At 63.7% G+C, this 115,343-nt stretch carries 96 protein-coding genes and 2 pseudogenes (1 of these 98 running past the window's edge); 46 read left to right on the forward strand and 52 right to left on the reverse strand.

What is annotated here, in order from left to right:
* The 3 genes in view from V2I08_RS03650 to V2I08_RS03660 are tightly spaced (each overlapping or abutting the next) and all read left to right on the forward strand, a layout consistent with a single transcriptional unit that may run on beyond the window.
* Positions 1-235, forward strand: the 3' end of a protein-coding gene (locus V2I08_RS03650) for a CusA/CzcA family heavy metal efflux RND transporter (protein WP_349633930.1). Its footprint begins 2,837 nt before the window's first position; only the last 235 of its 3,072 coding nucleotides appear in the window; its start codon lies off the left edge, out of view; it ends in the stop codon at positions 233-235.
* Entirely contained in the window at positions 228-527 is a 300-nt protein-coding gene (locus V2I08_RS03655) for a DUF3240 family protein (RefSeq protein WP_043151076.1), read from the forward strand. The genes V2I08_RS03650 and V2I08_RS03655 overlap by 8 nt, the downstream gene beginning before the upstream one ends.
* Positions 524-1,768 (forward strand): TolC family protein, encoded by a 1,245-nt coding sequence (locus V2I08_RS03660; protein WP_043151077.1) that lies wholly within the window; start codon positions 524-526, stop codon positions 1,766-1,768. The genes V2I08_RS03655 and V2I08_RS03660 overlap by 4 nt, the downstream gene beginning before the upstream one ends.
* Before the next feature lie 134 nt (positions 1,769-1,902).
* Here the strand turns inward: V2I08_RS03660 and V2I08_RS03665 are convergent, their stop codons facing one another.
* The 3 genes from V2I08_RS03665 to V2I08_RS03675 form a co-directional block, all read right to left on the reverse strand.
* Positions 1,903-2,514: a murein L,D-transpeptidase catalytic domain family protein gene (locus V2I08_RS03665; protein WP_043151079.1), complete on the reverse strand. Its 612-nt coding sequence runs from the start codon at positions 2,512-2,514 to the stop codon at positions 1,903-1,905.
* A gap of 75 nt (positions 2,515-2,589) precedes the next feature.
* Positions 2,590-3,645, reverse strand: coding sequence for a lysylphosphatidylglycerol synthase transmembrane domain-containing protein (locus V2I08_RS03670; protein ID WP_081764107.1), 1,056 nt, complete (start codon positions 3,643-3,645; stop codon positions 2,590-2,592).
* The gene (locus V2I08_RS03675; RefSeq protein ID WP_081764108.1) at positions 3,629-5,440 is read right to left on the reverse strand and encodes an alpha/beta hydrolase; all 1,812 of its coding nucleotides are present in this window, start codon (positions 5,438-5,440) and stop codon (positions 3,629-3,631) included. Before V2I08_RS03675 ends, V2I08_RS03670 begins: the two co-directional genes overlap by 17 nt.
* Positions 5,441-5,658: 218 nt before the next feature.
* On the opposite strand from V2I08_RS03675, the gene V2I08_RS03680 reads away from it, so the two are divergent.
* The 3 genes from V2I08_RS03680 (at position 5,659) to V2I08_RS03690 (ending at position 10,541) form a co-directional block, all read left to right on the forward strand.
* Positions 5,659-6,306 carry a Bax inhibitor-1/YccA family protein gene (locus V2I08_RS03680; protein WP_048576674.1) on the forward strand — a complete coding sequence of 216 codons (648 nt, stop codon included), beginning with the start codon at positions 5,659-5,661 and terminating at the stop codon, positions 6,304-6,306.
* Complete coding sequence (gene mgtA / locus V2I08_RS03685; protein WP_043151126.1) at positions 6,303-8,834, forward strand: magnesium-translocating P-type ATPase; 2,532 nt, start codon at positions 6,303-6,305, stop codon at positions 8,832-8,834. Before V2I08_RS03680 ends, mgtA begins: the two co-directional genes overlap by 4 nt.
* Before the next feature lie 192 nt (positions 8,835-9,026).
* Entirely contained in the window at positions 9,027-10,541 is a 1,515-nt protein-coding gene (locus tag V2I08_RS03690) for an acetyl-CoA hydrolase/transferase family protein (RefSeq protein ID WP_043151082.1), read from the forward strand.
* Between the two features lie 30 nt (positions 10,542-10,571).
* Here V2I08_RS03690 and V2I08_RS03695 read toward each other — a convergent pair whose 3' ends face one another.
* The 5 genes from V2I08_RS03695 to V2I08_RS03715 form a co-directional block, all read right to left on the reverse strand.
* Positions 10,572-12,170 carry an MBL fold metallo-hydrolase gene (locus V2I08_RS03695; protein WP_349633931.1) on the reverse strand — a complete coding sequence of 533 codons (1,599 nt, stop codon included), beginning with the start codon at positions 12,168-12,170 and terminating at the stop codon, positions 10,572-10,574.
* A 308-nt stretch (positions 12,171-12,478) separates the two neighbouring features.
* Entirely contained in the window at positions 12,479-13,129 is a 651-nt protein-coding gene (locus tag V2I08_RS03700; RefSeq protein ID WP_043151084.1) for a BON domain-containing protein, read from the reverse strand.
* On the reverse strand, positions 13,101-13,856 hold the full coding sequence (locus V2I08_RS03705; protein WP_081764110.1) for a sensor histidine kinase: 756 nt from the start codon (positions 13,854-13,856) through the stop codon (positions 13,101-13,103). The genes V2I08_RS03700 and V2I08_RS03705 overlap by 29 nt, the downstream gene beginning before the upstream one ends.
* Positions 13,857-14,003: 147 nt before the next feature.
* On the reverse strand, positions 14,004-15,128 hold the full coding sequence (locus V2I08_RS03710; protein ID WP_349633932.1) for a VIT1/CCC1 family protein: 1,125 nt from the start codon (positions 15,126-15,128) through the stop codon (positions 14,004-14,006).
* Positions 15,125-16,162: a zinc-dependent alcohol dehydrogenase family protein gene (locus V2I08_RS03715; RefSeq protein WP_043151087.1), complete on the reverse strand. Its 1,038-nt coding sequence runs from the start codon at positions 16,160-16,162 to the stop codon at positions 15,125-15,127. The genes V2I08_RS03710 and V2I08_RS03715 overlap by 4 nt, the downstream gene beginning before the upstream one ends.
* Positions 16,163-16,689: 527 nt before the next feature.
* Here V2I08_RS03715 and V2I08_RS03720 point away from each other — a divergent pair.
* On the forward strand, positions 16,690-17,340 hold the full coding sequence (locus tag V2I08_RS03720) for a BON domain-containing protein (RefSeq protein ID WP_043151127.1): 651 nt from the start codon (positions 16,690-16,692) through the stop codon (positions 17,338-17,340).
* 411 nt (positions 17,341-17,751) lie between these two features.
* Here V2I08_RS03720 and V2I08_RS03725 read toward each other — a convergent pair whose 3' ends face one another.
* Genes V2I08_RS03725 through V2I08_RS03735 form a run of 3 tightly spaced genes read right to left on the reverse strand, consistent with a single transcriptional unit; the run spans position 17,752 to position 19,030 of the window.
* Positions 17,752-18,315, reverse strand: a complete 564-nt coding sequence (locus V2I08_RS03725) for an RNA polymerase sigma factor (RefSeq protein WP_043151088.1) — start codon at positions 18,313-18,315, stop codon at positions 17,752-17,754.
* On the reverse strand, positions 18,312-18,752 hold the full coding sequence (locus tag V2I08_RS03730; protein WP_043151091.1) for a periplasmic heavy metal sensor: 441 nt from the start codon (positions 18,750-18,752) through the stop codon (positions 18,312-18,314). Before V2I08_RS03730 ends, V2I08_RS03725 begins: the two co-directional genes overlap by 4 nt.
* Positions 18,749-19,030: a hypothetical protein gene (locus V2I08_RS03735; RefSeq protein ID WP_043151093.1), complete on the reverse strand. Its 282-nt coding sequence runs from the start codon at positions 19,028-19,030 to the stop codon at positions 18,749-18,751. The genes V2I08_RS03730 and V2I08_RS03735 overlap by 4 nt, the downstream gene beginning before the upstream one ends.
* A gap of 131 nt (positions 19,031-19,161) precedes the next feature.
* Here V2I08_RS03735 and copC point away from each other — a divergent pair, with 131 nt between their 5' ends.
* From copC to hutC, 5 genes and pseudogenes are all read left to right on the forward strand, one after another.
* On the forward strand, positions 19,162-19,548 hold the full coding sequence (gene copC / locus V2I08_RS03740) for a copper homeostasis periplasmic binding protein CopC (protein ID WP_043151095.1): 387 nt from the start codon (positions 19,162-19,164) through the stop codon (positions 19,546-19,548).
* 3 nt (positions 19,549-19,551) lie between these two features.
* The gene (copD, locus tag V2I08_RS03745; protein WP_043151097.1) at positions 19,552-20,481 is read left to right on the forward strand and encodes a copper homeostasis membrane protein CopD; all 930 of its coding nucleotides are present in this window, start codon (positions 19,552-19,554) and stop codon (positions 20,479-20,481) included.
* A gap of 156 nt (positions 20,482-20,637) precedes the next feature.
* Positions 20,638-22,929, forward strand: a complete 2,292-nt coding sequence (locus V2I08_RS03750; protein WP_081764115.1) for a heavy metal translocating P-type ATPase — start codon at positions 20,638-20,640, stop codon at positions 22,927-22,929.
* Positions 22,926-23,309: pseudogene (gene cueR / locus V2I08_RS03755) on the forward strand (Cu(I)-responsive transcriptional regulator); the annotation flags it as partial. The gene V2I08_RS03750 and the pseudogene cueR, both read left to right, overlap by 4 nt.
* Before the next feature lie 277 nt (positions 23,310-23,586).
* Positions 23,587-24,396 carry a histidine utilization repressor gene (hutC, locus tag V2I08_RS03760; RefSeq protein WP_235209663.1) on the forward strand — a complete coding sequence of 270 codons (810 nt, stop codon included), beginning with the start codon at positions 23,587-23,589 and terminating at the stop codon, positions 24,394-24,396.
* Positions 24,397-24,418: 22 nt separating this feature from the next.
* Here the strand turns inward: hutC and V2I08_RS03765 are convergent, their stop codons facing one another.
* From V2I08_RS03765 to V2I08_RS03790, 6 genes are all read right to left on the reverse strand, one after another.
* On the reverse strand, positions 24,419-24,592 hold the full coding sequence (locus tag V2I08_RS03765) for a hypothetical protein (protein ID WP_349633933.1): 174 nt from the start codon (positions 24,590-24,592) through the stop codon (positions 24,419-24,421).
* Between the two features lie 354 nt (positions 24,593-24,946).
* Complete coding sequence (locus V2I08_RS03770; protein WP_349633962.1) at positions 24,947-26,152, reverse strand: IS91 family transposase; 1,206 nt, start codon at positions 26,150-26,152, stop codon at positions 24,947-24,949.
* A 9-nt stretch (positions 26,153-26,161) separates the two neighbouring features.
* Positions 26,162-27,046 (reverse strand): site-specific integrase, encoded by an 885-nt coding sequence (locus V2I08_RS03775; protein ID WP_349633934.1) that lies wholly within the window; start codon positions 27,044-27,046, stop codon positions 26,162-26,164.
* Between the two features lie 118 nt (positions 27,047-27,164).
* Positions 27,165-27,800, reverse strand: a complete 636-nt coding sequence (locus tag V2I08_RS03780) for a PepSY domain-containing protein (protein WP_349633935.1) — start codon at positions 27,798-27,800, stop codon at positions 27,165-27,167.
* Entirely contained in the window at positions 27,797-28,507 is a 711-nt protein-coding gene (locus V2I08_RS03785; RefSeq protein WP_043151100.1) for a PepSY domain-containing protein, read from the reverse strand. The genes V2I08_RS03780 and V2I08_RS03785 overlap by 4 nt, the downstream gene beginning before the upstream one ends.
* Before the next feature lie 14 nt (positions 28,508-28,521).
* The gene (locus tag V2I08_RS03790) at positions 28,522-31,218 is read right to left on the reverse strand and encodes a TonB-dependent receptor domain-containing protein (protein ID WP_349633936.1); all 2,697 of its coding nucleotides are present in this window, start codon (positions 31,216-31,218) and stop codon (positions 28,522-28,524) included.
* Positions 31,219-31,878: 660 nt separating this feature from the next.
* Here V2I08_RS03790 and V2I08_RS03795 point away from each other — a divergent pair.
* The 10 genes and pseudogenes from V2I08_RS03795 to V2I08_RS03840 all read left to right on the forward strand — a co-directional run bounded on the left by V2I08_RS03795 (position 31,879) and on the right by V2I08_RS03840 (position 42,890).
* Positions 31,879-32,259 (forward strand): hypothetical protein, encoded by a 381-nt coding sequence (locus V2I08_RS03795; protein ID WP_349633937.1) that lies wholly within the window; start codon positions 31,879-31,881, stop codon positions 32,257-32,259.
* Between the two features lie 58 nt (positions 32,260-32,317).
* Positions 32,318-33,598: a TolC family protein gene (locus V2I08_RS03800; RefSeq protein ID WP_349633938.1), complete on the forward strand. Its 1,281-nt coding sequence runs from the start codon at positions 32,318-32,320 to the stop codon at positions 33,596-33,598.
* A complete protein-coding gene (locus V2I08_RS03805) occupies positions 33,598-34,845 on the forward strand; it encodes an efflux RND transporter periplasmic adaptor subunit (protein WP_043153903.1) in 1,248 nt (415 codons plus the stop codon). Before V2I08_RS03800 ends, V2I08_RS03805 begins: the two co-directional genes overlap by 1 nt.
* A gap of 22 nt (positions 34,846-34,867) precedes the next feature.
* Positions 34,868-38,029, forward strand: coding sequence for an efflux RND transporter permease subunit (locus V2I08_RS03810; protein WP_405053619.1), 3,162 nt, complete (start codon positions 34,868-34,870; stop codon positions 38,027-38,029).
* Positions 38,029-39,120, forward strand: coding sequence for an EamA family transporter (locus tag V2I08_RS03815; protein WP_349633940.1), 1,092 nt, complete (start codon positions 38,029-38,031; stop codon positions 39,118-39,120). Before V2I08_RS03810 ends, V2I08_RS03815 begins: the two co-directional genes overlap by 1 nt.
* A 200-nt stretch (positions 39,121-39,320) precedes the next feature.
* Positions 39,321-39,764, forward strand: a pseudogene (locus tag V2I08_RS03820) (urocanate hydratase); the annotation flags it as partial.
* Positions 39,765-39,769: 5 nt separating this feature from the next.
* On the forward strand, positions 39,770-39,967 hold the full coding sequence (locus tag V2I08_RS03825) for a HutD family protein (RefSeq protein WP_051520148.1): 198 nt from the start codon (positions 39,770-39,772) through the stop codon (positions 39,965-39,967).
* A gap of 252 nt (positions 39,968-40,219) precedes the next feature.
* Positions 40,220-41,713 (forward strand): PAS domain S-box protein, encoded by a 1,494-nt coding sequence (locus V2I08_RS03830; protein ID WP_349633941.1) that lies wholly within the window; start codon positions 40,220-40,222, stop codon positions 41,711-41,713.
* A 55-nt stretch (positions 41,714-41,768) separates the two neighbouring features.
* Positions 41,769-42,389, forward strand: a complete 621-nt coding sequence (locus V2I08_RS03835) for a response regulator transcription factor (RefSeq protein WP_043153906.1) — start codon at positions 41,769-41,771, stop codon at positions 42,387-42,389.
* Positions 42,390-42,491: 102 nt separating this feature from the next.
* The gene (locus V2I08_RS03840; protein ID WP_051520150.1) at positions 42,492-42,890 is read left to right on the forward strand and encodes a response regulator; all 399 of its coding nucleotides are present in this window, start codon (positions 42,492-42,494) and stop codon (positions 42,888-42,890) included.
* Between the two features lie 218 nt (positions 42,891-43,108).
* Here the strand turns inward: V2I08_RS03840 and V2I08_RS03845 are convergent, their stop codons facing one another.
* From V2I08_RS03845 to V2I08_RS03875, 7 genes are all read right to left on the reverse strand, one after another.
* Positions 43,109-45,526, reverse strand: coding sequence for a cation-translocating P-type ATPase (locus tag V2I08_RS03845; RefSeq protein WP_349633942.1), 2,418 nt, complete (start codon positions 45,524-45,526; stop codon positions 43,109-43,111).
* Entirely contained in the window at positions 45,526-48,948 is a 3,423-nt protein-coding gene (locus V2I08_RS03850; protein WP_349633943.1) for an efflux RND transporter permease subunit, read from the reverse strand. The genes V2I08_RS03845 and V2I08_RS03850 overlap by 1 nt, the downstream gene beginning before the upstream one ends.
* Positions 48,945-50,195, reverse strand: a complete 1,251-nt coding sequence (locus tag V2I08_RS03855) for an efflux RND transporter periplasmic adaptor subunit (protein ID WP_349633944.1) — start codon at positions 50,193-50,195, stop codon at positions 48,945-48,947. The genes V2I08_RS03850 and V2I08_RS03855 overlap by 4 nt, the downstream gene beginning before the upstream one ends.
* The gene (locus tag V2I08_RS03860) at positions 50,192-51,493 is read right to left on the reverse strand and encodes a TolC family protein (RefSeq protein ID WP_043153911.1); all 1,302 of its coding nucleotides are present in this window, start codon (positions 51,491-51,493) and stop codon (positions 50,192-50,194) included. The genes V2I08_RS03855 and V2I08_RS03860 overlap by 4 nt, the downstream gene beginning before the upstream one ends.
* A 340-nt stretch (positions 51,494-51,833) precedes the next feature.
* Positions 51,834-52,049, reverse strand: coding sequence for a hypothetical protein (locus V2I08_RS03865; protein WP_043153912.1), 216 nt, complete (start codon positions 52,047-52,049; stop codon positions 51,834-51,836).
* A 14-nt stretch (positions 52,050-52,063) separates the two neighbouring features.
* A complete protein-coding gene (locus tag V2I08_RS03870) occupies positions 52,064-52,531 on the reverse strand; it encodes a heavy metal-responsive transcriptional regulator (RefSeq protein WP_051520154.1) in 468 nt (155 codons plus the stop codon).
* Positions 52,532-52,690: 159 nt separating this feature from the next.
* Positions 52,691-53,050 (reverse strand): hypothetical protein, encoded by a 360-nt coding sequence (locus tag V2I08_RS03875; RefSeq protein WP_043153914.1) that lies wholly within the window; start codon positions 53,048-53,050, stop codon positions 52,691-52,693.
* 342 nt (positions 53,051-53,392) lie between these two features.
* Between V2I08_RS03875 and V2I08_RS03880 the strand changes: the two genes are divergently transcribed.
* From V2I08_RS03880 to V2I08_RS03890, 3 genes are all read left to right on the forward strand, one after another.
* A complete protein-coding gene (locus V2I08_RS03880) occupies positions 53,393-55,258 on the forward strand; it encodes a copper resistance system multicopper oxidase (RefSeq protein ID WP_349633945.1) in 1,866 nt (621 codons plus the stop codon).
* Entirely contained in the window at positions 55,255-56,391 is a 1,137-nt protein-coding gene (locus tag V2I08_RS03885) for a copper resistance protein B (RefSeq protein WP_235209915.1), read from the forward strand. Before V2I08_RS03880 ends, V2I08_RS03885 begins: the two co-directional genes overlap by 4 nt.
* Before the next feature lie 104 nt (positions 56,392-56,495).
* On the forward strand, positions 56,496-56,621 hold the full coding sequence (locus tag V2I08_RS03890; protein ID WP_268747193.1) for a hypothetical protein: 126 nt from the start codon (positions 56,496-56,498) through the stop codon (positions 56,619-56,621).
* Between the two features lie 162 nt (positions 56,622-56,783).
* On the opposite strand, the gene V2I08_RS03895 is transcribed toward V2I08_RS03890, so the two are convergent.
* The 5 genes from V2I08_RS03895 to V2I08_RS03915 all read right to left on the reverse strand — a co-directional run bounded on the left by V2I08_RS03895 (position 56,784) and on the right by V2I08_RS03915 (position 62,936).
* On the reverse strand, positions 56,784-58,505 hold the full coding sequence (locus V2I08_RS03895) for a DUF3141 domain-containing protein (RefSeq protein WP_051520166.1): 1,722 nt from the start codon (positions 58,503-58,505) through the stop codon (positions 56,784-56,786).
* A gap of 207 nt (positions 58,506-58,712) precedes the next feature.
* Positions 58,713-59,975 carry a hypothetical protein gene (locus tag V2I08_RS03900; protein WP_349633946.1) on the reverse strand — a complete coding sequence of 421 codons (1,263 nt, stop codon included), beginning with the start codon at positions 59,973-59,975 and terminating at the stop codon, positions 58,713-58,715.
* A gap of 62 nt (positions 59,976-60,037) precedes the next feature.
* Positions 60,038-61,948 carry an ATP-dependent zinc metalloprotease FtsH gene (gene ftsH / locus V2I08_RS03905; RefSeq protein ID WP_349633947.1) on the reverse strand — a complete coding sequence of 637 codons (1,911 nt, stop codon included), beginning with the start codon at positions 61,946-61,948 and terminating at the stop codon, positions 60,038-60,040.
* Between the two features lie 44 nt (positions 61,949-61,992).
* Positions 61,993-62,649, reverse strand: coding sequence for an isoprenylcysteine carboxylmethyltransferase family protein (locus V2I08_RS03910; RefSeq protein WP_043154127.1), 657 nt, complete (start codon positions 62,647-62,649; stop codon positions 61,993-61,995).
* Positions 62,646-62,936 carry a DUF2933 domain-containing protein gene (locus V2I08_RS03915; RefSeq protein WP_081764250.1) on the reverse strand — a complete coding sequence of 97 codons (291 nt, stop codon included), beginning with the start codon at positions 62,934-62,936 and terminating at the stop codon, positions 62,646-62,648. Before V2I08_RS03915 ends, V2I08_RS03910 begins: the two co-directional genes overlap by 4 nt.
* Positions 62,937-63,259: 323 nt before the next feature.
* Here V2I08_RS03915 and V2I08_RS03920 point away from each other — a divergent pair, with 323 nt between their 5' ends.
* Positions 63,260-64,261, forward strand: a complete 1,002-nt coding sequence (locus tag V2I08_RS03920; protein ID WP_200867029.1) for a zinc-dependent alcohol dehydrogenase family protein — start codon at positions 63,260-63,262, stop codon at positions 64,259-64,261.
* Positions 64,262-64,390: 129 nt separating this feature from the next.
* On the opposite strand, the gene V2I08_RS03925 is transcribed toward V2I08_RS03920, so the two are convergent.
* On the reverse strand, positions 64,391-65,680 hold the full coding sequence (locus V2I08_RS03925; RefSeq protein ID WP_349633963.1) for a flavin reductase: 1,290 nt from the start codon (positions 65,678-65,680) through the stop codon (positions 64,391-64,393).
* A 327-nt stretch (positions 65,681-66,007) separates the two neighbouring features.
* On the opposite strand from V2I08_RS03925, the gene V2I08_RS03930 reads away from it, so the two are divergent.
* Positions 66,008-66,565 carry a nitroreductase gene (locus V2I08_RS03930; RefSeq protein ID WP_043154125.1) on the forward strand — a complete coding sequence of 186 codons (558 nt, stop codon included), beginning with the start codon at positions 66,008-66,010 and terminating at the stop codon, positions 66,563-66,565.
* Between the two features lie 391 nt (positions 66,566-66,956).
* Here the strand turns inward: V2I08_RS03930 and V2I08_RS03935 are convergent, their stop codons facing one another.
* The 5 genes from V2I08_RS03935 to V2I08_RS03955 form a co-directional block, all read right to left on the reverse strand.
* Entirely contained in the window at positions 66,957-69,329 is a 2,373-nt protein-coding gene (locus tag V2I08_RS03935; RefSeq protein ID WP_349633964.1) for a GH36-type glycosyl hydrolase domain-containing protein, read from the reverse strand.
* Positions 69,307-75,414, reverse strand: coding sequence for a glucoamylase family protein (locus tag V2I08_RS03940; protein WP_349633948.1), 6,108 nt, complete (start codon positions 75,412-75,414; stop codon positions 69,307-69,309). The genes V2I08_RS03935 and V2I08_RS03940 overlap by 23 nt, the downstream gene beginning before the upstream one ends.
* Positions 75,415-75,416: 2 nt before the next feature.
* A complete protein-coding gene (locus V2I08_RS03945) occupies positions 75,417-76,430 on the reverse strand; it encodes a universal stress protein (protein WP_349633949.1) in 1,014 nt (337 codons plus the stop codon).
* 454 nt (positions 76,431-76,884) lie between these two features.
* Entirely contained in the window at positions 76,885-77,697 is an 813-nt protein-coding gene (locus tag V2I08_RS03950; protein ID WP_349633950.1) for a universal stress protein, read from the reverse strand.
* Between the two features lie 168 nt (positions 77,698-77,865).
* Positions 77,866-78,000: a hypothetical protein gene (locus V2I08_RS03955; protein ID WP_272481271.1), complete on the reverse strand. Its 135-nt coding sequence runs from the start codon at positions 77,998-78,000 to the stop codon at positions 77,866-77,868.
* Here V2I08_RS03955 and V2I08_RS03960 point away from each other — a divergent pair.
* The gene (locus tag V2I08_RS03960) at positions 77,993-78,958 is read left to right on the forward strand and encodes a L,D-transpeptidase (RefSeq protein ID WP_235209858.1); all 966 of its coding nucleotides are present in this window, start codon (positions 77,993-77,995) and stop codon (positions 78,956-78,958) included. The two genes, V2I08_RS03955 and V2I08_RS03960, sit on opposite strands and share 8 nt — an antisense overlap.
* Positions 78,959-79,016: 58 nt before the next feature.
* Here the strand turns inward: V2I08_RS03960 and V2I08_RS03965 are convergent, their stop codons facing one another.
* From V2I08_RS03965 to V2I08_RS03975, 3 genes are read right to left on the reverse strand one after another with little or no spacing between them, the layout of a single operon-like run.
* Positions 79,017-80,570 (reverse strand): AAA family ATPase, encoded by a 1,554-nt coding sequence (locus tag V2I08_RS03965; protein ID WP_349633951.1) that lies wholly within the window; start codon positions 80,568-80,570, stop codon positions 79,017-79,019.
* A gap of 4 nt (positions 80,571-80,574) precedes the next feature.
* Positions 80,575-81,087 carry an Hsp20/alpha crystallin family protein gene (locus tag V2I08_RS03970; protein ID WP_043153356.1) on the reverse strand — a complete coding sequence of 171 codons (513 nt, stop codon included), beginning with the start codon at positions 81,085-81,087 and terminating at the stop codon, positions 80,575-80,577.
* Between the two features lie 56 nt (positions 81,088-81,143).
* Positions 81,144-81,392, reverse strand: a complete 249-nt coding sequence (locus V2I08_RS03975) for a hypothetical protein (protein ID WP_152542816.1) — start codon at positions 81,390-81,392, stop codon at positions 81,144-81,146.
* 363 nt (positions 81,393-81,755) lie between these two features.
* On the opposite strand from V2I08_RS03975, the gene V2I08_RS03980 reads away from it, so the two are divergent.
* Positions 81,756-82,409, forward strand: a complete 654-nt coding sequence (locus V2I08_RS03980; RefSeq protein ID WP_043153350.1) for a BON domain-containing protein — start codon at positions 81,756-81,758, stop codon at positions 82,407-82,409.
* A 465-nt stretch (positions 82,410-82,874) separates the two neighbouring features.
* On the opposite strand, the gene V2I08_RS03985 is transcribed toward V2I08_RS03980, so the two are convergent.
* Positions 82,875-83,093 carry a hypothetical protein gene (locus V2I08_RS03985; protein ID WP_152542814.1) on the reverse strand — a complete coding sequence of 73 codons (219 nt, stop codon included), beginning with the start codon at positions 83,091-83,093 and terminating at the stop codon, positions 82,875-82,877.
* A gap of 150 nt (positions 83,094-83,243) precedes the next feature.
* On the opposite strand from V2I08_RS03985, the gene V2I08_RS03990 reads away from it, so the two are divergent.
* The 8 genes from V2I08_RS03990 (at position 83,244) to V2I08_RS04025 (ending at position 91,063) form a co-directional block, all read left to right on the forward strand.
* Complete coding sequence (locus V2I08_RS03990) at positions 83,244-84,107, forward strand: universal stress protein (RefSeq protein WP_349633952.1); 864 nt, start codon at positions 83,244-83,246, stop codon at positions 84,105-84,107.
* A gap of 30 nt (positions 84,108-84,137) precedes the next feature.
* On the forward strand, positions 84,138-85,475 hold the full coding sequence (locus tag V2I08_RS03995; protein WP_051520112.1) for an erythromycin esterase family protein: 1,338 nt from the start codon (positions 84,138-84,140) through the stop codon (positions 85,473-85,475).
* A gap of 2 nt (positions 85,476-85,477) precedes the next feature.
* Positions 85,478-86,131 (forward strand): dienelactone hydrolase family protein, encoded by a 654-nt coding sequence (locus tag V2I08_RS04000; RefSeq protein WP_043153344.1) that lies wholly within the window; start codon positions 85,478-85,480, stop codon positions 86,129-86,131.
* A 2-nt stretch (positions 86,132-86,133) separates the two neighbouring features.
* Positions 86,134-86,859: a phosphoribosyltransferase gene (locus V2I08_RS04005; RefSeq protein WP_051520111.1), complete on the forward strand. Its 726-nt coding sequence runs from the start codon at positions 86,134-86,136 to the stop codon at positions 86,857-86,859.
* Positions 86,860-86,869: 10 nt separating this feature from the next.
* Positions 86,870-87,310 carry a host attachment protein gene (locus V2I08_RS04010; protein ID WP_051520110.1) on the forward strand — a complete coding sequence of 147 codons (441 nt, stop codon included), beginning with the start codon at positions 86,870-86,872 and terminating at the stop codon, positions 87,308-87,310.
* Between the two features lie 754 nt (positions 87,311-88,064).
* Positions 88,065-89,945, forward strand: coding sequence for a PAS domain S-box protein (locus V2I08_RS04015; RefSeq protein ID WP_349633953.1), 1,881 nt, complete (start codon positions 88,065-88,067; stop codon positions 89,943-89,945).
* On the forward strand, positions 89,935-90,558 hold the full coding sequence (locus tag V2I08_RS04020; protein WP_043153341.1) for a response regulator transcription factor: 624 nt from the start codon (positions 89,935-89,937) through the stop codon (positions 90,556-90,558). The genes V2I08_RS04015 and V2I08_RS04020 overlap by 11 nt, the downstream gene beginning before the upstream one ends.
* A gap of 112 nt (positions 90,559-90,670) precedes the next feature.
* Positions 90,671-91,063 carry a response regulator gene (locus tag V2I08_RS04025; RefSeq protein WP_349633954.1) on the forward strand — a complete coding sequence of 131 codons (393 nt, stop codon included), beginning with the start codon at positions 90,671-90,673 and terminating at the stop codon, positions 91,061-91,063.
* Positions 91,064-91,129: 66 nt separating this feature from the next.
* On the opposite strand, the gene V2I08_RS04030 is transcribed toward V2I08_RS04025, so the two are convergent.
* A complete protein-coding gene (locus V2I08_RS04030) occupies positions 91,130-91,492 on the reverse strand; it encodes a response regulator (RefSeq protein ID WP_161774347.1) in 363 nt (120 codons plus the stop codon).
* A 670-nt stretch (positions 91,493-92,162) separates the two neighbouring features.
* Between V2I08_RS04030 and V2I08_RS04035 the strand changes: the two genes are divergently transcribed.
* The 8 genes from V2I08_RS04035 to V2I08_RS04070 all read left to right on the forward strand — a co-directional run bounded on the left by V2I08_RS04035 (position 92,163) and on the right by V2I08_RS04070 (position 100,758).
* Complete coding sequence (locus V2I08_RS04035; protein WP_051520108.1) at positions 92,163-93,923, forward strand: alpha/beta hydrolase; 1,761 nt, start codon at positions 92,163-92,165, stop codon at positions 93,921-93,923.
* An 18-nt stretch (positions 93,924-93,941) separates the two neighbouring features.
* On the forward strand, positions 93,942-95,354 hold the full coding sequence (locus V2I08_RS04040) for a bifunctional enoyl-CoA hydratase/phosphate acetyltransferase (protein WP_405053620.1): 1,413 nt from the start codon (positions 93,942-93,944) through the stop codon (positions 95,352-95,354).
* Positions 95,351-96,547 (forward strand): acetate/propionate family kinase, encoded by a 1,197-nt coding sequence (locus V2I08_RS04045; RefSeq protein WP_349633956.1) that lies wholly within the window; start codon positions 95,351-95,353, stop codon positions 96,545-96,547. Before V2I08_RS04040 ends, V2I08_RS04045 begins: the two co-directional genes overlap by 4 nt.
* 187 nt (positions 96,548-96,734) lie before the next feature.
* Complete coding sequence (locus V2I08_RS04050) at positions 96,735-97,847, forward strand: ABC transporter permease (RefSeq protein ID WP_043153332.1); 1,113 nt, start codon at positions 96,735-96,737, stop codon at positions 97,845-97,847.
* The gene (locus tag V2I08_RS04055; RefSeq protein ID WP_043153328.1) at positions 97,844-98,629 is read left to right on the forward strand and encodes an ABC transporter ATP-binding protein; all 786 of its coding nucleotides are present in this window, start codon (positions 97,844-97,846) and stop codon (positions 98,627-98,629) included. The genes V2I08_RS04050 and V2I08_RS04055 overlap by 4 nt, the downstream gene beginning before the upstream one ends.
* Complete coding sequence (locus V2I08_RS04060) at positions 98,629-99,564, forward strand: MlaD family protein (protein ID WP_222886459.1); 936 nt, start codon at positions 98,629-98,631, stop codon at positions 99,562-99,564. Before V2I08_RS04055 ends, V2I08_RS04060 begins: the two co-directional genes overlap by 1 nt.
* Positions 99,561-100,250 (forward strand): ABC-type transport auxiliary lipoprotein family protein, encoded by a 690-nt coding sequence (locus tag V2I08_RS04065; RefSeq protein WP_043153326.1) that lies wholly within the window; start codon positions 99,561-99,563, stop codon positions 100,248-100,250. Before V2I08_RS04060 ends, V2I08_RS04065 begins: the two co-directional genes overlap by 4 nt.
* Complete coding sequence (locus tag V2I08_RS04070) at positions 100,240-100,758, forward strand: GNAT family N-acetyltransferase (RefSeq protein ID WP_043153323.1); 519 nt, start codon at positions 100,240-100,242, stop codon at positions 100,756-100,758. Before V2I08_RS04065 ends, V2I08_RS04070 begins: the two co-directional genes overlap by 11 nt.
* A gap of 17 nt (positions 100,759-100,775) precedes the next feature.
* Here the strand turns inward: V2I08_RS04070 and V2I08_RS04075 are convergent, their stop codons facing one another.
* The 8 genes from V2I08_RS04075 to phbB (V2I08_RS04110) form a co-directional block, all read right to left on the reverse strand.
* Positions 100,776-101,633, reverse strand: coding sequence for an SDR family oxidoreductase (locus V2I08_RS04075; protein WP_349633957.1), 858 nt, complete (start codon positions 101,631-101,633; stop codon positions 100,776-100,778).
* 66 nt (positions 101,634-101,699) lie between these two features.
* Positions 101,700-102,488, reverse strand: a complete 789-nt coding sequence (locus V2I08_RS04080) for a hypothetical protein (RefSeq protein ID WP_349633958.1) — start codon at positions 102,486-102,488, stop codon at positions 101,700-101,702.
* Positions 102,489-102,528: 40 nt separating this feature from the next.
* Positions 102,529-103,653: an ABC transporter permease gene (locus V2I08_RS04085; RefSeq protein ID WP_043153320.1), complete on the reverse strand. Its 1,125-nt coding sequence runs from the start codon at positions 103,651-103,653 to the stop codon at positions 102,529-102,531.
* Position 103,654: 1 nt separating this feature from the next.
* On the reverse strand, positions 103,655-106,411 hold the full coding sequence (gene rbbA / locus V2I08_RS04090; RefSeq protein ID WP_043153363.1) for a ribosome-associated ATPase/putative transporter RbbA: 2,757 nt from the start codon (positions 106,409-106,411) through the stop codon (positions 103,655-103,657).
* A gap of 11 nt (positions 106,412-106,422) precedes the next feature.
* Positions 106,423-107,496, reverse strand: a complete 1,074-nt coding sequence (locus V2I08_RS04095; RefSeq protein ID WP_349633959.1) for an efflux RND transporter periplasmic adaptor subunit — start codon at positions 107,494-107,496, stop codon at positions 106,423-106,425.
* Positions 107,493-108,890, reverse strand: a complete 1,398-nt coding sequence (locus tag V2I08_RS04100; RefSeq protein WP_043153821.1) for an efflux transporter outer membrane subunit — start codon at positions 108,888-108,890, stop codon at positions 107,493-107,495. The genes V2I08_RS04095 and V2I08_RS04100 overlap by 4 nt, the downstream gene beginning before the upstream one ends.
* A 164-nt stretch (positions 108,891-109,054) precedes the next feature.
* Positions 109,055-109,492, reverse strand: a complete 438-nt coding sequence (locus tag V2I08_RS04105) for a hypothetical protein (RefSeq protein ID WP_043153823.1) — start codon at positions 109,490-109,492, stop codon at positions 109,055-109,057.
* 104 nt (positions 109,493-109,596) lie between these two features.
* Entirely contained in the window at positions 109,597-110,325 is a 729-nt protein-coding gene (gene phbB, locus V2I08_RS04110; RefSeq protein WP_043153825.1) for an acetoacetyl-CoA reductase, read from the reverse strand.
* 130 nt (positions 110,326-110,455) lie between these two features.
* Here phbB (V2I08_RS04110) and V2I08_RS04115 point away from each other — a divergent pair, with 130 nt between their 5' ends.
* A complete protein-coding gene (locus tag V2I08_RS04115) occupies positions 110,456-111,184 on the forward strand; it encodes a TetR/AcrR family transcriptional regulator (RefSeq protein ID WP_235209893.1) in 729 nt (242 codons plus the stop codon).
* 148 nt (positions 111,185-111,332) lie between these two features.
* Here V2I08_RS04115 and lptB read toward each other — a convergent pair whose 3' ends face one another.
* The 4 genes from lptB to V2I08_RS04135 form a co-directional block, all read right to left on the reverse strand.
* The gene (lptB, locus tag V2I08_RS04120; protein ID WP_081764230.1) at positions 111,333-112,190 is read right to left on the reverse strand and encodes an LPS export ABC transporter ATP-binding protein; all 858 of its coding nucleotides are present in this window, start codon (positions 112,188-112,190) and stop codon (positions 111,333-111,335) included.
* 80 nt (positions 112,191-112,270) lie between these two features.
* Positions 112,271-113,455, reverse strand: coding sequence for an acetyl-CoA C-acyltransferase (locus V2I08_RS04125; protein WP_043153828.1), 1,185 nt, complete (start codon positions 113,453-113,455; stop codon positions 112,271-112,273).
* 25 nt (positions 113,456-113,480) lie between these two features.
* Positions 113,481-114,203, reverse strand: a complete 723-nt coding sequence (gene phbB / locus V2I08_RS04130) for an acetoacetyl-CoA reductase (RefSeq protein WP_043153860.1) — start codon at positions 114,201-114,203, stop codon at positions 113,481-113,483.
* A gap of 49 nt (positions 114,204-114,252) precedes the next feature.
* On the reverse strand, positions 114,253-114,993 hold the full coding sequence (locus V2I08_RS04135; protein ID WP_043153829.1) for an SDR family NAD(P)-dependent oxidoreductase: 741 nt from the start codon (positions 114,991-114,993) through the stop codon (positions 114,253-114,255).
* Positions 114,994-115,343 lie beyond the last annotated feature (350 nt).

The raw sequence follows: 115,343 nt of genomic DNA on the forward strand, positions 1-115,343 counted from the left end.
ATCCGTCCGGCTTGGCGCGGAGCGCAGGTTGCGCCCGGTGCTGATGACGGCGAGCATCACCGCCTTCGGCCTCGTCCCGCTGCTGTTCGCCAGCGGCCCGGGCTCGGAAATCCAGCGCCCGCTCGCCATCGTCGTCATCGGCGGGCTCATCACCTCGACGCTGCTGACGCTGGTCCTCCTGCCCATCCTGTTCGAGCGCTTTGGTGAAAGTGCCAGGGAAACCGAAAATGCCTGACCTGCTCCTGACCTTTCACTGCGCGACCCGCGATGTCGAAACCGTCGTGGCGGCGATCCGCGCGGCATCACAGGCACCGATCCACATCCACGATATCGCGGTGCGCGGCCGGGATTTCAGCGACGCACGCACCGCCGAGCGCGTGACGGGCAATCTTGATCGAAGTGCGATCGAGCTGATCGTAGCGGACGATGCGATGACCGAACTGGTTCGGGCCGTGGCCGAATCCAGGCGCGACCTGCCGGTTCGCTGGCGCGCCGTTCCGGTCGTGGCGCGGGGCAGGCTCGCATGAGGCCGTTCATTCTCGTCCTCGCCATGCTCTCGCTGCTGGCGCCTAGCATGCTCCATGCCCAGCGCGCGGACCTCCCGCCGGTCGAGAAGGTCAACGAAGCGCTCGACAACCATCCGACCGTCATGGCCGCCGCCGCCAGGGTTGAAGTCGCCCGTGCGCGCGGGGACATGCTGTATAAGGGCACCCATGAAGCGGTTATCGCGGGCAGCTACATTCGCCGCAGCGTTGACCGCGAAGGCGGCTATGACGAGTTTGATGCAACCCTCTCCCGTCCCTTCCGTCTCCCCGGCAAGGCGGCGCTCGACCGCAAGTCAGGCGCGCTGGGCGTCGAGGTTGCGGAGAACCAGATGGAGGATGCGCGCCATCAGGCGGCGTTGGTCCTGACCGGGCTCTGGCATGACTGGCTGACCGCTGGCAGCCATTATCGCAACGACCTCGACACGGTGCGCTCGCTGGAAGCGGCCCTGACCGCCTTGCGTCGCCGCGTCCAGCTACGAGATGCCCCGGCGCTCGATCTCGACCAGGCTTCCGCCGCACTGGCGCAGGCGCAGGCCCAGGCCGCTGCATCTCTCTCCGCAGGCGAGCAGGCGCGCGTGATCCTGGTCGCGACTTTTCCAGAGATACCGCTTCCTCCCGAGCCAGCCGAACTCGCCTTGCCCGAACTGCCGCCACAGAAACTCGAAACCATGCGGACGCTGGTGATCGAGCGCAGTCACGAGATCCGCGCCGCCGACCGCGAGGCGCAGCGGTTGGCCGTCGTTGCGCGACGGGTTCGAGCGGATCGGATCGCCGATCCCTCTTTCGGTGTCCGCCTGTTCAGTGAGCGTAGCGGCATGGAGCGGGGCGCGGGCGTGGTGGCGTCCATCCCGCTGGGAGGCGGCTACCGCCGGGCAGCCGCCTCCCAGGCGTCGGCGGAGGCAAACGCCGCCCGTCTCGAACTCGCCAATATCCAGCGATCGGTCGCGGCTATCGCCGACGCCGACCTGTCGAATGCGCGCACCCGGCTGGAAGCGTGGCGAAGCGCGCAGGCATCGGCGCAGAGCGCTTCCGACGCCGCCGGGCGGACGGAGCGCGGCTATCAACTGGGCCAGATCGATCTGGTCGACCTGCTCTATGCCCGCCGCCAGGCGAACGACGCCCGCCGATCCGAGATCGATGCGCGATCGGAAGCCTCGCGGGCGCTGCTGAAATTGCAGATCGATTCCCATAGCATCTGGGTTCCCGATGGCGACCATGATTGAGAACGGCTTTGTGCACGGGCGCGAAGCCAGGCCCTCTGGTTCAGCTTCTTGGCGGCACAAGAGATGAAATGTGCAGGGAAGCCGAGTCCGGACCTCACCGACGGCGGCGTACCGCGAACGCCTTGGTCGCTTGACTAAAGCTTGGCCGCGTAGATCATTCGGCCCGGGCCGAGCCGGCCGAGAATTTGGGCTATATCGGCCTGTGCAACAGCAAAGCACCCCTGGCTTCGCCCGAGCTTGCCGGTGGCACGAACTATATCATCCGATACGTAGGATGCCGCATGGATGACAATGGCGCGCGCCTCGGCGTTGCTGTTCTCAGGGTCAAGGCCGATCAGGCGCTGCGAGCGACCATGCTTGCCTGAATAGCCGTTGCCGACCAGATAAGCGCCCGCTGAAGACGCCGCCGAGCCCGGTGAATTCGAGAAGCGCTCGACCCAACCGCTATGATCCGGATCGGATCCGCGCCCGTGTGCGACCAGCAGACTTTGGCTTCGCCCGCTCATCACATCGACGAGGTGGAACCGGGGAATGCGCGACGCCTGGCTGAAATCCACGATACCGATCACGTCGCGATGCTTTATCGTCGCGCGGTGGCGGTCCAGCGCACTCAATGCGCGTTGAAGCAAGGCCGGGCGCGGAGGAACTGGTCCTGGCAGGGCGGCAAGCCCGTTCGTCTGTTGTAACATGCCCAAAGCAGCGGCACCGCCACCCAGAAGCAGATGGCGCCTGGAAATGAATGTCACGCTTGTCTTGAACCACTATCTGTTTGCTGATCAAGACCATGATAAGCATGATATGAGCCACTTCACAGATAAGTACTAAACCTTACGAGAATCGGGAAGATTGCCGGGCGGGCTGGTTCGAGACGATCGCCGAGACCGATGCGGACGCCGCCTGAGTACCGAGCGCATCATCATAAGACCGGGCAGAAGCGGCAGCCACAATATCAGGATCCTCAGCAGCATGGTGGCGGCAAAGGCATTCTCGATCGGCACACCCAGGAGACCGAGCGTTGCGGTCGACGTCGCCTCGAAGCTGCCGAGACCCAGCGGGATCGGGCCCAGCGTCACGACGATCGAAGCCATGATCAGCGCAATGAACGCAGTTCCGAAACCGGCGGGCCCTCCCAGTGCGTCAAGGCAGGCCCAGAGCGTCGCGGCGTCGGCAAGGAAGACCAATGCATTGAAGCCTGTGACTCGAACCAAAAGCGGGCGATCGCCGATCAGATGGGCTGGGGCCTGACCGACGATCCCGAGCAGGTTACGGACCACGCCCACCCGTTCGAGCCGGGGCGACAAGGGTTGGCTGCCGCGATGTCTGAGCCAGAGCGCGAGCGACGGAATGGCGAGCGCCACCAGCAGAAACGTGGTGACCACACCGGCCATCAGCGGCGTCGCCTTGTCATGGAGCCATAGCAGGACCAGCATGGAGACCGCGAAGAAAGCGAAGGCGGCATAATAGCCGATCATCGAGACGAGCAGCGCCGCCACCGCCGTCCCGCGCGGCACGCGCAACCGCACGAGTTGGTCGACGAGAAGAACATTGCCCCCCATTCCCGCGCTTGGCACCGCCTGGTCCGCGAATAATTTGGTGAGCGCGATGCGCATCAACGAGGAAAGCGGGCGTGATGTGCCGGCGCTGCGCAGCACCGCCGCCCAGCCCGCCGCCACGCTGGCATAGGTCGAAAGCTGGAACAGGACGGCAAGAGCCAACCAGAAGAGATTGGCGCGAGCGACCAGACGGCCGAACTTCTCTATCTCGCCGAAATGCAGCACCGCCCCGACCAGCGCCGCCACAAGGATGATGCCGAGAAACCAGGACCGCCATGCGCCCGACGGCTTTGTTGCGGTCGCCTCGTCAGCTTTCGAGGACATAGCTGCCCGGCGCGTTCCCGAGCGCCCCGGAGTTCACGCCGGAACCGCCGAGCGGCGGCGGTACGCTTGGAGGGCTTGAATGCAGATCGAGCCAGACGGCCCATGCCGGCCACCACGAACCTGCGTCTGACGATGTCCGGGCCAGCCAGGTTTCAGGTTCGACGCAGTCCGCGTCTGCCGGTCGTGCGAGCAACCGATAGAATCGATCCGGATGGCTTGGCTCGGATACAATTCCGTCGTCATGGCCGCCGGTGGTGAGCAGGAATGTCACCTCCGTACCCATCAGCCGATGGATCTTGTAGACCGATCGCCAGGGCGCGACATAGTCGCTTTCGGCGCCGACCGCGAAAACCGGCACATGAATATTTTCGAGGGGGATCGGTCGACCGTCGACCTGGTACCGTCCCTCGGCCAAATCGTTACCAAGAGCCAGGGAGCGAAGATACTGGCTATGCGCTGCAAAAGGCAGGCGGGTGGCGTCGCTGTGCCAAGCTTGCAGGTCGCTCATGGGGCCGCGTGCGCCCATGAGATAGTCGCGGACAAAATATGGCCAGACAAGATCGTTCGAGCGCAGCGCCTGGAAAGCGCCGCTCATCTGCGCGCTGTCGAGATAACCCCGTGCGCGCGCCATCGTCTCGAGAAAATCCAGCTGCGCCGCATCGATAAACAGGCCGACCTCGCCCGGTTCGCTGAAATCGGTTTGCGCCGCGAACAGCGTCATCGTCGCAAGACGATCGTCGCCATCGCGCGCCATCGCCGCCGCCGCGATCGCGAGCAAGGTCCCGCCGAGGCAATAGCCCGTCGCATGGATCTTGTTCGCGCCGGTGATCGCGGTGATCGCGTCGAGCGACGCCATGATACCCAGCCGACGATAATCCTCCAGGTCGAGCGTGCGACCGCCTTCGCCGACATTGCGCCACGAAATCATGAACACCGTCTGTCCCTGCCCGACGAGCCAGCGCACCAGGGAATTCTCGGGCGACAGGTCGAGAACATAATATTTGAGGATCCACGCCGGAACGATCAGCAACGGTTCCGGACGGACGGCCTGCGTCGTCGGCACATATTGGATGAGCTCGATCAGATCGTTCCGATAAACCACCTTGCCCGGCGTGATCGCCACGTCGGCGCCAGGACGATAGAATTCGGCGCCGGCCGGCCGCTCCCCCGCAAGCGAGCGGAGCCAGTCCTGGATCAGAGTTGCCGCACCATCGATCAGGCATTCGCCCCCGGTCTCGATAATGCGGTGCTGGAGAACCGGATTGGTGGCGACAAAGTTCGAGGGCGCCAGCATGTCGAGCATTCGGTGGATCGAAAAGCGCATGATTGCCCGATGCTGCGCTGTAACCCCAAGAATATCGCACGCCGCCTCATCCCACCACCTCTCGCTGTGCAAAAAGGACTGACGTATCAGATCGAAAGGCCATGCCTCCCAGGAAGGATCGTCGAAGCGGTGATCCCGCGTTGGAGGGCCGGCTTGGGGCTTGGGTGCGCCTGCGGACGCAGCAGTCCGCCACTCACCACCGGCGAGCGACATAAATTCGCGGACGGTCTCGGCAACAATATGCATTTGGCTGCCTGGAAATAAGGCGAGATGCGTCGCCCAGTCTGCGAAGGCCTCACCGAGCGACGACGGCGCCAGCCCGCCTGTAAGGGTTGCAACGGCCGCTCTCGTGGGGCGAAGGAACAGTTCGGCCCATCCGTCATATGGACCACCAGCACAGTTTGTTGCCGTTCCGTCGGGCGTCGATAGCGAAACCACTGCCTGCTCCTCGTTGCCTGCCACTTGGCTCATAGGGACTTCGGCAGCGCCACGAATTAGGTAAGCCTACGGACCCGGGCCGCCCGTCAGCTTACGTAGCTTTGCGGATTGGTCGCAGCGACGTGCCGACACAGGGTAGAAGTGTAGCTTTTACCCAAGGCGAGGACCGGCGCATGCTCCATCGAAGCAACGAATTTGAGTGGCCGGCATCCGGCAATGCGAACGGCGGGTATCGTGGGCTGGGCGCCTATATGAGCGCGGTCTATCTCCACATGGCCGGCGGCGTGATCCTATCGGCAGCGTTCGCCCTTCTGGCCGCCTACAGCCGATCGCTCGCGGACGCCCTGTTCACTGCCGACGGGCTCACCATCATTGGATGGATCGTGACGCTGGCGCCCCTGGGACTGGTGATCCTGCTCGGCGCACGGGTCGATCGGCTGTCTGCCTCGACGGCCAGCGCGATCTTCATCCTCTACACCGCGCTCGTCGGATTGTCGCTTGGCAGCTTGCTGCTCACCTACAGCAGCGACAGCGTCGGCTACACCTTCGTTTCCGCTGCTGCCGGATTTGCCGTGCTCGCTCTGGTGGGCACTGTCACGCACAAGGATCTGTCGGGCCTGGGCGCCTTCTTCACGATCGCGCTCGTCGGGCTCATCGTGACGATGCTGCTTAATCTGTTCGTGCGCTCAGGCACTGTCGATCTGCTCACCTCGGGCGTCGGCATCCTGCTGTTCGCAGGGCTCACCGCATTCGATGCACAGCGGCTGAAGCGTCAATATGAGGAGGGCGCCGCGGACGGGCGCAATGGCGCTGCGGTGCTGGGTGCGCTGACGCTCTACCTCGATTTCCTGAACCTGTTCCTGTCGTTGCTGCGGTTCAGCGGACGGGAGCGGTGGTGACCGAGCCGCAGGCGTTCTGGCAAGCCACGCCCGACGATTCTCTCCGCACGCTCGCCGCGACCTGCGACGGGCTGTCGTCGAATGAGGCTGCCGCGCGCCTCGACCGTGACGGGCCGAACGAGATCTCCGCGGCGAAGCAGCGGCATCTCCTGCTCGACCTCCTGCGCCGCCTCGGCAATCCGCTGATCGCTATCCTGCTCGTGGCCGCCGGCATAGCCGGGGCCACCGGCGACATGGCGAGCTTTGCCATCATTTTCCTCGTCGTCGTGCTGTCTACCACCCTCGATCTCGTCCAGGAGCACAGGGCCGAAGCGACGGCGGAAGCGCTCAAGCGGGCGATCGCCCTTCATGCGACCGTGCTGCGCGACGGCAAGCCGATCGAGTTGCCCGTGCGCGAGTTGGTGGCCGGCGATATCGTCATGCTTGCGGCGGGCGATCTCGTCCCCGCCGATGGCGTCGTCCTGGCGGCGAACGGCGCGCAGGTGAACGAGGCGCTGCTGACCGGCGAGCCTTATCCGGTTGAGAAGCAGATCGAGCCCGTCATGGTCGCCGAGACGCCGGCCGACGCGCGCAACGCGCTGTTCCACGGGACATCGCTCATTGGCGGCACGGCGACAATGCTCGTCGTCCAGACCGGTTTGCGCACGCGCTTCGGCGCGATCGCGCGTTCGCTCGCCGGCAAACAGCCGACGACTGCTTTCGAGCATGGCATCCACAAGCTCGGGGTGCTGATCGTCAGGCTCACGATCTTCCTCGTGCTGTTCGTGCTGCTCGCCCATCTCGCGCTCGGGCGGCCGCCGCTGCAATCCTTCCTGTTCGCGATGGCGCTCGCGGTGGGCCTGACACCCGAGCTTTTGCCGATGATCATGACCGTCGCGCTCGGGCGCGGCGCTCAGCGGATGGCGAAAGCCAAAGTCGTGGTGAAGCGGCTATCCGCGATCCACGACCTCGGCCAGATGGATATATTGTGCACCGACAAGACCGGCACGCTCACCGAGGCGCGGATCACGCTCGTCGGCCACCCAGGCATCGACGGCGAGGATGACGAGCGGGTGGCGGAGTTGGCGGCGGTCAACGCCCGCTTCGAGACCGGCCTGAAAAGTCCGCTCGACCAGGCGTTGCTGCTCCACATGACCGGCCGCTCGCTCGAGGGCTGGCGCAAGCTGGATGAACGGCCGTTCGATTTCGAGCGGCGGCGCGTCGCGGTGCTTGCCGAGCAGGGAAGCGAGCGGATCGAGATCGTCAAGGGCGCGCCCGAGACGCTGCTCGCCTTGTGCACAAGAGCGCAGGACCGATCGGGAGAGTTCGTGCCGCTCGACGATGCGCTGCGCGCCCGTCTGTGCGCGCTGCGCGACGATCGCGCGGCGCAGGGGCTGAGATTGCTCGCGATCGCATGGAAACCGGCGGCCGGGCAAGAGCGAATCGACGCCCGGGGAGAGGACGAGCTGGTGTTCGCGGGCTATTGCGTGTTCGTCGACCCGCCCAAACCGAGCGCCACGTCCGCAGTCGCCCGGCTCGAAGCGGCGGGCATTCGCATCAAGGTGATTTCGGGCGATGCGGCGCCCGTGATCCAGCATCTCGTGGCGGCGCTCGCCCTGCCGGTCGAAGGTATTTTGACCGGCGAAGAGATCGCGAAGCTGAATGATCCAGCACTAGCTGCCCGGGTGGAACAGGTCGACCTTTTCGCTCGGGTCACGCCCGACCAGAAGACGCGGATCGTCCGCGCGCTCCGTGCGCGCGGTCACACGGTGGGCTTCATCGGCGACGGCATCAACGACGCGCCGGCGATCCGCGCCGCCGATGTCGGCCTGTCTGTCGACGGCGCCACCGATGTGGCCCGCGAGGCGGCCGACATGATCCTGCTCGCGCCCGATCTCGGCGTGCTCGCCGATGGTGTCGCGGAGGGGCGACGGACCTATGCCAACATCATGAAATATGTCCGGATGGGAACGAGTTCCAACTTCGGCAACATGCTGACCATGGCGATCGCGTCGCTGTTCCTGCCGTTCCTGCCGCTCACGCCGGTGCAGGTGCTGCTCAACAACCTTCTCTACGACCTTTCCGAGATCGGCATCCCGTTCGACACCGCGGACAGCGGCGATCTGGCGCGTCCGCAGGGATGGGACATAAGGGGGCTCGTACGCTTCACCGCGATCATGGGACCGCTTTCCTCGCTCTTCGACTTCGCGACTTTCGCGCTTCTGCTCGGCGTCTTCCACGTCGGCATCCCGGAGTTTCGCACGGCCTGGTTCATGGAATCGATGATGACGCAGATCCTCGTCGTGTTCGTGATCCGTACATCCCGCCCGGCCTGGTCGAGCCGGCCTCACATCGTGCTGACGGTCACCGCGCTGGCCGGCCTGGCGGCAGCGCTGCTGCTGCCGCTGCTGCCTTCGGCCGGTCTGCTCGGCTTCGCGATACCGGGTGCAACCATATTCGGCGCCATCGCGCTGTTGGTGGCCGGCTATCTGGCAAGCGCGGAGTTCCTCAAGCGGTTCGCATTGCGGCCAGCGAGGTCCGCGCGTTGATGACGAGGCCGCCGTGGCTGCATGACCGCGTCCCTCGATCTTATCGGGATGGTTTGAAATGCCGGCAATTGGCATCGCGGCGGAGCGATAGGCCGGGGCCGTAAGCGCCCATGCGGACGCGCGGCGCTGGCGCACGGGCCCGGTATCATGAATGCTTGCAGGCAGTTTGAACACGATCGGAGATTCGGGACGGTGAAGGAACGACGTATTGGTTACGAAGCGCTGCGGTCGAAGCTGATGAGCGCGCAGGATGCCGCCCGGTTGATCGCACCCGGCACCACAGTGGGCATGAGCGGCTTTACTGGTTCGGGCTATCCCAAGGCGGTCCCGCTCGCCCTTGCCGAGCGAATTGAGGCCGAGCATGCCGCAGGCAACCCCTTCTCGCTCCGCGTCTGGACCGGTGCATCGACAGGTCCGGAACTCGACGGTGCGCTCGCCAAGGCAGACGGCATCGAATTCCGCCTGCCCTATAATTCCGACCCCATTGCCCGCGACAAGATCAACCGCGGCGAGATGGAATATTTCGACATGCATCTGAGCCAGGTCGCGCCGATGGCGTGGCAGGGCTTCCTGGGTCCGCTGGACACGGCGCTAGTGGAGATCAGTGGCATCCGGCCGGACGGCTCGCTGATCCCGTCGTCGTCGGTCGGCAACAACAAGACGTGGCTGGACAGGGCGAGCCAGGTCATCCTCGAGGTGAACAGCTGGCAGAACCCGGCGCTCGAGGGCATGCACGACATCTATTATGGCACCGCGCTGCCCCCGCACCGCGTGCCGATCCCGCTCGTGCGGCCGGACGACAGGATCGGCGAGACCGGATTCCGGTGCGACCCCGCCAAGATCATCGCTATCGTCGAAACGGACGCGCCCGACCGCAATCTGCCGTTCAAGGCGCCCGACGAGGACGCGCTGACCATAGCCGGTCACCTGCTGGATTTCTTCCGCCATGAGGTCGCGCAGGGCCGATTGCCCGCGTCCCTGCTGCCGATCCAGTCGGGCGTGGGCAACATCGCCAACGCGGTGCTGACCGGCCTTGTCGATAGCCCTTTCGAGGACATGACCGCCTATACCGAGGTGATCCAGGACGGGATGCTGGATCTTCTTGCCACCGGCAAGCTGCGGATGGCATCCGCGACGGCCTTCTCGCTCAGTCCCGAGGCCGCCGCCGGTCTCAACGCCGACATGGAGCGTTTTCGGGACAAGATGGTGCTGCGCCCACAGGAGATCAGCAACCATCCCGAGTTGATCCGCCGGCTGGGCTGCATTGCGATGAACGGGCTGATCGAGGCCGACATCTACGGCAACGTCAATTCCACCCACGTCATGGGCTCGCGCATCCAGAACGGCATCGGCGGATCGGGCGATTTCGCCCGCAACGCCTATGTGTCCATCTTCATGACGCCCTCGCTCGCCAAGGGTGGCGCGATTTCCGCCATCGTGCCGCAGGTGAGCCATGTCGACCACATCAACCAGGACGTCCAGATACTCGTGACTGAGCAGGGCCTGGCCGACTTGCGCGGTCTCTCGCCCAAGCAGCGCGCGCGACTGATCATCGAGAAACGCGCGCATCCTCGTTACAAGCCTGCGCTGTCCGACTATTTCGAGCGGGCCTTGCGGTCATCCTACGGCAAGCACTCGCCGTCCCTGTTGGCCGAAGCCCTGTCATGGCATCAGCGCTTCGTGGAGACAGGCACGATGATGGCCTGAGCCAGCGCGAGTCCGTGGGATCATCGTCTCTCAGTGCCGCCGGGCGGCGCGCTTGTCCCGGACCTTCTTGTAGCTCTCCAGAACAGCCCGCATATCGTCGAGCGCCTGCTGACGGATCTTGGCATCCTGTATTTCGGCTAGTTCGCGTTTCAGGCCGGCGGCGAAATCAGCGTAGCTGTTCTGCCAATCGCGACCCACGGCCTGCCGAAGCTCCGGGTCTCCGGTCTTGATCCGGGCGGCAGGCGTGCCGACGGGCAGCCGGAACACCTCGCCTATCTCCGGCACGATGATGGAGGCGCTCAATTCGCGGGCCTGGGCGATGCGGCGCAACGTCCCGATCGCCGTCGCTTCCCCATGCGAGAGGAAGAGACTGCCCCCGACAGGACGCCGCGCCTCCATCCACGCCAGCAGATCGTCCTGATCGGCGTGCGCCGAATAGGTGTCGATGTGCCGAATCTGGGCGCGCACGACGACGTCCTCACCCGAAATGCGCACGCGCTCGGCGCCGTCGAGAATGATCCGGCCCAGCGAGCCCTCCGCCTGGAAGCCGACGAACAGCACCGTGGATTCGCGTCGGAAGAGATTGTGCTTGAGATGGTGCCGGATGCGGCCGCCTTCACACATGCCCGATGCCGCCATGATGATGGCGCCCGACAAGCTGTTCAGCCGGATCGATTCCGCGACATCATCGACGAAATGAAAAGCCGGGTGACCAAAGACATTCTCGCCCTCCATGTCCTCGAGCGAGCCGGCATATTTGGCGAACACGCTGGTCGCGCGATTGGCCAAAGGGGAATCGACGAAGACAGGGGTGGACGGAATGCGGTTGGCGTCGATCAGCGCGGCGATATCAACCAGCAGTTCCTGCGTGCGCTCGAGCGCGAACACCGGAATGATGAGATTGCCACCGCGCGCCAGCGCCCCCTTGATCTCGGCTTCCAGCAAGGTTCGGCGCTCGCCGATGGTGAGATGGTCGCGCTTGCGGTCGCCGTAGGTGGATTCGCAGATGACATGATCGAACCCCGAAGGACCCTCCGGATCGCGTTGAAACGCCTTATGCTCGGGACCAAGGTCACCGGAACACAGGACATGCCTCCCTCCGACATCGAGCTCAACCGACGCCGAGCCCAGGATGTGCCCGGCGTTCCAAAGGCGCGCCCTGAACCCGGGGATCTCAAACCATGTCTCGAGCTCAACGGGCCGGGTCTGCCGCCACGCGGCCATCGCGTCCTGCTCGGTGTAGATCGGTATGATCTTTGGCTGGTCCGCACGATCCTTGCGTCGATTGCGTCGGGTTGCGTCGCTCTCCTGGATGCGCCCCGCGTCGGCCAGCATGAACTCGAGCAGATCCGCCGTTGGCGCCGTGCACCAGATCTCGCCCGTGAAGCCTTCGGCCACGAGCCTGGGCAATAGTCCGCTATGATCGATATGGGCGTGGGTCAGGATGACCGCGTCGACCTCCTCCGCGTCGAACGGGAAGGCACTCCGGTTGAGCGCTTCGAGCGTACGGGAACCCTGGAAGAGCCCGCAATCGACGAGCAACCGTTTCCCGTCACGGCAGAATTCCATGCAGGAGCCAGTGACAGTACGGGCTGCTCCGTGGAAGGCGAGTGTGAGGTCGTCAGTCATGAAGTATCAGATCATTGTCCTGGATCGGCTGGGGAAAAGCCGTTTCTCCCACTCGAACTGCCCATGTCATCGTTTCGCCGGAGAGTGTCCGACGTGTTGCAAGCGAAGGCAACCAAAGCAGGAGGCCTTGCCGCCGTGCAATCAGTATTTGTGGCGATATTCTCTCGGCGACATTCATCCGGACGATGGCTGAGCAGCCTATCCGTGCGGATGGCTGCGCGATCGACGAAACTCCGAGTTTAGAAGAGGACAGCGCAGATGCGGCCGCCGGGATATTCCGGCGGCCGCTGATTTCCGACGTGGCGCAGTCAGACGACGACGATATTATCCTCGACCCTGGTGACGCCGGGAGCGGCCCAGGCGGCGCGCTCGGCGATCTGCCGCTCGTTCCACGCCCTGACCTTGCCGCCCAGCGTCACCTTGCCGCCATCGGTGAACACGGTGACGGAGGCGGCATCAAGATCGGCATTGCGCTTGAACGCCGCCACGATCCGGTCCTTGACGTCGCCGGACGTCGGCAGCTTGCGCAGCTCGATCAGATTGCTGACGCCGACGACGCCGTTGACCTTGCCGGCGACCTTCCGCGCCTCGTCGCTCTGATAGTACCAGTCGACCGTGCCGCTGAGCGTCACCCAGCCATGCTCGACCTTCACCGCGATCTTGTCGTCGGGGATCGAGACGTTCCAGGAGAACATGTCGAGGATGCGCTTGGCGATTTCATGATCGGCGGTCTTCGGATCGGAGGCGAAGCGCACCTTGATCTCCTCGGCGATTGCCTTGACCCCAGCAACGCGCCGGGTTGCCTTCTCCGCCGCCATCTTCTGCGGATAGCTTTTGACGAATCCGGAAAGTGTGACGACGCCGTCCGTCACGGCCACGCCGATATCGGCCTGGTCGATGCTCGGCTCCCACGCCAGCTCATCGAGAACGTCACGCTGTAATTGACTGTCGCTTTTCATGTCTGATCTCCTTGCGGGTCATTCTATTCCACCGGGCGGGGGCCGTCGCGGCGGTCTCAGCGCCGGCGACCTTGAGGACCAGCGGCAAGTTCAGGGAAGCGACGGAGCCGCGGTTCTCGCTGCTCCGGAAACGCAGGCGGCCATGGGCGTTCTCGACGAAATGCCGGACGCGGCCGAGGCCGAAGCCGTTCACGGAGGGCTGTTCGAATCGATGCAGCGCCGCGTGGAGTTCGGCGGCGCTCATGCCGCGGCCATTATCGGCGACGATGAGCCGGACGCGGCCTCCGAGCCGTCTGGTCCGGATCCGGATGACGCCCGGTCTCACCAATGCCGCGCAGGCGTTGGAGACCAGCTCCAGGATCACGGCGTCCAGATCGGCGGGATCGAGCTTCACGGGCAGTGAGCCGACGGCCGGTTCGAACCGGATTTCGACGTGCCGACCGGCGCGCGCGCGCATCAGCGACCCGAGACCGGCGAGATGCTCGTTGAGGTCGAAGCGCGTCGCGGCGCCTCCCGATCGGCCTTGCCCGAGCATCGCGCTGGTAAGTCGTCCCCCGCGCAACGCGGCGTCCTCGATCGCGTCGAGCAGCAATGTCCGCCGATCGCCCGTCGGCCTGTCGTCCAGCATGTGCCGCGCGGAGGCCACGACGCCGAAGAGGTTGCGCAGATCGTGAATAGTCTCACGCGTGGATATATCCGGATCCCGGTGAAGTGAGACACTGTGCATGGCGCCCTCCGTTGACGCAATTCTTGTCCCTCTCAGGAAGCGCCCGGAGAATCGGGAATGTTACTTAGGGGTCGATCCCCCGTGCTCGCGTCCTTCCATATTGATGTTTCACTCCGCGGGCTCTTGGCGACGGCTTCATCGTGGCCGTCAGCCGAGCGACACGCCGACGATTGCCCCGGCACCATAGGTGACTGCGGCAGCGGCAATCCCGATGACGAGTTGGCGCGCCGCCGAGAACAGCGCGGAACGGCCGGTGAAAAGGCTCGTGCCGGCGCCGATCAGCGCGAGGGCAAGGCCGCTGGCGGCCAGGCTGGCGATCAGCGCCGGTCGCCCCGAGAGCAGCAGGAACGGCGCGACCGGGATGATCGCGCCGGTCGCAAAGAGCAGGAACGACCATGTCGCGGCCGTCCAGGCGGACCCGCCGAGCTGATCCGGATCGATCCCGAGCTCCTCGCGCGCCAGCGTGTCGAGCGCGGTTCCTTCATTGCCCAGCAGCCGCTCCGCCAGCGCGCGCGCCTGTGGTTCGGCGATGCCTTTGGCCTGATAGATCAGGACAAGCTCCTCCTCCTCTTCCTCGGGAACCTCGCGCAACTCTTCGGCTTCGGTCGCGATCTGGCTCTGGTAGAGTTCGCGCGAGCTTGTGACCGACAGCCATTCGCCCATCGCCATCGAGCAGGCGCCCGCGACAAGACCGGCAAGCCCCGTGAGCAACAGCGTATTGTCCGCCGCGGCGGCGCCGGCCACACCCATCACCAGGCTGAGATTGGAGACGAGGCCGTCATTGGCTCCGAGCACGGCGGCGCGCAATGTGTTGCCACCGCCGCGGTGGCGTCCCTCGAGGAGCGCGATCGTCGGTCCTGAAAGACCTCCTTTGCCGGCGGCGGCCCGCATCAGCACGGCATGCGATCGCTCGTCGCCGGGAAGCCCGGCGGCCTTCGCCTCGGGCTGTGCGTCATAGGCCGTGCTGCCACGCGCCTCGCTGGCCGCGATCGCCGGCAGGACGAAAGCCGGTCCCAATCGCTTCGCCAGCCAGGAGAGGATGCGTGCGCTTGCGGAGGGAGCAGGCGAAAAATGGCCGCCGCCGGCTTCGATCCGCTTGCGCCAGAACTCGCCATGGGCCTGCTCGACCGCGGCGAGCCGGTGGAACACCTCGGCCAGCTTCGGATCGGCCTCGCTCTCGGCCAGCGCCGCATAGACCGCCGCGCCATCGACCTCGCCCTGGAGATTGGAGCGATAGCGCGGCAGGGCGCCAGGGTCGGTCCCGGTGGTCAAGCTTCTATGATCACTTTCAGCGCCTGAGTCGTAGCGGCGCGGCCGAAAGTATCATAGGCGTCGAGAATGTTCGCCAGCGCGAAACGATGCGTGATCAGCAGCTTGGGATCGATCTTCTTCGATTGGACCGTTTTGAGGAGCATCGGCGTCGTCGCGGTGTCGACCAGTCGCGTCGTGATCGAGATGTTGTGCGACCAGAGCCGCTCGAGATGGAGATCGACCTTGGAGCCGTGGACGCCGATATTGGCGATCACGCCGCCCGGCGCGACGATATCCTGGCACAGCAGGAAGGTGGTGGGAATGCCGACCGCTTCGATCGCGGCGTCTACGCCGCGGCCCTCGGTCAGCGCCTTCACCGCGTCCTGCGCCTTCCCGTCGGCGCTGTTGACGGTGTGCGTTGCGCCGAAACGGCGGGCGACCTCAAGCCGGTTGTCGTCGAGATCGATCATGATGATCTGGGCGGGAGAATAGAATTGCGCGGTCAGCAATGTCGCAAGCCCGATCGGACCCGCGCCGACGATGGCGACGCTGCTCCCGGGCGCGATCTTGCCGTTGAGCACGCCGCATTCGAAGCCCGTCGGCAATATGTCGCTCAGCATCACCAGTGCCTCCTCGTCGGCGCCCTCGGGGATCGGGTAGAGGCTGGTGTCCGCATGGGGGATGCGGACGTATTCGGCCTGGGTGCCGTCGATCTCGTTGCCGAGGATCCAGCCACCGGTCGTGCAATGCGAATACATGCCGCGGCGGCAATAGTCGCACCGGCCGCAGGCAGTGACGCATGAGATCAGGACGCGGTCTCCCGGTTTGAAGACGGTGACGCCCGCGCCGATCGCCTCGACTATGCCCACGCCTTCATGACCAAGGATGCGGCCCGGCGCGCAGGTCGCGACGTCGCCCTTCAGGATATGCAGGTCCGTCCCGCAGATCGTCGTCCGCGTCACGCGGACGACGGCGTCGCCGGCGTCGCGGATTTCGGGCTTCGGCCGGTCTTCGAGCGCCTTGGCGCCGGGACCCTGATAAACGAGCGCTTTCATGAACAAACCTCTCTAAGGTGAAATGTCGGCGTGCGCCTTGGGCGCATCCCTCCAGGGCCGATGATCAAGACCCGCGATTTGAACCCGGACGCCCGCCGAACCTATTCGTAAATCAACGGAGGGGACGAATCCTGTCGATGTCTCGTGACCTCCGACGGGTTTCGGCTTTCCCGTGAGGCTGGCTAGAGATGATTCTCTCACACCGGCATGTCGCATACTGGAACGCGACGTCCAGGAACACCGAGAGACTCGTAACGCCGTGCTTGCGCATCAAAACGGGCGCGATGGATCTCGGCGATGCGAAAGCCGATCCCAGATGCTTATGCGTGGACGACCCGCCAGTAAAACTCCGGAATGCCGGCCCTGCAAGCCCGGCTTAGAAGGCCGGTGCGCGACGAGTTGCTTCGACAGGAGTCAAATTCCGTCGGAGCGAAGGTAGTTTGCGCCTGTCTGTCACATGACACCCGTAAGGAAGGTCGTCGATCAAGACGCGCAGCTTCCCTTTGTCGATCGCTTTGGAGAATATCATGTCCCAGGATAGTCATCTTCAACAGTCTGTGCTCGCCGAGCTGAACTGGGAACCGAGCGTGACCGCCGCCCATATCGGTGTCACTGCGAACGCTGGCGTCGTGACGCTCACGGGCCATGTCGAGAGTTTCGCGGAAAAGCAGGCAGCCGAGGCTGCGGCCCGCAGGGTGAAGGGCGTCAAGGCAGTGGCCGAGGAGATCGAGATCCGGCTCCCTCTCGGTGACCAGCGTGACGACGATGACATCGCAGCCGCCGCGCTCGATCGGCTCGCCTGGGACGTGTCCGTTCCACGCGACGCCATCAAGGTTGTGGTCGAAAACGGTTGGATCACCCTGACCGGCGAAGCCGATTGGCACTATCAGAAGGACAGCGCCGAACAGGATGTCCGACGGCTGCTCGGCGTGATCGGCGTGTCCAACCAGATCACGATCAAGCGCAGGGTCGACGTGTCCAATATCAGCGACGAGATCATGCATGCGCTCCATCGTTCCTGGTTCTTCGATCCGAAGACCATCACCGTCAGCGCGGAGCAGGGGAATGTCGTGCTCGCTGGAACCGTTCACTCGCCGCACGACAGGCAGGTCGCCGCGGCGACGGCGTGGGCCGCACCGGGCGTGACCGATGTGCGGAATGACATCATCATCGCGTGAATGCGCGGTATTGGACTCTGACAGGCGACGATATCGTTGCGAAATGCGCTGGTCGATATGGCGTGCGTCGCCGTTCACGGCATCAGGACGGCTGCGCTCTCGAATATCTCTTCGGTGACCGTCCGGCTCTCGTCAAGCGTCGAAAGAGAATCCTTCCAGTTCATGGCGTTCGACGCCGGAGGATACCGCTCAGCTTTCTAATCCTGTCTTCACGTGGCAAATTCCTGGCGGAAGCGAACTGGAGCCACCGGGACAGTCTGGCATCGATATGCTGCACGCGAGTTGACCGGGAAACGCCAGCTAAGAAGCGCTATGGACGGCGCCGTGAAACAGCCGATCACCGCAGCGCCAACTTCATGCTCGTCTCAAACATGACGTCGCGACAGATGGCCGCCTCAAGAGGGGCCGGCGTCAATCACCCAGAAGCACGGCGAGTTTTTCGCGCGCCCGGTACAATCGCATCTCGACGGCCTTCTCGCTCACGCCCAGCACCTGCGCCGTTTCGGTCTCCGACAGACCTTCGATCGTCCGGAGCATCAGTGGATCCTTCAGCGAGGCGGGCAATGCCGCGATCGCCTGGATCACACGTTCGAGTTCCTCGCGATCACTTATCGCGACATCGACGGCAACCGCCTCGTCGGCCACATGCTCGGCAGTCGCGATCGGCATAGCCGCAAGGAGGAAGCGCCGGACCGCGCGCCGCCTCGCCCAATCATGGCATTTATTGATCGCGATGCGGGTGACCCAGAGCCTGAACGGGCGGGAACCATCGTAGCGGGCAAGCGCGGAAAAGGCGGACATGAAACATTGCTGCGTGACATCGACCGCCTCTTCGGTATCTCCGATATAACCGCGTACCAGACGGTAGACCGCTTCGCGATGGCGGCTCATCAGTGCCCCATAGGCACTTTGCCGCCCTCCCAGTGCCAGTGCGGCCAGTTCGCCGTCGGAACACTCCCCGAGATCGATCGTCACCTTTCCTTGGCCGTCAGCGCCCCGACCACGGCCCGGTCGAACTTCACGGCTTGGGCGGGCCGCAGCACGCCCCGCATCGCGAAGACATGCTCGAGCGTTTCCTTCTGGAGCTGCCCCATCACCTGATGCGAGCGGTCGACGGTCGCGCTTACCCGCGGACCATAGCCGTGTTCGGCCTCGATCGCATCGGCAAGCCGTGCATTTTCCGCTCGAAGTTCGAGTTCCAGCGCCTGTCGCCGCACGGCGAACCGTCGCTCGATCTCATCGAGACGCGTCTGCTGGCCCTTGTCGAGGTCCAGTTGCCCATGCAGCAAGTCATGAATCTCGTTTTCGACCGGAGCCTGGTGCGCAACCAGCTCACGGCCAACGAACACGCCGGCAATCGCCGCCGCAAAAGCGATCAGGGCGATCAGGATGTTGCGGCGGATATCGCTCATTCTCCGCTTTCCAGCAGCGTCGAGGGCGCGAGCATGGGCGGGGCTCCGAATGGCGAGATCGAAGAGGCCAATCGTACCGGCTCACCCGGAAAGCTCGATCCCGCAATCCCCATGATCAGAGCCCCCACCGCCGCCATACCGAAGAATCCGGCCGGCGACACGTCACGAGCGGATGTGCGGGCGATCATATGGTTCAATACCGCCTCATCGATTGTCGCGAGGCGCGGATGAACCGGGGCCTCGCGCAAACGGGCAAGTGCGGCGTCAACGTCGGTCATTCAACTTCTCCATTCCATGCTGCTAGTACGCACCATCCGATATAAGCCCTCATTTTTCCGATAGCTCCACAGTCGAGGGATATGGAGCTGCGCTGCGTATACATCTTGTCCTCACACTAAAGGAGATCGAGATGAACCACGTGCGTGCATTGCTGGCCATACCAATGATCGCAGGTCTTGCCCTGGCAACCCCTGCCGTCGCGCATCCGCGGCTGGTCGCATCGACACCATCGGCAACGTCGATAGTCCGCGCGCCGACGAGGATCACGCTGACCTTCTCCGAAAAGCTGATGGCGCAGCTGTCGGGCATCGATCTGACCATGACGGGAATGCCCGGCATGGCCAACCATGCGCCGATGAAAGTGACGGGATTGCAGATCAGCGTCTCGAACGGTGGCAAGACACTGATGGCCGCGCTGCCGCATCCATTGTCGTCCGGCACCTATGAGGTCAGATGGCATGCGGTTTCGGCGGACACCCATCGTATCGAAGGACAGGTCGCTTTCACGGTGACGTGACCCATGAGCGCATGGCCCCTCATCGCCGCCCGGTTTGCGGTCTATGTCGATCTCGCCCTCCTGTTCGGGGTGCCCCTGTTCGGGCTCTACGCACTAAAGGGCAGCGAACGGCACAGACTCCTGCCGTCGCGCTCTCTTATTGCGTTTCTCGCGCTCTTCGGCCTTGCCCTTTCAAGCGTGGGCTTCCTGCTTATGGCGGCATCGATGGCCGGAACGGGCATCGGCGGTGTGGATCGCAGCATATTAAATATGCTCCTGACGGATACTCCGGTGGGATGGGCCTATCAAATCATGACGGCGGCATTGCTCCTCGCCTTCGCAGGTGCCGTGGCCATTTCGCGTCGGCCAGTGGCGGTTCTTGCACTCGGCTCGGCCGCTGGCGCGACCGCGGTCGCGACACTCGCCTGGTCGGGCCATGCCGCGGCAACCGAAGGGAATGCCGGGACGATACATCTGCTCGCTGATATCCTGCATCTCCTCGCGGCCGGTGCGTGGCTCGGAGCCCTGCTCGGGCTGACGCTTCTGCTGTGGCAAGCGCCGCGCAACCCCGATGAGGCGATGTTGCGGACGGCTTATCGGGCACTTGCCGGTTTTTCGCTCGTCGGCAGCATCATCGTCGGACTCATCGTCGCAACCGGACTCATAAACGGTGCACTCCTGGTCGGACTTGCTAATCTCATGCACCTGACGACCAGCCTGTACGGCCAGGTCCTGCTCGCAAAGCTGTTGCTGTTCGCGCTGATGCTGACTTTTGCAGTCGCCAATCGATTCCGCCTGACTCCCAGGCTTGGAGCCGCGATCAGTCGAGGAGCGCCTGGCGAGGCGATCTCGGAACTCCGGCGCAGCGTGATGCTTGAGATGGCCACAGCGATACTCGTTCTCGCCATCGTCGCCTGGCTTGGCACCTTGGCGCCGCCTTTGTCGGACGGCTAGCCACCGGAGATGATCCGGTGCTTGACTCTGACACGGTGTCAAACCCCAGATCTGAATGCGTCTACGAGGAGAAGTACAGTGACCGATTCGAAAGACGCGGGGCGTTCCGCCCATGGCGGCTGTTGCGCGAACAATGAAAATAGCGCTGCGTCTACGATGACGGTCGGGGACCCGGTATGCGGAATGACCGTGGATCCGGAAAAGACCACGCACCACGTCGAACATGGCGGTGCCACCTACTATTTCTGCAGTTCAGATTGCCGCGCCAAATTCGTCACCGATCCCGGGCGTTACGTCGGCTCGACTTCCGTCCCGCAGCACGAAACGGAAGCCGGGACGATCTGGACCTGTCCCATGCACCCGGAGGTCCGACAGGATCATCCCGGCAACTGCCCCATCTGCGGCATGACGCTCGAGCCTGCGATCGTTACGGCGGACGCGGGGCCCAGTCCGGAACTCGCCGATATGTCCCGGCGGTTCTGGATCGGGCTCATACTCGCGCTTCCCGTGCTGATCCTCGAGATGGGCGGTCATATCTTTCCGGCACTGCATCATCTGGTGCCGATGCGGATATCGGCCTGGATCCAGCTCGTGCTGGCGACCCCGGTGGTGCTGTGGGCCGGCTGGCCGTTCTTCGAGCGCGCATGGACGTCGGTCCGGACGCGCAACCTCAACATGTTCACGCTGATCGCGATGGGGACCGGGATCGCCTGGGCCTACAGCATCGTCGCAACGCTCGCACCGGGTGTTTTCCCACCCGCCTTCCGATCGGCCGACGGCACGGTCGCGATCTATTTCGAGGCGGCGGCGGTCATCACCGTGCTTGTGCTGCTCGGACAGGTGCTTGAGCTTCGCGCCCGCGAGCGCACCTCGGGCGCGATCAAGGCGCTGCTCAACCTCGCGCCCAAGACCGCGCGCCGCATCAGCGCGGCCGGCGCGGACGAGGAGGTAGGGCTTGACCAGATCGTCGTCGGCGATCGCCTGCGCGTCCGGCCGGGTGAGAAGGTGCCGGTCGATGGGATCGTAGAGGACGGCCGCTCCTCGCTCGACGAATCGATGGTGACGGGCGAATCAATGCCCATCACCAAGACGGTCGCCGACAAGGTGATTGGCGGCACGCTTAACCAGACCGGCGCGCTCGTCATCCGCGCCGACAAGGTGGGGCGCGACACCATGCTGGCGCGGATCGTCCAGATGGTCGCCGAAGCGCAGCGGTCGCGCGCGCCGATCCAGCGCATGGCCGATCGGGTCTCGGGCTGGTTCGTTCCCGTGGTGCTCGCGATCGCCGTGCTCGCCTTCGCGGGCTGGGCGATCTGGGGTCCGGAACCGCGCTTCGCCTATGGTCTCGTCGCCGCGGTTGCGGTGCTGATCATCGCCTGCCCCTGTGCGCTTGGTCTGGCGACGCCGATGTCGATCATGGTTGGCGTCGGCCGCGGCGCCGGGCTCGGCGTGCTGATCAAGAACGCCGAGGCGCTCGAGCGCATGGAGAAGGTCGACACGCTCGTCGTCGACAAGACGGGAACGCTCACCGAGGGGCACCCCTCGGTGACGAAGATCGTCGCCGGTGCGGGGTTCAGCGAAGACGAGGTGCTGCGCCTGGCGGCGGGAGTTGAACGTGCGTCCGAACACCCGCTCGCGCGCGCCATCGTCGAAGCGGCGAATGCCCGGCAGATCCCCATTCCCGAGGTCGCGGACTTCGACTCCCCGACCGGCAAGGGCGCGCTCGGCACCGTGGAAGGCAAACGCGTGCTGCTCGGCAACACCGCCTTTCTCAAGGAGCATGGGGTCGAGACGGCCCTGCTCGACGCAGAGGCCGACGAGCTGCGGCGCGATGGCGCGACCGCGATCTTCGCGGGGATCGATGGCGTCGTCGCTGGTGTCCTCGCCATCGCCGATCCGATCAAGAAGACGACGCCGGAGGCGCTCGCCGGCCTGCGGGCCGAGGGCATACGCGTCGTGATGCTGACCGGCGACAACCGCACGACGGCCGAGGCGGTGGCGAGGACGCTCGGCATCGACGAGGTCGAGGCCGAGGTGCTACCGGACCAGAAAAGCGCGGTCGTTGAGCGCCTGAAGCGCGAAGGCCGCATCGTCGCCATGGCGGGCGATGGCGTCAACGACGCGCCCGCGCTCGCCGCCGCCGAGGTCGGCATCGCGATGGGATCGGGCACCGACGTCGCCATCGAAAGCGCGGGCATCACCTTGCTGAAGGGCGACCTCATGGGAATCGTGCGCGCGCGCCGGCTTTCACAGGCGACCATGTCCAACATCCGCCAGAACCTGGTGTTCGCCTTCATCTACAATGCCGCCGGTATTCCGGTCGCCGCAGGGCTGCTCTACCCGGTCTTCGGCATCCTGCTGTCGCCGATGATCGCGGCCGCCGCGATGGCGCTGTCCTCGGTCAGTGTCGTCACCAACGCCCTGCGGCTCAACCGGCGGAAAATATGATCATCGGACAGGCCGCCATCGTGAGCGGGGTCTCGCAGCGGATGATCCGTCACTATGAGAAGATCGGCCTCATCCCGGCCGCGTTGCGCCGTGACAGCGGATATCGCGACTATGCGGACACCGATGTCCATCGCTTGCGGTTCATCGCGAATGCCCGCGATCTCGGCTTCCCGATCGAGGATATCCGAAGTCTCCTCGCCCTTTGGGACGATCGCGATCGTTCGAGCGCCGAGGTCAAGGCGCTCGCCATTGCCCGGTCCGATGACATCGGCCGCAAGGCGGAGGCCTTGCAGGCGCTGCGGCGGACGTTGCTCGATCTCGCGGAACGCTGCCACGGAGGCGAGCGTCCCGAGTGCCCGATCATCGACCAGCTTCAGGAAGGCAAGCCAAAGGACGACCAGCGATCCCGTGGCATGCTGAAGCGGCGGGCTGTCGGGCATGCGGATCGCCGTGGACCCGCCGCCACCGGCAATCCTCACGAGATCGTCACCAACCTACAGGTAAAAAAATGACGATCGACGTGCGGTTGGCCCGCCTCACCATCGCGCGCCGTGACCCCACTGCGTAGAGGGGGGCGGCTTGTTGTGGGTAGCAGATATGAGTGCCGACTGTTAGAAAACATCCAGCGTATTCTTCTTGGATAAGTGCAGAACAGATATGAAGATTCTTGCTCCTGCGGAGGCGCGTCAGATGTCGGGCAACGGAGGGTCCGGTCAGCCAGTCAATGAACCCAGGGGCAACGGATCCGACGAGTCAGAGCCTGGACCGCGCTATCTCGCCATCAAACAGTTCGTTACGGACGCGATCGGCAGCGGCGCACTAAAGCCTGGCGACCGCGTGCTCTCCGAGGCTGAACTTGTCTCCCGCTTCTGTGTTTCCCGCATGACGGCCAACCGGGCGCTGCGTGAGCTGCAGAACGCCGGCGTTCTGGTTCGGCGGACGGGAATAGGGTCGTTCGTCGCCGAATCCAGACCGATCGGCCACATGATCGAGATTCGCAACATCGCCGACGAAGTTCGGGCGCGAGGTCACGCATATCGGGCGCGGGTAATCCAGAACGAGGTCAAGAAGGCGACGGCGAAGACTGCGCCGCTTCTCTGCGTGTCGCTTGGGTCGCGCTTGTTCCACTCGATCATCGTGCACCACGAAGCCGAGTTTCCGATCCAGCTCGAGGAGCGCTTCGTCCTGGCGTCGGCCGCGCCCGAGTATGCCGACATGGATTTCACTCAGACCACGCCCAACGAATATCTGACCCGGATCGCGCCCATCGAGCGCGTTGAGCACCGCGTCCGCGCCGCGATGCCCGACAGTCGCACACGCAGCCTGCTCGGACTCGGCGAGCTTGAACCCGTGCTGCTCCTGACCCGTCAGACCTGGAGCAGCTCGCGACTGGTATCACATGCTTGGCTGACCCATCCAGCGAGCCGGTTCGAGCTGTCCGCCAGTTTCTCGGTCCCGAGCGGTTAGGGTGCGCCTCTGCGCCTCTGCGTCAGATGGTGGTAACGGGCGCCTCGGGGCGTGACCGGCGACGGCGCAGCCACCGAAAATCCGCGCGGCCGAAGCTCTTGAAGAGCAGATAGAAGCCCGTTCCCGAAAGCCAAAGCCAAAGCGTGCCGAAAGCGACGAAGATGATGAGCGGATGATTGAAGCTGGTGCGGCTCACATAATGAAGAGCGTTTTTAGGTTGGCGGCGCGGCCCGCTGACGCATGAAGCCTAGCGCGAGGGCCGATGGCCGCGTCGGTAAGCTAAAAACGTGTTGGACGAAGCCGCCTGCTCAGCGTTGCCGCTATGGGGATTGAATACCGCTGGTGCGGTTGAGGTCCTGCTGAGAGGTGGCTTTTGCATAGAATATGTGCCCAGCATGGCGAGAATCACGGATTGCCATGCCGTCCGCCAAAGATGCTGGCGGCCTCCTTCGATGCTGTAGCCACCGGTTTCTGGCAAGGCGGCAATAGGCCACCCCTGGCCCGTTAGACCGGGCAACCTGAACGGTCCTCAAGTGGCAGGCCTTATTGGTCATGACGTATCCGGCGCGAAGGGCTGACAGGACGAGGACCGCTCGAGAACTTCGATGCACAGCATGCGACCATGGTGACATGCGGGGCATTCGCGCGGGGAGACTCCAGTGAACTCTTTGATCTTGTCGCTGGAATCAGGATCCTCCCCGATATCTGCCCGGTCTTCAGAACGCTGCATCCCGAGAAGTGCCCTGCAACGGGCAAGCTTCTCTTTGCGATATCGGTTGGCAAGGAATCCATAATAGCGGATGCGCTGGAAGCCTTGCGGCAGGACATGGATCAGAAAGCGTCGGATGAACTCCTCCGCGCTGAGGGCCATTACCTTTTGCCGGCTGCCGCCGCGATAGTCCTTCCAGTTAAAGTGAACCTTGCCGTCCTCGATGTCGATCAGGCGATTGTTGGAAATGGCGATGCGGTGCGTATAGCGTCCGACATAGTCCAGAACCCGCTCAGGTCCGGCGAAGGGCGGCTTGGCATAGACGACCCAGTTGATCTGGCGGACCGAGTCCAGATAGCGGTGGAATGGATCGGGTTCGCGGAGTCGCTCGAGCGACGAGAAGAACTGCAGCTTGCCGGCGTGAAAGGCCCTTTGCAGAGCTTCGAGGAAGAGGCGGCGGAACAACCGGGAGAGGACCGCGACGGGCAGAAAGAAACCGGGGCGGCAGGAGATCCACCGCCCGCCATCGGGTGATAGTCCGCCGCCGGGGACGACGCAGTGAACGTGGGGATGATGACCAAGATTTTGTCCCCAGGTGTGGAGGACCGCAAAAAAACCGACCTCGGCCCCAAGATGCCTGGGATCAGCGGCGATGGTCCGCAGCGTCTCGGCAGCCGCGTGGAACAGAATGTCATACACCGCATCGGCATTTTGGAACGCGATCGCGGCGATCTCGTTCGGCACGGTGAACACGACATGGAAATATTGAGTGTCGAGCAGCTCGGCGCGGCGGTCCTCGATCCATTGTGCCCGGGCAAGTGATTGACACTTCGGGCAATTCCTTGATCGGCAGCTGTTATAGGAGATTCGTTGCTCTCCACAATGGTCGCACTGCTCGACATGCCCGCCGAGCGCCGCCGTGCGACAGCGCTCAATCGCGCTCATTGCGGCGCGTTGTACGGTTGATAGCGAGGGCCCATGCTGCCCTCGATAAATGTCGCCGTAGCGGCGGAAGACATCCGCAACCTCCGGCCCCGAGCGGCCCACTGTCTCCACTCAGAAGTGTTCGGGCGCAGGCGGTGGTGCGACACGAGACGTTGGATGGGGGAGCAACTCCAGGGGGCTTGTCGTGCCGCAGACCTTGTTTGTGGCGATCCGGAGATACTGGGCGGTGGTGGCCAGGGAGCGATGGCCGAGCAGCAACTGAATAGTGCGGACATCTGTGCCTGCTTCGAGCAGATGGACGGCGAACGCATGGCGCAAGGAATGGGGTGTCACCGGCTTTGACAGTCCAGATCGTCCGTGCGCCCTCTTGCAGGCGTTCCCGACAGCATCGCGGGTGATCGGCTGATCGCTGCTGGCGCCGGGGAACATCCAATCCGTTGGACGGGTCACCCGCCAGTAGCTTGTCAGCGTCTCGAGCAACCTTGGCGAAAGCATGACATAGCGGTCCTTCTGCCCCTTGCCTTGTTCAACTCGCAGCACCATGCGCTGGCGGTCGATGGCGCCGCGACACTTCAGGTGCGTGGCCTCCGAAATACGCAGACCCGCCGCGTAGCAGGTGGTCAGAATCGTGCGATGCATGAGGCTTTCCACGCAACCGAGGAAGTGCAAAACTTCCTCGGGGCTGAGCACAACGGGCAACTGCTTTGGTGCCTTAGGGCAAGGGATGCTACGATCAAAGTCCCAGTCGCGCCCAAGTGTCGTTCGGTAAAGGAACCGGAGGGCAGCGACTGCAACATGGATCGATTTGGGCGCCAGCTTCTTTTCGTTGGCGAGATAGATCTGGTACGACCGGACATCCTCGGGTCCAAGCAACGCCGGTGACTGTTCGAAATGGCGGGCAAATAGAGAGACCTGAAGTAGGTACGATCCTTGTGTATGTGGGGACAGATTGCGAACCTGCATGTCTTCCTTCATGCGGAGCCGGAGCGGGGTCATCGTGGGTCTCCTTTGGACAATGGGACTGCTGAGGCAGCAGTTCCATTGTGCCAGACTCGATGTTCCTCAGAAATCCCGCCAACAGGGCATCGAAAGCGGGTCCTACCCGCCAGCACTTTCAAATGACACTACGGTCGAACGCCACGTCTGTCGCTTGCTCCCTCCCGCGGAGCGGGTTCGTCCAATCCATATTGTGGAGCATCCAGAAAAAGTCCCACGTCCGCCACGTATCGCCGCGCATCACGAGGACGCGACCTGTCTCCGCCGACACATAGGCGCTGCTGTTCGCCGCATCGGCGAAGTTGATCCGCCACATCGGTCCTGAGTGCTCGCGCGCTTCGAGATTGGGCTTCGGCAGCGCGACAACGTCGCGGATTGGCGCTTCGGTCATCTGCGATGCGGCGGCCTTGGCAAGCGCCGCATCGATGCGGATTGGATGTCCGTCATGGGCGCCGAACAGGCGTATTCCGTCCTCCGTGCGGACTTCATAGACCGGGCTGCCGGCGAGATCGCGCAGCACCAGACCGGACGCCTGTCGAACGCCCGGAATGCGGGCGGGATCAATCAGCCGATCGGGAGTCGGCAGCGGATGGGCGTGGATTTCGGCAGCGTCATGGCCCCCGACCTGCTTCATGTCGAGCAGGGCCATCATCGAGCCGCTGAGCGCCCAGAGGAAGAACTGCAACCCCAAAATAAGCCCGATCCATTTGTGGATACGGCGGAACAGCAGCGGTGAGAGGCGTAACCGCTTCATGCTCGTGGCATCTTCTTGCTGCGCCGAAACGACCAGATGAGGAGCAAGGCGCCGCTCAGCGCCATGGCAAACGCGCTCCAGGTTGCGACCCGAAGGAGCGGATTGTTGACGTTCGTGCGACCCTGATAGTCCATGATGTGGAGCATCCAGGCGAAGTCGAAGACTCGCCAGAGCGCGTGTCGCCGCGAGATGAGCTCGCCCGTCGACGGCGACAGATAGAGCGTTGGCCGGTTCCAGCCTGCAAACTCGACCTGCCAGTAAGGCGGCTTGCGCGACTGCATTTCGAGAGGTGCCTTGGTCAGCAGGTTGACGGCGACGATGTCGCCCTTGCCCGCATAGATCCTGCGGGCAAGGGCACGGATCTCCTGTTCGGTCGGCGCGGCCATCCGCTCGCCGGTTTTCGCGTCGAAAAGGGCTGGCCCCTCGGGTGTCTCCGAGCGCCAGACTGGCCGACCGAACAGCCGCTGCAGCTGTACCTCGGAGGTTCCGGGCGCCGCCGCCACGATGAATGACGGCGGCACGAGTGCGGCGAGATCATAGCCCTGGACGATAGGTGCACGAACGAGATGGTCGCCATGGATCGTGTCGATATGGACGACGACCATGTAGAAGCCCGTCAGAGTCCAGAGCACGACCTGGACGCCCACGAAGAGGGCGATCCATTTGTGCGTCCGTCTGGCGACGAGTGGCCAGCGAATCTTTGCCATAGCCCTTTCCTGCCTCAGAACGCGGTCCGGAAACCGGCGTAGAACCGGCGCCCGAACAGGTCATAGGTCATGGTGTCGGTATTGGCATCGGTGAAGCTCTGGATGTACGGCGCCTTGCGGTCGAAGACATTATCAACGCCGATCTGGAAGCGCGTCTTCTGATCGATCTCGAAGGCGAGCTGGGCGTTGTGGTAGAACACGTTGGGGGTCCGATAGCCGACATCCTCCGGGGCTGCGTTGAAGTCGGTCGCCTTGCCGATCCATTGCGTCGACCAGGTCGCGCTGATCCCGTCTTTCGCCGCTGTCAGCACGCCGTAGCCGCGCCATTTGGGATAGCCGCCATTGCCGCCGCCGATATAGCCGTCAAAGTCGATCGGGGCGCCGCCGGGGAAAGGCAGGACGACATATTTGTTGAGCCATGTGGCGTTCACGTCGAGCGTGATCGCGACGCCGCCGATCGTGCGGTTGTAAACGAGCCCCAGATCGAGCCCACTCATCTGCTCGCGCCCGGTATTGATCGGCTGGGCCGAGAGATAAGTGACCTCGCCGGTCAGCGGGCTACGCGTGAAGTCGTCGCAGAACTCGCTCGAAAGATTGGCGCTTGCGTAGCAGACCGCGAGCTTGGTCGAACCCGGAATCGCCCGGATCGCGTCTTTGATGTCGATATCGAACCAGTCGGCGGTGAGCGACAGGCCGGGCACCAGTCCCTTGGGCTGGATCACCGTGCCGATCGTCCAGCTCGTCGAGCTTTCGGGCTTCAGATCCTGATTGCCACCGGCTGTCGTCAGAATGGTCGTCCCGAGCTGGACATAGTTTGCAGGAACGCCCGAGGCCTGACAATTGGCGATCAGCGTTGCGTTCCCGCTCGACGCAAAGCGACTGCACGGATCGGTCGTCGTCAGATTGCCTTCGGAAACGCCGCCGAACAGTTCGGGCACATTGGGAATGCGGAAGCCCGTGCCATAAGTGCCGCGCAGGCGGAAATCGTCATTGATCATCCAGTCGGCGCTCAGTTTGTAGTTCCAGTCGCTGCCGAACAGATTGTAGTTCGAGTAGCGAACCGCGCCGTCCAGCGTCAGTGCCTTGAAGAAGGGCACGTTGGCGAGGACCGGAACCGATAGCTCCAGATAGGCTTCCTTTGCCGTGCTCGACCCCGAGATCGGGTCCTGCTGGTTGGTGTTGGCGACGCCCAGCACGGTCAGCGGATCGGGATCGCGCCAACCCTTCTCCTTGCGGTAGACGGCACCCGTCGCGAACGAAACCGGCCCGGCCGGCAGTTCGAACAGACTGCCGGTGAGGTCTGCGGTGACGGTGCCGAGCTCGTTGCCGCCCCGATCGCGCGAGGTGAACAGGATATAATCGAGCGCTGCGGGCGTCAGGTCGCCGAAGCCCAGATAGTCTGCGCACGGGATCGCTGCGCCGGCCGTGAGGCTGCATTTGCTAGTGTCGAGCGTGTTGGCGACACGTTCGAGATTTGCGATATTGGTGGAACCATCGACAGCGGTGTTGCGGCCAAAGCTACCTGCGACTTCCCAGGCCCAGTCATTGGCCAGCTTGCCGCGAAAGCCGAGCGTGCCTTGCCATGTATCCGTTTCCTGGAAGAACTGGCGCGGTCCCGGCTCGGCCAGTCTACGCTGAATAAGGACGATGTTCTGACCCGTCGGATTGGTCGGGTTGCTTGCGGCGATCGACAAATTACGCAGCGTTCCCGGCGTCGCAATCTGGTTGGACTTTCGGAAGGTGTATAGGAATTCGCCGAACGCCTCGATGTCGTCGGTGACGTCGTAATCGGCAAAGAAGGCTGTGCTGACGCGCTCCACCGGACTGACCGCGTTGAGGAACGGCGCGGAATTGAAGTTGTGCTTGGACGCGCTGTACGGTTCGTAGAAATTGCCGTCGCCACCGGGAACCTGGTTGAAATTGATCTGCTGGCCATTGGGCAGCACGGCACGCCCGCCGATCGTCGCGGCGCTGTTGACACACGACAGCGTGCCGGGCGTTGTCTCGGCCAGCGAGCAGGGCGCGCGGCTTGCCATGTTGACCGCGTTCGTCTTCTGATAGGTTACCGCCGCCATGAAGCCGCCGCGATCGTTACGGATGCCCCAGATCAGATCCGCGGAGAAGTCCGAGCCATCGCCTCGATCGCTGATACCATAGCGCGTGCTGACGCCGAGGCCCTCATAGTCGGTGCGGGTTACGAGATTGACGACGCCCGCCATCGCATCGGCACCATAGATCGCCGACGCGCAGTCCTTGAGCACGTCGGTCCGCGCCAAAGCGACAACCGGGATCATGTTGAGGTCGGGCGATGAATTGGCGCCGGTGCCGCCGGCGACGAGGCGGCGACCGTTCAGGAGAACGAGGGTGCGCTTGATGCCGAGGCCGCGCAGGTTGACCTGCGCCGTCCCGTAGCCATTGCTCGTCCAATAGGCCGAAGTCTGGTTGCCCGCGAAGCCAGCATTGGCTGGAAGACGCTGGAGCATGGTTTCGATATTGACGATGCCGGTATTCTCGATCTGCTCGGCGGAGACGACCGTGGCCGGGCCGACGCCGGCCAGGTCCTGACGTCGGATACGGGAGCCGGTGACGACAATTTCGGACGCCGGCGCCTCGGCGCTCCCCCCAGGAGAACTTTGCGCCTGCGCGATGCCGGGCGATGCCCCACTTGCAAGTATCGTCGCGCCGAGAAGTGACACTACCCCCATTTTCATGTTGAAACTCCCTGTTCGCCCTCATCTTCTGCAAGCAAGGGAGCATAGGTTGTATATACAGGTCAACATGAATTGTCCTGTATTTTAAACTAATTAGCTTTGAATTTGAGTCGCGCGGAGTGCCTCTGTATCTTAATACGCAGCCCAGGACGGAACCCCTCACATTTGGAGCCTTTTTTTTGCTCTTCGCATTCTCGCGCGTTGCCGGCGCGGCTGTGGAGCGCGGCAACCAATGCAAGGGCAGGAACATCAGATCGCGCGTTGACCGTGAAACATTGGCCGCGCAAGGTCGAAACCGAAGAGTTCCGATGGTCGCTGCGATCGAGCCAAAGTCCAAAGTTGAGGATCACGGCGACGACTATCGTCGTGTTCGCGCAAGGAGCATCAGCACGCGCCCCGCACAGCTTGCATCGCGCAAATCCGCCTCAGCGACGATCGCGAGCGTTCGCGCCGCATCTGGCGATAATGCGACGGCTCCCCAGCACCGCTGCCCTCTTCGACGCTCTGTTGAGCGTCAATTGCACCGGAATCGCCAAATGACGCTGATCGACCAATGATCGATTGCAAGATGTTCGCGAATTCTTGCCGCGCCGCACAGACCCCGATAGGCTGGCTCGCGTGGATGTTCCGGTTCGATTCTCGCTGAGGCGGATTTGCGCGATGCTGTGCGTCGTGCTCGCGCTTGCGTTCGCCGCCGCCTCGGCGACCAGCGTCGTCGACCGCATCCAGCATCAGCCGGGCGCTCCAACGAACCACCAGCACATGCTGTTCACCGATATCTCGTTCGATGCCGACGATCATCATGTTGGCCACAGCGATGCCAGCGATCGGGATGACGGCGCGGACCCCGATCATCAGCCCGGAACCGGACATCATCACCACGGCGATAGCGGCTCCGGTCTGCCCGCCTTCGCATCCGGCGATAACGGCCTGCCCGATCTTCGCAGCGACCGTCGAAGCCTAACGCCCGCCCGCCCGGTGATCGGTGTGACGATCCACGGCCCCGAACGACCGCCCAAAAGCATCACCGCCAGCGTCTGAACCGCCGTGTCCGAGAGGGCGCGGTTTTCGCCACGCCTGCTCGTGAGACCCTTTTGCCATGTTTCAACCTACCGACGCGCGCCTTCCGGCGCGCTCCCGGCGCGCGCTGGCGATCGGCGCGGCGCTGATCGCTCTGTTCGCTGGCGACGTTGCCAGCGCGCAGGAATTGACCCTTTCGGACGCGCTGGCGCGCGCGGCAGCCCGCGATCCCACCGGCTCGGCAAGCACTGCCCGCGTGACGGCCGCGGAGGCCGGCGTCCGCCAGGCCGATGTGGGGCCGCGTCCAGTGGTTGGGGTCGACCTCGAGGACTTCGCCGGCACCGGTCCCTATTCGCCGGTCGATCGCTCGCAGGCCACGCTCTATTATGAGCGGATCTGGGAGCGCGGCGGCAAGCGCGAGGCACGGACCGGCGTTGCACAGTCTGAACTGAGCCTCGCGCAGCAGCGCGGACGGCTGCGCACGCTCGACCTGCTGGCACAGGTTCAGGCTGCCTGGGTCGAAGCACAGGCGGCGCAGGCGGCCATCATGGTCGCCGAAGACCGGCTCGCGCTCGCCGAGCGTGTGGAGCGCGATGTTGGCAGGCGGGTCGGGCGTGCGCTCGATCCGCTGTTCGTCGGCGAGCGTGCGCGAACGGCGGTGGCACAGGCGCGGATCGCCCGCGACCAGGCCGTCGAGGCTGCCCGCATCGCCCGCGCGAACCTCGCTTCCTACTGGGGCGGCAGCGATGATTTCGCGCTCGATGCCGCGGCATTCGGGCGTCTCGATCTTAGCGTGCCGATCGACGACGCCATGCCCGAGCTCGCACTGCTGGCGGCGGAGCGCGATACCGCCGAGGCGCGCATCCGGCTGGAGCAGGCACGCGGGATCACCGATCCGACCGTTCGCGCCGGGGTGCGGCATTTCGGGCAGGGCAATGCGGTGGCGCTGGTTGCCGGCGGATCGATCCCGCTCGGCGGACGGCGAGCCAATCGTGCCAATGTCGAACGCGCCCGGGCCGACCGGCTCGCCGCCGAGGCCGAAATCGCCGTGGCCCGGATCGACCAGAAGCGCGAGGCCGACCGGCTGACCGCGTCGCGCGCGGCGATCGCCGCGGAGATTGCCCGCATCGATGCCGAAGTACTGCCGAGCGCCGAGCGGGCGGTGGTGATGGTCCGCGACGGCTTCAACCGTGGCGGCACCGCCTTCACCTACCTCGAAGTCGCCGAAGCTCAGAGGGCCGTGATCGACGCGCGCACGCGCCGGATCGATCTGCTCCGGCGCTTCCATCTCGATGGCGTGCGCCTCGACCGCCTCGGCGGTCGCCACGCTTCCCTTATCGCCAGCGTGGAGAACCGCTGATGTTCCGATTGTCCAAGATCCGTCTGACCGCGGCGATTCTCGCCTGCACCCTGCTTGCCGCCTGCGGCGAAGCGCCTCCCGAACCCACCGGCGAGCCGGCCGCGGCGACCGCCGGGTATGAGCGCGGCCCCCATCGCGGCCGGATGCTGCGCGACGGCGATTCCGCGATCGAGATGACCATCTTCGAGGACGGCGTCGAACCCGAATTCCACGTCTATGCCTATCGCAAGGACAAGCCCGTGCCTCCCGGCGAAGTCCAGCTCAGCGTCGAGCTGGGCCGGCTCGGCGGCAAAGCTGATCGCTTCGCCTTCGCCCCGCGCGAGGACTATCTGCTGGGCAACGGCGTCGTGCATGAGCCGCACTCGTTCGACGTGAAGGTTCGTGCGGTCGAAGGCGGGCGGACCCACAACTGGTCCTATGCCTCCTATGAGGGGCGCACCACCATCTCGGCCGCTGCCGCCCAGGCGGGCGGGGTCAAGACCGAGGTCGCGGGTCCGGCGACCGTCAGCGAGCTGGTCGACATGGCGGGCCGGGTCGAGATCACGCCCGACGGCAAGGCCGATGTCCGCGCCCGGCTGCCCGGACAGATCGTCTGGATGTCGGGTCAACTCGGCCAGGCGGTGCGCAAGGGGCAGACCCTGCTCCGCGTCGAATCCAGCCATTCGCTCCAGACCTATGCGGTTCCGGCGCCGATCAGCGGGATCATCATCGAGAAGAACACCAATGTCGGCGATGTCACCGCCGACCGTGCGCTGTTCGTGATCGCCGATCCGACCCAGCTCCACGCCGAGTTCTTCGTTTATCCGCGCGACGCCGAGCGCGTGCGGGTCGGCCAGTCCGTCGCGTTGCGCAGCCTCTCCGGCGAGGCGCGGTTGTCGGGCAAGGTCGAGGCGATACTGCCGACCGCCGATCTCGCGAGCCAGACGCTGATGGCGCATGTCCATCTGCCGCCCTTCGCTGCGCGCGATTTCCGGCCGGGCATGGGGGTCGAGGGCTCGTTCGCCGTCGCTCAGGCGCAGGTCGCCCTCGCGGTGCGCACCAAGGCGCTCCAACGCTTTCGCGACTTCACCGTGGTCTTCGCCAAGGTCGGCAACACCTATGAGGTGCGAATGCTGGAGCTTGGGCGGCGCACGCCCGAATGGACCGAGGTGCTGGGCGGTCTCGAACCGGGCACCGAATATGTCGTCGACGGTGCCTTCCTGATCCGCGCCGACATCGAGAAGTCGGGGGCCAGCCATGACCATTGATCAACCCACCGAGCGTCCGGGCATTCTCGACCGCATCATCGCGGGCTCGATCCGGCTGCGCTGGCTGGTGCTGGCGCTGGTCCTCGCCTCGGCCGCGCTCGGTGTCTGGAGCTTCCAGCGCCTCCCGATCGACGCCACGCCCGACATCACCAACGTCCAGGTGCAGATCAACACCGAGGCGGCCGGCTTCTCGCCGCTGGAAGCAGAGCAGCGCGTCACCTTCCCGGTCGAGACGGCGATCGCTGGCTTGCCGGGGCTGCAATATACCCGCTCGGTCTCGCGCTATGGCCTCAGCCAGGTGACGGCGGTGTTCGCCGACGGCACCGACATCTATTTCGCGCGCCAGCTCGTCAACGAACGGCTCCAGACCGCACGCGATCAATTGCCCGAAGGCGCCACACCCGAAATGGGACCGATCGCCACCGGCCTCGGCGAGATCTTCATGTATACGCTGGAGGCCGGGCCGAACGCACGCAAGCCGGACGGCACGGGCTACACGCCGGAGGATCTGCGTACCCTGCAGGACTGGGTGATCCGCCCCCAGCTCCGCAACACGCCTGGCGTCACCGAGGTTAACTCGATCGGCGGGTTCGAGCGGCAATATCATGTGACGCCGCTGCCCGATCGGCTGTCGTCCTACGGTCTCACCATGAACGACGTGGTCGACGCGCTGGACAGGAACAACGCCAATGTCGGCGCCGGCTATGTCGAACGCTATGGCGAGCAATATCTGATCCGCGTGCCCGGCCAGGCAGCCGGCATCGACGATCTCAAATCGATCATCGTCACCAATCGCAGCGGTGTGCCGATCCGCATCGCCGACATCGCCGATGTCGGCATGGGCGAGGAACTGCGCACGGGCGCGGCGACCGAAGACGGCCAGGAGGTCGTGCTGGGGACCGTCTTCATGCTTGCCGGCGAGAACAGCCGGATTGTCGCCCGCGCATCAGCCGAACGGCTCGAAGTAGCCGCCAGGGCGCTGCCGGCGGGTGTGATCGCTTCGCCGATCTACGACCGCACCGAACTGGTCGAGCGGGCTATTTCGACGGTCGAGAAGAACCTGCTCGAAGGCGCCCTGCTGGTGATCGTCGTCCTGTTCCTGCTGCTCGGCAACATCCGCGCCGCGCTGATCACCGCCGCGATCATCCCCTTCTCGATGTTGCTGACCATTACCGGCATGGTCCAGTCGAAGGTGTCGGGCAATCTGATGAGCCTCGGCGCATTGGACTTCGGCCTGATCGTCGACGGTGCGGTGATTATCGTCGAGAACTGCCTGCGCCGGTTCGGTGAGGCGCAGCACCGGCTCGGGCGTCTGCTCGACCGCGAGGAACGATTTGCACTGACCGCCACGGCGGCGAGCGAGGTAATCCGGCCGTCGCTGTTCGGCGTGCTCATCATCACCCTAGTCTATGTGCCGATCTTTGCGCTCACCGGCGTCGAAGGGAAGATGTTCCATCCGATGGCGATCACCGTCGTCATCGCATTGACCGCGGCGCTGGTCCTGTCGCTGACCTTTGTGCCGGCGGCGGTGGCGATGTTCGTCACCGGCCGAGTGGAGGAGAAGGACAGCTGGCTGATGCGCGGCGCCCGTTGGCTCTACGCCCCCGCGCTCGACGCGGCGCTGCGCCTGCGCACGGTGTTCGTCATCGGCGCGATCGCACTGGTCGCGCTCGCCGGATTCGGAGCGAGCCGGATGGGGTCTGAGTTCGTGCCCAATCTCGACGAAGGCGACATCGCGCTCCACGCGCTGCGCATCCCCGGCACAAGTCTGAGCCAGGCGGTGCAGATGCAGCGCGCGCTGGAAGCCAGGCTCAAACGCTTCCCCGAGGTCGAGCGGATCGTCGCCAAGATCGGCACCGCCGAGGTCGCGACCGATCCGATGCCGCCCTCGGTCGCCGACACCTTCGTGATGCTCAAGGATCGCAAGGACTGGCCCGACCCGAGGAAGCCGCGCACCCAGCTCGTCGCCGAGATGCACGCGGCAGCGCTCACCATCCCCGGCAATAATTACGAGTTCACACAGCCGATCCAGATGCGGTTCAACGAGTTGCTCTCCGGCGTCCGCGCCGATGTCGCGGTCAAGGTGTTCGGCGACGATCTCGAGGAACTGCTTGCCGCGGGCCAGGCGATCGAAGGCGTCGTGGGCGGCATCCCCGGCGCGGCCGATGTCAGCGTCGAGCAAGTGACGGGGCTTCCGGTTCTCCAGATCACGCCGGATCGCGCCGCGCTCGCTCGCCTCGGGCTCAATGTCGGCGACGTGCAGGACGTGGTCGCCGTCTCGATCGGCGGCAAGCAGGCCGGACAGATCTTCGAGGGCGACCGCCGGTTCGCTATCATCGTGCGGCTGCCCGAAGATATCAGGCGCAACGTCGACGAGATCGGTCGGCTGCGCATACCCCTTCCGGCGGGCGGCGCGGGCCCGCGCGGGTTCGTGCCGCTGGAGGATGTGGCCAGGGTCGAGGTCGTCACCGGCCCCAACCAGATCAGCCGCGAGGACGGCAAACGCCGCGTGGTCATCACCGCCAATGTCCGTGGCCGCGATCTCGGTTCGTTCGTGACCGAGCTGCGCGCGAAGGTGGATGCCGAGGTCGAACTGCCAGCGGGTTATTGGGTCAGCTATGGCGGCACGTTCGAGCAGCTCATCTCGGCTGCCGAGCGGCTGCGGCTGGTGGTGCCCGCGGCACTGCTGCTGATCTTCGGCTTGCTGTTCTGGCTGTTCCGCTCGGTCAAGGACGCTGCGATCGTGTTCTCGGGCGTTCCGCTGGCGCTGACCGGCGGGGTCGCGGCATTGCTGATCCGGGGGCTGCCGCTGTCGATCTCGGCCGGGGTCGGGTTCATCGCGCTCTCGGGCGTGGCGGTGCTCAATGGCGTCGTGATGCTCAGCTTCATCCGCTCGTTGATCGCCGAGGGCCGTCCGCTCGACGACGCGATCCGCGAGGGCGCGCTGACCCGGTTGCGGCCGGTGCTGATGACCGCGCTGGTCGCAAGCCTGGGGTTCGTGCCGATGGCGTTCAATGTCGGTGCGGGTGCGGAGGTGCAGCGTCCGCTCGCCACCGTCGTCATCGGCGGCATCGTCTCCTCGACGCTGCTGACGTTGCTGGTGCTGCCTGCGCTATACCGGTTGGTGCATGGGCGAGGAGCCGCCCGACCATCCGAGTCGGCGCCAAGCCCGGCGGGAGCGTGATGATGTCCGTTCGATCCTGGGTTGCCTGGCCGGGCGCCCCGCTCGCCATCGGTTCGGCGACGCTGTTCGGGGCGAGCACGCCGCTCGCCAAGGCGCTGCTCGGCGGCGGGGTCAGCGCGTGGCTTCTGGCAGGGCTGCTCTATCTTGGCTCGGGCATCGGCCTCGCCATCGTCACGCTGGGCCGGCGCGCGATCGGACGACCGACAAGCGAAGCGCCGCTTGCCAGACGCGATTGGGGCTGGATGGTCTTGGTCATCCTGTCGGGCGGCGTCGCGGGACCGCTGCTGCTCATGATCGGCCTGGCCATCACACCCGCATCCTCGGCTGCGCTGCTCCTCAATCTCGAAGGGCTGGCCACGATGGCGATCGCCTGGACCGTGTTCCGCGAGAATGTCGATCGCCGCCTGATGCTCGGCGCGCTGGCGATCCTTGCCGGCGCGATCATCCTGTCGTGGCAGGGCGGCTCCGGTGCGGGTGCGGGATTCAGTGGCCTGGGTCTTGGCGCGCTCGCCATTGCCGGGGCCTGTCTCGCCTGGGGAATCGACAACAACCTCACCCGCAAGGTCAGCGGCTCCGATCCCGTCCAGATTGCGATGGTCAAGGGCCTGGCGGCGGGCGCGGTCAACCTGACATTGGCCTTATTGCTCGGCGCCCGCTTGCCGGAACTCTCGCTGACCTTGGCGGCGGGTGTGGTCGGATTTTTGGGCTATGGCGTCAGCCTTGTGCTGTTCGTGCTGGCGCTCCGGTTCCTCGGCACCGCGCGGACGGGGGCGTATTTCTCGACCGCGCCGTTCATTGGCGCGTTGCTGGCGCTGCTGTTGTTCAGCGAGGCGGTCACGGTCCAACTTGTCGCGGCAGCCATGCTGATGGGGATCGGGCTATGGCTGCACCTGTTCGAGCGGCACGAACACGATCACGTCCATCAGCCGATGGAGCACACCCACGCCCATTTCCATGACGCGCATCATCGACACCCGCACGGCCCCGGCAATCCGACGGGCGAACCGCATGTCCATCGTCACGCGCATGCCCGACTGATTCATACGCACCCGCATTATCCCGACCTCCATCACCGGCACGGGCACAAATGAACAAGACCTGAGGTTCGACGAGAGGAATGCTTTGAACTTAGCTGATGCTGCCGACGCTTTACGGGTCCGTTGCTGAATGGAAGCCGCGTCGCTCCGAGCCTATGTAGGCGATGGAAGAAACCTAACCATGTCGCCGCGAACATCGCTCATCTGGCCCGGCGCTCCGCTCGCCAAGGTGCGATCAGCATGGCTCTATCTCGGTCGGCCTGGGCGACCGCCACCGCCTCGGTCTCGCCTTCAATGAAATGGTGGCGGGCGGCGAGCTGAAGGCGCCGATCGTCATCGGCCGCGACCATCTCGACTCCGGCTCGGTCGCCAGCCCCAACCGCGAGACCGAGGCGATGCGGGATGGTTCGGATGCCGTCTCCGACTGGCCGCTCCTCAATGCCCTGCTCAACACCGCGTCGGGCGCGACCTGGGTATCGCTCCACCATGGCGGCGGTGTCGGCATGGGCTATTCCCAGCATAGCGGCATGGTGATCGTGGCCGACGGGACGCAGGATGCCGCGCGCCGTCTCGAACGGGTCCTGTGGAACGATCCCGCCACCGGCGTCATGCGCCACGCCGACGCCGGTTACGACGTTGCGCGTGACTGCGCACGTGCGAAGGGGCTCGATCTGCCCGGCATCCTCGGCACTGCATGAACGGAATGATCCGTTTCGCCGATCAGCCCGAGCGCCGCTGGCGCGATGGCGGCGGTGCGACGCGCGAATTGGCAGTCGGGCCGCCCTCCCTGGTGAATGAGGATGGGTTTGCCTGGCGGATCAGTGTGGCCACGATTGACGCCGATGGTCCGTTCTCACGGTTCGACGGTGTGGACCGAAGTCTGTTGGTGCTTTGGAGGTGAGAGATTGAGGATCGATATCGCGGGCCTTCCATGGAAGCTGCCGCGCGTCCGACCTCACTAGATGCCTAGCTTTCGACCAGCGGCATCGACCATTTTTCTTCTGCGGCAGTGTTACATCGCCCGCCCACCCACCCGAAGGAAAAAATAGTCCCAGATGTGAGGGCAAACCGCCCCGCATGCGTAAGGCCAATGTGAAGCCGATTAAATCTGCCGGTGCAGGTTTGGGCTTAGCGGATGGTCGATGGGGGCGAAATGCAGACGGGAGACACGCGATCCGGCGATTCCGCGCCGCCTCCCGACGCTGATCGATGGCTCGCGGACCAGTTGATCCGCTTCATCGACCGCATGGACGACGATGCCACAATGGTGATCGACAGACAGGGGCGGATCGCCAGTTGGAACGGTGGCTGCCAACGTCTCTTCGGCTGGGAATCAGCAGAGACGATCGGTCGATATTTGTCGATCCTCCATCCGGACGGTAGCTCGACCGATCACGATGATGCTCGGCTGCTCGAAATCGCGGCGCAAGACGGACGGTCTGAAAATGAGGGACCCTGCGTCCGCAAGGATGGAACGATCCTTCTCGCCAAGGTTACGGTCTATCCGCTTTGCGATGACAGCGGGCCCCTGACCGGATTTGGTCTTTCGATCCGCGACGTCGGCGAAGAGCGTAGTGTGCAGACCGCGCTAGAACTTAGAGAAGCGCATCTGCGATCCATTCTGGACACAGTCCCGGATGCCATGGTCGTCATTGACGACAAGGGCCTGATTCAATCATTCAGCACTACGGCCGAGCGGCTGTTCGGATACGAAGAACGCGAGGTTCTCGGCCAGAACGTCAATCTACTGGTTCCCTCGCCCCACTTCGAGGCACATGATGGCTATATCGCGCGTTATCTGAGAACAGGTGAGCGTCGGATCATCGGTATCGGGCGCGTGGTTTCCGGCCAACGGCGCGATGGCAGCATATTTCCGATGGAACTGGCGATCGGCGAGGCCATGGCACCGGCGGGCCGCGTCTTTACGGGTTTCATTCGTGATCTCACCGCCCATCAGGCTATCGAGAGACGTCTGCAGGACCTGCAGGAAGAACTGATCCATGTGGCCCGGGTCAGCGCGATGGGCACCATGGTATCCACGCTCGCGCATGAACTGAATCTGCCGCTGACGGCTGTCGCGAACTACGTCATGGCCGCTCAGGCCCTCCTTAGGCTCGAGCAACCTCACGCAACCCTCGAGGCGCGCGATGCTCTGAGTGACGGCGTGCAGGAAGCTGTTCGCGCAGGCCAGATCGTTAGGCGGCTGCGCGATTTCGTCGCACGCGGCGAAATCGATTATCAGATCGTCAGCCTCTCCAAGTTAATCGAAGAGGCAGTCGCACTCGCACTCGTCGGCGCGAGCCAGCGACAAATCCGCGTCCAGATGGAGTTGGACTCAACGGTTTCGCGCGTGCTTGTCGATCGGGTTCAGATCCAGCAGATCCTGCTCAACCTGATTCGAAACGGCGTGGAGGCAATGGAGCCGAGCAAGACGCGCCTGCTCGCCATTTCGACGCGGGCAGCCGGCGCAGAGATAGTCGAACTCGCTGTGGCGGATACCGGACCAGGCATTCCGGAAGAGATCGCCGCGCAACTGTTCCAGCCTTTTGTCAGCACCAAGGCCAATGGCCTCGGCGTGGGTCTGTCGATCTGCAAACCATTGTCGAAGCGCATGGCGGTCTCCTCTGGGCCAAAGCCAATCCCCTAGCGGTACGATCTTCCGGTTCACGATCACGCGCGTCGACAGCCCCGGAGAATGAACGATGAGCGTTGAGCAGCGCGTATATATCGTTGATGATGATGCCGCCGTGCGTCGTTCCACTGCCATGCTTCTGCGGACTCGTGGTTATCTCGCCGACAGCTATGCTTCTGGATTGACGTTTCTGGAGGCGGCGCCGTCGCTGGGTCCTGGTTGCGTCCTGCTGGACGTGCGTATGCCCGAGATCGATGGCATCGCCGTTCTCGAGCGGTTGCAGGCGACGGATTTCAAAAGTCCGATCGTGGTGATGACAGCACATGGAGACATCGGCACAGCCGTGACAGCGATGCGGCGTGGAGCGCACAACTTCATCGAAAAGCCGTTCGATCACGCGACGATCATGCCGGCGCTTGAAGAGGCATTTGCATTGTTGAGCAAGGCCGAGAGTCAGCGATTGACAGCCGCGAGCGCGGCACTGCGTCTGGAATGCCTTACCGGCCGCGAGCGCGATATTCTGGAAGGTCTGGCCGCCGGCCAGACCAACAAGATGATCGCCATCAAGCTCGGGATCAGCCCCAGGACCGTAGAAATCCACCGGGCGAACATGATGGAAAAGCTGCACGTCAGCACACTGCCGGCAGCGTTGCGGATCGCCCTGGTAGCCGGTCTTGGTCCCTCTTCCTAGTCGCGGGCAGATCGCCAGATAGGGATCGTATCTATTATTCTCGACTCGCCGTCGCGATAGTCTTTTCCTTCAAAGCGCGTGTCAGGCTGTCGAGGATATTAGGTGAATTACGTGCGCGAACCCAAGGCCCCGGCACACTGCGTGTTGCTCGTGGATGACGATAAGGCAGTGCGGCGGTCGGTTGCCATGTTTCTCCGGGCGAGGGGCTATGACGTCCGTGATTATAGTCTGGGCGCCGAGTTGCTCGCGGATAGTGCGCTGGAACGCGGTACTTGCTTGATCACGGATTATGTCATGCCTGATCTGGATGGATTCGCGCTTCTCGAGGCGTTGCGCAATCGCAACTGGTCTGCGCCGGCAATCCTGATTGCCGGTCGTTACGAGCGCGATCTTCAGCAAAGGTCGCTTCGGTGTGGTTTTTCGGCATTGATCGAGAAGCCGATTACCGACGAACGGCTGCTCGACGCGCTCCATTTGTGTCTGTGCAAGGCAGGTACATAGCGCGCGTATCGGGGATCACTATCGGACCGCGCTCATATGATGGCTGCGAGAAGTCGTGCTACCGGCATCTGGGCGAAGGTGGTAGCTGAACCCGCGATCGAAAAGAGCAAGATGATGTGGCTAGCGTGATGCATTTGGTCTGCGGTTGGAAGACCGCGGGGTTTCATCTGCGTCGAGGTTAGGCCGCCCACACTGTAAGCCCTTCACAGCCATGCCGTTTAAGGGAAGCGCCGTCTCACCAATTTCTCCACTTCCAGAACCAATAACGGTAGCGCACCAACGCCGAGTGAAAGGGCGCAGTCGGCAAGCGAGAGCGCGCTGATCTGGAAGATTTCCTGGGTTGCGGGCATATGATGGATGGCGAGTTGGGCCAGGAGTGACGCCACGACAATCAGTAACAGTTTCATGTTGCTGAACAGCCCCACTTCCCAAAAGGGCCGGTCGGGGTCACGGGCAGAAAAGGCGCGAAGCAATTCGCCGAAGACGAGTACGGAAAAGGCAAGGTTTCTCGCCTCATCGAGATCGCGCGTATCCCGCGCCCACAGAAATATCCCCATTACGCAAATCATCTGAATGGCGCCTGCCAGAAGGATATGTCGCCATTCGGGGCCGCCAAGGATTTGTTCGTGTGCTGGTCGGGGCGGGCGGCTCATTACGGTGGAAGTTCCTCGGTCTGTCACCAGCGCAAGAGCCGGAAGACCGTCGGTTACCAGATTAATCCAAAGCAAGTGAATCGGCAGAAGAAGCGTCGGAAAGCCGAGGGCTGCTCCGACAAATACGACAGCGAGTTCCGCCATATTGCCGGCAACGAGATAGGCAGTGGACTTGCGTATATTCTCAAAGATGCTCCGACCCTCTTCGATTGCGGCTACAATCGTTGCGAAGTTGTCGTCCGCCAAAACGATGTCGGCCGCTTCGCGCGTGACCTCCGTTCCGGTTCGGCCCATTGCGATGCCGATATGCGCTTCGCGCAATGCCGGTGCGTCATTTACGCCGTCGCCGGTCATGGCGACGACCTCACCGCGTGACTTCCACTCCTGGACTATGCGCAGCTTGTCTTCCGGCGTCGCGCGAGCGTGCACCACGTCTTCCGCAGCTTGTCCCGGCTGCAGGATGCCCATTTCCTGCGCAATCGCATGGGCTGTCAACTCGTGATCGCCGGTGATCATGACTGTCCGGATTCCGGCCGCCTTGGCTCGGGCGATTGCGTCGATCGCTTCGGTTCGGGGTGGATCCGCTATGCCAAGCAGACCGATCAACTCCAGGTCTGTTTCACGGTCGACCCGACCGATCGCAATCGCCAGAACCCTCAATCCGCGTGCGGCCATATCGGCGGCGGCTTCGCCCGCCCCGGGAGGAATCACCGTGGCGCGTTCCGAGATCGCCTCGACGGCACCTTTTGCATAGAGAATCCCATCCATGCGGTAGATCGACATGCATTTGCGGTCTGCATCGAAGGGGTAGACCGATGCCCGCGGGCGTTCGGCTTCGATTTCGATCAGCCGTATGCTGCGCTTGGCTGCGGCCACTACGATAGCAACCTCGGTCGGGTCCCCGATTCCGCCTTGTTCGTCGAGGGAAAGCTCAGCGTCCGAACAGCCCACTGCCGTTTCGAGTACGCGCAGGTGGTCCTGGCCCCAGACCTCCCGAACTGCCATGATTCCTGTCGTCAATGTTCCGGTCTTGTCCGTGCATATGACCGTCGCGCAGCCAAGAGTTTCGACAGCGGTCAGGCGCCGCACGAGCGCATGGCGAGCGGCCATCCGTTGCATGCCGACCGCCAGTGCAATCGTCACGATGGCGGGCAATCCTTCAGGTACTGCAGCGACGGCAAGGGAGATGGCAGGCAAGAGCAGATCCATGCCTGTCAAGCCTTGGCGCCAGCCCAGGGCGGCAACGGCAATGACGATCCCCAGGCAAATGATCATCAGCCGGCGACTAAGTACCCCAAGGCGTGTTTGGAGCGGAGTGGACTCGTCTGTTGCGGCAGCAAGCATACCGGCAATTCGTCCGAGTTCGGTATGCATCCCCGTCGCGATGATCTGTGCGAACCCGGTACCCGTCGCGATAACTGTCCCGGCAAAGACATGGTCACTGCGCTGGGCCAACGGCGCATTGGGAACGCCTGGCTGCGCAGTCTTGGTGACGGGCGTACTCTCTCCCGTGAGCGCGGCTTCCATCGCACTCAGGACATTTGCCTCCAGCAGCCGCGCATCAGCGGCGACCACATCGCCTGCCTCGAGTGACAACAAGTCGCCGGGTACTACGGCGGCAGCGGCAATCGCCTGTGTCCGGCCGTCGCGAATGACACGGGCGCGAGGGGCAGTCATCGCTCTCAAGGCGATGACTGCCTTCTCCGCTCGATACTCCTGAAAGAAGCCTACCAGTCCGTTGATAACGACGATCGTGCCGATCGCTGCGGCATCAAGGACTTCGCCGACCAGGGTGGACACGACACAAGCGGCGAACAGCATCCAGATGACGGGACTGTTGAACTGGGCGACGAGAAGGCGCCAAGCTGGCTTTTCCGACTTCACCCTCAATTCATTTGGACCAATTTCATCCAGAAGGCGTGCCGCCGCAGCACTCGTTAGTCCATTGACGGACGGCTTTACTCCATCGGGTTCTGACGACATCACGCGTCGCTCCGGACCGTGCCTGGCGCCTTAATCTGCGAGTGCCGCCATATGGCATATGCGGCGGGTATGACGAGCAAAGTCAGGAACATGCAGAACCAGAGGCCGCCGACTACCGGAGCAGCAGTGCGGGCAGAAAGATCTGCACCCACGCCCGATTCCCAAAGGAGCGGCATCAATCCGAAGACCGTTGTGGCGACGGTCATCAGCATGGGGCGAAGGCACCTTGAAGTACCCTCCAGCACCGCAGCATCTATATCCTCGGCGGTACGCACCCGATCCTGCTTCACTGCTTCCGCATATGCCTGGTCGAGATACACGACGACCACCGTGCCGGTTTGCGCCGCGACGCCTCCTACGGCGATCAGACCAACCCACACAGCAGTCGAAAGATTGTAGTCGAGTAGCGCCAGAAGCCAGATGCTGCCGGCCACGGCAAACGGAAGGCTAAGCATGACGAGCAAGGTCTGCTGCCAGCCACCCATCGACAGGTACAGCAACAGACCGACCAGGACGACCGTCAGGGGGACGACCGTCCGCAGGCGGGAAGTCAGTTCGGCCATGAACTCGTACTGCCCGGTCCACTGCAACCGATAGCCCGGTGGGACTTCGATCTGGTCTGAGACAATTTTTTTGGCGTCATTGACCCATCCGCCGAGATCGCGCTGTGAAGAGTCGATGTCGGCGAAGACGTAACCTACCAACGTGCCATTTTCGTTCTTGATCATCGGAGGACCGGTGACGACCTTGATATTCGCGAGTGCCCCCAGAGGTACGACCGAGCCGGCCTGTTGTCCGTTGTCCCACTCAGCTCCGGTGGGCGCCGTCCCGCTCATCTGAGCGCTGGTTTGGGGCATGCCACTGCCGCCAGAGCCACCGCCACTCATGCTGCCCATGGTGTCCGTCCCGCTGCTGCCGGATTGAACCTGGCTCCGAGGTGCCGGCGAAGTACCGCTGCCGGCCGTTCGAGCGGCGGCGAACGACAAGGTCCGGGTTGGGGGGATCGGGACCAGAAGCGCATTCAGGGCCTGCGGGTCGGCTCGGAAGTCGGCTGCATAGCGCACGTTGACGGAGTAGCGGGCTCGACCGTCAATGACGGTGGACACCGGCATTCCCCCGATCGCCGCCTCTATCAGATCCTGAACGTCTCGCACCGTCAGGCCGTAACGCGCAATTGCATCGCGCCTTGGTTCGATGTCGATATACTCCCGGCCGCTCTGGCGTTCGGCAAAGGTGCTGCGCGTACCCAGGACCGTCCTCAGAACACCTTCAAGGGCGACGCTCAAACGCTCGATGCCCTGGAGATCCGGGCCAAACACCTTGATGCCGACAGGCGTTCGCACTCCGGTTGTGAGCATATCGATCCGGGTCCGGATCGGTGGGGCGATCGCCATTTGATAGCCGGGCATCCGCAAGGCTGCGTCGAGATCACGCGAGAGTTCCGAAACGGTACGCTGCTTGCGGTCCGGCCAGATTGTTCTCAGACCTTCCTGGAGCCACGATGGCGCCCAATCACTATACCAGCGTTTCGTAGGGATCGTGGGCCATTCATTGTGAGGCTTGAGGGTGATCACCGACTCGCTCATGTCGAGCTGCGCCGGGTCAGTCGCGGTTTCGGCGCGTCCCGCCTTGCCATGGACCATGGCCACTTCGCCGAAGCCCATGATGGTCCGATGCTGGGTGTTCAGTGCTCGCCGGGCTTCCTCTATCGAGATGCCGGGGAATGTCGTGGGCATCACCAGCAACGATCCCTCGTCGAGCGGCGGCATGAATTCGGAGCCCAGGCGCATGAAGACAGGAACGGTCGCGACCATCACCAGAGCCGCAACGACGACCACGCCGAGGCGCCAGCGGATGATGAAGCGCGCGATCGGTTGATAGACATTCGCAAGGACGCGGTTGAGCGGGTTTTCTGCCTCTGTGCGGAAACGCCCACGCAATAGCCAGATCATCAGTGGCGGTGCGAGCGTGATTGAAAGAATTGCAGCAAAGAACATGGCCAGCGTCTTGGTATAGGCCAGCGGCATGAAGAGCTTTCCGGCCTGCCCGCTCAGCGTGAAAATAGGCAGAAAACTGACGGTGATCAGCAGAAGGGAATAGAAGATTGGTTTGCCAACCTCCTTTGCAGAATCCACGATCACACGGACTCGGTCTTCCGGTCTTCCATTCTCCGCAAGTCTCTTGTGTGCATTTTCGATCATCACGATCGCAGCGTCACTCAATTCGCCAACCGCGATCGCGATGCCGCCCAGCGACATGATATTGGCGGAGATGCCAAGATAGCGCATTCCGATGAATGACAGCAGCACCGACATCGGAAGGATAATGAGCGCGATCAGGGCTGATCCGCCGTGCATTAGGAATATGAGGCAAATGATCGCGATGATCGCACCTTCGATCATCAGAGTATCCGTCAACGTCTTGATGGACCCAGTAATCAATTCCGATCGGTCATGCGTCGTCTTGAGGCGCACGCCAGGAGGCATCGCCAACTGCCCAATCTGCGTTTTAAGCGCTTCAATGACATCCTGCGCATTTGAGCCCAGTCGCATGACCACAATGCCGCCGACCGCTTCGCCCTTACCATCAAGGTCCGCGGTGCCGCGTCGAATCTCCGGACCAAATTGTACACTTGCGACGTCACGCACGCGGATCGGCGTTCCACCATCGGCGACGGTAATGACGCTTTGTTCGAGGTCCTGCAGGGTCTTGGCATAGCCGCGTCCGCGCAGGACGTATTCACGCCCGCTCATTTCAAGGACGCGGGCACCGACTTCCGAATTCGCATCGCGTACTGCGCGCGAAACGTCGACCGGGGTGACCCCGAAGGACGCGAGCTTGTTTGGATCCAACAAGATCTGGTATTGGCGCTCGAAGCCGCCCATCGAGGCAACTTCCGCGACCCCTTTCACTCCTTGGAGTGCCGGGCGCACGGTAAAGTCCTGCAGGGCCCGCAAGTCGGCGGAGTTCATGCGCCCTGAGGTGTCCTCGAGCACATATTGATAAATCCAGCCCACCCCACTCGCATCGGGACCGAGCGTAGGTACTACGCCAGCAGGCAATTGTTGCTGCACACGGCCAATCTGTTCGAAGACCCGGGTGCGAGCCCAGTAGATATCCGTGTCATCCCCAAAAATCGCATAGACGAAGCTCATTCCGAACATCGAATATCCGCGAACGGTGCGAACTCCTGGCGTGCTCTGCAGGGTTCGCACCAGCGGATAGGTGATCTGGTCTTCGACGAGATTGGGGCTGCGGCCCATCCAGTCGGTAAAGACAATCACTTGCGGATCGGAAAGGTCCGGCAGCGCATCGAGCGGTGTCTTGCGCACGGAGTCGACGGCCCAGGCTGCCAGGACGAGCGTGATTGCCAACACAATCCAACGCCGCTGCGCGCACCATTCGATGATACGCTCGATCATGGTTGATGCTCATGTTGTGCAGGCGCTTTTGTTGGCGGGGCGTTTCCTTCCCTCTTTGGCGCGGGTTGGGAACCGCCACCGTGGCCCCCATGCCCGGTTGCACCCGATGCACGTAATCGGCTTTCGGAATCGAGGAGGAACACGCCTGCGGAAACGACCTGTTCGCCAACAACAAGCCCTTCCAGTACTTCCACACGATCTCCTACACGAGTGCCGAGCTTGACCGGATGGGGTTCAAACTGGTTCTTAGCGCCACGCACGAACACATGCTGTGATATTCCGGTATCGACCACCGTATCGCGGCCGATGGTGAGTACGTATCGAGGGGCGGCCGAGATTTGCGCGCTCCCGTACATGCCCGGGCGCAAGGCTCCACCGATATTGGGCACGGCCATGCGGACCCGGACGGATCGGGTGCGTTCGGTAAGTGTCGGATAAATGAATTCCACGCGGGCGATAAATGGTGGTCGGCCCGACAGGGGGAATGTCAACGAAGCGCTCGAACCTACGTGAATCCTCGCCGCATCGCTTTCCGCGACTTCGGCGATGATCCAAAGCCGCGTCACGTCCGCGATCGATAGAATGTTGGTTGAAGGATCGACGGTAATGCCCTGGGTGGCCCCGCGGTCCAGTACAAAACCGCTCCGGGGCGCCGCGATCGTCACAAGCCGGTCGGCCTGGCGGGTTCTTTCGATCCGCCTGATTTCTGCCTCGCTCATTCCGAGCACCTTGAGGCGGGTCCGACCTGCCGCCAACACGACGCTGGCAGGCGCGGTGCCGGCGCGCCGCAAGGCGGCCAGATATTCGAGTTGGGAGGCGTACAATTCTTGAGAGAATACCGCACCAAGCGCCTGTCCTGCCCCCACGTTCTGGCCGGTAGTCCGCACATAGAGTTGCTCAAGCCAGCCTGATACACGTGGGTGGACCTCGACGATGCGGGATTCATCGATCACGGCAGAAGCGACAGCAGGAACGGTTTCGTCGAGTTTCCGGACCTCAGCAGTCTCGAATTGGACGCCGAGCATCTCAAGCTGCTTTGCTGTCAATTCTACTGATACGCGCGCTGCTGCGGCGCGGGATCCTTCGGTTTTCCCCGCTGCGGGTCTGCTATGACCAACGTCGTTCGTCTGGTGTTCCGGCGAGAACGGCCATTTCTCGCGCTGGGCCTGAACAAGGAGAAGTGTGACAAGTACCCCCACCGGGATGAGGGCACTGGTGATGAGGGCGCGGCCTGAATAGGTCTTCACGGGCGCACTCGCGCGCTGGTACCAGTCGCTCGATCTAGCCTCGACCAAGCCTCGCCCAATGCCGATTCGGCCATGACCTCTTCCCCCTGCGCTTGCCAAAGCCCCCGCGCTGCCTCGATGACCGCGATGAGCGAGCCTTGGCCCGATGAATAGCCGCCGAGCGCGGCATCCACCGCCACTTTGGAGCGGGGAAGGACGTCCTGGCGAAGCAGATTGACCTGTATCCGAGCAGCTACAACATCTTCCCGCGCAGCGAGCGCTTCACCTGAATTCATACGGCGCATTGCCTCCAGATCGGCGTCTGCCATGCGCTCCATGGCTTGTGCCTCTGCGACGCCGCTGCTGAGGCGTTTCCGCCAGATTGGCACGCTTATGCCGACCATCAGCATTGCCCCAGGCCCCTCGGCCATGGTCTCCGCGTATCCCGCTCGTACCGTCGCCATCGGTTTGTACATCGAACGCATTGCCCGGGTCTCAGCCCTTGCGCGCTGTACTTCCGCGGCTCCAGCGGCGAGTTCTGGCCGGCTTTCTGTGGCCCGTTCGAGTACTTCAGCAATTGACGCCGGTTCGGCCAGGCTCGGCTGATAGTGTAGTTCCGGAACCGGAGCATCCACAAGGCGGCCGAGTCCCGCGTTGAGCATCGCCTCTGCGCTACGAATCTGGGCGTCCAGCGACTGCCGTCTTGCCTTGAGACGGGCGACTTCCGCTTCGGCCCTCAAGATATCTGCTTGTGCTCCAGCGCCGCTTGCATAGCGGCTCGCTGCCACATCCACCAGCAAGCTCGCCAGAGTGATTTGTTCATCGACGACAGGCTGCATCCGTCGGCGTTCTAGCAGCATGAAGAATCCGCGGTGAGCATTGAGCACAACATCCAGCTCAGTCACGCCCGCAAGCGCCCTTGCACGCTCGGCCTCCGCAAGCGCGGCGGAGCGTCGATGGGAAAGAATCCCCGACAATGGGAATTTTTGTTCGACACTGATGCTTCGATCGTAGCGCCGTCCACCATCCATCATCGCGCTGAACGGGTAATGGTCGACCGACACCGACACCATTGGATCCTCGAGGGAAGACACAATGGCGGGGCGCTGAGCAAGAGCATCGGCACGGGCTTTTGCAGCGGTTACTTCTGCCCGGTTTTGCAGAGCAATGGTCGTGACGTCGGATATCCGCAGTGGGGAGGGAAGGCTCGCAGTCTGCTCGCGCGTAACGACAGCTTCGGTGGGACTTTGCGCCGGAGCAGCCTGAGGCAGGAGCAACCAGAAAGTGAGGGGGGCTGCGACCCAAATCCGATTTACCATGGGACCTGTCCCGATGGGTTGATGGGCCGGTAAGAAGGATGCATTAATCCGTCCGGTGTGCGGGTAACCAGAAGGAGTTCAGCGACACGCTCATTCCGGTAGCCTCGCTGATTGCATGAGATGGGCGTGTCCGTCCCGCGCGCGCGGATTGTGGCGCACGCCGTGGCCAGCTGCTGGATCGCGGGTTCTGGCCGGCGGTCGGCATCGGTGGCACGCCTCTTGTTTTCCGAAAGCATGGCCATGGAATCTTCCCAATTGCGTTGGTTTAGGTCTCGAAGGTCCGCCGAACCTTGTTGCCTGGCTTTTAACGCCCGCACTTCGGTCCGGCGGATTGCACTGATCAGCGCTGCTTCAGGATCTGCTGGCAGCGATCATGCGACAGGTTCATGGGGTTGCGCCCTTGCTGCTTCATTTCGCCATGGTCATGCGGCGTGGAGAGGCCCATGTCGCGTTCCATTTCCTCGCAGGCGGCAACCTGGGAAGGTGTCGGAGGCACTGTCGCACAGGCGCCGAGCAGCGCGAGCGGAACAAGTCCAAGAACAATATAAGGTTTCATGCCAGTTCTCCCTGTTAGTAGGTAGTGTCCACTCCTGATGCAGACCTGTTGTTGTCTAACTCCGTCGACTCGAACGGATTGTCCGAGGACAGGAACGCCAAAATCGGGCATTCGCTTTTGTCGGCGTCTCCAGGACACGCTGCAGCCAGACGCTCGAGGATCTCGCGCATCGTATTGAGGTCCGAGACCTTGGCTTCGGCTTGCCGCAACTTGACCAGCGTAACGGCGAGAATATCGGATGCGCGCGCCGTATCGGAATTCTGGAGTTCGAGCAGAGTCTGTGTTTCCGAGAGCGTGAAGCCGAGCTTTTGGGCCGAACGGATGAACTTGATCCGCCGAAGGTCGGAGCCGTCGTAGAGACGATAGCCTGCAGCAGTGCGTTGCGGGGACGGGAGCAGACCGGTTCGTTCATAATATCTGATGGTGTCCCTCCGCACGCCAGCAGCACCTGCCAACTCGCCGATTCTAAAATTCTGTATCATTGTCGCCCTGCCTCATGCGGGTTGGACCATGGTCCAGGGTCAAGGAGTTTGTTGCGCTGTGTCCGCATTGTTCTGGCCTTGCCCCGAGAATCGCCTTTCGAGCGCTGTCCGTGCCGTAAGGCGGGAAGTGGTGGGGACGACTTGCGTCCCCACGGCTCGTCAGTTCTTCAGCTCGACGATGTCATGCTTGGCGGGCGTGCCGTCGGTGACGCTGACATGCGCGAAATGGTCATCGAAGATATGGTCGATCGTCACCTTCCCGACCAACTCGCGGCGGTAGATCGGGCCGGTGCCCTTGCTGGACGACGGACCCGGGAGCGTCGTGACACGATAGACATCGAGCACCTGGCCGACCGTGGCGCCATCGGCCTTGCCGACGCACACGACAGTGCCGGTGGCATCGGTGTCGACGATCGAGCCGCGCATGAAGAAGCTGTGGCCGATACCCTGGGCAAGGCTCGGCGTTGCGGCGAGCAGGGCGATGCCTGCCAGAGCGAGAGTGATCTTTTTTTTCAACATTTTGAGTTCCTTCAGTAGCCAGGACCAGCCGCGGGAACATCCGGCGGCGAAGAAATCGCTTCTTCGGAACCAAGACTATGGAGCAGGGTCAAAGGTAGAAATACGGGCGGTTACGTATGCCGAGACCGTCGGGAAGGGATCATATCGCCATCGTGCCGGCCCGGACCGCCGACACGGCCGCCTTCACATGTCCTGAACAACGCACGGATGATTGGGACGGAATCCAGACAGGGCGAACAGATGAAGCCGGGGCGCGACAAAAATTGTCGCGACTTTGAGGGACAGGCGTTCGCGATGCGTAATGGGATAGCGTGCAAATCGATTTAAGAGGGCCTGACAAGAATGTTTTCCGTAGATCGCCGATCGCTGCTCAAGGGCGCGGCATGGACCGGCGGTGCCGCCGCCCTCGCGCCATGGCTGCCCGCCTGGGCGCAATCGGGTACCGGTGGTCTGGCGCGCCCGCTTCCAACCGTAACGGGAAGCGATATTTCGCTCAGAATCGCACATCAGATGATGACGATCGACGGGCGGGAAAGCCATGCGATCGGCATCAACGGCACCGTTCCAGCTCCGCTGATACGCCTGCGCGAGGGCCAGAATGTCCGGTTATCGGTCTCCAACGACCTGGAGGAAGCCAGTTCGATCCATTGGCATGGCCTGCTCGTGCCCTTTCAGATGGACGGCGTCCCCGGCGTGAGCTTCCCGGGCATCAAGGCCAAGTCGACATTCACCTATGAATTTCCCGTCGTTCAGTCGGGAACCTACTGGTATCACAGCCATTCCGGCCTCCAGGAGCAGCTCGGCCATTATGGGCCGATCGTCATCGATCCGGCCGGCCAGGATCCGATCCAATCGGACCGGGAGCATGTGATCGTCCTTTCCGATCATAGCGAGCTTCATCCGCATATCCTTTTCCGCAAGCTCAAGCAGCAAGGTGGATACTTCAACTATCAGAAGCAAACACTTGCCAGTCTGCTGGCCGGCGAGGATCAGCCGCTCAAAGAACGACTGGACTGGGGCGGCATGCGAATGGACCCGACCGACATCTCAGACGTCACCGGATCCGCATACAGCTATCTGGTCAACGGTCATGGCCCGGCCGACAACTGGACCGCACTTTTCAGGCCCGGCGAGCGCGTCCGGCTGCGCTTCGTCAACGCGTCTGCCATGACGATCTTCAATGTCCGCATTCCCGGCCTCAAGATGACGGTCGTCCAAGCCGATGGCCTGCCCGTCCGCCCCGTCACGGTGGACGAGTTCCAGATCACCGTCGCCGAGACCTACGATGTCATCGTCTCACCGACAGACGATCGCGCCTATACGCTTGTGGCGGAGTCGGTCGATCGGTCGGGGATGGCGCGCGCGACGCTGGCGCCGCGCGAAGGCATGGCCGCGCAAGTGCCGCCGCTCAGAAAGCGGCCGCTGGCGACCATGAAGGACATGGGCATGGGCGACATGCAGGGCATGGACCATGGAGCCATGGGTCATGACATGTCTTCCATGAACCAGACGCCTCCCACCGATGGCGTGGAACACGCAGCGCATGCGGCATCCTCAGCGGCAGATTCCCCGCCGATGCCCGGCATGGATATGTCCGGTTCGGCCGGCCAGGGGGCGACGGATCAAGGCGCGAGTAGCGCCGCCATGAGCCATTCGATGCGTGACTTCAGCAATGCGCAGGGCGTGAAAAAGACCCCTACGGTGCAGACGATTTCGCCGATGCCGACGGATCGGACAGGTGAGCCAGGCCAGGGACTGGAGGGGGTGGACGGGAAAGTCCTCACCTATCGCGATCTCATGGCGGTCAAACGCAATCCCGATGTCCGCGCGCCGGACAGATCTCTGGAACTGCATCTTACCGGCAATATGGAACGCTATATGTGGGCGTTCGATGGCGTGAAGTTCAACGAAATCGAGAGGCCCATCCCGTTTCTGAAGGATGAGCGCGTGCGTGTCACGCTCGTGAACGACACCATGATGGCGCACCCCATTCACCTGCACGGGCACTTCTTCGAACTCGTTACGGGACATGGTGAATTCGCGCCCCGAAAGCATACCGTGAATGTCCTTCCGGGAAGCAAGGTAACCTTCGATGTCACCACTGACGCTTTGGGAGACTGGGCGTTCCACTGCCATCTTTTGTATCACATGCACGCTGGCATGATGCAGCTCGTCTCGGTACGTCCGCGTTCGGGAGACGGTGCATGAAGCTGATGTTCGCCTTCATGGCATCATCGAGCCTTGCGCTGTGCTCCGCTGCCGGGGCCCAGACCATGGACCATTCGCAGCACAGCATGCCCGGCATGGCGATGCCGGCAGAGCTCAAGCCCAAGCCAAAGGCTGTTCCCAAACCCGCTCCTGCGAAAAAGAAGCCTGCTCCCGCGACCGCCCGTCAACCGGCGACCCATGAGGGCCATGGCATGCCCGTCGCAAGCCCTCGGGCAGATGCATTGCCCAGGGCCGAAGAGGTGCCCGAGCCGCTGATGGACCATCACGCTATGGGACATGACATGTCGGGAAGGCCGGTTGGAGAAGCCATGCCCGGAGATCACGACATGTCGTCGATGGACTCCCACGGCACCGGCGGCACCTCGCTTCCTGCGGGTATCGCGCCTGCTCCTGCCCCTGCGCAGGATTGGGCCGCGGATTCGGTCCATGACCCGCGCGAGATGGCTGAGGCGCGCGCGAGGGAATTCGGAGAGCATGGTGGCGGGCGCTTCTCGCAGGTCATCATGAACGTCTTCGAATATCAGGCGCGCAAAGGACAGAATGGCTATCGGTGGGATGGCGAGGCCTGGTATGGGGGCGATATCCACCGCTTGACGATCAAGACCGAGGGCGAAGGCAGCTTCAAGGGAGGTGTCGATACCGCCGAAGTTCAGGCTCTCTATAGTCGCGCGATCGATCCCTACTGGAACCTCCAAACAGGTGTCCGTTACGATATCCAACCCCGGCCTTCCCACCCCTATGCGACGATTGGCCTGGAAGGCCTTGCTCCTGGCTGGTTCGAGGTGGAAACTGCCTTGTTCCTGTCGAACGAGGGTGACCTGCACGGTCGGCTGGATGCCTATTACGACCAGCGTATAACCCAGAAAATGGTGCTGCAGCCTCGCGTGGAGGTGAACGTCTCCGCACAGGATGTCCCGCATCACCGGATCGGTTCGGGGGTCTCGAATGTCGAGCTCGGGTTGCGCTTGCGCTATGAGATAGCGCGGGAGTTCGCACCCTATGTCGGCGTTTCATATGAGCGAAGGGTGGGCGATACCGCCCGCTTTGCCAGACTTGATGGCGAGGATCCATCGTCGACCAGTTTCGTCGCCGGCATTCGCTTCTGGTTCTGAGGCGCCGTTCATCGTTTTGGCGGTTGTGCACATCGTGCGGGCTTCTGGCAGGAGCCCGCACGGGGGGATCCGCTCAGCTAGTTTGACGCGCGCACTCAGAACTGATGAGCGCCGCGATTGAGGGTCAGATGGACATCCCGGTCACCGTCCATAGATCTGCTCTGTCCGATCTCGGCAGCACGAACGGGCGTCTCGGCAGCGGCAAGCGCAACGCCGGCATCAATGAATGATCGACGATCATGGGATATGGTTTCATCATCTTCTTCCTTCCCTAGCTTTCAACCGGACAGGCCGCTACAGTGGTCGCAGGCTACGACACATCCGATGTACCGATCGGCCTGCTGCCGCCCGGTCTGTAGCCAGCGCCATCGGTAGCGCACGCCTCTCCAAGCCTATGCTGGACCATATATCCCCGCGAACATATCCTCGGCCGCGAGATCACGCCGGCTGCGATAGATCTTGAAGGCGTCGGACACATCGCCGATCAAGCGCTGTTCCCGTTTCAGAAAAGGATTGTCGGCGGGCGCAGGGTGTCGGTTCGCACTGATCTCCGGCGCCAATGTGGCGAAGAACCGCATCCAGGGGGCGAACTCCTCCGAGAGCAGATAGCGGCTGGTCCGCATAGGATGCAGCCATTTGAGCATCGTGGCTGACCAGGGGTTGGCGGATGCCTGGATCCATGGCGCCAGCACGGTGCGATAGAGGCCGAGATTGATTTCGGAAATCTCGCGAACCTTCTCGAATGCGTTCGCGGACTTCGGGAAGTGCAGTTCCTCCACCAGCCGGGGCTCGAACCGCACGCCGAACTGCGGCCTGTGGCAATCGGCCTCGCCGGCCGGATTGTCGATCTTCATCTCGTAGAGGCCGGGTTCGAGCGCGGTGATCTCATCGAGGCTTTCAAGGATGGCGCGATGTTCGAGCTTCGCGACCCCGGCTGAAACGAATATGCCCAGATGACCGACATGCGGGTTAGTGAGATAGACGATGCGCTGGCCGGCCGCCTTGAGTTCGGCGGTGCTGGCATAGACCGCCGGAATCCAGCCCAGCGCCTGGTGGGGCGGCGTGATGTTGTCGCCATAGGACGCGAAAATGACCAGCGGATTGCGGATACGCCGGAGATCGGCGGTGCAGCCGCCACAGATCTGGAACACGCCTCTTTCGATCTGGTTGCCAATGAAGAGATTCTCGACGATGGCGGCGATCTCGTCATGGCTCAGGCTATAGAAGCCATTCCACCAGCGCTCGAAATCGAGGAAGCGCGCCGCCTCGGTGTCGACGTCGGCATAGAGCGCGGTGTACTTGTCCCAGAGCGCATTGCCCGGATTGAGATTTTCGAAGTTCATGGCGAGCCACGCGCCATCGAAGCGGCGATCACCGATGTCTGCGGTGAATTCGGCGAGCCACGCGCCGCCTAGCAGGCCCCCCATCAGGCGCATCGGATTGATGCCGGACTCGCCCGACCAATAGGAAAGCGGCGAACCGTTGAGGACGGCCGGGCCGACGGTCCCCTCGCAGTCGGCCGAGAGCAGTGTCACGGCCCAGCCGGCCTGGCAATTGCCGTAGAGTACCGGCGGCTTGCCCGGATGACGGCCGCTGACCGCCTCGACGAACCGCCGGAGCGCGTGCAGCACGTCCGCCAAGGTCTGCCCCTCGCAGGGTTCGGGAAAGAAGGTCACGAAATAGACCGGATGGCCCTCTTTCAGGGCCATGCCGATTTCGGACTCGCGCTTGAACCCGCCGATGCCGGGCCCGTGCCCGGCACGGGGATCGAGAATGACGACCGGCGGCTTGTCCCGATCGATGCAGTCATCGGCGCACGCGTCGTCGATCTCGGTGATGCGCAGCAACGCGTAGTTCGCGGGTTGATCGAACCTGCGGGCATCGAGCATCGTCTCGAACGTGAACTTCAGGAGCGGCGGCAGACCGAGCCGCTCATGCTCGAGCATATTGTTTGCGCGCTGACGCAGCACATCGCAGAAGAGGATCGAGCGCTCCCAGGCGTCGCGCTGATAGGCAAGGATCTGACCAAGGACGCTTACCGAGGGGGAATCCGCTTCACTCGTTGGCCCTGGCGCTGCCGCGGGTGGGAATGCTGCGACAGGCATCAAGGACATGTCGGAAGTCAACTGGTCCACAGAACATTCTCCGCGCGATGCTTGAACGCCCCCTCATCCCTGCAAGAGCGTCCAGTAGGTGGGGGAGACAAATCGACGTGGTGCATGCAACGCCGCCTCGAGGTCAGTGCGAGGTCAACCATTAGCGACGTAACCCAGGCCGGACAGTACGCGCGGTTACGTAACTGCACAGGCCACCATTGCGTGTCAGCCGGAACAAAAGACGGGTTGTGCCTCAATCCTTTCCGGTGGTGCACATTGCGCACGCCCCCGAAAGTTGTTCCCGGGTATCGACAAAACCGGCGCGAACCCGCCTCCCGCCGTATGCATATTGGTGGTCTGCCCTTGGTAGAGTCGTGCTGCCGCCAACAACACTTCGCCGTCATATGTGTAGAGTCGGATATCGATCTTGCGGTTCCGCAACTCGCCATCGAGCCGAACAAGCCGCTCGCTCGGCCGCACAAAGTCCTGCGCCACATAGTCGCCGCGCAGTATTTCGGCCCATACCGATTTCGTCAGCTTGTCGCCCCGGTAAGTCGCCTTGCTGCCATAACCGCTTGCGGGCTTGAAGAATTGGCGCTTCCGATCTGTCCATAGCCGCTCGGCGACGGCCGGCGTGACGCGCTCGGTGGCCGGCACCCCCTGGGCGAGCATGTCAATGAGATCCTGCTCGATTCCCCAGCGACGCAGCAGGGCTGGATCGGAGAGCAATGTCAGGTTGCGCTTGTCGGCGAACATGGCGTGGATGTGCGGATTGGGGGTCACGACCACCGCCCCATCCAGATAGGCTTGGCGCAAAGCCGAATGCCCGGCGGCGTCGAGGGAGAAATCGACAAGCCGGTTGTAGACGAGATCGATCTGGCCGCCGTCATGGCGCAAGTTTCCAGAACGATATTCGAGTTCCGAGGGGTCGGCGATGACCACGTGATATCCGTGCCGTTCCAGCAGGCGCTGTGCGAGCAGGAATTCCGGGTAGAGAAACTGGCCCGCGGGATCGTCGTCGACGATCGCGACGGCAGCGGGACAACCGCTACCACGCTGATTGACCCATTCCGCCCTTACCATATGGGCGACGGCACCATCGAAATTACCGACGTGGTGATCGGAGGTCGCCGGGACACAGCAGGACTGCTGCGCGCGCGCCAGCACGGCGTTGAGCATGGCGCCGCCGGCATTGGTGTTGATCTCGATCAAGGCAGGTCCATCGGATCCCATGTGAAAATCATAACCCATGAACATCCCGCGCGGTCCGAAGTCGCGCTGCGCGCTCGCCGGCGCCCAGTCGAGCACGGCGGCGCGATAGGCGGGATGGCGCACGACCGTTTCGATCGCCGCGACGATGCACTGCATAGCCTCGAGCTGCGCCGCGCTGATGAAGACCGCAACGTCGGAAAACAGATGTGGTCGCGTCTCGACAAGCGACGCGGAGAAGGCCGGATCGCCGGTTTCCCGCGTCAGCGCATCGCTCAAAGCGCCGCGATCGAGCGTGATGCAGACGCATTCCTGATTGAGGGGGACGGAAGCGGCGACGGTCATTCCCCCAGTCGGGCAGCTAAAGCCGCGTCCTCCAAGGCCGTGCCGTCCACGATAAGCTGGGGATGGGTTGGGCCGCGCTTCAGCCTCTGCGCAATCGGCCGCAACTCGTCGGGTCCGAGCGTTTCCCTGGCCAGCAGTTCCTTGGCGGAGGTCTCGAGCAGCGTGCGATGCTGCTCCAGCGTGTCGCGCGCCGTCCTGAAAGCCTGGTCGACCAGCGCCTTCACCGCACCGTCGATCGCTTCCGCCGTGCCGTCGCCATAGTTTTTGGGCCGCCAGACGGGCATCTGCCCGACCAGGAAGCTCCCAGTCTCGGGCTCGTAGACGACCTGACCGAGCTCGGTCGTCATGCCGTAGCGGACGACCATGTTGCGGGCGATATCGGTCGCGCGCTGCAGATCGTCGCTGGCGCCGGTGGAGACATCGGCGAAAATCAGGTCTTCGGCCGCCCGGCCCCCGAGCAGGGCCGCCATCCGGCTCATCAGCTCGCTCTGGCTGATCAGGAAGCGGTCCTCGGTCGGGCTTTGAAGGGTATAGCCCAGACCGGCGATCCCGCGCGGGATGATCGAGACTTTCCGGACCGGATCGGTGCCCGGCAAATGCATCGCGACAAGCGCATGGCCCATTTCGTGATAGGCGACGATCTCGCGTTCATGCGGGCTCAGCACCCGGCTCTTCTTCTCTAGCCCCGCTACGATCCGCTCGAAGGCCTGGGTGAAGTCGTCGAGCGTGGTCGCCTCGCCGCCGCGACGAGTGGCCACGAGGGCCGCTTCATTGACGAGATTGGCAAGATCGGCACCGGTAAAGCCGGGCGTGAGCCCGGCAATGGCCGCCACGTCGAGCTCGGGCGCGACCTGGACTTTGGCCATATGCACCCGCAGGATGTCGGCGCGTCCCTTGCGATCGGGGCGATCGACCAGCACCTGCCGGTCGAAGCGGCCCGCGCGGAGCAAAGCGGGATCGAGAATTTCCGGGCGATTGGTAGCGGCAAGCACGATGATCCCGGCGCCGGGATCGAAGCCGTCCATTTCGGCGAGGAGCTGGTTGAGCGTCTGCTCTTTCTCATCATGGCCGCCGCCGGCCATGTCGATGCCGCGCGCGCGGCCGAGCGCGTCGAGCTCGTCGATGAACAGGATCGCCGGCGCCTGCTTGCGCGCCTCGGCGAACAGGTCGCGGACCCGCGCGGCGCCGACGCCGACGAACATCTCGACGAATTCGGAACCGGTGATCGAGAAGAACGGGACTCCCGCCTCGCCCGCGACCGCGCGCGCCAGCAGCGTCTTGCCGGTGCCAGGAGGGCCTACCAGCAACACGCCCTTTGGAATGCGCGCGCCGAGGCGGCCATAGGCGATGGGATCGCGAAGAAAACCGATGATCTCCGAAAGCTCGGCCTTGGCCTCATCGACGCCCGCCACATCTGCGAAGGTGACCTTCACGCTCGGTTCGGAGTAGATTTTCGCCTTGCTGCGCCCGATACCCATGAGCCCGCCCTGGGCGCCCGACGCCATCGGCCGCAGCACGAACATCCACGCCAGCACGAACAACGCGGTCGGCAATATCCAGGAGAGGATGCCCTGCAGGAGGCCAGGAGGCGGCTCGCCACCATATTTGATCCCGCGGCGCTGCAGCTCGCTCGCGAGGTCGGCGTCGACGCGGACCGTGGAGAAATGCTGTTCCTGCCCTTTCGCGCCCGCCGCCTTGTAGGTTCCGGTGATGATGGTCGGGCCGATCACGAGATCGGTCACCGTATTCTGCTCGACGAGCCCTCGAAATTCGCTGTACGGAATCGTCTTCATATGGCTCTGGGCAACCCAGAGATCGCGGATGATTAGGACCGCGAAGGCCATGGCGATGAAATAGGTGACGTCAAGCCGTCCCAGTCGCTTTCGTTTCGGATCTTCATCGGCCATGGCTGATCTCTCCACGCACGGTGCGGATACTCGACATTTCCCCGCTACTTGGCGTGGCCGGGCGAACGACCGAAGCGGGGAAGGAACCTAGGGACACGCGCCATGTAACGGCGATAGTCGTCACCGAATTCGCGAAGCGCATCCCGCTCCTCGTGTCGGGCAAGGCGAACATACATCACGACCAGCACGGGGAACATGGCGAGCGTAAGCAGGGTTGGCCACTGGAGCAGGAAGCCGAACATCACCAGGATAAAGCCGACATATTGCGGGTGCCGCATGCGGGCATAGATGCCCGTAGTCGCCAGCTTGTGCTCCCGCTGGGCCGTGTGCAGCGCCTTCCACGCCACCGATATCAGCATGAATCCGCCGCCGATCAGCACGAAGCTCGCCAGATGGAACGGCCCGAAGTGCGGATTGACCTTCCAGCCGAACGTCATCTCGAGCAGGTGCCCGGCGTCATGCGAGAACCAGTCGACACCGGGAAAGCGCGACTGGAGCCAGCCTGACAGGACATAGATGGTCAGCGGGAAGCCATACATTTCGGCGAAGAGGGCAACCAGAAAGGCGCTGAACGCGCTGAAGCTGCGCCAGTCGCGTGGCGTCTGGGGCTTGAAGAAGCTGAACGCGAAGAGGATGAAGATCGCGGCGTTGATGGCCGCGAGCCCCCACAGGCCGTAGGTGGGCATGTCGCTGTGGGTCATGACACTCCCCCGTCGTCCGGGGCCCGCTTCGAGCCGGTTGCGGGAGGTGCGATGACCGCCGGGTCGCTGTGGCCCTTCGCGTTGCCATGCCCGTGCCTGCCGTGCATGAACAGATGCATCAACGGGCAAAGCAGCAGGAGCAGGAACGGAAGAATCCCGAACAGATGGGCGCGATGCTCAGTGAACAGATAGAAGCCCGCGACCAGCAGGAAGCCGACCAGGACAATATTCGCGCGGCGCGGCGTCTGTCCGTTTTTGTGATGCGTGTCCGTATCGCCCGGAGCCATGATAGCGCCCTCCCGGAACGATTCCCTATCCGAGCGAGGGCGGTCAGGCTTTACGTATGAATACCGAGGACCACCGAGGATGCGTGATGGCCTATGGCCACCAGAGAGTTGATCGTGACACTTACCACGCTGCGTTACGCCGACCAAGCCGAAGCGGGCCGATCTCCGCTCTCGATGATCGTCAGAATATCCTTCAGCGTACCGGTCTCCCAGCCAGCTTCATGTGCCGCGAGGAGACCTTCATCGCATTGCGTAAGTCTACCTAGCGCGATGTCCGGCGAGTCGTGCGAAACTGATCGCACCGCCAATGATAGGATCGTGACATGGGCCAAATGCATGCCATGCAACTCGACGGACCAGGCAAGCCGTTGCGCATGGTCACGCGGCCGCTGCCCGTTGCCGGTCCGGCGCAGCTCCTGATCAAGGTGGTGGCCTGTGGCGTCTGCCGCACCGACCTCCATGTGCTCGACGGGGAAATCCCGGCCCATTATCCGATCATCCCGGGCCACGAAATTGTCGGACGCGTGATTGCCATGGGCGCGAGAACGGCAGGTTTCGCGATCGGCCAACGTGTCGGTGTCCCCTGGCTCGGCCACACCTGCGGCGTCTGTAGCTTTTGCAGGAGCGGTCACGAGAATCTCTGCGATCAGCCGGAGTTTACCGGCTGTACCCGCGATGGGGGCTATGCCAGCCATGTCGTCGCGGACGCACGCTATTGCTTCCCGCTGCCGGATCGCTTCACTGACGTGGAGGCTGCGCCGCTATTGTGCGCCGGTCTGATCGGCTGGCGCGCGCTGCGTCTCGCCGGCGACGGGCAGAGGATCGGGCTGTGCGGTTTTGGCGCGGCTGCGCACATCCTCGCCCAGGTCGCGACATGGCAAGGGCGCGAGGTCTATGCCTTCACCAAGGCCGGCGACGAGGACGGACAGGCGTTCGCGCGGTCGCTCGGCTGCATCTGGGCCGGATCGTCCGAGGCGGCCCCTCCCGTTCCGCTCGACGCCGCACTGATCTTTGCGCCGGTAGGAGCACTGGTTCCGGCCGCGCTAAAGGTCGTACGCAAGGGCGGCCGCGTTGTCTGCGCGGGCATTCACATGAGTGACATCCCTGCTTTCCCCTACGCCGATTTGTGGGGTGAGCGCGCGATCCTCTCCGTCGCCAATCTGACGCGCGAGGATGGCATCTCCTTTTTCGAGATGGTGGAAAGGGCGGGGATCAGGACGGTGACCGAATCTTTTCCACTGGAGCGCGCGAACGAGGCATTGCGACGGCTGCGCGAGGGTCGATTGATCGGTGCTGCGGTGATCTGTCCCGATCCGGAAACATAGGCCGCGCGCGAGACGCTCCCGCGGGTGAAACACGGTGGACCAAAGTGGATGCAAGAGATTGAACCCGCCTACTCTGCGCGGGCATTCCTCATGGGCGATGCGTCAGGATCCCTAATTGTGTGCAAGCATTTAGCCCCTCTCGACATTGGGAGCATCCCCCGCACGCGGATGATGCGCTGACCCCAAATCCTTCGCTTGTGCTTCAAGGTGGACGATCAGGGCATCCTCGACGGCAGCACGATCGTCTCCCACGACGAACCTGCCATAGCCGCGATGGTGGATCGTCCGCGGATCATTCTGGGCCGGATTGCTCCAGGCCGCGACGACTTCCAGAATGAACAGATTATATTTGTTGACCAGGCGTGTCTCGACGACCCTGCATTCGAGATTGGCAAAGCATTCCGCTACCAGTGGCGGCGCCACCAGCGCGGCGGGAAGCTGCGTCAATCCGATCGTGGCGAACTTGTCGACGTCGCGGCCAGAGCAGTTGCCGATCTCCACGACCTTGGGCGCGAGATCCCCGGCCGGGACGGCGATCACGCACTCCCTTGTCGCGCGCAGTGCTGTGAAGCTGAGGTCAGCACTGCTGACGATACAGGCCAGCAACGGCGGCGTGAACTCGACCATCATATGCCATGACATGGTCATCACATTGCTTCGGTCTTGATGCGCCGTCGTCAGCAGGACAACCGGTCCAGGCTCAAGCAGCTGGTAAACTTCCGGCAACGGGAATGGCCGCATTGGTTCGCGATTGTTGGCGGCGATTGCAGGCATTGCTGTTTCTCCCTCGTTGCCGTCCTGTCGATGCTGCGCGGTGTCGCACAACGGCTGGGCTTTCCGCCGAAATCGCCAGCACCTCCCATATGCCTGGCGCCAGCCCCGGCACGACGACGCCGTCGACCCTTGCAACGCCAACATCGTCATACGAGGATACATGCGCGTGGCGACAACGACGAGAAGGCCAGAGATCACGACGAGCACGATGCGATCGGTGGCCACGCCGAACTTGCTCGCCTCGCCCGTCAGCATGAGCGCGCGCAGGGCATCCACCTCATAGGTGAGCGGATTGGCCAGCGAGATCGCCCTGAGCCATCCCGGCATGATCTCGATCGGATAGATGGCGTTGCTGGCGAAGAAGATCGGCATGGTCAGCACCTGCCCGATCCCCATGAATCGCTCGCGAGTCCGCACGATGCAGGCGATGATCAGCGAGAATGTCGAGAACAGGCCCGAGCCCAGGATGATCAGGGCGGCGACGCCGAGCAGATGCAGGACATGGAGACCTGCTGTGGATTTGCAGATCCACCCGGTCCACCACCACCCGGCCGTCGAAGGATTTGGACAGTTCAGAGGTTTGAATGACCAGACCGGCGTTCCCAGCCGGGATTCCAGGCGACGCAGCCTGATCGATCGCTGTATTCAGCTCCGTCACGTCACATCTCGCGTGGAGGCAGGATGCCGTTCCGGCGCATGTGGCGGTCCCGAAGGGCCACGGCAGAGTGCCGTATTCCTCGCTGTCAGCCTTACCGCCATATCGATCACATCCATCCGGCAGCCGTTCAAAAGGGAGAATCCTGCAGCCAGTTTAGTCCCTCGGGGGCCTTGGACACTCCGTTCTTATACGGATTGGAGCTTTCGCATTTCCGATCGACTCTGGACCGACCGAAAGGCGGCAGCGCACGATTGCCCACCCGCGCCCGCGGCATCGGACGAACCAGGATTTCAATCTATTGCGGAGTGCATCTCATGGACCTGACCGAAGCGATCTACGGACGCCGCGCGACACGTGCCTACACGGCGGCTCCTGTCCCGAAAGAGGTGCTGAAGAGCCTGGTCGATGCCGCCGTTCAAGCCCCGAGCGCCGTCAACGAACAGCCGTGGGACTTCACCATTATCCAGAATACATCGCTGCTCGATCGGATTTCCGCGGCGGCCAAAGCCCATATGATTGAGACGATGCCGAGCGGATCCTTTCCGGAACATCTCCACGAGACTCTCGGAAGTCCGGATTTCCACATCTTCTACCATGCACCGGTCCTCATCACCGTCTCGGCACGCGCCGGAGGATGGGCTATCGAAAACGCCACGCTGGCGGCGGAGAACCTGATGCTGGCGGCGCATGGACAGGGACTGGGATCCTGCTGGATCGGCTTCGCCCAGCGATGGCTCGAAACGGCGGACGGCAAGCGAGCTCTTGGCGTTTCCGACGATTTCGTGCCGGTTGCCCCGATCATTATCGGTTATCCAACGGCGCCGATCGCGCCAGTCCCGCGCCACGCGCCGCAACTGCGCTGGATTGACTGAAAATCCCCTCCCCAAACATCACGGCGACAGGAACGACTTTGCCCGGCACCTGCGGCGGCATCAGACGCTGCAGAAGTACGAGCTATTGCCCGCATGGTCGACTTGATCGACGGTCGTTCCGGCTCGACCCTCATGCCGCGGACTCGATCCTTTGCGAGCAGTTGGTTTGCCGCCGGCCCACCATGATTATGGTGTCCGTGCGCATGCACCATCGAGTGTCCTCCTGCGCAACAGCGCCACATCCAGGGGTTGGGCGCCATGGCGGAGCCAAAGGACTTCCGCCGGTCGGAATCGGGTCGATGGCGACTGCGGCCGCCCAAATATCCCTCCCGCCTACATGACAATATTCAGAAGATTTAACCGACAATTGCGACGTTGCAGTCCTGCGGAATCAGGATGCCAAAGCAATGCGGCGAGCCAGAAGACACCGAACTTCACGCGTCTCGCCTCCAGACGGAAACGGGATGCCATCCCCTGGCGATTCGGCGCCATCGACCGTGATGCGCGCGTCGCCCGAGGCAAGCCCTTCGGGGTTGTCGACCCGGACATGCAGGCTGCCCGCCGCCCTGGTGATCGTTGCCTCGAAGGATCGCCATGCCGCCGGCAGGCAAGGCGCAAGATGCAGCCGGCCTTCCACCAGCCGCAACCCCAATATTTCCTCGACGGCCAGTCGCCATGTCCAGCCGGCCGCGCCCGTATACCAGCTCCAGCCGCCGCGGCCGACATGCGGCGGCGTCCCGGCAACGTCCGCGGCCAGCACATAGGGCTCGGTTCGATAGCGCGCGACGTCTTCGCTCGAGCGCGTCTGGTTGATGGGGTTGATGCGATCGAATATCCGCATCGCGCCCTCGGCATCGCCAAGCCGGGCAAGGGCGATGCCGAGCCAGACGGCGGCATGCGTATATTGGCCGCCATTTTCCCGGATGCCGGGTGGATAGGCCTTGATATAGCCGGGATCGCGTGGCGTCGCGTCGAAGGGGGGAGAGAGAAGCCGGACCAGTCGGTCGTCGTCGCGTACCAGATGCTGCTGGGCTGCGGCCATGGCGCGCGCTGTTCGCTCTGGACTGCCGGCGCCCGACAGCACTGCCCAGGATTGAGCGATCGAGTCGATCCGGCACTCGCTGTCCCCAGCCGAACCCCAGGCCCGGCCGTCGTCGTCGAAAGCCCGCAAATACCATTCGCCATCCCAGGCGGATTGCTCGGCCGCCTTGGCGAGCGCCGTCGCGCGGGGTTTCCAGTGTTCAGCCAGATCACTGCGCTGCAGCCGGCCGCAAAGGCCAACGAACCCATCGATCGTGGCGATCAGGAACCATGCCAGCCAGACGCTTTCGCCCCGCCCCTGCTCGCCCACGCGGTTCATGCCGTCATTCCAGTCGCCGGTGCCCATCAGCGGCAGCCCATGGGCCCCGAGCCGGTGACCGCATTGGAGCGCGCGCTCGCAATGCTCGAACAGCGATCTGCGTTCGTCAGTGATATCAAATCGCGCGTAGCGGTCGGCCTCGTCCCCGGCCAGCAGAGGACCGCGCAGGAACGGTACCTCTTCCGCGAGAATGCCGACGTCGCCCGTGGCCTCCACATAGGCGGCAGTGACATAAGGCAGCCAGAGCAGATCGTCCGAGCAATGCGTCCGGACACCCCGATCCAGCGGCGGATGCCACCAGTGGAGGACGTCGCCCTCCTCGAACTGGTGTGCTGCGGCCGCGAGAATGTGCCGCCGCGCCAGATCGGGATCGGCATGCAGCAAGGCGAGCACGTCCTGAAGCTGGTCGCGATAGCCGAAGGCGCCACCGGCCTGATAGAAGCCTGCACGGGCCCGCAGGCGCGCACTGATTGTCTGATAGGGGAGCCATCTGTTGACGAGCATGTCGAACGCGGGATCCGGCGTCGTCACCTTGACGGCGCCCAGACGCCTGTCCCAATCATCCTGGCATTGCTGGAAGGCACGCTCTACCTCAGCGATGTCCTGCCACCGCAGCGCCAGCGTTCGGGCGTGGGCACGGTCATCTCCCTGCCCCAGTACGAATACGACCTCGGCGGTTTGCCCGGCGGCGATATCCAGATGGACCTGCAAGGCACTGCAGCAATCCGCGCCGACTGACTGCTGGCGACCGCCCAGATCCCAGTTCAGCAGCGCTTCGGGCCGGCGTGGATTGCCCTCGCGTCCCATGAAGTCCCGTCGCGATGTCGTCAGGCTGTGCGGCGGCCGGCTGCTTGAAAGGAAAGCCGTCCGCTCTCCGAATTCTTCGTTCCACGGGTTGTTCGCCATCAGTGCATGGACTTCGGCATCATAATGCGCGGTCCGCAGCGGGGCCGGTTCGCCGTGAACCGCGCCCAGCAGCCATTCGGCATAATAGGTCGCCGTGAGCCGGCGGGCATGGGGCAACAGGTTGCGAAGCCGTAGCCGGACGATCTTGACCGGATCGTCGACGGGGACGAACACCTGAAGTTCCTGTTCGAGGCCTTCGCTGCTGCTCTCCCAGCTCGTATAGCCCGCGCCATGTCGGATGCGGCAGGCGGTTCCGGCCCCGGCGGGCTGCGGCGTCGGGGTCCACAGATGCGCGTTTTCCTCGTCACGCAGATACAGGATCTCGGTCTGCGGATCCCGAACGGGATCGTTGCTCCATGGGGTCAGACGGTTTTCGCCGCTGTTGATCGCCCAGGTGAAACCGAGACCGGCCTCGGTGACGATGGTGCCAAAGCCGTCATTGGCGAGGACGTTCGACCAGGGCGCGGGGGTGGTCTCACCCGGCGCGAGGTGGATCACATAGGTCTCGCCTTCCGGCGTGAACCCGCCGCGACCATTGTCGAACGCCAGCTCCTTGAGCGGGAGCAAGCCCAAACCGGCGCTTGGCGACGCCCCGGTGCTGCCGACCGGCTCGAAGCGCGGGCTCCGAAGCTGGGGAAATTCGGCGCGCGCGAGTTGGTCGCCGAGCGCACCCGCCGCTTCGTCGAGCACGATCCGCGCGGCGCGTTCCAGAAATTGGGCGCGATCGGTGTCGCCGTGCCCGATCCCCACGAGGTGGATTCCGCCATTTTGCCCGAGCTGCTCCTGCACGCCCGCCTCGCGGAGGATACTCGATCAACCGCTCGCGCACCGGCTCAAGATAGCCCGCTGCCCCTTCGTGCATCATCACGAGATCGATCGCGATGCCCCGCCTCCGCCACAGCTGCTGGGCTGCCGCGAGAAACCGTAGCAGGGCGGTTCGCTGGCCGTCGCCTGCGCGCACCAGCAGAATGGGATGATCGCCCGATATTCCAAGCGCCCAGAGATCGCCTCTGCCATGATGGTCGGCGACAAGCGCATTCTGCATGCCGGGAGATGACTGAACGGGCTGGAGCAACGCGGACAGCAACATCTGCGCGTCCCGCACGCGGTCGGGGCCAAGTCCGAGTTGATGCATCTCACGCGCCGCATCCGCCACGGCGTCATTCATGGCCCATTCGAGTGCCGTCAAAGTCGCATAGCGCTCAGCGATCTCCAGAGCGGATTCCCGTGAGCCCGCTACGATCGTGACGAAGGCGAGTTCGCGTCTCCCGTGCGGCGGAAGCTCCAGCTCGGCGCGCATCGCCAGGATCGGATCGAGGGTCCAGCCGGTCGTGCCGCCCAGTTCATCGGATTGCATCGCGGCGGGGTCCGCCTGATTACCGTGGCGCGCCAAGAAGGCCGCGCGGTCGGTTTCGACGCCCCGCGGCGTGAAACCCTTGTCGTCGGCGATCACCCGGTGAAGCAGTACGGGCGGGCGGTCGCCCGCATCGCGTGGTCGGCGCGTGAACAGCAGGCCGTTCGCACCCGGAAGCAGCTCGCTGCCGACGAAGAGCTTGCTGAACGCCGGGTGGCGCGCGCCGTCGAGCGGCGGCGCGAGCATGACCTCGGCATAGCTCGTGAAGTCGAGTGTTCGCGGCCGGTCGCTCTCGTTGACGACGGTGACCCGGCGGATCTCCAGATCGTCCCCGTGCGGGATGCCGACAGCCATGGTCAAAGCGATGTCGTGATCCCGACGATGATATTCGACCTGGTGCGCCTGAAAGAGTATGCGCGCCTCGGTCGCTGGCGCGCGCACCGGCTCCGGCGTCGCCGACCAGAGCGCGCCGGTTTCCCGATCGCGGACATAGATCCAGAGCCCGGCGTCGCCAGGGATCCGATCGGGGCGGGTGAGCGCATAACGCTGCCAGTAGAGCCCCCCTCCCCCATTCGCCGCCAGTCGACTGGTCAGACGGCCATTGCCGATCGCATGCAGCATTGTGGAACCGCCGATGGAGCCAGGGTTCCAAGGCTGGAGACGGGGGATCGCGCCTTCGGCGACCGGTTGCAGCTCGCGGAGTTCGATGCGCGAAATCTCGGGCGGCAGTTCCCAGGGGATGCGCTCGTTGAGGAGCAGGTCGATCGTGCGGATATGGGGATCGCCGTGGAACCAGCGGACGAACATATCGCCGCACAGCGCATTGCCGAGAGCGGCCATGCTCATCCCGTGATGGTGCGCCATATAGGATCGGACAACGGCGAAGCGCTCTCCCTCCGGCACCCGCTCGGGTGTGAAGTCGATGGCCTCGTAGAAGCCGTATCGCCCGAGCATGCCCAGCCCCGCGAGATCACGAAGGTTATGGACTGCCAAGACCGTTCGCGCGGCGAGTGCGAGCACAGTCGCATAGGGGGCGACCACCAGATCGCGCGCAAGCCCACGGCGCAGGCCCAGCCCCGGGACGCCGAACGCATGGTAGCGATACACGCGATCGGAACCCATCGAGGCGAAGGAGGATTCGGATATGCCCCAGGGGATGCCATGCCTGATCCCATAGGCCTGCTGAAGATCGACGGCGGTCCGGTCGCTCTGGCCGAGAAGTGTTGCGGGATCGCTGCGCAGGAACAGGTTCGGCATGAGATATTCGAACATCGAGCCGTTCCACGAGACCAGCGACAGGCCCGAGGCCTTCTTCGTGATCGGGCGACCGAGGAAGAACCAATGCTCGGGAGGCACATCGCCCTTGGCGATGGCAAAGAAGCTCGCGAGCCTCGCCTCGCTCGCCAGCAGGTCATAATGGTGCTGATCGATGCGGTCGGCGGTGACATTGTAGCCGATATGGAACAGCCGGCTGCTCATATCGAACAGCAAGGCGAAATCCATGCCATGGGCCCAGGCGCCCGCTCGCCGGGCGATGCCATCCAGCTGGTCGCGCATGGTCTTGTGGGCATCCGCAGCGCGGGCGAGAGCCGAACCGAGCTCTTCCGCCCAGCTCCTTGCTTCGGAAGGATCGAGGGAGCCGCCGAATGCGTCCAGCAGCGCGCTTGCCTCCTCGCACGCGGCCTTGACTTCGGCAGGCATGCGCTCGCCCGCGAGCATGGGGCCGATCCGGGCGGCGATGTCGGCGCAATCGGCGGGCGGGCGCGTCAACAACGGCAGCCACGGGAGGAACATCTGCACGTCGCGGCGCATGCTGCGCAGATGATGATCGACCCGCTCGAGCCACAGCTGAACATCGCGGATCACGTTCGTCGGGAGTGTCCCCGCATTGGCGATGCCTTTGCGGATCCTTTCCTGCAGCTCGGGGCAGTGCCGATCGCAGAGCGCGTCCAGCCGGTCGCCCCAGCAGGCGCTGTCGTCCCGCGCCGCAGTTGCGGCGTCCCGCATCGCCGCAACAAGAGTACGACAGGCATGATCCGGGTCGGCGCGATCGGCCGCAAGCGCGCCGGCAAGCAGATCGAGGGTGTCGTCGAGACCGGACCATAATGCAGGGGAAAGCACGGGGGCTCGAACAGCATCGCGGCACGCCTCGTTCACGACGACAAGACTGACGGCCAGATTGCCGCTGTCGACCGTGGAGACGTAGCGCGGCTCGAGCGGCTGCAATGTACGGGTATCATACCAGTTGAGCATATGTCCCCGGTAGCGATCGAGCCGGTCGAGCGCGTCCAGCGCATTACGCAGTCGCATCTCGAGATCGGTCACGCCGATATGCCCCAGCTTCCATGCCGTCAGCGTGGAGAGCAGCATCATGCCGACATTGGTCGGCGACGTCCGATGGGCGATCTCCTCCTCGGGCGGCTCCTGGTAATTGTCGGGCGGCAGCCAGTTGTCCTCCGGCCTCACGAAGGTTTCGAAGAACAGCCATGTCCGCCGTGCGATGCTGCGCAGGAACAGTCGGTCCTCGGCGCCCAGCGTCTCGACCGAGGAGCGGCGCGGACGGCTTATCCGGTATGCGATTTCAGGCGCCAGCACCCACAGCATCAGTAGCGGCGCGGCGGGCAGGAGGGCCGTGGCATGTGCCAGCACCAGCCCCGAGCCGACTGCAAGCGCGAATGCAGGCGACACCCACATCTCGCGCCAGGCCGCCCGCCGCGGATCGAGCGCGGCAAAATGCGCTGTCGTATGCGCGGCCGACGTCCACTCCAGCAGTCCACGCCCGGTGCCTAGCCGCCAGAGCGTGATCAGTATCGCATTGAGCGCGATGGCGGCATCGCTGATCAGGAAGGCGATCGACAGCGCCCATCGTCCAAGTTCATCGCCCAGCCGTCGCAGGACACCCTGAAGAACGCCGCGCCGGCGGCCGCGCGCGAGACCGGTGACGACGTCGGTGAACAGATAGGCTGCCGGCGCGACGATGGCGAGCGATGTCCATATCCAGGGATTGCCGCCCAGGATAAACCATCCGCCAAGCAACAGGGCGACAAGGCTGGGCGGTACGAGGCTGCGGCGAAGGTTGTCGAAGATCTTGAGCCGGTCGAACCAGGTGAGACGGTTGTGGAGGCGCGTTCCGGCACGGCCGGGGACCAGCGGAAGCAGCCAGGGCAACAGCTGCCAATCGCCGCGCACCCAGCGGTGCCAGCGCCGGCGATAATCGAGATAGCCGGAAGGAAAGCCCTCATAGACGATGATGTCGCTGGCGAGCGCCGCGCGACCATGAAGTCCCTCGAACAGGTCATGGCTGAGCAGGTTGTTCTCGGGAATTCGCCCTTCGACGCTGCGCTCGAAGGCGGCGACTTCATAGATGCCTTTACCGACAAAGATGCCTGAGCCGAACAGGTCCTGGTAAACGTCGGACACGGCGCGTGAATAGATGTCGATCGCGGTGTCGCCGCCGAAATAACGCGTGAACAGCGATCGTCCGCTGGTCTCGGGTGCGATCTCGACCCGCGGCTGGAGGATCGTGTAGCCGCTTGCCACCCGCCCGGTGCGCGGATCGAAACGAGCCTTGTTGAGCGGATGGGCGAGCGTCGCCACCATCCGATTGACTACGCCCGTCGGCAGGCGGGTATCGGCGTCCGCGGTCACGACGAACCGAACCTCGCGAAGTGCTTCGATGCGGCCGGCGGTGCGTGAAAAAGGGCTGAGGTCGCCGCGCAGGATATAGCCGTTGAATTGCTCCAGCTTTCCGCGCTTGCGTTCCCATCCCATCCAGACCGACTGGGCGGGATTATAGAGACGCGGCCGGTGCAGCATATGGAAGGGGCCGCTGCCCGCGCTGCCATAGGTGTCGTTGAGGCGCTTCACGCCATTTTCCAGCGCGGCCTCGACATCCGCATCACCAGGATGGCTGTCGCTGTCGGCATCGGCATGGTCGCTCAACAGAACGAACTGCAGCCCTGGATCGGGATTGCCGAGATAGTGGCCTTCCAGCCGCTGGAGGAGCGCCGCCACGTCCGCCGGATGCGCGACAAGCACCGGCATCACGACCGCTGTCCGGCAATCGTCGGCGATCCCCTTCTCGAAATCGAGCTTTGGGAGCACCCGTGGCGACACGAGCAGTGTCGCGACCCAGTTGACGAACGTGACGCTCAGGATGGTAGCCGGCAGCGTGGTGAGCGCGATGCCCAGCAGCCACCCAATTGCGGTCGCCTCGACCAGCGCAAGGTAGAGTGCCGGAACGACAAAGCTGACGAATCCGGCCAGGAACAGCGCCGCCGTATAAAGCGCGGCGGGATAACGCAGGAGCCTGCGGCCGATCGATTCCAGCGCCAACGGCCGCACGTCGATCGCATCCTCGAACGCCGGCCGGCCGTCGCCGACCAGCCAGTAGCCAACATGATCGGCCGGCACATCGTCATTGGCCCGGCATTGAACGAGCAGGCGTTCGGCGACATCCAACTCTGGCAGGCCGCCATGGTCCGACAACTGCTCGATAGCGTGCCGGTAACGGTCGCGCGTGTCGAAATCCATGTGCGTATAGACCTCGGCAGGGTCGAGCCGCAGGATCGCCTCGACGCGGCTTGTCCGGTCGAAAAAGTCCTTCCACTGGATCGTCGAGATCACCGCGAGGTTTGCGATCGCGCGCGAGACGCATTCGGTGTCGTCCGCTGCGGCGGATTTGGCGGCATCGGGCCCCACCTCGAACGGCGGCGCCACATCCGGGAATATGCGTCCGAAGCCTGTTACCAGAAGCTCGAGGCAGGCCAGGCGAAGCATGGCCGGAAATGCCCAGAGCTCGGCAATGCTCAGAGGCTCTTCATCCTGATAGCGTTCGATGAACGGAATCGCGGTATTGAGAGATATCTGCAGATGCGACGCGTGGAGCAGCCCATGGGCCAGGGCATAGATGCGAGGCAGGCCCTTCGCCGCTTCACCCGCGAGGCCGGGCAGGCGCCGGTAGAACGGGGCCGGCATATCCTCCTTGATCTGAAGGATTGCGCGTTGAACGTGATAATCGTTGTCGAGCAGCCATTCGGCCGCCGAGCTGCTTTGCGGCTCCGCGGCGCCAGCGGCGATCCGGGCCATACTCAGCCATGCACGCAATGCCGGCAACTGCGACCAGGTTGTCAGCGGTGCCGCTCTGCGGGCCAAGCCCACAAGACGGTGACGGCGCGCAAGCTCGTGCGCAGCGGCGACTATCGGGTCCGCATCCTCGACATCCGCCATTCTCAGACCGGACCTACGGCCGGGAGGCGCGCATTCTGGACATTCGTCAGCACCATCGGCTCCACTGCAGTCACGGATGGACGAACGATCAGCATCGGCACGGGCGAATGGGTCATGAGGTAGGCGGCGACGCTGCCATAGGGAACATCCATGTGATGGCGGCCGCCATGGCCGCGCGCCGACAGCACGACGAGGTCGGCCGCTTCGGCGCGGATCAACCCGGCCAGAGCAGCGCGAACATCCTCGCTGCGCATCGAGATCGCCCGAACTGTCAGCCCCATGGCCGCCACATATGTCCGAACATGGTCGAGATAGGCGCGCGCCGTCGCTTCATTTCGTTCGACAACATGCCGTTGGAGTTCGAGATCGCGAGGCTCGAGGGGCCTGGTTTCAGTGAGTTCCGGCGTCGGGACGACGTGCGCGAGGATCAGTTCCGCTTGCGCCGATTTCGCAAGCCGCGCCGCAAGCGGGATGACGCTTTCGGCCCAGGTCGATCCATCCACGGGCACAAGGATGCGCCGATAGCTCGGCGCCGGCGCGGCGGAGGCCGCGATCGGGACCAGCAGGATCGAACCGGGCGCCCGATCGAGAACATTGTGGGCCGTGCCGCCAATGCCTTTCTGGCTTGCGCCATTCTCGCCCTGGGTGCCAAGCACGAGAAGGCAATCGGGCTGTCCGCAGGTGAATCTGCAGATTTCCTCGGCAGTCGCGCCTTCTGCAAGTTTGATCTCGGCGATGGTAGTCGAGGGCTCGGGAGCGGCTGCCAGTTTCCCCAGAGTGCGTCTCGCCTCGTGCCGGCGAAGATCCCATTCGATCGGGTCAGGCCGCATCTCCTTTGCCGGCTGGCCTTCCAGCACCTGCAGCAGCGTTACCGGAACCTCGAGCGCCTGGGCGATCGCAAATGCATGCGAAACGACGCCGGCCGCGTGCTCGGATCGATCCAGGCACGCGACGACGTGACAGGTCCCCGCTTGCGTGTCGGCGCGGACTGGGAAGAGTGCGTTCGATGTCGACATATTCCGGCCTCCTGTTGTCTTGCGCGGCATTTTTCCGTGCGCCCTAACACAGCGCCACCACGCCCAGCGCCAGGCGTTCGAGGACAAGCCCGAAGCTTGTTGCGACGCCGCAATTTCTGATGGCGGCCACGGTGACCGATCCGGAAGAGACTCGAAATAAGTGTATCTACGGAGTCATGGCGCGTGCCGTCCGCCTCGAACAGCACGACTCGCCAGTCCCGATGAGGCGTGAAAGCAATCTGTCCAACTGCCACTCCTGATCGAAGGACCCAAGGACGGCCAACGGCTCAATCCGCGCAAGCGGCTTTCCCGGATCGCGGGTCAACAATGCTGCCGAAAATCCGATTCTCAGTTCGTATGCCGCACACGTCCGCTCAGCATCCCGTCAATAGAATTGGATCATGTGCGGAGCGCCTGCTGTGCTTGGGCGCCACCGGATATTCTCACGGAGCGGCTAATGCGCCAGCAGCAACGGAACGGACGTGTCGGACAGGAGGTCGCGGGTCACCCCGCCGAGCACCGTCTCACGCAGCCGAGAGTGCCCGTAGGCTCCCATAACGAGAGAAGATGCCGCCAGTTCTCCCGCTGCGTCCAAAAGCGTCTGCGCGATCGTGCACCCCTCTTGGGGCCATTCGTGCAACTGAGAACCTATGCCATGCCGGGCGAGATATCGGCTCGCGTCCATCGGTGGAAAATCGTTGTTATCGCTTGAGATGTTGACGATGTGGACTTCGCTCGCCACCCGCAGGAAGGAAAGCGTCAGACGCAGGCTGTGCGCGGCTTCGATCGATCCGTTCCAGGCCATGACGACCGGCCCGCTGGCGTTGAAGCTGGTCGTGCCCGGGGGCACGACCAGCACCGGCGCGCGCGCGTGAATGGCCACGTCGGCGACGATCGGCAGAGGCTCCGGCGTGTCATCCTGCCCCTTGTACTGGCGGCTCAAGATCAGGACGTCGGCCAGGCGCCCGCGGCTCACCAGCGCATCGGCGGCATTTCCATCGGCATGCTCCCAATCCCAGGAGATATCCTCGCTTTTCAGTCGCTGCTCGATGCGTTCTCGCTCCTCATCGTCGCGCGCCTGAAGGGCCTCAAGCAGTTGCGAAGAGGCATAAAGGCCGCCGAAGGGGTCGCCGACGACATAGCTGTTGAACGGAGTGACCTGGACGCAGGTGATATGTGACTGGTGGGCGCGCGCAAGGTCCAGCGCCACGGCAAGCCGCTCCGTCTGTCCGTGATCGTCATGGATATGCAGAAGTATCGATTTCACCACGCCCTCCTCGTTTTCGCTACGATCCCGTTTGAAATCGCACGCTAGAGGTTAGGGCGGCGCGGATAACTAGGGGATAATACCAATCCCGGGACGGTGCCGATCACATCATTCTCGCGTGCGACGGGTCCAGATACGGATCGTTGTCCGCAGGATCGACATGACAGATTATCGAGGATCAAATGCGATGCGTTCGGCCGGCACATACGCCTCAGCTACGCGAACCATGCCGTGTTTGAGCTTGGCGATATATCCGATTTCGCGAACCTCGACGCGTTTGGGTCGCAGCATAGGGATGGCCATGATGTCGGCATTGCTCCTTGGCATGCTGTCCGTGCCGCTGTCCGCGCAGCAACCGACGCTGGATACGAGTTCGGTCCTTGAGACGGTCGAGCGGCTAAAGCCGGGGGAATATATCTGGGCGCCTGATATTGCTCCCGCCGGCCCCGTGCTGATCATCATCAGCCTCGCCAACCAGCGGGCCGTCACCTACCGAAACGGCGTGCCGATCGGCGTCTCCACGGTCTCGACTGGAAAGCCCGGACATGAGACACCAACGGGGCTGTTCACGATCCTGCAAAAGCATGTCGACCACAAGTCCAACCTCTACGACGATGCGCCGATGCCCTATATGCAGCGCCTGACTTGGGGCGGCGTAGCTCTGCACGGCGGCAATCTACCTGGCTATCCCGCGTCGCATGGCTGCATCCGCCTGCCGCTGGGCTTCGCCAGGCTTCTCTATGGCGTCACCCGCCTCGGCTTGACCGTCGTCATCACGAAAGAGGCGGCAGTGCCGCGTGTCGCGCCGGTACCCGATCCCATGCGGCCGACCGCCTCCGACATCGACGACGCTCCACCTTCCGGGCCGTTCACATGGCGTCCCGAACTGTCACCCTCGGGATCTGTATCCATCGTGATCAGCACCGCGGATCGACGAATGATCGTGCTCCGCAACGGCCGCCAGATCGGATCCGCACCCATAGCACCCGACACCGCCGTCGACCGAACGACGGCTTATACGCTGCGCGCTATCGATGAAACCGGGTTTCACTGGCTGCACATCCCGTTGTCCGGCGAGGCATCGCCGGCGCAGCAGACGGCGCCATCCGAGGATCGGAACCGATTGCGCGTCGCCGAGGAGTTCCGGCGTTCCGTCGCAGCGATCCTGACCGAGGGCGCAACGGTGCTGGTTACCAACGACAGTCTCGCAAGGAGTGAAACCGGCCGGCGGCTCACAGTTATAACCGGCGAAGACGAATAGCGGGCGCGGACAAAGGCTGCGGCCAACATGCCTACCGGCATGAGGTGAGGCGTTTCCGTCAGCAGAGACCCAGTTTGGCGGACGCCACCGCAGCCACCTCGTCCAGCGATCCGTCCGCATGGACCCTATGCCACGAGCCGAGATCGCCGATTTCCAGCTGGGATTGGGCCTGCGCGACTGCAACATCGGCATCCGACGCGTCGGCGCCGCGCGTCCCGACCCGGCTGAGCCGCGCGGTTGCCGCCGCTTCTAACCAGAGACCATCGAAGGGAACACCCGACTGCCGCCCGACCGCCTCGATCCTCTCGCGCTCGACACGCTGCGCGAACACCGCATCGGCCACGACGGATTGACCGAGCGCAAGCGCCGATGCGGCCATCCTGTCAGTTGTCTCATAGACCCGGGCGGCGGCCTGCGCCGAATAGCTGCCGCGGGGAAGCCTTGCCTCGGGAGACAGCCCCGCGAGGCGCTTGCGCAGTACATCGTTCCGAAGGATCCTGGCACCGGGCGCGCGTCCGATCGCGCCGCCGAGCCGACGTGCGAGACTGGACTTGCCGGTTCCCGAGAGTCCGCCGATCGCTACCAGCCGCGGGGGAGCGGGCACCAGCATGGCGAGCGCAAGTTCGAGATAGGATCGCGCATTCTGCGCGAGCGCCCTGTCTTCAGGAGCACGCAGGCTCTGCGCTGCCAGCACATGCGCGCGGATCGCGGCGCGAACCGACAGGAACAAGGGCAGCAGCCCGATCCCGCTCTCATCCGCCGGCGACAGATCGAGATAGCGGTTGAAGACGATGTTCGCCTCGGTGCGGAGGTTGCGATGCCAGAGATCCATCAGGAGAAAGGCGAGATCGTAGAGGACATCGATCGTGGCCAGTTCGACGCTGAATTCCAGGCAGTCGAACAAGGTCGGCTCGCCGTCGATCAGGGCGATGTTGGCGAGATGGAGATCGCCATGACCATGTCTAACCCGGCCTTCCCGCGCTCGGGCATCGAGCAGCGGTGCCATATCATCGGTCATCTGGAGCAGGCTGTCGCCGAGATGCTTCGCCTTGTCCGGGTCGAGGATATCGGGAAAGGCCCCCATGCTGGCAATATTGCCGTCTACGACGCGGCGGAACGATATCGCACCCGCGTGAGCCCGATCAGCCTCCGCTGCCGAGTGAAAAGCGCCTATGTGGTCCGCCAGCCGCATCAGCAGGCGCTCATCGAGCTGGCCGTGATCGGCGATATGGATGAGCAGCGCATCATCGGGGAAGCGTCGCATCTCGAGCAGCCAGTCGACCACGTCACCGGCGCCGTCGATCGCCAGTCGACCGCCGGCTTCCCGCGTGATCGGATGAAGCGCGAGATATAGATCGGGCGCGGTTCGGCGGTTGAGGCGAAGCTCCGCCTCGAGCGCGGCATGGCGCTTGTCGAAGGTCGAGAAATCAAGATAGCCGAACCGGACCGCGCGCTTGAGCTTCCAGGCGCGGTCGCCGACAAGGAAAATACTTGCGCAGTGGGTATCGATGCGCGTGGGGCGCGTTCGCTCGAAGGCGTGACCCTGGTCGAGGAAGGCGACGACATCGGCTTGGTCGTCCGGCGTGCCGGGGCCAGGCGATGTCGTCGCCATTGGCTCAGGCCTTCTCGATCGCGATCTTGCGCGTGCGTGCCGCCGCATTCTCGTCCTTGGCCAGCGTCACTGTCAGGACTCCGTCCTTGAACTGCGCCTTGATACCTTCGGCATCGACATCGGCGGGAAGCGAAATCTGGCGCCGGAAGGAACCATAGCGGCGCTCGTTGAGCAGGAAGCCCTTCTCCTTGCGCTCTTCCTCTTCCTTCTTTTCGCCCGAGATGCTGAGCACGCCATCGGCGACGTTGATCTCCACATCCTTTTCATCGAGCCCGGGAAGCTCCGCGGTAAGACGATAGGCCTTCTCGTCATCGACCAGCTCGAGCGCCGGCACGATTGCCAAGGCGCCGCGCGGAGCGAAGTGGAAAAGGCTGCGGCCGGAGCTGCCGAAATCGTCGAACAGGCGGTCGATCTCCGATCGCAGCCAGCCGACCGGCTCGCTGATCTGGGTTGCGAGATCGCGCAACGATGACGCCGGACGCGTTTTGGTCACTGGAACATTGGTCACACCGTTCATCTTGCTTCTCCTAAGGTTAAAGATGGTCGATCCCGTGACGAGGGAAAGACCTTTCGTCAGGCGAACAGGGCATGTTCGCCTTCAGCCTCGATCGGTTCGGGAACCACGAGCTGGTCATGCTCGTCGTGATGGGCGCGATGGTGCGGATGCGGCATATGTGGCCAAAGTGTCTCCACGCCCGCATTCCACCAACTCGTGTAGAGCGTCAGCGGCAACTGCCACAGGCGTTGGGCGGCAAGCATCGCCGCTGCTGCGTCGGGACCACCGGACGGCCAGCTCGCCCGGATGGTGCTCTTGTCACTCATGATGACCTCCTTCGCCGAGTCTTGTTGAGGATAAAGGCGGTCCATCGGCGCCTATATTGGGGAGTTTACCTAGCCGATCGTCTTCGGGCGCCGTCCTGCGGCCGCACTCGGCTGAAATTTGTCGCTTGGCCAAGGAGTCGAGCCCCGGCCTGCAGGGATGATGGCATACCCTGGTCCCTCCGGGACAATACGGATTCTGTGGCAGCGCCAGGCAACAGACAAGGGACGTTGCAGGGATTCCCCGATGCGCGGTCAATCCATTGGCGACCCTGCGATGAACTTGCCGATGGTCCCCGGCTTATGGCCGTCGATGAGCTGCCGACCCACCTGGGACGGTTATTTTACGAGCCAAGGAGAGCTGAGATGAAGAGCGACAGTCAATTGCAGCGTGACGTGATGGCGGAGCTGGAGTGGGAGCCGAGCGTCGATCATGCGGATATCGGGGTGGCGGTGACCGACGGCGTGGTGACGCTGTCGGGTTTCGTGAAGAGCTATGCCGAGAAGCTGGCGGCGGAAAAGGCGGCACGGCGCGTAGCTGGCGTGAAGGCGCTCGCCGAGGAGATCAAGGTGCGCTTCGCCTCCGATCCGAAGACGGCCGATCATGAAATCGCCAAGCGCATCCTCGACATGTTCTCCTGGAACGTCTCGATCCCCGACGACAAGATCGCGGTGAAGGTCGAGCATGGCTGGGTGACGCTGAGCGGCACGGTCGACTGGCACTACCAGAGCGACGAGGCCCGGAAGGTCGTCGGCAAGGTCAACGGCGTCGTCGGCGTCGGCAATCTGATCGAGGTGCGCAAGCTGCCGACGTCGGGCGATATCAAGGACCGGATCATGGCGGCGTTCAAGCGCAATGCCGATCTCGATGCGGCATCGGTGACGGTGTTCACCGATGGCGGCAAGGTCACGCTGGGCGGCAAGGTCAAGGCGTGGAACGAGCGCCAGATCGCCGAGCGTGCGGCTTGGGCCGCTCCCGGCGTCACCACGGTCGACGACAATATCATCGTCGCTTTCTGACCTTCGCAGCGAGCACACGAGCAGACGGCCGTCGGGATATCCCGGCGGCCAGCTTCGATAATCGCTCAAGATGAACGTGAAGTCCGCGCCTGTCCGTTCCTGGCGATCCTTCCTCTTCGCATTTTATGCAGGAAGCCCGGCCGGCGAGCACATCGACCCGGTTACATTATCTGTGGGTTGGCATTCGATTTCTATGTCGCCTACCGGCGATCGACGCATGTGGGCTAGACTTTGAGGTGCCCGCCGTCGAGGACGCTCGCGTGGCTATCGATACCAACGGCTCTCCTCAGACGGTATGAACAAAACCGGCGTGGAACTGGCCAAGATCCACAGGCCAGAAGTAGCCACTCCGAGCGCGCGCCACGAGGACCGCGGACAATCAAGCGAGAAGCTCCCTGGGCATCACGCGCCGAAATTTCGACAGCGATTAGAGCCGCTGACTGGCTATTCGGTCTGGGAGTTCTATTACCGGGAATGCGCCATGATCGTGGATGCCCGCGCATCGATTTGGGGATGGTCTTGCCGTGTGCTGAAGACCGCCGACAAACGAGGTAGGGGGTCAGCCCCAGTCGCCATCGACACCATGATCTGGCTCGCAACCACGCCGCACAGCATGATTATACCAATCCGCAAACGGTTGGTGCCGTCGGGCAGGTTTCGGCGTGTTTGGATGGACCGGTTCATCAGGGACTCCTGGGTTTAATCTTTGTCCGGGGTCTGGCCGGAGAACGTCGGAGTCGTACGCAGCGAACGACCTGTTCGGCATCCGGAAGTCTACGCAGTGGCGCACCGCGAACTCTTCCTCCGTATCCTCACGTAATGATTGTCGCGAACGTGACCGCCATTGTTCGGCTACGACTCCGCCTCGATGGCGGGCATGCGCTGGAGATTCATATGAAGAATGTTCTGCTGTTGATTCACGATGACGCCGGTGAAGAGGCTCGCTTCCAGGCCGCGCTCGATCTTGTCCGCGCGACCAACGGGCATCTCACATGCCTCGACATTGTCCAGGCGCCAATCCTGGTCGGCGCAGACTATATGATGGCCGATGCCGAAGTCGCCCTGCTCGCCGACGCGCGCAACCGGGAAGCGGTTAATCGCGACCGGATCGAGGCGCGCCTTTCAGTCGAGGACATCGCATGGGACTGGGCTGACGCGACCGGCGACATTGCCGGTCTGCTGGAAGCCGAGGCGGAGCTCGCCGACATCATCGTGCTCAACACTATGTTCGCCGATCATGAGCCTCCCGACATGCGGGCGATCGTTTCCGACGTCGTTATGCGCGCCGGAAAGCCAATCCTCGCGGTTCCACAACAGTTCCGCAGCCTCGATGCCAATGGACAGGCGCTGGTCGCCTGGAACGGTGCTCCCGCTGTCGCCGAGACGCTTCGCGCGGTCACGCCGCTCCTCGCCCTCACGAAAGGCGTGACGATCGTGGAGATCGGCAAGACCGATGGACCGCCTGCGGAAGAGGCCGCCGCCTATCTCTCACGCCATGGCATCCATGCCCGCATCGACCGTGATGTTCCGCTGGAATGGACGGTGGCGGATGCGCTTCTCACCGCCTGTCGGGACCGGCAACCAGCCTACTGCATTATCGGCGCCTATGGCCATTCACGCCTGCGCGAGCGGCTGATCGGCGGCGTGACCCGGCGGATGCTCGCCGAGAGTCCGGTGCCGCTCCTTCTTGGGCATTGACAGTGGGCCAGACCTGACAAGGAGATCCGCATGCCGAACGCAGCGCTACACGACCGTATCGGCCGGGAGGCACCGGCGGCGCTGATCGAAGCGCTGCGCCGCCACGCCGAACCGCTGCCGTCGCCCGAGCGGATCGACGAGTTCGGCAGCTTCTTCGATCGCTTCGGCGATGCGCGGATCGTCCTGTTGGGCGAGGCAACCCACGGTACGTCCGAATTCTATCGTGCGCGAGCAGCAATCACCCGCCGCCTGGTCGAGCGTCACGGATTTACCGTCGTGGCAGTCGAAGCCGACTGGCCGGACGCCGCGCAGATCGACGATTATGTCCGGCATCAAGCACCGCGCCCCCGACGCGGCGACAGCTTCGTGCGCTTTCCGACCTGGATGTGGCGCAATGTCGAGGTGCTGGAATTTGCCGACTGGATGCGGGGGCATAATGCATCGCTTGACGAAGATTGCCGCGCGTCATTCCATGGTCTGGATGTCTACAGCCTCAGCGAGTCGATCCACGCAGTGCTCGCCTATCTCGACACGGTCGATCCCGAGGCCGCCGGGAATGCGCGCCGGCGCTATGGGTGCCTGACACCATGGCAGGATGAACCGGCGCATTATGGCCGCGCCGTGGTTCATGGCGGCCGTCCGAGTTGCGAGGATCGCGCGGTCGCACAGCTTCATGAACTTCTGACCCATCGGCTCGAATATTTGCACGGAGACGGCGAAGCCTGGTTCGACGCGGTACAAAACGCGCGTATCGTGCGCGCTGCCGAGCGCTATTACCGTGCCATGTACCGCAGCTCGACCGAGAGCTGGAACCTGCGTGACCGGCATATGTTCGAAACGTTGCAGGCGCTGCTCGCCCATCGCGGCGATGGTGCCAAGGCTGTCGTCTGGGCGCATAACAGCCATGTCGGCAACGCCGCCGCGACCGCGATGGGCTGGCAGGGCGAATTCAACATCGGTGAGCTCTGCCGCATGGCCTATGGCGAGGAAGCGGTGTCGATCGGCTTTGGCACCGATACCGGCACGGTCGCCGCCGCCAGCGACTGGGGCGCCGACATGCAGATCAAGACCGTGCGGCCGGCACGTGCCGACAGCTACGAGCATGCGTTTCGGTCCACGGGACTGGCGCGGACGCTGACCGATTGGCGGAGGAAGCCCAATCTCGCCGGGCTGCTGCGCGAGCCCCTGCTCGAGCGCGCCATAGGCGTCGTGTACCGCCCGGAAACCGAGCGCCTCAGCCATTATTTCGAGGCGGTCCTGGCTGAGCAGTTCGATGCCTGGGTCTGGTTTGAGCAAACGACCGCGGTGACCCCGCTGGGACATGAGCATCCCCATGGCGCGCCCGAAACCTGGCCCTTCGGACTGTGACGATGATCGCCCTCGCCGCCCACGATCCGGTTCCCGTCACCGTTCAGCCCGATGGGCTCAAGGGGCTGCTGGGCGTGCCCGTCGCTGCCAAGGGGATCGTCATCTTCGCCCATGGCAGCGGCAGCGGACGGCTCAGCCCGCGTAACACTCATGTCGCGCAAGGCTTACGCGACGCGGGGCTTGCGACATTGCTGATTGATCTGCTGACTCCGGCCGAGGAGCAGGACCGCGTCAATGTGTTCGACATTCCGTTATTGGCGTCCCGGCTGAAGGCCGCCACCGGGTGGGTGAGATTGCTGCCAGGAATGGCGGCGCTGCCGGTGGGCTATTTCGGCGCGAGCACGGGCGCGGGCGCGGCTCTGCTGGCCGCGTCCGGCCCCGACGCACGCATTGCCGCCATTGTCTCGCGCGGTGGCCGGCCGGATCTGGCGGGTTCGGCCGCGCTCGCGCATGTCCGCGCGCCAACGCTGCTGATCGTGGGCAGCCGGGACCTGCCGGTGATCGAGCTGAACCGGATCGCGCAACGCCATCTTCATGCCGAGAACGAGCTGCTGATCGTACCGGGAGCGACGCACCTGTTCGAAGAGCCAGGCACGCTCGACGCAGTGATCGACCACGCCGCGCGATGGTTCCGGCAACATTTCCAGGAGGCTTGACCATGGCCAGCCATAAACCTGAGTTTCACGATAGGCGCGAGGCCGGCCGGAGACTGGCGATCGTGCTCGCCCCCTTGGCGGGGGCGCATCCACTGGTGCTGGCGCTGCCCCGCGGCGGCGTGCCGGTCGCGTTCGAGGTGGCCAAGGCGCTTGATGCGGAACTGGACCTACTGTTCGTCCGCAAGATCGGCGCGCCGGGCTATGAGGAGTTGGGCATCGGCGCGGTGGTCGATGGTGCCGAACCGCAGCTCGTGCTCAACGAGGACATCGTCCGCCAGCTGGCGCCCAGCCCCGACTATATCAGGGCCGAGATGCGGCGGCAGCTCGCGGAAATCGAGCGACGGCGCTCATCCTATGTCGGCGGTCGCGTCCCGGTGGAGGTGACGGGCCGCACGGTCATCGTGATCGACGATGGGATCGCGACCGGGGGCACGGTGAAGGCTGCCCTCAAAGGACTGCGCAAGAATCGGCCGGCACGCCTTGTCCTTGGCATACCGGTCGCGCCTAGCGACAGCATCGCCGAGATTTCGCCAGAGTGCGATGACATCGTCTGTCTGGCACAGCCCGATCCTTTCTACGCCGTTGGCACACACTATGCCGTGTTCGATCAGACGACGGACGAGGAGGTGGTCCGGCTGGTTCGAGAGGCGACACCTTTCGGTCACTCGCACGGCTCGCCCGGGCGTCCGACCGCCATGCGAGGCGCACGGGGTCCGGCCCCAGGATAAGGAAGAGACGATGCTTATTCCCCACGATACGACGATTCTGGTTGTCGATGGCGGCCACGTGCAGGTGCTTCGCAATCGCGGCACCGACGCCGCGCCCGAACTGGAGCTTCTGCACGAGCAGGCGATGAAGAATCCGCCGAGCCGCGCGATGGCCACGGACGCTCCGGGGCGCAGCTTCGGCAGCGCGGTGCCGACGCGCAGCGCCTATGCCGATGCCGACTATCACCAGCGCCGGGAAGACCGTTTCGGACAGGAGGCGTTGCAGGCGGTGGCATCGCTGGGCAGGCAGGACAGGCCGCTGATCCTTATCGCGCCGCCGCGCATGCTGGGCGTGCTTCGCAGCGACCTCGACCCGACAATGCAGGGTCATATTCTGGCGGAAATTGCCAAGGACTTCGCCCAGCGTGACGCCACCGACATCCTGAAACTGCTCCGATCGCATCAGATCTGAAAGGCTGCCACCAGACCTTATGGCGGCCACAGCGTCCAGGGTCGATGCAGCGGCTTGATACGGAAGGTTTTAACGATGCGCCGGCGATCATCTTCGTTGCCAATATCGGTTCCGCGGACGGACAGTCATTCGGGAAACAACACGGTCGTATCTTGTGGACAAGCAGGGGCGATCGGCATAGCCTTTCCTCGCCCGTCCGATCTTGATCGTGAAGAGGGGTCCGCATCGCGCGGCAAACATGGGTTCTCGGCTTCGGTCGGGCGGCCTGCGGAATACAAAACCTTCGGGAAATACGCCGGGCGCGTTTTCCTATGTTTGCGCGCGATCAACCGTCCCGACTGGCGGGACGCGCGGCAGGCACGGGACGGCCAATGACGTATGCCTCATGACCCGCGATGCCTCTTGGCTTGCTCACGCATCGACCGATGCGTTGGCGCCCACTGTTGGCAGGATTGCACTCGGCTGCGAACCCGAACGATGCCTGGCATCGCGGATGTTTTGATGCTTTTCCAAGGCAAGGTTGCCAGATAAAGGTCTCAAAGTGAGACGGAACCTGCGAGGGTCTTGGGCCGATTCGAGGCTATTTTAGAAGGACGGCAGTGGAGTTGCGAAGACGGGCTACGATCTCATTCCAAAAAGTCCTTCTGTTCTATCGAGTAGCATTTTCTGATGTAGCCAACTGACGAGTTCCGACGCTCGGAATATAATCAAGGTGCAACCAGAGAGGATGGACCAAAGCCAGACGGGATTCCATATGGAAAGTGACGCGCAGGATAGCTCAACTCGGCAGGCCCGCTGGGGCTATGCGATTGGCATCGTGGCCGTTCTCCTCGCCGTACCCGCCGATCTTGCTCTCCGCGCGGGGGGCGTCAACCACAGCCCCTATTTGCTGCTCATCCTTTCGATCATCGTTGCAGCCGCGCTGGGTGGAACGGGCGCCGCAACGGGCGCGGCTATTCTCGCTATTCTGGTCGGGGCCTTGTTTGCCCTATTGCGCCCATTGCCTGGTCTTGAACCCTTCGATCTGCTGCTTTCGCTGCTGGTGGCCGCTGGCATCGCCCTGCTCGACGCTCGCAACGCGTCCTTGCGACGACGGCGTGCAGCCTGGGACAGGAGACGCCAGAACCAGCTCTCGGAGATCGCCGACGAACTTAACCTGCTGATCGACGGAGCACAGGGTTATGCAATCTACATGCTCGATCCCGAAGGCCGCGTCACGATCTGGAACGACGGCGCCGAGCGGCTGAAGGGCTGGAGAGAGCAAGAGGTCGTCGGCCAATATTGCTCGATCTTCTACCCGGCGGACGCCGTCCAGGCCGGCAAGCCCGAAGCCGACCTCAAACGCGCGCGCGACGAGGGCAAATTCGAGGAGGAAGACTGGCGGCTCAGGAAGGATGGTTCCGAGTTCCTCGCGCATGTTTCGATCACTGCGCTGCGTGATGAAAGCGGAGCCTTGCGCGGCTTCGGCAAGGTGGTCCGCGATGCAACGGGGGAGCGCGCCGCCGAGAGTGCGCACAAAGCCAGCGCCAGCCATCTCCGCTCGATCCTCTCGACGGTCCCCGATGCGATGATCGTAATCGACGAACACGGCATCATCCTCTCGTTCAGCGCCGCAGCCGAACGGCTGTTTGGTTTTTCAGAGGCTGAGATTCGCGGATCGAACGTGAGCCTGCTCATGCCATCGCCCGATCGTGAACGCCATGACGGCTATCTCGAACGCTATCTCTCAACCGGCGAGCGAAGGATCATCGGGATCGGGCGCGTCGTCATCGGCGCGCGGCGTGACGGCTCGACCTTCCCGATGGAATTGTCGGTGGGCGAAGCCATCGGCGAGACCCAGCGTGTCTTCACCGGCTTCATCCGGGATCTGACCGAGCGGCAGGAGACCCAGGAGCGCCTCGACGAACTGCAGTCCAAGCTGATTCATGTCGCCCGGGTGAGCGCCATGGGAACGATGGCCTCGACGCTCGCCCACGAGCTCAACCAGCCGATCACCGCCGTCGCCAATTATGTGGAGGCGGTGCGCGACCTGCTCACCGAAGCCAATCCCGAGGATCTGCCGATGATCCGCGAAGCCCTGGATGATTCGGTTCGAGAGGCCCTGCGCGCAGGACAGATCGTACGGCGGCTGCGCGACTTCGTCGCGCGCGGGGAGGTTGAGAAGACCGTCGAGAACCTTCCCACCCTCATCGGCGAGGCGGCGGCGCTCGGGCTGATGGGCGCTCGGGAGAAGGGCGTCGATGCCCAGTTCGATCTCGCTCCCGACGCTTCGAAAGTGCTCCTCGACAAGGTGCAGATCCAGCAGGTGCTGATCAATCTCCTTCGTAATGCGGTAGAGGCGATGGCGGCATCATCCGAACGGCATCTGTGGATCACCTCCCGCCGTGAGAAAGCAGGCTTCGTTCGAGTGACTGTGGCCGATTCCGGCCCAGGCGTGTCCCCGGACGTTGCGGAACAGCTTTTCACCGCCTTTGTAAGCACGAAAAGCGAGGGTATGGGTCTGGGGCTCTCGATCTGCCGCACCATCGTCGAAGCGAACGGCGGTCGGATATGGCTGGAGGCACGACCCGGCGGCGGGTCCCAATTTCACTTTACGCTCGTCGAAGCCGAGCCGGAGAATGCCAATGACGGATAGACGTATGATCCATATCGTGGATGATGAGGATGCGATCCGGCGATCAGCTGGATTCATGCTCAAGACCTCCGGGTTTTCGGTCGCAACCTATGCTTCGGGCGTCGCCTTTCTTCGCGAGGTGCGCCACGCGGAGCCCGGCTGCATCCTGCTTGACGTGCGTATGCCCGAGATGGACGGTCTTGAGGTGCAGCAAGCGCTTCTCGAACGTGGCGTGGCGATGCCTGTCATCATCCTCACTGGCCATGGCGATATCTCGATCGCGGTGCGCGCCATGAAGGCAGGCGCGGTCGAGTTCATCGAAAAACCCTTCGAAAAGGCGGTGTTGCTGGATGCTATTGGTATCGCTTTCGAACGGCTCGACGACACTGGGAAGCGTGCAGTACGGGCGGCCGACGCTGCCGTGATGATCTCGGCACTGACCGGGCGCGAGCAGGATGTGCTCAAGGGTCTGGCCGAAGGTCTGCCCAACAAGACGATCGCCTATGACCTCGGCATATCGCCCCGAACCGTGGAGGTCCATCGCGCCAATCTGATGACGAAGCTGGGGGTCCGTAGCCTGTCCGACGCGCTGCGCATCGCCTTCGCCGCCAATCTTGGGAACGACGGGTCATAGGACCTCTACGTAGCGACTTGCTGCGGTTTTGCTGCGATTCCTCGCATCCGGCCAAATATCATGAGCCGGTCAATGCGAGACGATCATGAATGGCAATATTGCAGCTCTCCCGATGGAGCGCCCGAAGATTCTACTGGTGGAGGACGAGCCCGGCGTGCGGCGCTCTCTCCAACTTCTCCTTCACGCCCAAGGCTATGACATCCGCTCCTATGCATCAAGCGCAGCATTGATCGCCGATCCGCTTGTGGACGAGGCGGTTTGCCTGGTCGCCGACTATCGCATGCCCGAGATGGATGGCCTTGCGGTCTTGCGTTCCCTCCGTGCACGGGGATGGCAACGACCGGCGATCCTCGTCACCGCCTATGGCTCGCCAGATCTTGTCGAGCGGGCGATGAAGGAGGGCTTCAGCATCGTCATCGAGAAACCGTTGCGCGAGCATGCGCTCGCTGACGCTGTCGCGCGATTGACGGCCCCGCCCCGCGCCTCCCCTGCCCCATCTTCGTGAGCGGCGAAGTGGCGTTGGCCGCTGCAGCGCGTGCATGGGACCGCTAGCCGCTGCCAATTGCTGCGTCTAACCGGGACCGCGCGCCACGACCCTGTCGACGAGGCCAAAAAGCAGATGATGGGCGAACGGCTTGTGGAGAATATGCGCGCAGCCCGCACCGCGTGCGCAGAGTTCAGTCTCCGCAGAATGATCGGTTGTGGTTAGAATGACCGGATGCTGCCAGCCCGCCGCCCGGAGCTGATGCAGAAGATCGATTCCATCCACATGAACGGGCCGATGCTCGGCGATCAGGCAAGCTCCCTCCTCTGTCATCGGATCTGCCAGGAGGCGGGTCTCCTCTGCATAGGCTTTCACGCCATAACCGCGAGCCATAAGCAACAGGTGCAACGCGCGCCTCAATCCGGTGTCGCTCTCGACAAGGAGGATCACGGCGCGAGGAATCTGCAGGTCGGTGGGCCTATGTGTCACTCGTGCCAAACAAACCAGGGATTGCCGGAATCTTCCGGTCGATTCGGTCTAACGGCAATGTCGCCGCTCTGAACTACGTAGATTTCCCAAGTGACGGATAGCGCCACTGCTGATTTCGACTCCAAGGGGAGCGGTGTCAATCCATCCGCGACCGACCCTGCAACCCCCTGGCGACAGCGGCAAGAAGCGCGCTCTGGATGACCATACGGAGAGCATTGTCGGTCAGGATCTGGTGCCGCGAGGGTCACTATGTAAGGACGGCTAGGCAAGACCGTCTGCTTCTGTTCGATCATTGGGTTTACCAAGATCAATTCCGCCGTGTCGCACCTATATCATCCATGAGGCAAGCTGCTTTTTCAGGGCACGCGCGCGGCGATGGATCGCAGTGGAGAATGTTCGGGAGCAACCGGCGAACTTGCGCTGTATCTAACCTTTGCAGTACCGTTTCCTGCAGTTGCGAAGGTACGATTCTTTTCCCAAGCTCGGATCAAGCCTTGGCGCAAAATACCTGAAAATACAGACGAAAGTGATAACAATGGAATGCCGTGGGACATGCGGCTTGGGGCATTTACGTAATGCGCTTGCGCGTGTGCAGCTGCAGTAGAGACAGGATTTTTTCAGGAGCTCCAAGATGGCAGCAGCGCATTCACGTCAGGACGCGTCCGATCCGCTCGACGGCATTGCCGAAACTCTCGACCGGGCCGCGATCGCCGGCATGGCGCAGCTGACCAGCGGACTCTCGCCCGCGACGATCCTGCAGGCCTTCTCCGACTGGGGCATGCATCTTGCCAGCTCGCCGGGCAAGCAGTTGCAGCTGGCGGCCAAGACGACACGCAAATTCATGCGGCTCGGCGACTATGCCGTGCGCAGCATCGGCGACCATGACGCTGCTCCCGCAATCGAGCCGCTGCCACAGGATCGTCGCTTCGTCGATCCGGCATGGAAGGAAGCGCCTTTCAACCTGATCGCGCAGGCTTTCCTTCTCAACCAGCAATGGTGGCATGCGGCCACGACCGGCGTGGTGGGCGTCACGAGGCATCATGAAGACATGGTCGCCTTCGGGATGCGGCAGATCCTCGACACGATGGCGCCGACCAATTTCGTCGCGACCAATCCCGTCCTCCAGAAGCGGATATTCGAGACCGGCGGGCAATGCCTTGTCGAGGGTGCCAGGCTATTGCTGGAGGATATGCAGCGCACCATGCGCGGAGAGCTGCCGGTGGGTGCCGAAGCGTTCGAGGTCGGGAAGGATGTTGCAACCACGCCCGGCAAGGTCGTTTATCGCAACGAGCTGATCGAGCTGATCCAATATGCGCCGACCACGGACACCGTGCGGCCGGAACCCATTCTGATCGTGCCGGCCTGGATCATGAAATATTATATTCTCGACCTGTCGCCGGAGAACTCGCTGGTCCGCTGGCTGACCGGGCAGGGCTATACGGTCTTCATCATCTCCTGGCACAATCCCGTCAGCGCGGACCGCGACCTCGACATGGAGGCCTATCGGCGGCTGGGCCCGATGGCGGCGCTCGACGCGGTGACGGCGATCACCGGAGCGCCGACCGTTCACGCCGTCGGCTATTGCATCGGCGGCACGCTGCTGTCGATCGCGGCGGCGGCGATGGCGCGCGACGGCGATGAGCGGCTCGCCACCATCACCCTGTTCGCCGCCCAGACCGAGTTCAGCGAGCCGGGCGAACTTGGCTTGTTCATCGACGAGGCGCAGCTCAACGTGCTCGAGAATATGATGTGGAGCAAGGGCTATCTCGACGGCACGCAGATGGGCGGCGCCTTCCAGATTTTGCGCTCGAACGACCTCGTCTGGTCGCGGATCCTCAACACCTATCTGATGGGCGAGCGCGAGCCGATGTCGGACCTGATGGCGTGGAACGCCGATGGCACGCGGATGCCTTACGCGATGCACAGCCAATATCTGCGCCGCCTGTTCCTCGACGACGATCTCGCCGAGGGTCGCTACAAGATCGACGGCCGAACCATCAGCCTGTCCGCGCTGCGCAAGCCGATGTTCGTCGTCGGCACCGAACGCGACCATGTCGCTCCGTGGCGTTCGGTCCACAAGATCCATATGCTGAGCAGCGCCGAGATCACATTCGCGCTGACCAGCGGCGGGCACAATGCCGGGATCGTCTCCGAGCCCGGGCACAAGGGGCGACGCTACCATATCCTCACCCGTGAGGCAGACGGCGCCGCGCTCGATCCGGACGATTGGATGGCGCATGCGCTCGTGCGGGACGGATCCTGGTGGGTCGCCTGGGACGAGTGGCTGCGCGCGCGTTCGGGCGAGCCGGTCGCTCCGCCGCCGATGGGCGCGCCGGACAAGGACTATCCGGTGATCGACAACGCTCCCGGCCGCTATGTGCTGGAGCATTGAGCGGTGGCCGTGATCGATATGATCGAGAACCGCACCTTCGACGAGATTGTCGTCGGCGACACGGCGAGCGTTGTCCGCACGTTGTGCGAGCAGGACATGCAGCTTTTCGCGCGCGTTTCAGGCGACGCAAATCCGGTGCAACTCGATCCGGCCTATGCCGCCACCGACATGTTCCATCAGGTGATCGCGCCCGGCATGTGGGGCGGCGGGCTCATTTCCGCCACGCTCGGAACCGAGCTCCCCGGTCCCGGCACCATCTATGTCAGCCAGACCCTGCGCTTCATCCGGCCGGTCTGCCTCGGAGATACCGTCACCGCCTCGGTGACCGTCACGGAGAAACGTGCCGAGCACCATGTCGTTCGCCTCGACTGCCGCTGCGTCAACCAGAACGGACAGGACGTCATAACAGGGCAGGCCGAGGTCAAGGCGCCGACCGAAAAGGTCCGCGCCCCCCGGATGGCCTTGCCCGACATCCGCGTTTCCGATCATGATGGATATCGCAAACTGATCGAGATGACGGCCGGCGGCGACGCCATACCGACCGCCGTAGCACATCCCTGCAATACCGCCGCGATTCTCGCGGCGGTGGAGGCCGCCGAGGCCGGCCTGATCCAGCCGATTCTCGTTGGCCCCGAGGAGAAAATCCGGGCGGCGGCCAGGGACGCCGGCAAGGACATATCCGCTTTCCGCCTGATAGCCGCGCCGCACAGCCACGCCGCTGCCGCGCAGGCCGTGGCGCTCGTCCGCTCGGGTGAGGCGCGGTTGCTGATGAAGGGCTCCCTCCATACCGACGAACTGATGGGCGCAGTGGTCTCGTCCGCAACGGGGCTCAGGACCGAGCGCCGCATCAGCCATGCCTATTTGATGGATGTGCCGGAGCACCCTACTCCGCTGATCATCACCGATGCGGCGATCAACATCGAACCGACGCTCGAAGAAAAGGCGGACATCATCCGCAACGCCATCGATCTAGCCCATGTCATCGGGATCGAAAGTCCCAAGGTCGCGATCCTGTCGGCGGTGGAGACGATCAATCCGTCGATGCGATCGACGCTCGACGCCGCCGCGCTCTGCAAGATGGCCGATCGCGGTCAGATTTCAGGCGGCGTGCTCGATGGCCCGCTGGCGTTCGACAATGCGATCAGCGAGGCGGCGGCCAAGGAAAAGGGGATCGTCTCGCCCGTGGCGGGCAAGGCCGAGATCCTGGTCGTCCCCACCCTCGAGGCCGGAAACATGCTTGCCAAGCAGCTGACATTTCTCGGCGGGGCGGATGCCGCCGGGGTGGTGCTGGGCGCGCGCGTGCCGATCATCCTTACCAGCCGCGCAGATTCCCTACGCACACGGCTCGCCTCCTGCGCGGTCGCGGTGCTGCTCGCGCGTGCCGCCACCATGGCGGCACCGGGCCTGCCCGAAGGCAAGCCCCTGGCATGAGCGGCGCCGTCGTCAGCATCAATGCGGGCTCGTCGAGCATCAAGTTCGCGCTGTTCACGCTCGACACCGACGGCCCGCGCCATGCCGCGGCCGGCAAGCTGGAAGGGATCGGCACGGCTCCGCGGCTCGTGGCGCGCGACGCCGATGGCGCCGTCCTGGTCGACCGCAGCTGGAACAATGGCGCGGGGCTGACCCACGAGGCCCTGCTTCATGACCTGTTCGCCTGGGCGGGAGATCACCTGCCCGAACATGAGATCATCGCCATCGGCCATCGCGTCGTCCATGGCGGAATGGCGTTTGCGCGGCCGCTACTGGTCGACGACGCCCTGCTCACTGCACTGGACGCGCTGAGCCCCTTGGCGCCGCTCCACCAGCCCCACAATCTCGCAGCGATCCGGGCCATCCGGGCGCTGGCGCCTGCCCTTCCCCAGGTCGCCTGCTTCGATACCGCCTTCCATCACGACCGGGCGGACAGCGCCACGCGCTTCGCCCTGCCCCGCGCACTGCACGACAAGGGCATCCGGCGCTATGGCTTCCATGGTCTCTCCTACGAATATATCGCGCGGACGCTGAGGGAGATCGACCCGGAGCTGGCGGGCGGGCGATTGATCGTCGCCCACCTGGGAAACGGCGCGAGCCTGTGCGCGATGCGTGAGGGAAAGAGCGTCGATACGACGATGGGCTTCACCGCGCTCGACGGGCTGATGATGGGAACGCGCTGCGGCAACATCGATCCCGGCGTCCTGCTCCACCTTCTGACCCAGGAAGGCATGAGCAGCGGCGAGATCGAGACGCTTCTGTACCAGCAGTCCGGCCTGCTCGGCGTGTCAGGCGTGTCGAGCGACATGCGCGCGCTCCACAAGAGCGAAGACCCGCACGCCGCCGAGGCCATCGACCTCTTCACCTGGCGCGCGGCGCGGGAAGCCGGTGCGCTCGTCTCCTCTCTCGGCGGCCTTGACGGGATCGTCTTTACGGCGGGCATCGGCGAAAATGACCCGATCATCCGCGCATCGATCTGCGAGCGCCTGGCCTGGACCGGCCTGACCATCGACCGGGATCTCAACGCCCGCAATGCGCCGGTCATCAGCCGGCCGGACAGCAGGATCATCGCCCGCGTCATCCCGACCGACGAGGAGCGCATGATCGCCGTCCACACCCTTGGCGTCCTGCCTGCACCAGGAGGTGGACGGTGACCCCGATTGCCGCCTATGTGGCCAAACCTCAGCTCGCCGCCGTCACTGAAAGCGATATCACCGGCCGACCACCTGATGGAGCTTCAGGCTACCATTGCATCAGGCAGTGGCTTGCCAGTCACGGCAAAAATCTCGTCGGTCATCGTCGATCGCCGCCCCGCGTTCGACTTGGAGCGGCGCTCCCGCGATGACGACCGCGGATTGGCGCCTTTATGATCGCAACGGCGAGACGACGCTTCACACGATCGGCGACTGGACGGCGCTGGACCTGGGCAACGCCCTGGTCCGATTGTCCGCACGTATGGGTGGGCGTGACGAGGTCCGTCGCATTGACCTGTCCGACCTGGGACGGATCGATACGGCTGGGGCGCTCGCGCTGCTGCAGTTCGTGGCGAAAGACGTCGATATCGACTGTGGCCCGCGAGAGGATCTGCACCGGTTGATCACGCTCGTCCGGCCGGCGCTAGATGCGGAAACACCATCCCGGCAGAGTAGCGGGGATCTGGCCAGCATTTTCGACCGCTTCGGGCGCCACGTCGTCCATCTCGCCCGCGACGCATATGACATGCTGGAGTTCACAGGGCACCTCGTAGCGGCCATTGGGCGAACGATCATCCATCCCGGACGATTGCGGATGACGCCGCTCTTCGCAGTGATGCAGGACGCGGGCATCAACGCCTTGCCGATCGTGTTCACGATGACCTTCTTCATCGGCGCGGTGATCGCGCTCGTCGGCACCAATCTGCTGACGACTTTGGGCGTGGAGGTGTTCACGGTCGAACTCGTTGGTGTTGCCGTCCTGCGCGAGTTCGGCGTCGTCATCGCCGCGATCCTGCTGGCGGGCCGCTCCGCGTCCTCGTTCGCCGCGCAGATCGGCGCAATGCGCATGAACCAGGAAACCGACGCCATGCAGGTCATGGGCGTCGACCGCTTCGACGCCCTTGTGATCCCGCGCGTCCTGGCCGCGCTCTTGATGATGCCGCTGATGACCTTCTGCGCCGATATAGGCGGCCTCGCCGGCGGGCTGTTGGTGAGTTGGGCAACGATCGATATCAATCCCGCATTCTTTATCCAACGGACGCTCGAGATGGTCGCCATCAAGCATTTTTGGATGGGGATGAGTAAGGCGCCGTTTCTCGCGCTGGTGATCGCCGCCGCCGGCTGCCGGCACGGATTGATGGTGGGCGGCGATGTGCAGAGCCTCGGCCGCAACGTCACTTCTTCGGTCGTTCAGTCGGTCTTCATGGTCATCATGTTCGACGCGGTGTTCGCCGTGATCTTCACGGTGCTCGACTTGTGAGCGCCCCGTCCGCAACCGGCGACGGCGACGCGCCGATCCGCATCTCCGGCCTTCGCACGGCCTTTGGTAAGAAGGTCATCCACGAGAAGCTGGATCTCGAAGTCCGCAAGGGAGAAATACTGGGTGTGGTCGGCGGCTCCGGCTCGGGCAAATCGGTGCTGCTCAATACGATCCTCGGCCTCAAGCGCCCCGATGGTGGGACGGTCGAGATTTTCGGACGGCGTATCGATGATCCGGACGCTCGATCGGCGGTCGAACGGCGCATCGGCGTGATGTTCCAGCAGGGCGCGCTGTTCTCCTTCCTGACCGTCCAGGAAAATGTCGAAACGCCGCTCCTCGAGCATGCGCGTCTGCCGAAGGACTTTGTGCGCGATCTCGCCCGCTTGAAAATCGCGCTCGCGGGGCTTCCCGACAATGCCGGGTCGCTCAAGCCGGCGGAGCTTTCAGGTGGCATGCGCAAGCGCGCGGGCGTGGCGCGTGCGATCGCACTCGATCCCGACATACTGTTCCTCGACGAACCCACCGCAGGTCTCGATCCGATCGCAGCGAGCGAGTTCGACGCGCTCGTTACCACCTTGCGCCAGGCGCTTGGCCTCACCGTCTTCATGATCACCCATGATCTCGACACGCTTTACGCCATCTGCGACCGCGTGGCGGTACTGGCGGAGAAGAAGATAGTCACCGTCGCGACCGTCGATGAACTTGAGCGATCGGACCATCCCTGGATCAAGAGCTATTTCCTGGGGCCGCGCGGCCGTGCCGTCCAGAAGAAGCTGCGCTGATGGAACGCCATGCCAATTATGCCCTGGTGGGCATTGTCTCCACGGTGTTTCTGATCGCCTCGATCGTCTTTGTCGTCTGGCTGGGCGGGTCCCAGTTCAGGCGTGACCATGACCTGTATCGCATCATGTTTGTGGGTCCGGTGCGCGGGCTGAGCAAAGGCGGTGAAGTTCAGTTCAACGGTATCAAGGTTGGTCAGATTCAGAATATCCGGCTTGATGAGGACGATCCCAATCGCGTGCTCACCGACATCGCGGTCGACCGTGGGACGCCGATCCGCGTGGACTCGATGGCTTCGACCGAAATTCAGGGGATCTCGAGTGTCAGCGTTATCCAGATCGGCGCCGGATCCCAGCAAAAGCCCTTATTGCGCAAGGTCGATGGGAGCGAGCGCCCGATCATTTCCAGCAAGGCCAACGCTCTGTCGACTCTCCTGCAGGGCGGCGGCCAGATGGTCCAGGCCGCTACCGAGGCGCTCAACCGCGTGAACCGGCTGCTCTCGGATCGCACGATCGCCAATGTGGGTGCGGCTGTAGAGGATATTCGCCTGACCAGCGCGGAATTCGCGGCGAACCGGAGGATGATATCGAACGCTGCCTCGGCCCTTGCGAAGCTCGATCGTGCCGCGACCGACATCCAGGGCGCCTCAGCATCGGTCCGCCAGATCGCCGACGGCGACGGCAGGCGCGCTTTCGCCGATATCTCGGGTGCGGCAGGTGAGCTCAAGACCGCAATCCACGAAGCCCGGGAAGCCGTCGCCAGACTCGACACGCGAAGCGCCGACATAAGCACCACCACCCTTCCCAACATCAACGCCGCCATGATCAGTCTTCAGGACACGGCCGAGTCGCTCGACGGTCTCATCCGGCAGATCCAGCGGGATCCACGTCACGCGCTTGGCAAGGGCAGCGGCAGGGAACGGGAGCTTCCGCAATGAAACATTTTGCCGTCTTGAGGATATCTGCGGCCCTCCTCATTGGCTTACTCGCACTTTCCGGCTGTGGCAGCCTGCTCGGTGGCGGCGCGCGGGATGATCTTTTCCGTTTTGGCGTGCCGCACCTTCCCGCGCGCCCCTCGACAACGGTTGGGCACAGTCCGATGCCCCGTACCATTTCGCTCCTGCGTATCCGCTTCGCGCCGGAGATCGAAGGTGACCGGATCCTCACAACACAAGGCGCGCGCGCGCTCTACATGAAGGACACGCGCTGGGTAGCGTCCGTTCCGGAGCTTTTCGTGCAGGCGCTGGGCCGACAGTTCGGCGAGCGCGTACCGACGATCCGGCTGGCGCCGCCTGGAAGCGCGACCGGCGCATTACAGGCATTGCAGATAAGCATCGACCGGTTCGAGGCGCGCTACCCTGCGGAAGGTGCGGAACAGGGTCCGCCAGCCGTGATCATCACCGGAGACGCAACACTGCTTGATCTGCGGGATCGGCAGCCGATCGCATCACGCCGTTTCACGGTGGAGGAGCCGGTGACCGCCAATAGCAAGAGCGGGATTGTCGCGGCGTTCGACCGGGCGGTGGCGCGTTATGCGACACAGTTTGTCGATTGGACCATACAGGCGTCCGGCGCAGAACTCATGGACGTGAGGTCTCAGAAAGGTCAGAACAATGAGCAATAACCCAACCCATCTGGTCACGCGCAGCGGGCTTGAGCTTTCGGTGAGACCGGCAGGCGCGCAGGACCGGCCGATCCTGACGCAATTGTTCCACCATGTGAGCCATGAGGATTTGCGCTTCCGGTTCCTGTCAGGACTGAACGAGATCGGACCGGAGCAACTTCGTGCCCTGACCCCGATCGATGATGGCAACGCGCTAAGCTTCCTCGCCTTCGATGCCGAGAGCGGCGCCGCGGTTGCAAGCGCGATGCTCGTATCCGATGCAGCGGGCGAGCGGGGCGAGGTGGCGATCTCGGTTGACGCCGACTATCGGCACAGAGGCGTCGGATGGACATTGCTCTCCTTCGTGGCCGATCAGGCGGAAGCGCGGGGGCTCTCGATAATCGAGTCGATCGAGAGCCGCGCCAATGTCGCTGCAATCGAACTCGAACGCGACATGGGCTTCACGGTCGAGGAATATCCAGGGGACTCGACCCTGGTGCTGGTCAGGAAAACGCTGCGCGCCGGTTGACCGCCGGCGCCCAGCGCTCAACGCGCCAGGGCCGCGGCGATCGCGTCCTTCAATGGCGTGGTCGGCCGGCCTATCAGCTGGCTGAGTTGATGGCCGTCGTCGAAGAGCGCGCCCTGTCCGGCCGCAGCGTCCGACTGGGCGAGCATCGCCGCCACCGCCTCCGGCAGGCCGGCGTCGACCAGTGCCGCCTTGTAGTCGGCCTCGCTCAGGTTGCGAAAGATGATCGTCATGCCCGCCTGGCGGGAGAGTTCGTCCGCGAATTCGGCGAGCGTATAGGCTTCGTCACCCGCCAGTTCGTAGACGCGTCCGGCCTGATCCTCCTGCGCCACCAGAACGGCGGCGGTTGCGTCGGCAAAGTCGGCGCGGGTGGCCGAGGCGATGCGGGCGTCTCCGGCGGAGCCTCTCACCACGCCATGCTGGAGAGCGGAGGGTATCGAGGCGGTGTAGTTCTCGGTGTACCAGCTGTTCCGTAGCAAGACATAGTGTACGCCGCTTTCCCGGAGGAGCGCTTCGGTCTGGCGATGCTCTTCGGCAAGACCGAGCGGTGACGTATCCGCGTGCAGCACGCTGGTATAGGCGATGAGCTTCACGCCCACCGTCCTGGCGGCGTCGATCACCGCCTTATGTTGCGGCACGCGGTGTCCGACCTCGTTTCCCGAAATGAGCAGCAGCTTATCGATACCCGCCAGGGCCGGGCCCAGGGTCTCCGGTCGGCTATAATCGGCTTCGCGCACGACGACGCCCTTCGCAGCGAGGTCGGACGCCTTGTCGATATTACGTACCAGGGCTGCGATCTCGCCGGCCGGCACCGTTTTCAACAGCGCCGAAATGACGAGCCGCCCGAGTTGTCCCGTCGCTCCGGTGATGGCGAGCATGGCTCTTCCTCTTCTTTGCTTGGGGGCGTTGGACCGCAAGCGGCAACGCCCTGCATGAGATCGACTCTATTCCGGCTTCGCGGTCGGCGCCAATGCCCGCAATCCACCAATCAACGCATCGAGCCGCTGTTCGGCTTCACCATGTTCGGCCTCCGGATAAGCGGTGGCGACGCGGGCGCCCCAATAGCCAAGATCGACCGTCGTGAGACTGAATTCAAAGGGAACGCCTTCGCGGCTGCCGCGGAACCGTCCGCGCCAGACGGCATCCTTTGGCATGTCGGGAAGAACGACCGGCCCCTCGGACAGCGGCGTGCTTTCATCGAAATAGCTGCGCGCAAGCCACTTCATGATCGTATAATGCTCCTTCGCCGACATTTGCTCGATATGAACCAGCGAGATGCGGGCAACGATCGTCGAACCGTGCACTGGCGAACGATATTCGACGGAAACATACTGGCCGCTGGGATCATATCCCTGCTCGGCTACGCGGGTGAATCCGGCGAGCATATGGGGAAAGCGCGCACCGCTTCCCACATGCACCAAGGTCCCGTCGGAATCGAGGCGGAAGCCCGCCGGGGCGGTCGCTTCGGCGGCAGCGGGCGCCGACTGGGCGGCGGTGTGAATAGAAAGCCCAAGAAGAACACTCAGAACGAGCGGCGCAAGACGCCGGAGACGCGTCTTCCTTTTCATTCGGGAAGCTTCGCCATGATGATGGCGGCGATCGCCATCACCAGACCTGCTGTCAATCCATACAGGAAAATGACGTCGATCGACTGACGAATTCTGTCCAGGGCGTGCATGGAGATTCTCCCCTTTGTGGTGAGAAAAGTTTCGCGCAGCCGCGCTGTTGGGCATATTGGTAGTGTTACTGAGGCGGCCATCACCATGTGCCTGCTTATGCCATCGTTCCGATCGTCCGGCGGAACCGCGCGAGCGCGATCAGGAAGAACACCGCCCCGATCACGGTGATGGCAAGGAACTGGGGCCAGACCACGTCGAAGCCCGCTCCCCGGTAAAGAACAGCCTGCGCCATCCTCACAAAATGGGTGGTGGGCGCGGCGAGCATCACCGTCTGCACGAACTCCGGCATGCTCTCGCGCGGGGTCATGCCGCCCGAGAGCAGCTGGAGCGGCAGCAGGACGAGCATCAGCAGCAGCCCGAACTGCGGCATCGATCGCGCGATCGTGCCCATGAAGATGCCGATCGACGTGGTCGCGAACAGGTGGAGCGCCGCCCCTGCCAGGAACAGCGGGATCGATCCCTCGATCGGCACCTTCAATATCCCTTCGACCACCACCAGCAGCGCGAAGGCGCAGGCGAGCAGGACGACGAGCCCCATCGCCCAGACCTTGCTCGCCATGATCTCGAACGGCGTGACCGGCATCACCAGCAGATGCTCGATGGTGCCATGCTCGCGCTCCCGGATCAGCGCGGCGCCGGTCAACACGATCGAGAGCATGGTGACGTTGTTGATGATCTCCATCACCGACCCGAACCAGCTCTGGGCGAGAGTCGGGTTGAAGCGGGCGCGCAACGCGAGATCGGCGGGCGGCGCGGCGGTGGCGCGCGTGCCCCGCATGAACTCGGAGACCTCGCCCTGGACGATCTGCTGGATGTATCCGCCGCCGGTGAAGGCCTGGCTCATGCGCGTGGCATCGATGTTGAGCTGGACGGTCGGCTGGCGGCCGGCGAGCACGTCGCGCTGGAAATCGGGCGGCAGGTCGAGCGCGAAGGTGTAGCGCCCGGCGTCCATGGCCGGATCGACCTCGCCCAAAGCAAGCAGCGCCGGCGGCGTGAAATGCGGCGGATAGAAGGCTCCGGTGATCCGGCTGGACAGCGGGGACTGATCCTCGTCGACGATTGCGATCGGCGCCTTGTTCAGAGTCTCGGGCATGGCGGAGGCCGCCACGTAGATGCCGAGCGAGAAGGCGTAGACGATCAGCACCAGCATCATCGGATCGCGCCACAGGCTGCGCAGCTCTTTGACGCCCAGACGTCCGATATTGGCGATATGCCGCATCTCAGCCCTCCTGCTTTTTCAAAAGCGCGACGGACAGCGCGAGCAGCACCGGTACTGCCACGGCCAGCGCCAGAAGCGGCTGACCCAGGTCGCCGAAGCCCAGCCCTTTCGAAAAGACGCCCCGACAGACGGTGACGAAATGGGTGGTCGGGAAGATGCGCCCGATAAACGCCCCGACGCCCTCCAGCGACGAGACCGGGTTGATCAGCCCCGAAAACTGCACCGCCGGCAGGATGGTGCCGATCGCGGTTGCGAACAGCGCGGCGATCTGGCTGCGCATGAAGATCGAGAACAGCAGCCCGATCGCGGTCGCGGACAGCGTGTAGAGCAAGGCCGCCAGCGTCATCGCCAGCACATTGCCGGTGATCGGCACGCGAAAGACGAGCAGCGCCAACAGCACCAGCAGCACATAGTTGAGCATGGCCAGCGCGACATAGGGCAGCTGCTTGCCCAGCAGAAACTCGATGCGCGTGATCGGCGTGACATAGAAGTTGATGATCGAGCCCAATTCCTTCTCGCGGACGACGCTGAGCGCCGTCAGCATCGCGGGGAACAGCAGCAACAGGACGGGGATGACCGCTGGCGCGATCGCCACCAGGCTCTTGACGTCGGGATTGTAGCGATAGCGCGTCTCGATATTGATGAGGCCCGCCGAGGGCCGAGCGCCAAGCTCTTGCACGGCCATCTCTCCCAGCCATTGCGCGTGCAGTGCCTGGATATATCCCTGCACGGTCTCCGCCCGCATCGGCATGGCGCCATCGATCCACACGCCGATCTGGACCGGATCGCCGCGGCGCAGGTCGCGCGCAAAACCCGGTGGAATCTCGATCGCGACGCTGAGCTCGCCATCGCGCATGCGCCGGTCGAGCTGCGCGTAATCGGTGATCGGCGGGCGTTCGATGAAGTAGCGGGATCCCGCAAGGTTCAGCGCATAATTCTGGCTGGTCGTGGTGCCGTCGCGATCGAGCACCGCGAACGGCAGGTTCTCAACATCCAGGCTGATGCCATAGCCCATGATGAACATGAGCAGCACGCTTCCCAGAAGGGCGAGCGTGGCGCGGATCGGATCGCGACGCAGCTCCAGCGCCTCGCGCCGGGAATAGCTCAGCATCCGTCGGCGGCTGAAGGTGCGGGAAAAGGACGAACCGGACTCAGCCTTTGTCTCGGTGGCCGGCGCCGCGGCCGCCACTCCCGCCTCCGCACTTTCGTCTCCCGCCGCCGCGTCCTCCAGATAGCTGATGAACGCATCCTCGAGGTTTTTGCTGCCGCGCTTCTCGACGATCGCCGCCGGCGTATCGCTGACCAGCACCTTGCCGGCATGCATCAGCGAAATCCGGTCGCAACGCTCGGCCTCGTTCATGAAATGGGTGGAGATGAAGATCGTCACCTTGTCGCCCCGCGACAGGTCGATCATCATCTGCCAGAACTGGTCGCGCGCGATTGGATCGACGCCCGAGGTCGGCTCGTCGAGGATCAGCATCTCGGGCTTGTGGATCATCGCCACCGCCAAGCTAAGCCGCTGGCGCTGGCCGAGCGGGAGCGCGTCGGGCAGCGCGTCCATGATGTCGGTCAGGCCGAAGCGTCCGGCCATCTCCTCGACCCGGGCGGGAATTTGGGCGGCGGGCACATGGAAGAGCTGCGCGTGCAGCTCAAGGTTCTGTCGGACGGTGAGTTCGGAATAGAGCGAGAAGGCCTGGGACATGTAGCCCACGCGCCGACGCGTCGCCATGTCGTCATTCTCGACTTCGCGCCCGAACAGCCACGCTTGGCCCCCGCTCGCCTTGAGCAGGCCGGTCAGCATCTTCATCGTCGTCGACTTGCCGCACCCATTGGAGCCCAGGAAGCCGAAGATCTCGCCGCGCTCGATCCGGAAATCGACATGGTCGACCGCGGTGAAATCGCCGAAGCGCATGGTCAGTCCCTTGGCCTCGATGGCGATCTCGGCATCGCTCCCATCGCTGCGCGGAGGGATGGTCACGGGCTTGTGACCACGCCGGCGCTCTTCGGGCAGCAGGGCGATGAACGCCTGCTCCAGGCCGTCGGTGCCGGTGCGTTCATAGAAATCCGCCGGAGTGCCGGTTGCGAGGATCTGCCCCGCATCCATCGCCACCAGCCAGTCGAACCGAGCCGCCTCCTCCATATAGGCGGTGGCGACAAGCACGCTCATGCCCGGCCGGTCGGCGCGGATGCGATCGATCAGGTCCCAGAACTGCGCGCGCGATAGTGGATCGACGCCGGTGGTCGGCTCGTCGAGCAGCAGGAAATCCGGATCATGGATCAGCGCGCAGCAGAGCCCGAGCTTCTGCTTCATCCCGCCCGAAAGCTTACCCGCCGGACGTTTGCGGAACGGCGCAAGGCCGGTGCTCTCGGTGAGCTGGGCGATCCGCCGCTCGCGCTCCTGCGCATCCTGCCCGAACAGGCGCGCGAAAAACTCCAGATTCTCGTCGATGGAGAGGGTCGGATAGAGGTTCTTGCCGAGGCCCTGCGGCATATAGGCGATGCGTGGACAGACCGCTTCGCGATGCCGCCGGTCCGCCATGTCGCCGCCGAGAACCTCGACACTGCCTTCCTGGATCACGCGCGCGCCGGCGAGCAGCGAGAACAGGGTGGACTTGCCGACGCCGTCGGGGCCGATCAGCGCGACCATGCGTCCGGCCGGAATTTCCAGATCGATGCTGTCGAGCGCCCGCGTCCTGCCATAGTGCAGGCTGACGCCCGAAAGGCGTGCCACCAATTCCGGCGAGGCGCCCTCCGACATGCCGGGCGCGGTCATCGCGACACGTTGACGGTCAGCTTCGCCGGCCATTCGGCATCGCGGCTGGTCCGCACATAGGCCATGCCGGGCAGCCCGGTCTTGACCTGGGTGATGTGGCGATCGAGCAGGGCGGGATCGATCCGCGCCTTGACGCGGAACATCAGCTTCTGCCGTTCGCTTGCCGTCTCGACGGTCTTCGGCGTGAACTGCGCGACATCGGCGACGAACGACACCTTGGCCGGGATCACATAGTCGGGCGCGGCATCGAGCACGATCCGCACGTCGCTCCCCAGCGCCACGCGTCCCGCCACCGTCTCAGGCAGGAAGAAGGTCATGTAGACGTCGCCGAGATTGACGAGGTTGAGCACGCGCCCGCCGCCGGCGACGACCTCGCCCGGCTGGGCCACGCGATACTGGACCCTTCCGCCCACCGGAGCGCGCAGGTCGCTGTCGCGGATATCGGCCTCGATCCGCTCGATCGTCGCGCGGACGGCATCGACGTTCGAGCGCGCGCCGATCACCTGGCTGCGCGCGGTGCCGATGGCCGCATCGACCGCAGCCAGCTGCGCGCGCGCCGCCTCGACGGCAGCCGTCGCGCCTTCGACCTGCGCCTGATCGTCGTCGCGCTCCTGAACCGCGGTCGCACCCTCGCGCGCCAGCGTTTCCGAGCGAGCGAGCCGCTTGCGCGCGGCGCTCAGCTCCGCCTCACGCTGCCGCACGGCGGCAAAGGCGGCCGCGCGCTCGCTCTGGCGCTGCGACACCTGGCTTTGCGCGATCAGGATCGCGTTCTGCGCCTGGGCGAGCTGCGCCTGTGCCTCGGAGCGCTGGGCGTTGAGGACATCGGTGTCCATATGCGCGACGACCTGTCCCGCCTTCACGAAGTCGCCCTCGTCGGCGACGATGTCGCGGATCCGCCCAGGGGTCTTGGCGGAAATGTCGATCTCGATCGCCTCGATCCGGCCATTGCCGCCAATGATGCCGTCCGGCAGGCCGCCGGGCTTGAGCAGCTGCCACAGGGTCAGAGCGGCGGCAATGACGGCCACGGCGATGGCGCCCCTGATGAACCATTTCTTCTGGGGCGTCGTCATTGTGCTGGATTCCCGGTTTCAGCTGCGTTGATGTCGAAGGCTGGATTCTGGACGAAGCCCCCGCCCAGCGCCGCATAGAGGGCGACGGCGCTCCCGAGATGGGCGCGGCGAAGCTGGACAAGCGCCTGCTCGGTGTCGAACAAGTCGCGCTGCGCGTCGAGCACTTCGAGATAGGCCGAGCGCCCGTTATCGAAGCGCAACTGGGCAAGGCGCGCGCGCTCCTGGAGCGCCGCGAGCATGGTGCGCGTCGTTTCGATCTGGAGGCCGAGCTGCCGGCGCCGGACCAAGGCATCCGACACATCGCGGAACGCGGCCTGTACCGTCCCTTCATAATCCGCGACCGCAATCACCTGCCGGGCCTTCGCCACGTCGAGATTGCCCTTGAGGCGTCCGGCATTGAACAAGGGCAGGCTCAGGGTCGGCGTGAAATTCCAGGAAAGGCTTCCCCCCTTGAACAAGCCGTCCAGTTCGCTGCTCGCCGTCCCGAAGGCGCCGGTCAGGCTGATATTCGGAAAGAAAGCGGCGCGCGCGGCGCCGATATTCGCTTCGGCTGCGCGAAGCACATATTCCGCCGCCACGATGTCGGGCCGGTTGACGAGAAGCTCTGACGGCAGGCCCGGAGGAAGCACGACCTCCGGCGCGGCTTCTGCAAGGCCGAGCGGCCCCGGCCGGATGTCGACCGGACGCCCGACCAGCAGTGCCAGCGCGTTGCGATTGACCTCGCGATCCTGATCGAGCGCCTGCAGCGCCGTCTGCGCCTGCGCCAGCAGGGTCTGCGCCTGCGTCATCTCGAGCTTGGAGCCCGAGCCCACCTCATAACGCCGCCGCAGGATCCGAAGCGCGTCCTCGCGCGTCGTGATCGTCCGGCTCGCCAGCGCGACGCGTTCCTCATATTCGCGCTCGAGCAGATAGCCGTTGGCGACCTGGGCGATGAGGTCGGTAGCGATCGCGCGTCGAGCTTCTTCCGTCGCCAGATACTGCGCGCGCGCCGCCGCGTTGAGGTTGCGCAGCCGGCCCCAGAAGTCGATCTCCCAGCCGGCGCTCAGCTGCGCATAGATCTGGTTGCCCGTCACGGCCTGGCCCGTCACCGACAGATCGGCAGGGGTTCGTCCCCGCGTTCCGGTCGCCACGGCATCGAACTGGGGATAGAGCGCCGAGCCTTGGATCCGCCAAGACGCCCGCGCTTCCGCGACACGCCCCGAGGCGATCCGGATATCGCGGTTGTTCTCCAGCGCCGCAGCGATCAGTGCCCGAAGCTGCTCCTCATGGAAAAAATCGTACCAGCCGACCCGGGCGATGGACGACGAGTCGGAGGCCGATGCGGCATAGCCCTGCGGAACGGGCTGCGGCGGACGGACGTGTGCCGGCGCGAACGAGCAGCCGGCCAGAAGCATGGACGCAGCGAGACAGGCAACGCTTGTAGCTGGCCGTCGGTATCTGGCCCTCATGATCTCCGGAACGGCCATATCGTCGCGCACTGCCCCTGGTTCGGTCTTCAAATAGCCGGCTCCCGTCCGGGAACCGGGCGGGAGCCGTTGTTCGCCGTGAGATGCGACCCTCAGGCTGTCTCGGTAGCTTTCGCAGGCGCGCGCACCGGGGCCGCGGGAACCTTCGCCTTCTCCGGCTCGGCCGCCGACTTCTTGAGCAGGGGCTGGAACCACGCCTGGATGGTTCCGGTCAGTTCCTGCTGGCTGGTCGTCTGCGAGAGCAGATCTTTCCAGCTACCCTGCCATTCGTCGACGGCCGCCTTGATCTTGCTCACCGAGGCCTCCCGGCTCTTTTCGACCTCGCCGAGCAGGCTCGTGACCGCGTCGCTCCTGAAGCTCGGGACAGTCCCCGGCTTCAGTTCCTTGAACTGATCGACGAAGAGGGTCGCCGCCTTGCTGCCGATCTGTGCATAGTCCTCGCCACCGCTCCGGGCGATCTCGGCGAATTTGAGGACAAGCTCGCCATTGGCCTTGGCAAGGGCGGTAATCTGATCGAGGGGATAGCTCATGGGTCAGGTCCTTTCGAGAATCGAGGCGGGAGGAAAAACAGTTTCCGTTGCGATGCTGCGCTGCGATATGAGGGATTGTCCTTACGCACGATGGCAGACGAGGCTCAGCCATTGGCGATATATTGCCCTCCGTTGATGGTAAGCACCGAGCCCGTGCAGAAAGCCGCCTTTGGCGAGGCGAGATAGGAGACCGCTTGCGCGACCTCGTCGGGGTCGCCGAGACGGCCGACAGGGATGCCGGCGATGATCCCGGCGCGCACCTCCTCCTTGACGGCGGCGACCATGTCGGTGTCGACATAACCGGGGCAGACCGCGTTGACGGTTATGCCGCGCGCGGCATTTTCCTGAGCCAGCGCCTTGGTGAAGCCGATCACGCCCGCCTTCGCCGCGGAATAGTTGACCTGCCCTATCTGGCCCTTCTGCCCATTGATCGACGAGATGTTGATGATCCGGCCGAAGCGCCGCTCGCGCATGCCCTCGATGATTGCGCGGGTCATGGTGAACATCGAGTCGAGGTTGGTCGCCAGCACGGACCGCCAATTGTCCCAGCTCATCTTGTGGAAGACCCCGTCGCGGGTGATGCCCGCATTGTTGATGAGGATGGACACCGGCCCAAGCCGTTCTTCGACCTGGGCCACGCCGTCCCGGCAGGCCGCCTCGTCCGCAACGTCCCATTTGAACACCGATATGCCGGTGTCCTGCTTGAACCGGGCGGCGGCGGCGTCATTGCCATGATAGACGGCCGCCACCTCATGGCCTTCGGCCTTCAGCGATCGGGCGATGGCCGCGCCGATCCCGCGCGTGCCACCGGTTACGAGTGCGATATCCGTCATGATCGTCCGGGTCCGTTCCTGTTTCAGATGCGCCGCGAGGTTTCCCCCACAGCTCCTCCCCGGACAATGCGTATGTATACTTAGCGGTTTTGTTATCGCCTCCTGGCGATACCGGATCAAGTCAAAACTCATGCAAGACCTGGATGATCGGGTTAGAGACGGTTTTATGACAAGAGCAACATCAACCGGACGTGCCAGGCGCCTGCCGCCGCGTGACCCCAAAGGGGGCCGGCCGACGCAGGAAATCGCGGCGCTACTGGGCGTTCATATTCTTGATGTGGCGCTCGAACAGTTCATCGCCCATGGCGTGGAAGGCGCCAGCATGGAGGGGATCGCGATCGCCGCCAGCGTCTCCAAGCGCACGCTCTATTCCCGGTTCGGGTCCAAAACGGCGCTGCTTGTCGCTGCCGTCGAGCATGGAATCGCGCATCATCTCAGGCCGATCGCATCGACCATTCCGGCCGGCTCGACGCGGGACAAGCTGCTCCATGTCGGCAGGAAAATCCTGGATGCATCGCTCAAGCGTGAGGTTATCGGCCTGGATTCCCTGATCAACTGGATCGCCGATCATGAATCGGAAGCCGGCCAGGCCAAGCCTGCGATGGGAGCCAAGGCGGGAATTGCGATCATCCAGTCAATTCTCGAGCAGGCCCATCGCAACGACGGCAGCGACAGCTCGGTCGACCTGTCGTTCCTGGCGGCCTTCCTCTTCGACGCGTTCGTCACAAGCCCGCGGCAGCGCATTCTCCTGCGGCATGAGCTGGAAAACACGTCTCGCGCCAAATCCGACTATCTTGAGCGCACCATGAATCTCATCGCGCGCGGAATGCCCTTCCTGGACGAAGACTGTTCCGGTTAACTCCATGTTCGATCCTGTTGGACATGGACTCCGACCGCAAATCTGGCACCATGGCGTCGCCCCGATGCATGAGCACGAGCAGGACGCCGTCAAAGATGGCCTGTGCTGACCGACGGCAACGGAGCGCTATGATCAACCAAAGGATAGGTCACTGCTCATAGTCCTCACCAAGGTAGAGTCTGCGCACATCGGGATTGTGAAGCACCGCGTCGGGCGTCCCCTCGAACAGCACCCTTCCCTCATGGATGACATAGGCCCGGTCGACCAGTTCGAGCATCTCGTGGACATTATGGTCGGTTATGAGAACGCCGACGTCATGCTGCTTGAGGTCGCGCACCATCAGCTTGATATCGACGATCGACAGGGGGTCGATGCCGGTAAAGGGCTCGTCCAGCAACATGATGGCCGGCTTCGCGGCCATCGCACGAGCAATCTCGGTGCGGCGGCGTTCTCCGCCTGACAAAGCCGGAGCCGGCGTATCGCGGACATGGGCGATGCTGAATTCGGCGAGCAGATCATCGAGGCGCGCCGCGATCCCCGCGGGATCGTCCGTGCGGCACTCGAGCACCGCGGTGATGTTTTCCGCCACCGTCATTCCCCGAAAGACCGATGGCTCCTGCGGAAGATAGCCCAGACCCCGTGCCGCGCGCCTGTCCATCGGAAGCGCCGTGACATCCGCTCCGCCAAGCAGGATCCTGCCGGCATCGACGCTCGTCAGGCCGACGATCGCATAGAAGCAGATCGTCTTTCCGGCGCCGTTGGGACCAAGCAGCCCCACGATCTCGCCCGGTTTGACGGTGAGCGAAACGCCGTGGAGAACCTTTCGGGCGCCGAATGATTTTTCGATCCCCACAATCGAGAGCCCTTCGGCCGTACCGGCGGAACTCTGCAATTCGCCTAGTCGACCGGTCACCGGACCGCCACCCGTATGAACAGACGTGCCGCTATCCACGGCTCTCCGGTTCCCCTGCGAGAGTGGGTTTTCCAGAAAGCTCGCGATGAGCATGGGCACGCGACACCTTATCGGTTGCGTTCGGACCGGAGCGGCGTCGACGGAAGATCGATCGCCGCCCCAAGCCTCTTCGCTCAGGAGACGGCTTCAAGAGCCAGGGCAACGCCCTGCCCGCCCCCGATGCAAAGCGTGACAAGCCCGCGCCTGAGCCCGTCGCGCCGCATCGACTCGAGCAGCCGCGTCGTCAGCACCGCGCCCGTCGCGCCGATCGGATGGCCATGGGCGATCGCCCCGCCTTCGACATTGACGATGTCCTCCGGCAGCCCGAGTTCCCGTACGACGGCGATGGCGATCGCGGCAAAGGCTTCGTTGATCTCGACCCGTTCGAGATCCGACACCGACCAGCCCGCACGGGTGAGCGCCTGGCGCACGGCCGGGACCGGCCCCAGCCCGAACAGTCCGGGCTCCACCGCACCCACGCCGAAAGCGACCAGCCGACCGACCGGAGCTACGCCGTGCTGGCTGGCCCAGTCCTCGCTCGCCACGATCATCGCCGCCGCGCCGGTATTGAGGCCGGGCGCATTGCCTGCCGTGATTGTTCCTTCCGGACGAAAGGCCGGCTTGAGGTGGGCGAGGCTTTCGAGCGTCGCATCCGGTCGGTTCTGCTCGTCCCGCGAAAAGCTGGTCGGCCCCTTTCGTCCCGGAATTTCGACCGCCACGATCTCGCTGTCGAACTTGCCGGCCGCCTGGGCCGTACTGAACCGCTGTTGCGAGCGCACTGCCCAACTGTCCTGGGCGTCGCGCGAGATCTGAAATTTCGTGACGAGGTCCTCGGTCACCCAGCCCGAATGCTGATCGACGAACGCGTCGTTGAGACCGTCATGGAGCATGCTGTCGAAAAGCTTGCCGTCGCCCATGCGATAACCCCAGCGGCCCTTCTCGATAAGGTAGGGCGCCTGGTCCATATTCTCCATCCCGCCCGCGACAGCGGCATTCGTCAGGCCCAGCATGATCTCCTGCGCGGCAGTGGCGATCGCCTGGGCTCCGGAGCCGCAGACCCGGTTGACGGTCATCGCCGGCACAGTGTCAGGGATTCCGCCACCGATCGCCGCCTGCCGCGCCGGGTTCATCTTCGCCCCGGCCTGCACCACCTGGCCCATGACGACCGTATCGATCGCGTCGCCGGTTACGCCGGCGCGCTTGAGCGTCTCGGCAATGGCGATACTGCCGAGTCTCGGCGCGGCCATGTCCTTGAGGCTGCCGCCATAGCTTCCGATCGCGGTTCGCACGGGTGCGCAAAGAACAACATTCCTGGTCATGATCTTCTCCTTCCATTCGGCCGCTTCAGGCCATGTATTTGCCGCCGTTGATCGAAAGCGTGGCGCCGGTGACAAAGCCGGCTTCGTCCTCGACAAGGAAGAGGACGCCGCGCGCGATCTCATCGGGCGTGCCGAGACGGCCCACGGGAACGGCGCCAAGAACAGCCTTCATCGCCTCCGCCGATACCGCGGCGACCATGGCGGTGTCGGTATAGCCCGGCGCTATCGCATTGACCGTGACGTTGCGCGCCGCGCCCTCGAGCGCGAGCGCCTTGGTGAAGCCGATCACGCCCGCCTTGGCGGCGGCATAGTTGGTCTGGCCGAACTGCCCCGACAGCGCGTTGACCGAACTCACATTGACGATCCGGCCGAAGCGCCGCTCACGCATGCCCTCGATCACCGCGCGGCACATGTTGAAGCAGCCGCCGAGGTCGACGTCGATCACGCTGCGCCATTGCTCCTCGCTCATCTTGTGGAGTGTGCCGTCGCGGGTGATGCCGGCATTGTTGACGAGGATGTCGACCGGCCCGACCTCCGCCACGACCTTGGCGACGCTCGCCTGGCTCGCGGCAAAATCGCCCACGTTCCAGCCATAGACCGGAATGCCCGTCTCGTCGTGAAACGCCTGGGCTTCGGCCTCGTTGCCGAAATAATTGGCGACGACGGTGTAGCCATGCGCCTTGAGGAGTCGTGCGGTCGCGGCGCCGATACCGCTCACGCCGCCGGTGATAAGCGCTATACGGGACATGAGAAATTCCTTGCTGCTGGTGCTGATGAAAAGGGAGTGGGCGACGCGGTCACTGCGCGAGATAGCCGCCATCGACGGGATAGTAGCCGCCGGTCATGAACGAGGCGCGATCGGAGAGCAGAAAGGCGACAAGCGCCGCCACCTCCTCGGGCCGGCCGAGCCGGCCAATGGGATGCTGATCGATCAGCGCGGGCGACGGTTCGCCCTGCGCCCGGATCAGCGGCGTATCGATGACCGCTGGCCCCACCGCGTTGATGCGAATGCCCTTGCGGGCATAGTCGACGGCTGCTGTCCGGGTCATGCCGACCACGGCGTGCTTGGCAGCCGCGTAAGCGATGGTGCCGGGCAGGCCGAGCATGCCGCAGATCGAACTCATGTTGACGATCGCCCCGCCGCCCGAGGCGAGCATCGCGGGAATCTGATAGCGCATGCCGTAGAACACGCCGTCCATGTCGACGCTGAGCACGCGCCGCCATTCGGCAAGATCATATTCACCGGCCGGAGCGGAGGCGCCGCCGACGCCGGCATTGTTCACGGCAAGATCGAGCCGGCCGAAGGTCTTCACCGCGAAAGCCACCATCGCCTCGACATCCGCGGCATTCGCCACGTCCGTCCGAAGCGGAAAGGCCCTGCCGTCATCGATCTGGGCAGCGAGAGCGTGTACGCGGTCGATATCGAGATCGGCGAGCACGAGCCGGGCGCCGGAGGCGGCCAACTCACGGGAGATGGCCTCGCCCAGCCCGCTGGCGGCTCCGGTCACGATCGCGACCTTGTCATTGAAGTCGAACATCCGGTTCTCCAGAGCGCACGAAAGCCGCCGCCCAAAACGGGCGTCGCCAAGCCGATCCGGCACCTCTCCCTGGCGTTTTGGATTCCCGATCACCACGGGATATGCGGTTCATGTGCATCGCCGGAGCACCACCCCGCCATCGGGAACTATACTTATGCGTTTCGTATCGACGCTAATTCGTTCCTCTTTCCATCCGGGAAAGCGTGAGGAATGGACGACGGCTGGAGCGGCAGGATCGTCACAAATCGGATGGCGGAGGACATATTCTGTGTCGGGCCAGGCGCAAATATACTGATGGCCGGGGTTGCGCCTTATCTCTCCCCTGCAGTACCGTTCTGTGAAATTGGCGA

Source organism: Sphingobium sp. MK2, assembly GCF_040170545.1.
Classification (GTDB): Bacteria; Pseudomonadota; Alphaproteobacteria; order Sphingomonadales; family Sphingomonadaceae; genus Sphingobium.

Bases quoted from the DNA above. Each gene is read 5' to 3' on its own strand.
- V2I08_RS04045 (WP_349633956.1), top strand. From the start codon at position 95,351: ATGAGCGGCGCCGTCGTCAGCATCAATGCGGGCTCGTCGAGCATCAAG.
- V2I08_RS04085 (WP_043153320.1), bottom strand. From the start codon at position 103,653: ATGCGGCATATCGCCAATATCGGACGTCTGGGCGTCAAAGAGCTGCGC.
- V2I08_RS04035 (WP_051520108.1), top strand. From the start codon at position 92,163: ATGGCAGCAGCGCATTCACGTCAGGACGCGTCCGATCCGCTCGACGGC.
- V2I08_RS04040 (WP_405053620.1), top strand. From the start codon at position 93,942: ATGATCGAGAACCGCACCTTCGACGAGATTGTCGTCGGCGACACGGCG.
- V2I08_RS03735 (WP_043151093.1), bottom strand. From the start codon at position 19,030: ATGACCGACGTTGACGCCGCACTTGCCCGTTTGCGCGAGGCCCCGGTT.
- V2I08_RS03790 (WP_349633936.1), bottom strand. From the start codon at position 31,218: ATGAAAATGGGGGTAGTGTCACTTCTCGGCGCGACGATACTTGCAAGT.
- V2I08_RS03680 (WP_048576674.1), top strand. From the start codon at position 5,659: ATGAGCGCGGTCTATCTCCACATGGCCGGCGGCGTGATCCTATCGGCA.
- V2I08_RS03720 (WP_043151127.1), top strand. From the start codon at position 16,690: ATGTCCCAGGATAGTCATCTTCAACAGTCTGTGCTCGCCGAGCTGAAC.
- V2I08_RS03715 (WP_043151087.1), bottom strand. From the start codon at position 16,162: ATGAAAGCGCTCGTTTATCAGGGTCCCGGCGCCAAGGCGCTCGAAGAC.
- V2I08_RS04050 (WP_043153332.1), top strand. From the start codon at position 96,735: ATGACGACCGCGGATTGGCGCCTTTATGATCGCAACGGCGAGACGACG.
- V2I08_RS04105 (WP_043153823.1), bottom strand. From the start codon at position 109,492: ATGAGCTATCCCCTCGATCAGATTACCGCCCTTGCCAAGGCCAATGGC.
- V2I08_RS03660 (WP_043151077.1), top strand. From the start codon at position 524: ATGAGGCCGTTCATTCTCGTCCTCGCCATGCTCTCGCTGCTGGCGCCT.
- V2I08_RS03955 (WP_272481271.1), bottom strand. From the start codon at position 78,000: ATGGCCATCCCTATGCTGCGACCCAAACGCGTCGAGGTTCGCGAAATC.
- V2I08_RS03960 (WP_235209858.1), top strand. From the start codon at position 77,993: ATGGCCATGATGTCGGCATTGCTCCTTGGCATGCTGTCCGTGCCGCTG.
- V2I08_RS03880 (WP_349633945.1), top strand. From the start codon at position 53,393: ATGTTTTCCGTAGATCGCCGATCGCTGCTCAAGGGCGCGGCATGGACC.
- V2I08_RS03870 (WP_051520154.1), bottom strand. From the start codon at position 52,531: ATGATACAGAATTTTAGAATCGGCGAGTTGGCAGGTGCTGCTGGCGTG.
- V2I08_RS03875 (WP_043153914.1), bottom strand. From the start codon at position 53,050: ATGTTGAAAAAAAAGATCACTCTCGCTCTGGCAGGCATCGCCCTGCTC.
- V2I08_RS03920 (WP_200867029.1), top strand. From the start codon at position 63,260: ATGGGCCAAATGCATGCCATGCAACTCGACGGACCAGGCAAGCCGTTG.
- V2I08_RS03675 (WP_081764108.1), bottom strand. From the start codon at position 5,440: ATGAGCCAAGTGGCAGGCAACGAGGAGCAGGCAGTGGTTTCGCTATCG.
- V2I08_RS04125 (WP_043153828.1), bottom strand. From the start codon at position 113,455: ATGACCAGGAATGTTGTTCTTTGCGCACCCGTGCGAACCGCGATCGGA.
- V2I08_RS03975 (WP_152542816.1), bottom strand. From the start codon at position 81,392: ATGAGTGACAAGAGCACCATCCGGGCGAGCTGGCCGTCCGGTGGTCCC.
- V2I08_RS03860 (WP_043153911.1), bottom strand. From the start codon at position 51,493: ATGGTAAATCGGATTTGGGTCGCAGCCCCCCTCACTTTCTGGTTGCTC.
- V2I08_RS04080 (WP_349633958.1), bottom strand. From the start codon at position 102,488: ATGCCCAACAGCGCGGCTGCGCGAAACTTTTCTCACCACAAAGGGGAG.
- V2I08_RS03830 (WP_349633941.1), top strand. From the start codon at position 40,220: ATGCAGACGGGAGACACGCGATCCGGCGATTCCGCGCCGCCTCCCGAC.
- V2I08_RS03700 (WP_043151084.1), bottom strand. From the start codon at position 13,129: ATGAAAAGCGACAGTCAATTACAGCGTGACGTTCTCGATGAGCTGGCG.
- V2I08_RS04070 (WP_043153323.1), top strand. From the start codon at position 100,240: ATGAGCAATAACCCAACCCATCTGGTCACGCGCAGCGGGCTTGAGCTT.
- V2I08_RS04060 (WP_222886459.1), top strand. From the start codon at position 98,629: ATGGAACGCCATGCCAATTATGCCCTGGTGGGCATTGTCTCCACGGTG.
- V2I08_RS03980 (WP_043153350.1), top strand. From the start codon at position 81,756: ATGAAGAGCGACAGTCAATTGCAGCGTGACGTGATGGCGGAGCTGGAG.
- V2I08_RS04135 (WP_043153829.1), bottom strand. From the start codon at position 114,993: ATGTTCGACTTCAATGACAAGGTCGCGATCGTGACCGGAGCCGCCAGC.
- V2I08_RS04000 (WP_043153344.1), top strand. From the start codon at position 85,478: ATGATCGCCCTCGCCGCCCACGATCCGGTTCCCGTCACCGTTCAGCCC.
- V2I08_RS03800 (WP_349633938.1), top strand. From the start codon at position 32,318: ATGTTTCAACCTACCGACGCGCGCCTTCCGGCGCGCTCCCGGCGCGCG.
- V2I08_RS03970 (WP_043153356.1), bottom strand. From the start codon at position 81,087: ATGAACGGTGTGACCAATGTTCCAGTGACCAAAACGCGTCCGGCGTCA.
- V2I08_RS03805 (WP_043153903.1), top strand. From the start codon at position 33,598: ATGTTCCGATTGTCCAAGATCCGTCTGACCGCGGCGATTCTCGCCTGC.
- V2I08_RS03785 (WP_043151100.1), bottom strand. From the start codon at position 28,507: ATGGCAAAGATTCGCTGGCCACTCGTCGCCAGACGGACGCACAAATGG.
- copD (WP_043151097.1), top strand. From the start codon at position 19,552: ATGAGCGCATGGCCCCTCATCGCCGCCCGGTTTGCGGTCTATGTCGAT.
- V2I08_RS04010 (WP_051520110.1), top strand. From the start codon at position 86,870: ATGCTTATTCCCCACGATACGACGATTCTGGTTGTCGATGGCGGCCAC.
- V2I08_RS03835 (WP_043153906.1), top strand. From the start codon at position 41,769: ATGAGCGTTGAGCAGCGCGTATATATCGTTGATGATGATGCCGCCGTG.
- V2I08_RS03825 (WP_051520148.1), top strand. From the start codon at position 39,770: ATGATCCGTTTCGCCGATCAGCCCGAGCGCCGCTGGCGCGATGGCGGC.
- V2I08_RS03655 (WP_043151076.1), top strand. From the start codon at position 228: ATGCCTGACCTGCTCCTGACCTTTCACTGCGCGACCCGCGATGTCGAA.
- V2I08_RS04115 (WP_235209893.1), top strand. From the start codon at position 110,456: ATGCAAGACCTGGATGATCGGGTTAGAGACGGTTTTATGACAAGAGCA.
- phbB (WP_043153860.1), bottom strand. From the start codon at position 114,203: ATGTCCCGTATAGCGCTTATCACCGGCGGCGTGAGCGGTATCGGCGCC.
- phbB (WP_043153825.1), bottom strand. From the start codon at position 110,325: ATGACGGATATCGCACTCGTAACCGGTGGCACGCGCGGGATCGGCGCG.
- V2I08_RS03750 (WP_081764115.1), top strand. From the start codon at position 20,638: ATGACGGTCGGGGACCCGGTATGCGGAATGACCGTGGATCCGGAAAAG.
- V2I08_RS04020 (WP_043153341.1), top strand. From the start codon at position 89,935: ATGACGGATAGACGTATGATCCATATCGTGGATGATGAGGATGCGATC.
- V2I08_RS03885 (WP_235209915.1), top strand. From the start codon at position 55,255: ATGAAGCTGATGTTCGCCTTCATGGCATCATCGAGCCTTGCGCTGTGC.
- V2I08_RS03995 (WP_051520112.1), top strand. From the start codon at position 84,138: ATGCCGAACGCAGCGCTACACGACCGTATCGGCCGGGAGGCACCGGCG.
- rbbA (WP_043153363.1), bottom strand. From the start codon at position 106,411: ATGTCGGAGGGCGCCTCGCCGGAATTGGTGGCACGCCTTTCGGGCGTC.
- V2I08_RS03985 (WP_152542814.1), bottom strand. From the start codon at position 83,093: ATGAACCGGTCCATCCAAACACGCCGAAACCTGCCCGACGGCACCAAC.
- V2I08_RS03865 (WP_043153912.1), bottom strand. From the start codon at position 52,049: ATGAAACCTTATATTGTTCTTGGACTTGTTCCGCTCGCGCTGCTCGGC.
- V2I08_RS03945 (WP_349633949.1), bottom strand. From the start codon at position 76,430: ATGTCGACATCGAACGCACTCTTCCCAGTCCGCGCCGACACGCAAGCG.
- V2I08_RS04095 (WP_349633959.1), bottom strand. From the start codon at position 107,496: ATGACGACGCCCCAGAAGAAATGGTTCATCAGGGGCGCCATCGCCGTG.
- V2I08_RS03780 (WP_349633935.1), bottom strand. From the start codon at position 27,800: ATGAAGCGGTTACGCCTCTCACCGCTGCTGTTCCGCCGTATCCACAAA.
- V2I08_RS03890 (WP_268747193.1), top strand. From the start codon at position 56,496: ATGAGCGCCGCGATTGAGGGTCAGATGGACATCCCGGTCACCGTCCAT.
- V2I08_RS04075 (WP_349633957.1), bottom strand. From the start codon at position 101,633: ATGCTCGCCATCACCGGAGCGACGGGACAACTCGGGCGGCTCGTCATT.
- V2I08_RS03930 (WP_043154125.1), top strand. From the start codon at position 66,008: ATGGACCTGACCGAAGCGATCTACGGACGCCGCGCGACACGTGCCTAC.
- hutC (WP_235209663.1), top strand. From the start codon at position 23,587: ATGAAGATTCTTGCTCCTGCGGAGGCGCGTCAGATGTCGGGCAACGGA.
- copC (WP_043151095.1), top strand. From the start codon at position 19,162: ATGAACCACGTGCGTGCATTGCTGGCCATACCAATGATCGCAGGTCTT.
- V2I08_RS03940 (WP_349633948.1), bottom strand. From the start codon at position 75,414: ATGGCGGATGTCGAGGATGCGGACCCGATAGTCGCCGCTGCGCACGAG.
- V2I08_RS04025 (WP_349633954.1), top strand. From the start codon at position 90,671: ATGGAGCGCCCGAAGATTCTACTGGTGGAGGACGAGCCCGGCGTGCGG.
- ftsH (WP_349633947.1), bottom strand. From the start codon at position 61,948: ATGGCCGATGAAGATCCGAAACGAAAGCGACTGGGACGGCTTGACGTC.
- V2I08_RS03895 (WP_051520166.1), bottom strand. From the start codon at position 58,505: ATGTCCTTGATGCCTGTCGCAGCATTCCCACCCGCGGCAGCGCCAGGG.
- V2I08_RS03705 (WP_081764110.1), bottom strand. From the start codon at position 13,856: ATGCACAGTGTCTCACTTCACCGGGATCCGGATATATCCACGCGTGAG.
- V2I08_RS04005 (WP_051520111.1), top strand. From the start codon at position 86,134: ATGGCCAGCCATAAACCTGAGTTTCACGATAGGCGCGAGGCCGGCCGG.
- V2I08_RS03795 (WP_349633937.1), top strand. From the start codon at position 31,879: ATGCTGTGCGTCGTGCTCGCGCTTGCGTTCGCCGCCGCCTCGGCGACC.
- V2I08_RS04015 (WP_349633953.1), top strand. From the start codon at position 88,065: ATGGAAAGTGACGCGCAGGATAGCTCAACTCGGCAGGCCCGCTGGGGC.
- V2I08_RS03965 (WP_349633951.1), bottom strand. From the start codon at position 80,570: ATGGCGACGACATCGCCTGGCCCCGGCACGCCGGACGACCAAGCCGAT.
- V2I08_RS03670 (WP_081764107.1), bottom strand. From the start codon at position 3,645: ATGTCCTCGAAAGCTGACGAGGCGACCGCAACAAAGCCGTCGGGCGCA.
- V2I08_RS04100 (WP_043153821.1), bottom strand. From the start codon at position 108,890: ATGCTTCTGGCCGGCTGCTCGTTCGCGCCGGCACACGTCCGTCCGCCG.
- V2I08_RS03915 (WP_081764250.1), bottom strand. From the start codon at position 62,936: ATGGCTCCGGGCGATACGGACACGCATCACAAAAACGGACAGACGCCG.
- V2I08_RS03730 (WP_043151091.1), bottom strand. From the start codon at position 18,752: ATGAGCGATATCCGCCGCAACATCCTGATCGCCCTGATCGCTTTTGCG.
- lptB (WP_081764230.1), bottom strand. From the start codon at position 112,190: ATGCTCATCGCGAGCTTTCTGGAAAACCCACTCTCGCAGGGGAACCGG.
- V2I08_RS04065 (WP_043153326.1), top strand. From the start codon at position 99,561: ATGAAACATTTTGCCGTCTTGAGGATATCTGCGGCCCTCCTCATTGGC.
- V2I08_RS03910 (WP_043154127.1), bottom strand. From the start codon at position 62,649: ATGACCCACAGCGACATGCCCACCTACGGCCTGTGGGGGCTCGCGGCC.
- V2I08_RS03775 (WP_349633934.1), bottom strand. From the start codon at position 27,046: ATGACCCCGCTCCGGCTCCGCATGAAGGAAGACATGCAGGTTCGCAAT.
- V2I08_RS03850 (WP_349633943.1), bottom strand. From the start codon at position 48,948: ATGATCGAGCGTATCATCGAATGGTGCGCGCAGCGGCGTTGGATTGTG.
- V2I08_RS03845 (WP_349633942.1), bottom strand. From the start codon at position 45,526: ATGTCGTCAGAACCCGATGGAGTAAAGCCGTCCGTCAATGGACTAACG.
- V2I08_RS03695 (WP_349633931.1), bottom strand. From the start codon at position 12,170: ATGACTGACGACCTCACACTCGCCTTCCACGGAGCAGCCCGTACTGTC.
- V2I08_RS03815 (WP_349633940.1), top strand. From the start codon at position 38,029: ATGATGTCCGTTCGATCCTGGGTTGCCTGGCCGGGCGCCCCGCTCGCC.